The 113371-nt window shown below is 50.4% G+C and carries 108 protein-coding genes, 3 tRNA genes, 20 pseudogenes and 1 other annotated feature (1 of these 132 only partly in view); of the genes and pseudogenes, 39 read left to right on the top strand and 92 right to left on the bottom strand.

Annotation, left to right across the window (positions count from 1 at the left end; genetic code table 11):
- Positions 1-281: 281 nt before the first annotated feature.
- The 4 genes from KWG61_RS08875 to KWG61_RS08860 all read left to right on the top strand — a co-directional run bounded on the left by KWG61_RS08875 (position 282) and on the right by KWG61_RS08860 (position 2065).
- The gene (locus tag KWG61_RS08875; RefSeq protein WP_242743492.1) at positions 282-566 is read left to right on the top strand and encodes a hypothetical protein; all 285 of its coding nucleotides are present in this window, start codon (positions 282-284) and stop codon (positions 564-566) included.
- A 58-nt stretch (positions 567-624) separates the two neighbouring features.
- Positions 625-1089: a shikimate kinase gene (locus KWG61_RS08870; protein WP_242743491.1), complete on the top strand. Its 465-nt coding sequence runs from the start codon at positions 625-627 to the stop codon at positions 1087-1089.
- A gap of 108 nt (positions 1090-1197) precedes the next feature.
- Entirely contained in the window at positions 1198-1506 is a 309-nt protein-coding gene (locus KWG61_RS08865) for a hypothetical protein (protein ID WP_242743490.1), read from the top strand.
- A gap of 46 nt (positions 1507-1552) precedes the next feature.
- On the top strand, positions 1553-2065 hold the full coding sequence (locus KWG61_RS08860; RefSeq protein ID WP_242743489.1) for a hypothetical protein: 513 nt from the start codon (positions 1553-1555) through the stop codon (positions 2063-2065).
- Positions 2066-2204: 139 nt separating this feature from the next.
- Here the strand turns inward: KWG61_RS08860 and KWG61_RS17375 are convergent, their stop codons facing one another.
- The 3 genes and pseudogenes from KWG61_RS17375 to tyrS all read right to left on the bottom strand — a co-directional run bounded on the left by KWG61_RS17375 (position 2205) and on the right by tyrS (position 5028).
- Positions 2205-2537: a hypothetical protein gene (locus tag KWG61_RS17375; RefSeq protein ID WP_367614357.1), complete on the bottom strand. Its 333-nt coding sequence runs from the start codon at positions 2535-2537 to the stop codon at positions 2205-2207.
- Entirely contained in the window at positions 2447-3181 is a 735-nt protein-coding gene (locus KWG61_RS08855; RefSeq protein ID WP_242743488.1) for a hypothetical protein, read from the bottom strand. The genes KWG61_RS17375 and KWG61_RS08855 overlap by 91 nt, the downstream gene beginning before the upstream one ends.
- Before the next feature lie 595 nt (positions 3182-3776).
- Positions 3777-5028: pseudogene (tyrS, locus tag KWG61_RS08845) on the bottom strand (tyrosine--tRNA ligase).
- 41 nt (positions 5029-5069) lie between these two features.
- Positions 5070-5260: a binding site (T-box leader), on the bottom strand.
- Positions 5261-5801: 541 nt separating this feature from the next.
- On the opposite strand from tyrS, the gene KWG61_RS08840 reads away from it, so the two are divergent.
- On the top strand, positions 5802-11141 hold the full coding sequence (locus KWG61_RS08840) for a discoidin domain-containing protein (protein ID WP_230267934.1): 5340 nt from the start codon (positions 5802-5804) through the stop codon (positions 11139-11141).
- Positions 11142-11601: 460 nt separating this feature from the next.
- Here the strand turns inward: KWG61_RS08840 and leuS are convergent.
- Positions 11602-13999 (bottom strand): annotated as a pseudogene (leuS, locus tag KWG61_RS08835) (leucine--tRNA ligase).
- Between the two features lie 769 nt (positions 14000-14768).
- Here leuS and KWG61_RS17370 point away from each other — a divergent pair.
- From KWG61_RS17370 to KWG61_RS08800, 9 genes and pseudogenes are all read left to right on the top strand, one after another.
- A complete protein-coding gene (locus KWG61_RS17370) occupies positions 14769-15134 on the top strand; it encodes a hypothetical protein (protein WP_367614171.1) in 366 nt (121 codons plus the stop codon).
- A pseudogene (locus tag KWG61_RS08830) lies at positions 15080-16038 on the top strand (MFS transporter). The gene KWG61_RS17370 and the pseudogene KWG61_RS08830 overlap by 55 nt, the downstream one beginning before the upstream one ends.
- A 799-nt stretch (positions 16039-16837) precedes the next feature.
- The gene (locus KWG61_RS08825) at positions 16838-17530 is read left to right on the top strand and encodes an SNF2-related protein (protein WP_367614170.1); all 693 of its coding nucleotides are present in this window, start codon (positions 16838-16840) and stop codon (positions 17528-17530) included.
- A 64-nt stretch (positions 17531-17594) separates the two neighbouring features.
- Positions 17595-18230 (top strand): DEAD/DEAH box helicase, encoded by a 636-nt coding sequence (locus KWG61_RS08820; protein ID WP_242743485.1) that lies wholly within the window; start codon positions 17595-17597, stop codon positions 18228-18230.
- Between the two features lie 114 nt (positions 18231-18344).
- Positions 18345-19031, top strand: coding sequence for an SWIM zinc finger family protein (locus tag KWG61_RS08815; RefSeq protein WP_242743484.1), 687 nt, complete (start codon positions 18345-18347; stop codon positions 19029-19031).
- 315 nt (positions 19032-19346) lie between these two features.
- Complete coding sequence (locus KWG61_RS16245; protein WP_256460656.1) at positions 19347-20126, top strand: serine dehydratase beta chain; 780 nt, start codon at positions 19347-19349, stop codon at positions 20124-20126.
- A gap of 2 nt (positions 20127-20128) precedes the next feature.
- Complete coding sequence (locus KWG61_RS16240) at positions 20129-20584, top strand: L-serine ammonia-lyase, iron-sulfur-dependent, subunit beta (RefSeq protein ID WP_256460655.1); 456 nt, start codon at positions 20129-20131, stop codon at positions 20582-20584.
- Positions 20585-20865: 281 nt separating this feature from the next.
- On the top strand, positions 20866-21042 hold the full coding sequence (locus tag KWG61_RS08805) for a hypothetical protein (protein WP_242743483.1): 177 nt from the start codon (positions 20866-20868) through the stop codon (positions 21040-21042).
- A gap of 11 nt (positions 21043-21053) precedes the next feature.
- Positions 21054-21431: a hypothetical protein gene (locus KWG61_RS08800; protein WP_242743482.1), complete on the top strand. Its 378-nt coding sequence runs from the start codon at positions 21054-21056 to the stop codon at positions 21429-21431.
- An 86-nt stretch (positions 21432-21517) separates the two neighbouring features.
- On the opposite strand, the gene KWG61_RS16235 is transcribed toward KWG61_RS08800, so the two are convergent.
- The 6 genes from KWG61_RS16235 to KWG61_RS08775 all read right to left on the bottom strand — a co-directional run bounded on the left by KWG61_RS16235 (position 21518) and on the right by KWG61_RS08775 (position 25860).
- Positions 21518-22039, bottom strand: a complete 522-nt coding sequence (locus KWG61_RS16235; RefSeq protein WP_256460855.1) for a transposase — start codon at positions 22037-22039, stop codon at positions 21518-21520.
- Positions 21943-22875: a transposase gene (locus KWG61_RS16230; protein WP_242743932.1), complete on the bottom strand. Its 933-nt coding sequence runs from the start codon at positions 22873-22875 to the stop codon at positions 21943-21945. Before KWG61_RS16230 ends, KWG61_RS16235 begins: the two co-directional genes overlap by 97 nt.
- A gap of 38 nt (positions 22876-22913) precedes the next feature.
- Positions 22914-23357: a hypothetical protein gene (locus KWG61_RS08790; RefSeq protein ID WP_242743428.1), complete on the bottom strand. Its 444-nt coding sequence runs from the start codon at positions 23355-23357 to the stop codon at positions 22914-22916.
- A gap of 92 nt (positions 23358-23449) precedes the next feature.
- On the bottom strand, positions 23450-23836 hold the full coding sequence (gene tnpB / locus KWG61_RS08785) for an IS66 family insertion sequence element accessory protein TnpB (protein WP_230268547.1): 387 nt from the start codon (positions 23834-23836) through the stop codon (positions 23450-23452).
- Positions 23837-24065: 229 nt separating this feature from the next.
- Positions 24066-24557 carry a YbjN domain-containing protein gene (locus tag KWG61_RS08780; RefSeq protein ID WP_230267927.1) on the bottom strand — a complete coding sequence of 164 codons (492 nt, stop codon included), beginning with the start codon at positions 24555-24557 and terminating at the stop codon, positions 24066-24068.
- A gap of 436 nt (positions 24558-24993) precedes the next feature.
- On the bottom strand, positions 24994-25860 hold the full coding sequence (locus tag KWG61_RS08775; RefSeq protein WP_230267926.1) for a 3-hydroxyacyl-CoA dehydrogenase NAD-binding domain-containing protein: 867 nt from the start codon (positions 25858-25860) through the stop codon (positions 24994-24996).
- 241 nt (positions 25861-26101) lie between these two features.
- On the opposite strand from KWG61_RS08775, the pseudogene comGC reads away from it, so the two are divergent.
- The 7 genes and pseudogenes from comGC to KWG61_RS08745 all read left to right on the top strand — a co-directional run.
- Positions 26102-26389, top strand: a pseudogene (gene comGC / locus KWG61_RS08770) (competence type IV pilus major pilin ComGC); the annotation flags it as partial.
- Between the two features lie 247 nt (positions 26390-26636).
- Entirely contained in the window at positions 26637-26891 is a 255-nt protein-coding gene (locus tag KWG61_RS08765; protein ID WP_242743480.1) for a hypothetical protein, read from the top strand.
- 418 nt (positions 26892-27309) lie between these two features.
- Entirely contained in the window at positions 27310-27435 is a 126-nt protein-coding gene (locus tag KWG61_RS16225; RefSeq protein WP_255658287.1) for a hypothetical protein, read from the top strand.
- A gap of 162 nt (positions 27436-27597) precedes the next feature.
- Positions 27598-27927, top strand: coding sequence for a hypothetical protein (locus KWG61_RS08760; protein ID WP_242743479.1), 330 nt, complete (start codon positions 27598-27600; stop codon positions 27925-27927).
- Between the two features lie 154 nt (positions 27928-28081).
- Complete coding sequence (locus KWG61_RS08755; RefSeq protein ID WP_230267923.1) at positions 28082-28390, top strand: hypothetical protein; 309 nt, start codon at positions 28082-28084, stop codon at positions 28388-28390.
- Between the two features lie 104 nt (positions 28391-28494).
- Positions 28495-28644, top strand: coding sequence for a hypothetical protein (locus tag KWG61_RS08750; RefSeq protein ID WP_242743478.1), 150 nt, complete (start codon positions 28495-28497; stop codon positions 28642-28644).
- Positions 28623-29084, top strand: coding sequence for a PolC-type DNA polymerase III (locus tag KWG61_RS08745; RefSeq protein ID WP_367614356.1), 462 nt, complete (start codon positions 28623-28625; stop codon positions 29082-29084). Before KWG61_RS08750 ends, KWG61_RS08745 begins: the two co-directional genes overlap by 22 nt.
- 132 nt (positions 29085-29216) lie before the next feature.
- Here the strand turns inward: KWG61_RS08745 and KWG61_RS08740 are convergent, their stop codons facing one another.
- Positions 29217-29768 carry a DJ-1/PfpI family protein gene (locus KWG61_RS08740; protein WP_230267921.1) on the bottom strand — a complete coding sequence of 184 codons (552 nt, stop codon included), beginning with the start codon at positions 29766-29768 and terminating at the stop codon, positions 29217-29219.
- 528 nt (positions 29769-30296) lie between these two features.
- Between KWG61_RS08740 and KWG61_RS08735 the strand changes: the two genes are divergently transcribed.
- The 4 genes and pseudogenes from KWG61_RS08735 (at position 30297) to KWG61_RS08720 (ending at position 33898) form a co-directional block, all read left to right on the top strand.
- Entirely contained in the window at positions 30297-30893 is a 597-nt protein-coding gene (locus tag KWG61_RS08735) for a cation:proton antiporter (RefSeq protein ID WP_242743477.1), read from the top strand.
- Positions 30894-30900: 7 nt separating this feature from the next.
- The gene (locus KWG61_RS08730; protein ID WP_242743476.1) at positions 30901-31551 is read left to right on the top strand and encodes a hypothetical protein; all 651 of its coding nucleotides are present in this window, start codon (positions 30901-30903) and stop codon (positions 31549-31551) included.
- 405 nt (positions 31552-31956) lie between these two features.
- Positions 31957-32906: pseudogene (locus KWG61_RS08725) on the top strand (NAD(P)-dependent oxidoreductase).
- Positions 32907-32977: 71 nt separating this feature from the next.
- Positions 32978-33898 (top strand): DMT family transporter, encoded by a 921-nt coding sequence (locus KWG61_RS08720; RefSeq protein WP_230267918.1) that lies wholly within the window; start codon positions 32978-32980, stop codon positions 33896-33898.
- A gap of 91 nt (positions 33899-33989) precedes the next feature.
- On the opposite strand, the gene KWG61_RS08715 is transcribed toward KWG61_RS08720, so the two are convergent.
- Positions 33990-34634, bottom strand: coding sequence for a YoaK family protein (locus tag KWG61_RS08715; protein WP_230267917.1), 645 nt, complete (start codon positions 34632-34634; stop codon positions 33990-33992).
- 397 nt (positions 34635-35031) lie between these two features.
- Here KWG61_RS08715 and KWG61_RS08710 point away from each other — a divergent pair.
- Positions 35032-35981, top strand: a pseudogene (locus KWG61_RS08710) (ATPase, T2SS/T4P/T4SS family).
- A gap of 371 nt (positions 35982-36352) precedes the next feature.
- Positions 36353-36904 (top strand): hypothetical protein, encoded by a 552-nt coding sequence (locus KWG61_RS08705; protein WP_242743474.1) that lies wholly within the window; start codon positions 36353-36355, stop codon positions 36902-36904.
- Between the two features lie 183 nt (positions 36905-37087).
- Here the strand turns inward: KWG61_RS08705 and KWG61_RS08700 are convergent, their stop codons facing one another.
- The 5 genes and pseudogenes from KWG61_RS08700 to KWG61_RS08685 all read right to left on the bottom strand — a co-directional run bounded on the left by KWG61_RS08700 (position 37088) and on the right by KWG61_RS08685 (position 41602).
- On the bottom strand, positions 37088-37696 hold the full coding sequence (locus KWG61_RS08700; protein WP_242743473.1) for an MBL fold metallo-hydrolase: 609 nt from the start codon (positions 37694-37696) through the stop codon (positions 37088-37090).
- 177 nt (positions 37697-37873) lie between these two features.
- A pseudogene (rpmG, locus tag KWG61_RS08695) lies at positions 37874-38017 on the bottom strand (50S ribosomal protein L33); the annotation flags it as partial.
- Between the two features lie 151 nt (positions 38018-38168).
- Positions 38169-38564, bottom strand: a complete 396-nt coding sequence (locus KWG61_RS16220; RefSeq protein WP_256460654.1) for a penicillin-binding transpeptidase domain-containing protein — start codon at positions 38562-38564, stop codon at positions 38169-38171.
- A gap of 53 nt (positions 38565-38617) precedes the next feature.
- On the bottom strand, positions 38618-40303 hold the full coding sequence (locus KWG61_RS08690) for a penicillin-binding transpeptidase domain-containing protein (protein ID WP_256460653.1): 1686 nt from the start codon (positions 40301-40303) through the stop codon (positions 38618-38620).
- A gap of 405 nt (positions 40304-40708) precedes the next feature.
- The gene (locus KWG61_RS08685; protein WP_230267911.1) at positions 40709-41602 is read right to left on the bottom strand and encodes a YitT family protein; all 894 of its coding nucleotides are present in this window, start codon (positions 41600-41602) and stop codon (positions 40709-40711) included.
- A 70-nt stretch (positions 41603-41672) separates the two neighbouring features.
- On the opposite strand from KWG61_RS08685, the gene KWG61_RS08680 reads away from it, so the two are divergent.
- The 3 genes from KWG61_RS08680 to KWG61_RS08670 all read left to right on the top strand — a co-directional run bounded on the left by KWG61_RS08680 (position 41673) and on the right by KWG61_RS08670 (position 42159).
- Positions 41673-41930 (top strand): hypothetical protein, encoded by a 258-nt coding sequence (locus KWG61_RS08680; RefSeq protein WP_242743472.1) that lies wholly within the window; start codon positions 41673-41675, stop codon positions 41928-41930.
- A 56-nt stretch (positions 41931-41986) separates the two neighbouring features.
- Positions 41987-42061: transfer RNA gene (locus KWG61_RS08675), tRNA-Cys, on the top strand.
- Positions 42062-42073: 12 nt separating this feature from the next.
- Positions 42074-42159: transfer RNA gene (locus KWG61_RS08670), tRNA-Leu, on the top strand.
- A 288-nt stretch (positions 42160-42447) separates the two neighbouring features.
- On the opposite strand, the gene KWG61_RS08665 is transcribed toward KWG61_RS08670, so the two are convergent.
- From KWG61_RS08665 to KWG61_RS08430, 49 genes and pseudogenes are all read right to left on the bottom strand, one after another.
- Positions 42448-43359 (bottom strand): N-acetylmuramoyl-L-alanine amidase, encoded by a 912-nt coding sequence (locus KWG61_RS08665; RefSeq protein ID WP_230267910.1) that lies wholly within the window; start codon positions 43357-43359, stop codon positions 42448-42450.
- A 62-nt stretch (positions 43360-43421) separates the two neighbouring features.
- Positions 43422-43676, bottom strand: a complete 255-nt coding sequence (locus tag KWG61_RS08660; protein WP_230267909.1) for a hemolysin XhlA family protein — start codon at positions 43674-43676, stop codon at positions 43422-43424.
- The gene (locus KWG61_RS08655) at positions 43676-43885 is read right to left on the bottom strand and encodes a holin (RefSeq protein ID WP_230267908.1); all 210 of its coding nucleotides are present in this window, start codon (positions 43883-43885) and stop codon (positions 43676-43678) included. The genes KWG61_RS08660 and KWG61_RS08655 overlap by 1 nt, the downstream gene beginning before the upstream one ends.
- 21 nt (positions 43886-43906) lie before the next feature.
- Complete coding sequence (locus tag KWG61_RS08650; RefSeq protein ID WP_230267907.1) at positions 43907-44875, bottom strand: hypothetical protein; 969 nt, start codon at positions 44873-44875, stop codon at positions 43907-43909.
- Between the two features lie 105 nt (positions 44876-44980).
- A complete protein-coding gene (locus KWG61_RS08645; protein WP_242743471.1) occupies positions 44981-46195 on the bottom strand; it encodes a collagen-like protein in 1215 nt (404 codons plus the stop codon).
- Positions 46196-46614: 419 nt separating this feature from the next.
- Complete coding sequence (locus KWG61_RS08640) at positions 46615-47331, bottom strand: hypothetical protein (RefSeq protein WP_242743470.1); 717 nt, start codon at positions 47329-47331, stop codon at positions 46615-46617.
- On the bottom strand, positions 47331-48833 hold the full coding sequence (locus KWG61_RS08635; protein WP_242743469.1) for a distal tail protein Dit: 1503 nt from the start codon (positions 48831-48833) through the stop codon (positions 47331-47333). Before KWG61_RS08635 ends, KWG61_RS08640 begins: the two co-directional genes overlap by 1 nt.
- A gap of 48 nt (positions 48834-48881) precedes the next feature.
- Entirely contained in the window at positions 48882-52574 is a 3693-nt protein-coding gene (locus KWG61_RS08630) for a phage tail tape measure protein (protein ID WP_242743468.1), read from the bottom strand.
- Between the two features lie 53 nt (positions 52575-52627).
- The gene (locus KWG61_RS08625) at positions 52628-53086 is read right to left on the bottom strand and encodes a hypothetical protein (RefSeq protein WP_242743467.1); all 459 of its coding nucleotides are present in this window, start codon (positions 53084-53086) and stop codon (positions 52628-52630) included.
- Positions 53035-53487: a hypothetical protein gene (locus KWG61_RS08620; protein WP_242743466.1), complete on the bottom strand. Its 453-nt coding sequence runs from the start codon at positions 53485-53487 to the stop codon at positions 53035-53037. Before KWG61_RS08620 ends, KWG61_RS08625 begins: the two co-directional genes overlap by 52 nt.
- Entirely contained in the window at positions 53477-53797 is a 321-nt protein-coding gene (locus tag KWG61_RS08615) for a tail assembly chaperone (RefSeq protein WP_242743465.1), read from the bottom strand. Before KWG61_RS08615 ends, KWG61_RS08620 begins: the two co-directional genes overlap by 11 nt.
- An 89-nt stretch (positions 53798-53886) precedes the next feature.
- Complete coding sequence (locus KWG61_RS08610; RefSeq protein WP_242743464.1) at positions 53887-54345, bottom strand: phage major tail protein, TP901-1 family; 459 nt, start codon at positions 54343-54345, stop codon at positions 53887-53889.
- Between the two features lies 1 nt (position 54346).
- Positions 54347-54745, bottom strand: a complete 399-nt coding sequence (locus KWG61_RS08605; protein ID WP_230268538.1) for a hypothetical protein — start codon at positions 54743-54745, stop codon at positions 54347-54349.
- Between the two features lie 7 nt (positions 54746-54752).
- On the bottom strand, positions 54753-55109 hold the full coding sequence (locus KWG61_RS08600; protein ID WP_242743463.1) for an HK97-gp10 family putative phage morphogenesis protein: 357 nt from the start codon (positions 55107-55109) through the stop codon (positions 54753-54755).
- On the bottom strand, positions 55106-55723 hold the full coding sequence (locus tag KWG61_RS08595; protein WP_242743462.1) for a phage head-tail connector protein: 618 nt from the start codon (positions 55721-55723) through the stop codon (positions 55106-55108). The genes KWG61_RS08600 and KWG61_RS08595 overlap by 4 nt, the downstream gene beginning before the upstream one ends.
- Before the next feature lie 14 nt (positions 55724-55737).
- Complete coding sequence (locus tag KWG61_RS08590) at positions 55738-56691, bottom strand: hypothetical protein (RefSeq protein WP_230268527.1); 954 nt, start codon at positions 56689-56691, stop codon at positions 55738-55740.
- Positions 56692-56699: 8 nt separating this feature from the next.
- A complete protein-coding gene (locus KWG61_RS08585) occupies positions 56700-57272 on the bottom strand; it encodes a DUF4355 domain-containing protein (protein ID WP_230268371.1) in 573 nt (190 codons plus the stop codon).
- 167 nt (positions 57273-57439) lie between these two features.
- Entirely contained in the window at positions 57440-57661 is a 222-nt protein-coding gene (locus KWG61_RS08580; protein ID WP_242743461.1) for a ribosomal-processing cysteine protease Prp, read from the bottom strand.
- A complete protein-coding gene (locus KWG61_RS08575) occupies positions 57658-57822 on the bottom strand; it encodes a hypothetical protein (RefSeq protein WP_230268369.1) in 165 nt (54 codons plus the stop codon). Before KWG61_RS08575 ends, KWG61_RS08580 begins: the two co-directional genes overlap by 4 nt.
- Positions 57823-58137: 315 nt before the next feature.
- Positions 58138-58305 (bottom strand): hypothetical protein, encoded by a 168-nt coding sequence (locus KWG61_RS08570; RefSeq protein WP_230268367.1) that lies wholly within the window; start codon positions 58303-58305, stop codon positions 58138-58140.
- Between the two features lie 44 nt (positions 58306-58349).
- Complete coding sequence (locus tag KWG61_RS08565; RefSeq protein ID WP_242743460.1) at positions 58350-58688, bottom strand: YjcQ family protein; 339 nt, start codon at positions 58686-58688, stop codon at positions 58350-58352.
- Positions 58689-58890: 202 nt separating this feature from the next.
- Positions 58891-59730: pseudogene (locus KWG61_RS08560) on the bottom strand (minor capsid protein); the annotation flags it as partial.
- 73 nt (positions 59731-59803) lie between these two features.
- Positions 59804-60415 (bottom strand): hypothetical protein, encoded by a 612-nt coding sequence (locus tag KWG61_RS08555; RefSeq protein WP_242743458.1) that lies wholly within the window; start codon positions 60413-60415, stop codon positions 59804-59806.
- Positions 60402-61240 (bottom strand): annotated as a pseudogene (locus KWG61_RS08550) (phage portal protein). The gene KWG61_RS08555 and the pseudogene KWG61_RS08550 overlap by 14 nt, the downstream one beginning before the upstream one ends.
- The gene (locus KWG61_RS16215; RefSeq protein ID WP_256460652.1) at positions 61234-61788 is read right to left on the bottom strand and encodes a phage portal protein; all 555 of its coding nucleotides are present in this window, start codon (positions 61786-61788) and stop codon (positions 61234-61236) included. The pseudogene KWG61_RS08550 and the gene KWG61_RS16215 overlap by 7 nt, the downstream one beginning before the upstream one ends.
- Entirely contained in the window at positions 61789-62226 is a 438-nt protein-coding gene (locus KWG61_RS08545) for a terminase large subunit (RefSeq protein WP_242743457.1), read from the bottom strand.
- Positions 62223-63038, bottom strand: coding sequence for a PBSX family phage terminase large subunit (locus KWG61_RS08540; RefSeq protein ID WP_242743456.1), 816 nt, complete (start codon positions 63036-63038; stop codon positions 62223-62225). The genes KWG61_RS08545 and KWG61_RS08540 overlap by 4 nt, the downstream gene beginning before the upstream one ends.
- The gene (locus KWG61_RS08535) at positions 63028-63447 is read right to left on the bottom strand and encodes a terminase small subunit (RefSeq protein WP_230268362.1); all 420 of its coding nucleotides are present in this window, start codon (positions 63445-63447) and stop codon (positions 63028-63030) included. Before KWG61_RS08535 ends, KWG61_RS08540 begins: the two co-directional genes overlap by 11 nt.
- A gap of 198 nt (positions 63448-63645) precedes the next feature.
- Positions 63646-63733 (bottom strand) — tRNA-Ser (locus KWG61_RS08530).
- Positions 63734-63811: 78 nt separating this feature from the next.
- The gene (locus tag KWG61_RS08525) at positions 63812-64195 is read right to left on the bottom strand and encodes a hypothetical protein (RefSeq protein ID WP_230268361.1); all 384 of its coding nucleotides are present in this window, start codon (positions 64193-64195) and stop codon (positions 63812-63814) included.
- A gap of 94 nt (positions 64196-64289) precedes the next feature.
- Positions 64290-64427, bottom strand: coding sequence for a hypothetical protein (locus tag KWG61_RS08520; RefSeq protein WP_242743455.1), 138 nt, complete (start codon positions 64425-64427; stop codon positions 64290-64292).
- A 40-nt stretch (positions 64428-64467) separates the two neighbouring features.
- Positions 64468-64728: a hypothetical protein gene (locus tag KWG61_RS08515; RefSeq protein ID WP_242743454.1), complete on the bottom strand. Its 261-nt coding sequence runs from the start codon at positions 64726-64728 to the stop codon at positions 64468-64470.
- A gap of 10 nt (positions 64729-64738) precedes the next feature.
- A complete protein-coding gene (locus tag KWG61_RS08510) occupies positions 64739-65248 on the bottom strand; it encodes a helicase-related protein (protein WP_367614355.1) in 510 nt (169 codons plus the stop codon).
- Positions 65248-66084, bottom strand: a complete 837-nt coding sequence (locus KWG61_RS08505) for an SNF2-related protein (RefSeq protein WP_367614169.1) — start codon at positions 66082-66084, stop codon at positions 65248-65250. Before KWG61_RS08505 ends, KWG61_RS08510 begins: the two co-directional genes overlap by 1 nt.
- On the bottom strand, positions 66081-66407 hold the full coding sequence (locus KWG61_RS08500; RefSeq protein WP_230268357.1) for a VRR-NUC domain-containing protein: 327 nt from the start codon (positions 66405-66407) through the stop codon (positions 66081-66083). The genes KWG61_RS08505 and KWG61_RS08500 overlap by 4 nt, the downstream gene beginning before the upstream one ends.
- A gap of 324 nt (positions 66408-66731) precedes the next feature.
- Positions 66732-67654 (bottom strand): annotated as a pseudogene (locus KWG61_RS08495) (virulence-associated E family protein).
- A gap of 881 nt (positions 67655-68535) precedes the next feature.
- Complete coding sequence (locus tag KWG61_RS08490) at positions 68536-69327, bottom strand: transposase (RefSeq protein ID WP_242743451.1); 792 nt, start codon at positions 69325-69327, stop codon at positions 68536-68538.
- The gene (locus tag KWG61_RS08485; protein WP_242743450.1) at positions 69324-69767 is read right to left on the bottom strand and encodes a hypothetical protein; all 444 of its coding nucleotides are present in this window, start codon (positions 69765-69767) and stop codon (positions 69324-69326) included. The genes KWG61_RS08490 and KWG61_RS08485 overlap by 4 nt, the downstream gene beginning before the upstream one ends.
- A gap of 144 nt (positions 69768-69911) precedes the next feature.
- Positions 69912-70541, bottom strand: a complete 630-nt coding sequence (locus KWG61_RS08480; protein WP_242743449.1) for a hypothetical protein — start codon at positions 70539-70541, stop codon at positions 69912-69914.
- 260 nt (positions 70542-70801) lie between these two features.
- On the bottom strand, positions 70802-71767 hold the full coding sequence (locus tag KWG61_RS08475) for a DNA polymerase (RefSeq protein WP_242743448.1): 966 nt from the start codon (positions 71765-71767) through the stop codon (positions 70802-70804).
- A complete protein-coding gene (locus KWG61_RS08470) occupies positions 71692-72711 on the bottom strand; it encodes a hypothetical protein (protein WP_242743447.1) in 1020 nt (339 codons plus the stop codon). The genes KWG61_RS08475 and KWG61_RS08470 overlap by 76 nt, the downstream gene beginning before the upstream one ends.
- An 8-nt stretch (positions 72712-72719) precedes the next feature.
- Positions 72720-73279 (bottom strand): annotated as a pseudogene (locus KWG61_RS08465) (DUF2815 family protein).
- A pseudogene (locus KWG61_RS08460) lies at positions 73272-74407 on the bottom strand (DUF2800 domain-containing protein). Before KWG61_RS08460 ends, KWG61_RS08465 begins: the two co-directional pseudogenes overlap by 8 nt.
- A gap of 430 nt (positions 74408-74837) precedes the next feature.
- The gene (locus KWG61_RS08455; RefSeq protein ID WP_230268073.1) at positions 74838-75128 is read right to left on the bottom strand and encodes a hypothetical protein; all 291 of its coding nucleotides are present in this window, start codon (positions 75126-75128) and stop codon (positions 74838-74840) included.
- The gene (locus KWG61_RS08450; RefSeq protein ID WP_242743445.1) at positions 75121-75363 is read right to left on the bottom strand and encodes a hypothetical protein; all 243 of its coding nucleotides are present in this window, start codon (positions 75361-75363) and stop codon (positions 75121-75123) included. Before KWG61_RS08450 ends, KWG61_RS08455 begins: the two co-directional genes overlap by 8 nt.
- The gene (locus KWG61_RS08445; protein WP_230268071.1) at positions 75363-75740 is read right to left on the bottom strand and encodes a hypothetical protein; all 378 of its coding nucleotides are present in this window, start codon (positions 75738-75740) and stop codon (positions 75363-75365) included. Before KWG61_RS08445 ends, KWG61_RS08450 begins: the two co-directional genes overlap by 1 nt.
- A 428-nt stretch (positions 75741-76168) precedes the next feature.
- Entirely contained in the window at positions 76169-76387 is a 219-nt protein-coding gene (locus KWG61_RS08440; RefSeq protein WP_230268070.1) for a hypothetical protein, read from the bottom strand.
- Positions 76371-76661 (bottom strand): phage antirepressor KilAC domain-containing protein, encoded by a 291-nt coding sequence (locus tag KWG61_RS08435; RefSeq protein ID WP_230268069.1) that lies wholly within the window; start codon positions 76659-76661, stop codon positions 76371-76373. Before KWG61_RS08435 ends, KWG61_RS08440 begins: the two co-directional genes overlap by 17 nt.
- Positions 76662-76709: 48 nt before the next feature.
- The gene (locus KWG61_RS08430) at positions 76710-76952 is read right to left on the bottom strand and encodes a hypothetical protein (RefSeq protein WP_242743444.1); all 243 of its coding nucleotides are present in this window, start codon (positions 76950-76952) and stop codon (positions 76710-76712) included.
- A gap of 135 nt (positions 76953-77087) precedes the next feature.
- On the opposite strand from KWG61_RS08430, the gene KWG61_RS08425 reads away from it, so the two are divergent.
- Positions 77088-77264 carry a helix-turn-helix transcriptional regulator gene (locus KWG61_RS08425; protein ID WP_242743443.1) on the top strand — a complete coding sequence of 59 codons (177 nt, stop codon included), beginning with the start codon at positions 77088-77090 and terminating at the stop codon, positions 77262-77264.
- Between the two features lie 138 nt (positions 77265-77402).
- On the opposite strand, the gene KWG61_RS08420 is transcribed toward KWG61_RS08425, so the two are convergent.
- Positions 77403-77597 (bottom strand): hypothetical protein, encoded by a 195-nt coding sequence (locus tag KWG61_RS08420; protein WP_242743442.1) that lies wholly within the window; start codon positions 77595-77597, stop codon positions 77403-77405.
- 122 nt (positions 77598-77719) lie between these two features.
- Between KWG61_RS08420 and KWG61_RS08415 the strand changes: the two genes are divergently transcribed.
- Positions 77720-79738, top strand: coding sequence for a recombinase family protein (locus KWG61_RS08415; protein ID WP_367614168.1), 2019 nt, complete (start codon positions 77720-77722; stop codon positions 79736-79738).
- Positions 79739-79743: 5 nt separating this feature from the next.
- On the opposite strand, the gene KWG61_RS08410 is transcribed toward KWG61_RS08415, so the two are convergent.
- From KWG61_RS08410 to KWG61_RS08370, 10 genes and pseudogenes are all read right to left on the bottom strand, one after another.
- Positions 79744-80007, bottom strand: a complete 264-nt coding sequence (locus KWG61_RS08410; RefSeq protein WP_242743440.1) for a hypothetical protein — start codon at positions 80005-80007, stop codon at positions 79744-79746.
- Between the two features lie 2 nt (positions 80008-80009).
- On the bottom strand, positions 80010-80516 hold the full coding sequence (locus KWG61_RS08405; protein WP_242743439.1) for a hypothetical protein: 507 nt from the start codon (positions 80514-80516) through the stop codon (positions 80010-80012).
- A 207-nt stretch (positions 80517-80723) separates the two neighbouring features.
- Positions 80724-81194 carry a hypothetical protein gene (locus KWG61_RS08400; protein ID WP_242743438.1) on the bottom strand — a complete coding sequence of 157 codons (471 nt, stop codon included), beginning with the start codon at positions 81192-81194 and terminating at the stop codon, positions 80724-80726.
- A gap of 23 nt (positions 81195-81217) precedes the next feature.
- Positions 81218-81568: pseudogene (locus tag KWG61_RS17365) on the bottom strand (MBOAT family O-acyltransferase); the annotation flags it as partial.
- Positions 81569-81628: 60 nt separating this feature from the next.
- Positions 81629-81910 (bottom strand): hypothetical protein, encoded by a 282-nt coding sequence (locus tag KWG61_RS08395; RefSeq protein WP_242743437.1) that lies wholly within the window; start codon positions 81908-81910, stop codon positions 81629-81631.
- Positions 81911-82484: 574 nt separating this feature from the next.
- Positions 82485-82949, bottom strand: a complete 465-nt coding sequence (locus tag KWG61_RS08390) for a hypothetical protein (protein WP_242743436.1) — start codon at positions 82947-82949, stop codon at positions 82485-82487.
- A 217-nt stretch (positions 82950-83166) separates the two neighbouring features.
- Entirely contained in the window at positions 83167-84459 is a 1293-nt protein-coding gene (locus KWG61_RS08385; protein ID WP_256460854.1) for an MATE family efflux transporter, read from the bottom strand.
- 850 nt (positions 84460-85309) lie between these two features.
- Positions 85310-85759, bottom strand: a complete 450-nt coding sequence (locus tag KWG61_RS08380; RefSeq protein WP_242743435.1) for a hypothetical protein — start codon at positions 85757-85759, stop codon at positions 85310-85312.
- Positions 85760-85829: 70 nt separating this feature from the next.
- Positions 85830-86458, bottom strand: a pseudogene (locus tag KWG61_RS08375) (Bax inhibitor-1/YccA family protein).
- A 558-nt stretch (positions 86459-87016) separates the two neighbouring features.
- Positions 87017-88435: a hypothetical protein gene (locus KWG61_RS08370; protein WP_242743434.1), complete on the bottom strand. Its 1419-nt coding sequence runs from the start codon at positions 88433-88435 to the stop codon at positions 87017-87019.
- A gap of 30 nt (positions 88436-88465) precedes the next feature.
- Between KWG61_RS08370 and KWG61_RS08365 the strand changes: the two genes are divergently transcribed.
- The 6 genes from KWG61_RS08365 to KWG61_RS08340 all read left to right on the top strand — a co-directional run bounded on the left by KWG61_RS08365 (position 88466) and on the right by KWG61_RS08340 (position 93662).
- Entirely contained in the window at positions 88466-88615 is a 150-nt protein-coding gene (locus KWG61_RS08365; RefSeq protein ID WP_242743433.1) for a hypothetical protein, read from the top strand.
- A gap of 1083 nt (positions 88616-89698) precedes the next feature.
- Complete coding sequence (locus tag KWG61_RS08360; protein WP_230268057.1) at positions 89699-89923, top strand: hypothetical protein; 225 nt, start codon at positions 89699-89701, stop codon at positions 89921-89923.
- A 479-nt stretch (positions 89924-90402) separates the two neighbouring features.
- Positions 90403-91236 (top strand): hypothetical protein, encoded by an 834-nt coding sequence (locus KWG61_RS08355; protein ID WP_242743432.1) that lies wholly within the window; start codon positions 90403-90405, stop codon positions 91234-91236.
- A 46-nt stretch (positions 91237-91282) separates the two neighbouring features.
- Positions 91283-91450, top strand: a complete 168-nt coding sequence (locus KWG61_RS08350) for a hypothetical protein (RefSeq protein ID WP_242743431.1) — start codon at positions 91283-91285, stop codon at positions 91448-91450.
- Positions 91450-92328 carry a DUF885 family protein gene (locus KWG61_RS08345; protein ID WP_242743430.1) on the top strand — a complete coding sequence of 293 codons (879 nt, stop codon included), beginning with the start codon at positions 91450-91452 and terminating at the stop codon, positions 92326-92328. Before KWG61_RS08350 ends, KWG61_RS08345 begins: the two co-directional genes overlap by 1 nt.
- A gap of 329 nt (positions 92329-92657) precedes the next feature.
- On the top strand, positions 92658-93662 hold the full coding sequence (locus KWG61_RS08340; RefSeq protein ID WP_242743429.1) for a heavy-metal-associated domain-containing protein: 1005 nt from the start codon (positions 92658-92660) through the stop codon (positions 93660-93662).
- Positions 93663-93707: 45 nt separating this feature from the next.
- On the opposite strand, the pseudogene KWG61_RS08335 reads toward KWG61_RS08340, so the two are convergent.
- The 7 genes and pseudogenes from KWG61_RS08335 to KWG61_RS08305 form a co-directional block, all read right to left on the bottom strand.
- Positions 93708-94843 (bottom strand): annotated as a pseudogene (locus KWG61_RS08335) (transposase).
- 260 nt (positions 94844-95103) lie between these two features.
- Complete coding sequence (locus KWG61_RS08330) at positions 95104-95547, bottom strand: hypothetical protein (protein ID WP_242743428.1); 444 nt, start codon at positions 95545-95547, stop codon at positions 95104-95106.
- Positions 95548-95639: 92 nt separating this feature from the next.
- Positions 95640-96026, bottom strand: coding sequence for an IS66 family insertion sequence element accessory protein TnpB (tnpB, locus tag KWG61_RS08325; protein WP_230268547.1), 387 nt, complete (start codon positions 96024-96026; stop codon positions 95640-95642).
- A gap of 93 nt (positions 96027-96119) precedes the next feature.
- Positions 96120-97813: pseudogene (locus KWG61_RS08320) on the bottom strand (proline--tRNA ligase).
- Positions 97814-98076: 263 nt separating this feature from the next.
- Positions 98077-98355, bottom strand: a complete 279-nt coding sequence (locus KWG61_RS08315; protein ID WP_242743427.1) for a U32 family peptidase C-terminal domain-containing protein — start codon at positions 98353-98355, stop codon at positions 98077-98079.
- Entirely contained in the window at positions 98352-99353 is a 1002-nt protein-coding gene (locus KWG61_RS08310; protein WP_242743426.1) for a peptidase U32 family protein, read from the bottom strand. Before KWG61_RS08310 ends, KWG61_RS08315 begins: the two co-directional genes overlap by 4 nt.
- Entirely contained in the window at positions 99340-100230 is an 891-nt protein-coding gene (locus KWG61_RS08305; protein WP_230266860.1) for a U32 family peptidase, read from the bottom strand. The genes KWG61_RS08310 and KWG61_RS08305 overlap by 14 nt, the downstream gene beginning before the upstream one ends.
- Before the next feature lie 289 nt (positions 100231-100519).
- On the opposite strand from KWG61_RS08305, the pseudogene KWG61_RS08300 reads away from it, so the two are divergent.
- Positions 100520-101598 (top strand): annotated as a pseudogene (locus tag KWG61_RS08300) (aldose epimerase family protein).
- Between the two features lie 48 nt (positions 101599-101646).
- On the opposite strand, the gene KWG61_RS08295 reads toward KWG61_RS08300, so the two are convergent.
- The 8 genes and pseudogenes from KWG61_RS08295 to nifJ all read right to left on the bottom strand — a co-directional run.
- The gene (locus KWG61_RS08295; protein WP_242743425.1) at positions 101647-102033 is read right to left on the bottom strand and encodes a hypothetical protein; all 387 of its coding nucleotides are present in this window, start codon (positions 102031-102033) and stop codon (positions 101647-101649) included.
- A 74-nt stretch (positions 102034-102107) separates the two neighbouring features.
- Positions 102108-104753 (bottom strand): glycoside hydrolase family 2 TIM barrel-domain containing protein, encoded by a 2646-nt coding sequence (locus KWG61_RS08290; protein ID WP_242743424.1) that lies wholly within the window; start codon positions 104751-104753, stop codon positions 102108-102110.
- A 109-nt stretch (positions 104754-104862) separates the two neighbouring features.
- Positions 104863-105000: pseudogene (locus KWG61_RS17360) on the bottom strand (hypothetical protein); the annotation flags it as partial.
- Between the two features lie 804 nt (positions 105001-105804).
- Positions 105805-106530: a discoidin domain-containing protein gene (locus KWG61_RS08280; protein ID WP_242743422.1), complete on the bottom strand. Its 726-nt coding sequence runs from the start codon at positions 106528-106530 to the stop codon at positions 105805-105807.
- Positions 106531-106553: 23 nt separating this feature from the next.
- Positions 106554-110066: a discoidin domain-containing protein gene (locus tag KWG61_RS08275; protein ID WP_242743421.1), complete on the bottom strand. Its 3513-nt coding sequence runs from the start codon at positions 110064-110066 to the stop codon at positions 106554-106556.
- A gap of 50 nt (positions 110067-110116) precedes the next feature.
- Positions 110117-111631, bottom strand: a pseudogene (locus KWG61_RS17355) (TIM-barrel domain-containing protein); the annotation flags it as partial.
- A 449-nt stretch (positions 111632-112080) separates the two neighbouring features.
- On the bottom strand, positions 112081-112686 hold the full coding sequence (traF, locus tag KWG61_RS08270; protein WP_230266856.1) for a conjugal transfer protein TraF: 606 nt from the start codon (positions 112684-112686) through the stop codon (positions 112081-112083).
- 199 nt (positions 112687-112885) lie between these two features.
- Positions 112886-113371 (bottom strand): annotated as a pseudogene (gene nifJ, locus KWG61_RS08265) (pyruvate:ferredoxin (flavodoxin) oxidoreductase); it runs 3012 nt beyond the window's last position.

Here is a 113371-nt window from a genome sequence, read left to right as displayed (position 1 = left end):
CTGCGGGCATTTTTCCATTCCTGACTTTTCAAAGACGTCCTGCTGGTCGTGGAGCTGCGTGTGTATTCGCCTCTCCAGTCCGAGAGATACCTTTCGATGGATCAAAATACAATGGAATTGGATTTGGAATGCGTCATTATGAAAACCTGCAAGTTTCTATAAAACTATTTGAAACCTATTGTAAGAAAGGCGGAGTCCTTTACAAGCTTTTAACCGCTTGCCTATACTGATTGGGATCTGGGTTTCGGCATTACGAAATCCCTGAGAAAAGGAAATTTCAAATGGATAAACTCGAAAAGCTTCGCAATGACCTTGATCTTTGCGATGAAATTCTGATCAATACGCTTCGCATGCGTTCGCAGATGATTCAGGAGTTCATCTCCTGCAAACAGGAACTTGGAATTGCGGCCGTTCAGTCGGAAGAGGAAGAACGCAAAAGCGCAATTTCAATAAGAAACTTGCTGACTACGAATACCGGGATGCCATTATGGGCGTTTACGATTCGATTCTTTATTACTCCAAGCGAATTCAGTCGCACGAACTGTTCGGCTTCAACATTTTCCTGATCGGCTTCATGGGCGTGGGAAAAGTACAGTCGCCAAAGCCCTCAAGCAGGTTTTCGCGATGGATGTCATCGAAATGGACCAGATTATCGCCGAACAGAACGGCATGTCCATTTCCGAAATCTTCGATTTGCGCGGGGAACAGTATTTCCGCGACGAAGAAACGAATCTGCTCAAATCGTGCCGCGGCAAGCATGATCAGATCATTTCCTGCGGCGGCGGTGTCGCTATGCGTCAGGTCAATGTCGATGAAATGCGCAAATCCGGAAAAATCGTTCTGCTGACCGCCGATCCGGCGACTATTCTCGACCGTGTCCAGGACAGCCACGATCGCCCGCTTCTCGAAAACAACAAAACGGTCGAACACATCACGGATCTGATGGAAAAACGCAATCCCGCCTATATGGCAGCGGCGGATATTATCGTCAATACCGACGGAAAAGACGTCTATCGCATTTGCGAGGAAATTATTTCCAAAGTCAAAGCCTGCAAGGATGCCGAATCGGCCGGGCAGGCTCAGGAATAGCCCTGTTTTAAAGAGTCCCGTTTTAAAAAGATAAGCATCCTCTCTCTTACTCTGAGAAAGAAACGGCTGTTCCTTCTGCTTACAAATCTTTCGAAAGGATGAATCAGTATGACTCAATCGATTACCGGACATACCGGTCTGCTCTGCCTTCTGGGTTCACCGGTCGCTCACTCCATTTCCCCTGCCATGCATAACGAAGCATGCGACGCGCTTGGTCTCGACTATGCCTACCTTGCCTTTGATGTGCCTGAAGTAGACATGCCGAAAGCCGTAGAAGCGCTGAAGCTGTTTAAAGCAAGAGGCTGGAACATCACCATGCCGGGCAAAAACATCATGTGCACGCTGGCGGATAATCTCTCCCCGCTTCGGAAATTACCGGCGCCTGCAATACCATCGTCAACGAAGACGGTGTTCTGACCGCCTATACGACCGACGGTATCGGCTTTATGAAAGCCGTGGAAGAATGCGGCGTAAATATTATCGGAAAAACATGACCCTGCTCGGTGCCGGCGGCGCGGCCACGGCCATTCTGGTTCAGGCTGCCCTGGATGGCGTCAAGGAAATCGACGTTTTCAACATTCGCGACGATTTCTTCGGCCGCCTTGAAGAAATTGCCGAAAAGCTGAATGAGCGCACGAACTGCACGGTTCGCGTCCACGATTATTCCGATCCGGAAGTCCTTCGCAAAGCCATCGCGAACAGCGCCATTCTCGTCAACGGCACATCAGTAGGCATGGCTCCGAATACAGATCGTTCGATCATTCAGGATACTTCCCTGTTCCGTCCGGATCTTTTCGTATTTGATGTCATTTACAATCCGAAAGAAACAAAACTGCTCAAAGACGCAAAAGCCGCTGGATGCAAGACGTCCAACGGCATGTACATGCTTCTGTATCAGGGCGCTGCTTCCTTCAAGCTCTGGACTGGTCACGATATGCCGGTCGATTTGATCAAGGAAAAATATTTCAGCGCCTAGCCAGTCTGCAATAAAATCGAAACGCCTTAGCTGTCGGTCAGAAACCTTTAGCTAAGGCGTTATTTAATTGTGACGGCCTGAAGACAGGCTGATATCCATTTTGGACGTCCGCTCCGGGCAGACTGCCTGAAAAGAAGTTTTAACTGCTGTGCTTTTTCTTTGCGTTCAGCTGCTCCACCAGCGCATCCGCTTTTTCCACATTAGAACGAATGGCGTCGCAGCAGGCCAGAAATTCCGTTTTCTCTTCATCGTTTAAGGGCAGAACGATGACTTTTTCAATGCCGTGCCGGCCGATGACCGCCGGTACGCCCGCATACAGATCGTACTGACCGTATTCCCCGCTCAGCGGTGCGGAAACCGGAAGAATCAGATGCTCGTCCCTCAGTACCGCTTCAGCCAGTCGAGCAGCAGTTGCGGCAATGCCGTATTCGGTGCACTGCTTGCCCGCAAACGTGACCCAGCCGCCTTTAATGGCTTCCTGTTCGAGTTCTTTCCAGTCCAGGTCCTGGCAAGCAACGAAGCCGCTTTTAACGGGGCTCCCTGGAAGGAAAGGACGGACTTTGGAGCAAACTGACGGTTGCCGTGCTCGCCAAGCATCATTGCGGTAATAGAATGGCGGGCCAGTCCTGTCTTTTTGGAAATGGCGCCGACCAGACGCGAAGTATCCAGTGCGGTTCCGGTTCCAAATATATGACCATACGGCAGACCGCATCCTTTGGCCAGTGCGCGCGTCACGACATCGCACGGATTGGAAATATTGATGATGACGCCTTTGAATCCGCTTTTGGCGATTTTAGGCGCAAAGGAATGTACAGCACGAATTGTAAAATCCAGTTCGCTGGACCGCTCTTCGTTTCCGCGAAGCAGTTCAATGTCTCCTGCAGCGTTAATGAGTACATCGCAGTCTTTCAGATCCGCGAAATCGCCTGGATGTACGTTGACGCTCCAGGACGTGTACAGCAGAGCGTCATTCAGATCCTGTGCTTCGCTGATGATTTTCTGCGGACGCGTATCGATAAGAATGAGCTCATCGACAATGCCTTCCATGCACAGAGCGCTGGCGACGTGGGCTCCAACGTGTCCAACACCAAGAATGGCTGCTTTTCTATGTTTCATGTCTATATCTCCTGATGTCAGAATTCGATTGTTCTGACAGACCATTTTCCTTTGTCACCCGCATATCTTTCTTACCTGTCTGACGGAAAGAGAAAAAGTGTGACCGGATTCAAATCCTGCAACAGGAGATTCAGAATATCCACGAAGATGACCGAAAGAATTTTCGCGAATCGTTTTGGGCGTTTTTCACACCGTTTTTGGAAAAGGACGTCTGTCTTCGAGAGCCCTGAATAAACAGAACAGGAGTGGAATCCCGTGACGCATTACACTCCTCTGAAATCAAAAACGAACGTAACGCCCTAGACATTTCTTTCCGAAACGATCTGACAAATAAAGATCGATACTCATAAATATCTACAAATATATGGAAAGGCAAATATTTGGAATGCCGCTTCCTGCGCTGGGTGCAGATGCTTTCCAGAATGAATTGCGCTGACGCTCCGTTTTTGATAAGCCTGCTTTTGTTCAGTCTGTCCATTTCGATTTCTTCGCAGAAAAACGAAAAAGGATTTTCAAAGTGCTGGCCACTCGAAAATCCTTTCTGGTTTTTCTAATGAATTGAATCTGCCCTTTAAGGGCTGTCAGAAGCTCGGACTTATTCCGCCGCTTCGGTCAGTTCAATCGCGTAGTTTTTCTTTTTACCGCGCTTGATCAGAACCACATTATCGACGTAGGTGCTGTTCAGATCGATCGGCATGTTCGGGTCGTTGACTTTCTGTCCGTTTACCGAAACCGCGTTGCCCTTGATGAATTCGCGGGCTTCGCGCTTGGAAGAAGCAGCTTTTGCGGCAATCAGAACGTCTTCGAGCTTGCCTGCAGCTGCCGGTGTTTTCTCCATGGTGTTTACGAGTTCTCGCCGCTGTGCTTCGGTCAGTTCTTCAAGCGATCCGCCAAAGAGCGCATTTGTGATTTTCAGAGCGCCTTCGAGTGCTTCTTCCCCGTGAAGGTCGCGAACGACTTCTTCCGCCAGCTTTTTCTGGCTGCACGGCGGCCAGGATTTTCTTCCACTTCTTTTTCCAGAGCCATGATCTCTTCCACGCTCAGGAACGTCAGTTTCTTGAGGTATTCGATCACCTTGGCATCTTCCGTGTTCAGCAGAAACTGGTACAGCTGGTACGGGCTGGTTTTGTCCGCGTCGAGCCATACGGTTCCCGTTTCGCTCTTGCCGAATTTTGTACCGTCCGCTTTGGTAATCAGCGGCATGGTCAGACCGAAGACTTTGGTGTCGGATCCTTTTTCTTGCGGATCAGTTCCAGACCGGAAGTGATGTTTCCCCACTGATCCTGTCCGCCGATCTGCAGACGGCAGTTGTATTCTTCAAACAGATGCAGGAAGTCGAGCGACTGCAGGATCATGTAGGAAAATTCCGTGTAGGAAATACCGGTATCCAGACGCTTCTTTACCGTTTCCTTATTGATCATGTAGTTGACGTTGAAGTGTTTTCCGTAGTCGCGCAGGAAGTCGATGATCGAAAGATCCTTGGTCCAGTCGAGGTTGTTGACCATCGGAAAGCCCCATAATCTGGAAATCTGGGCGTGTAGCGCGTGGAAGTTGTGATCGAGAACTTCCGGTGTCAGCATGCTTCTTTCGCCGGTTGCTTTCGGGTCGCCGATAAAGCCGGTCGCACCGCCGACGAGCATGATCGGATGATGTCCGTGCTGTTCGAGACGTTTGGCCATCAACAGCGAACTGTAATGGCCGATGTGCAGGGAATCCGCCGTTGGGTCGGTTCCAATATAGAAGGTCAGCTCGTCGTTGTTGATTTCCTCTTCCAGATCGGGAGAAGTGACATCGTTCACCAGGCCGCGCCATTTGAGCTCATCAAAAATTTCATATCCATCCTCCATAATTCAAGTATCAAAACAAACCGAAAATAAAAACGCGCACTGTCAAGGACGACAATGCGCGGTACCACCTTAATTCATCAAACTTCTATTTGATGCACTCGCCTTTAACGCAGGTTCACGGCCATAAAGGCAGCTCCAAGGTGTATTCCACAGACGTCTTTACTGTCTCGCACCCAACGACAGCTCTCTTGGAAATCCGGCTCTGTGTACTCTTTCTTATCTCAGCTTTTCGAATGTTTGTTTTGTTTCGACATTGTAACACGACTTTTTTAAATTTCTACAGCCAAAGGTGTATCTCGCCAAATTGCGAAGCTTTTAAAGACGAAAGGCTTCGCCTTTTTGCTTTCCAGCCGGCAAAACCGGATCGCTTTGTCGAACATTGCGCCCGGATTAGAAAATTTTACCTGGCGTTTTTCTTAGTGTACCGCCGCAGAAAAGGACTTCAGAAGCACTGGGCTCTGCGAAAGGCAGGTCGGACACGTCCAGGGAAGGGGCTGGATTTTCCTGTATTTTTCACTTGCGTTTTAACCTTCTTTGCAGGTGCTGCTTTTTTGTGGTTTCGTTGAAAATTACTCAATTTGACATATCCAGAAAAACGGCGGATTTGCAAAAAGCACTTTATGTTTTTGACTAATAATGCGGCATAACTTAACATTTTAGTGAATGAATTCGCTTTCAGAACGGAAAATCGGGCATTCCCTTTGCGGGGTGGATTCAGGAAACAAAATGTTTCATTCTTCACTATGTACAAGATGAAATAGAAAGGAATAAGCATGAATTCAAAACACAGAAAGCTGCTGGGAAGCCTTCTTTCTCTGACGCTTGGGGCGAGCTCATTAGGATCTTCCACAGTTGTTCTGGCCAATGAATCCGATGGTACGGATTTTGATGCGATGATCTCAGACAACCAGCTGAGTATCGGTAACAACAAGATTTCCCGTACGTTCTCGGTTACAGACGGCAAAGTGGCCACGACGGGCGTCGTGAACCATAAAATTGATCGCACGCTGACTCCAGGGGCTGGATCGGAGGACTTTGTCATTTCCGCACAGACGTATGGGGATACGGCTCAGGAAGACATTATCGCCAATCCTCAGAAGCTCGATGTTGAAAACGCTACTGCAATGGACCGTACTGGCTGGACAGCATCCCTGACCAATACTTCCGGCGGCGGATTTACTTCTTCAGACGCCGGTAAGCTGATTGACGGCAACCTCAGTACGAATCCGGATGACTACAACAATGCCAGCAATCCCTGGGATGCGGTAATCGATATGAAAGAAGCCAAAACGGTTTCTGCCTTCTCGGTTGACAAGCGTCCAGGGTTCCAAGAAGAGGCGTATGGCCTAAACGGTTCGATGGGCAAATTCGAACTGTACAAAAGCGATGACGGAGAGAACTGGACAAAATTTGATGAAGGCGAATTTACAGCAGATGATTATAATCTGCACAAAGTCGACAGCCTCTTTAACGTTGGCGATCGCGTAGCCTTCAACTTTACCGCACCGCAGACAGCGCGCTATTTCAAGGTTCGCCAGGTTTCCACCGTATGGAATTCCGACAAGCAGGAATTTACAACTTCCGAAATTAATTTCTTCGAAAACAAAATTCCGCAGAAAGTAACCGTTCCGACACAGGCTCTCGATCGCACGGATTGGACCGGTTCGATCACACCGAAAAATAACGGAGCCTTTACTGATGCCTCCTTTAAGTCGATCATCGATGGCGATCTCTCAACCTATCCGGATGAAGGCGGTCCTGGTCAGGGAAATCACAATGGATTCCCGATTAATGTAGACCTCAATCTTGGATCTGAACAGACCGTCAAATCCTTCTCTCTTGATAAGCGTCCCGGTGCAGGCAATGCCGTAGACGGCAAAAACGGTACCGTCGGCGCATTCGAAGTCTTCACAAGTGAAGACGGTACGAACTGGGTATCCGCAGGCAAAGGTGCCTTCACCGAAGCTGCGTATAACCTCCATCAGGTTGACAGCCTGTATAACGTCGGCGACCGCGTTTACTGCAACCTTAATACTGCTGTAACCACCCAGCATATCCGTCTGCAGTTTACCGGCATGGCTATGGGTACTGCCGAAGAATTTGCGATGGCCGAAGTCAATCTGTACTCCGACGCCTATCAGGGTCCGGAATACCGCAGCCTGGATGAGCAGGCGATCGGCAAGGAAGGAACGATCAAAACCAGCGATCTTACGTTCGAAAAAGCTGAAAAAGCAGATACCGAAAACGGCGTCAAGCTGACGATCAGCTATGAGCCGTACGACTTTGGCGGAACGACGTTCGATATCGATGAAATCTATGTCGCCGAAGACGGCAAGGATTACATGCGTTCCTTCCTGGAAATCAAATCCAGCAAGGATACCGCGGTCGTTAGCTATATCGATCAGGATGCATTTGTGATTCCGGATGACGATGCCGATACGATCTGGACCCATCCGACGAATGCCGGCGGCTTTGGCTACGGCGGTCTGGATGCGCACGATTCCATGCTCGGTCAGCCGATTTATGTAGACGGCCTGTTTATGGGAAGCGAATTCCCGGTAGCCGAAACGGAATACAGACCTTCGGATAAAACCACGCAGGTTCGCTACTACTCCGGCAAGTCCTTCTCCAAAATGAAGGAAGACAATATGCTGACGACGGATGACAAGTTTGTCTCCTGGCAGAACGTCATCGGTGCAGCCCGCGGAACGACAGTCAATGAAGTGAAGACCGACTTCTTCAACTACATTGAAGACATCGCAACGCCGACCGTATTCCGCAAGCAGTACAACTCCTGGTACGACAACATGAAAAACATCACCGATGCAAGTATTGAAAAATCCTTCGTTGGTATGGAAGACGGACTTTCCCGCAACGGCGTTGAACCGCTCGATGCATACGTTGTCGATGACGGCTGGAACTCCTATGCGTATAACGAAACCCAGTTCAACTCCGAATACGGAAACAACCTAAACCGTACCGGATTCTGGGAAATCAACGACAAGTTCCCGAACGATTTCTATACGTCTACTTCTCTGGCCAACAAGCTCCAGTCCACATTCGGTATCTGGATCGGCCCGCGCGGCGGGTATGGATCAGAAGGCAACATTGCTCACATTATTGAAGAAGCCGGCACCGGCTACTCCAAAGGCGATATCTGTATCGCTTCCCACAAGTATGTCGACAACTTTGAACGTCTCGCTAAAATGTGGCAGAAAGACTATGGCGTTGAATACTGGAAGTGGGACGGTTTTGCGACCGGTCACTGCACAAACGCAGCACATGACCACATGGTCGGCGGACCGAACAACATGTACTACACATCCGATCTCTGGGAACACTGGACGGATCTGTTTGAAAATGTACGTGCCTTCAATGCTTCGCAGGGCAGACCGCTCTTCATCAACGCGACCTGCTTTGTCGAGCTGTCCCCATGGATGCTGCAGTGGGTCAATACCGTATGGCTGCAGAACTCCGATGACACCAATGACGTAGCTGGTACAGCTGCTCGCCATATCCGCAAGATTTACTACCGAGACAACGTGTACTATAACCTTGCCAACAAGTTCCAGGTTCAGTTCCCGCAGAACCACTTCTACAACCACGAACCGATTTACGGCGTTTCCGACAACCACGGCCAGGTCAACAACCAGGGTAAAGGTTCGAATGCGACCGATGCGGACTTCCGCCAGTACATGTTTGCCAACGCCATGCGCGGTACTCTGTTCTGGGAACTTTACTATTCTCCATCGATCGTGAATGAAGAAAAATACGAAATTACCATGGACGTCCTGGACTGGATGGAAACCAATCAGGATGTTCTGAAAACTTCCCGTCTGCATGGCGGCGTTCCGGGCAATGCTCAGGTTTACGGGTATTCCGCATGGAAAGGTCAGGAAGGCATCGTTTCTGTTGTCAACCCGACTTCTTCCGAACAGACGTATACACTCAAACTGGATGCACAGGCCGGCGTGGATGCCTCTGTGAAAAACCTTTCCTACATCAGCGTTCGTCCGTTCGTTTCCGGCACGAGCACGGAAACGTACAGCTACGGCGATTCCATCACCGTAACCGTTCCGGCAAACGAAATGGTGATTTACCACTTCGGTGCCAAAGCTCCATCTGCTCCAAAAGCGGTATCCGCAAAGAATACCGACAACAACACGCTCGCTGTGAAATTTGATCAGCGCGTTACCCCTGTATCCGTCAAAGTCGACGGCAAGGAAATTACTGACTTCAAACTCCATGACGACTACCGCACTGTATCGATCCCCTTCTCCATCGGCAGCCTTACGAACCCTGAGGTGGAAATCACCGAAAAAGATGCTTCCGGTGTGGAAAGAACGATCAAACTCAACGTTCCTGTATACCGCAACGGTCTGATTCTCGATACGACAAACAAGGGCGTTCTTCCCGAATCCCTGAGCAAGTCCTACGATGCAGACCTGGATACCTACTTCACGCAGCCGACTTCCAAAGTTTCCCTCAGCGATTCCAATACGCTGTCCGGAACGCAGGATTTCTCGATCGTTATGGATCTCAATACGACCGCGATGTCCAAAGCGCTGTTTAACTCCGGCAGCGACGTAGCCCTTTCCATTGATGAAAACGGCTATCTGAACTTCAAAGTCGGAAGCCATACCCTCAGTTCGCTGGATCAGCGTACCTACGTCGATTCCAAAGACACCGGCAAATTCGGTACCGATGAATACGTAGAACACGAAACGCATACGGTAGACGAAGGCAAAATCAACGATGGAAAGAACCATCGCATCACCGCTTCCAAAACCGCGAACGGCATGCTGAAGATTTACATCGACGGCACGCTGTACGCTTCCCTTTACGACAAGGCTCTCATCGGTCTTTCGCTCACTGGCGGAGACTACACGATGGCCGATGCCGGCTTCAGCGGCAAGATCGGCAACATCCGCATTTCCAACGCTGCCAAACCGCTTTCTGAAATCGAAGACGAAGCACCGGCCGATCCGGAAGAACTGTCCTCGCAGGTTTACAGCCGTAATGGCTGGAGTGCTTCCGCCTGCTCTGAAGCTTCCGGAACATCGAACGGCGACAGCGGCGCGATGGCTGCCATCAACGACAATCCTAACGATCGCTGGCACACAAACTACAGCGGCAGCGACAAGTGCACGGATGATAATCCGCACTGGATCAAAGTTGATTTTGGAAAGACACTGTCTGTAAACAAGATCGATTACAAGGGCCGCGGCAACGTCAACGGTTCGATCAAGGACTATAAGCTGGAACTGCTCGACGCCAATGGCGCTGTTGTCAAGACAATCAACGGAACCTTCACTTCCACAACCGATCTGCAGAAAGTCGATGTAACTGATGACGAAGGCAATCCGGTTTCCATCAACGGATTCAAGCTCACCTGTCTCTCCACCATCAACGACCGCGATTTTGCAGCAGCCGAAGAACTGTATGCAGAAGGTCCAAATGACATTCTGACCGGCGATGCTCTCACAGCTGCAAAGGCAGCTCTGAACTCCATCAAAGATCTGGATGTTACAAACATGACAATCGATACGGCGGAAGCCTATCAGAAGGTAATGGACAAGGTGAACGCCACCGAATCCATTCGCGCGCAGGCATGGGACGCTCTGAAAGCAGAAGCTCTCGAAGCTGCAAATAACCTCGTAGATGCCACCGCAGTTATCAACGCACTCAATACGACCAAAACCACGTATGAAGGCGAACAGAAAGGCTCCGATGAAGCCTGGGCAGCCTTCCGTGCTGCTTACGTCGATGCACAGGCTGCACGCATGAGCGGTGAAGATGCAACGGCAGTGGCCAATGCTGCTGAGGCTCTTCTCGATGCCTATGCTGCACTCGAAGAAGTCGAACCGATTGAATACAACTACGACCTCCTTCGTGAAGCAATCCGCCATGCCGAGACCGTTAACACAGGCCTTGCTTCCTACAAGGATGGCAATGCTAAGACAGACTTTGGAACAAAACTCACTGCCGCCAAAGCTCTGCTCGATAAGGCTGAAAGTCAGGCTCAGATCGATCAGACTGCCCGCGATCTGGCCAAGGCTGACCTGGCTATGCGACTGAAACCCGAAGCCGGCAAGCTTTCCAGCCTGAAATAAGTTTTATTTAAGCCCAAATCATATTGCCCAGCCTTTCGGTTATCCGACAGGCGAAAAAGTTTTACAGTTTCCTTTCAAGCAAAACGAAGGGGACGGATCTTCACGATCCGTCCCCTTTTCCGTTCTGTTATTTTGAAATTTGAGAAGTTTTTGATCCAGGTTTAAAAAGCGCCGGATGACATGCTGTACTCGGCTCTCGCTTTGCGAGCCTGCAGAATTTCGGCGTGAACACCTTCGAAAGCGGGTTTACAGAGCCCTATTCTCCGCAGCAATTAGAACCATTCTTTCAGGATCGGCCGTCTGTCGGATCGTTCTGCGAGCCGTTCTCCACCTTGTTTCGATACCTGAATTTTCTGTTGGGGAGCTGAAGCTTTTCCTTTCGGTAAAAAGAGCACGGATGTTCTGTACCATGCTCTTGTAATGGGATTTGAAATCTGAATGGTACTCGTTCTCACCGCTCTTACTTTGCGACTACGATGTTAACCACTTTGCCTTTGACCACAATGATCTTCTTGATTTCGTGGCCTTCGGTAAATTTGATGACAGACGGCTGTTCGAGCGCTTTTTCCTTGAGGGCTTCTTCGTTGCTGCCGGCCGGCATTTCGAATTTGCCGCGGACTTTGCCGTTGACCTGAACGATGACGGTTACGACATCTTCCACAAGCTTGGATTCGTCCCAGGTCGGCCAGGGTTCGTAGGCGATGGACTCATTGCTTCCGGTCAGCGTGTGCCAGAGCTCTTCGCCCAGATGCGGTGCGAACGTTGAAATCATCTTCACAAAGCCTAACGCGTACGGGCGGTAAATCTTCTTGTTCTTGTACGCTTCGTTGATGAAGATCATCATCTGCGAAATGGCGGTGTTGAAGTTAAGGGTATCGATATCCTTGGAAACTTTCTTCACCGTCTGGTTATAGACTTTGTCGAGGTTTCCATCGTTTTCATCGGTAATTTCCAGAGCTTCGGTGAAAGCGCGGTTAACGCGTTCGAGCCACTTGCGGGTACCGTCCAGACCCGTCGTCGACCAGGGCAGACCCGCTTCGAGCGGTCCCATGAACATTTCGTAAACGCGCAGTGCATCAGCACCATGGCTGGCGACGATTTCATCCGGGTTTACGACGTTGCCGCGGGATTTCGACATCTTTTCGCCGTTGCTTCCCAGAATCATGCCCTGATGGAACAGTTTCTGGAACGGTTCCTTTGTCGGGACTACGCCCAGATCGTAGAGCACTTTGTGCCAGAAACGTGCATAGAGCAGATGCAGAACCGCATGTTCCGCACCGCCGACGTACAGATCAACCGGGAGCCAGTGCTCAAGCAGTTTCGGGTCGGCAATCGCCTTGTCGTTATGCGGATCGATGTAGCGCATGTAGTACCAGCAGGAGCCGGCCCACTGCGGCATCGTATTCGTTTCGCGTGTTCCCTTTACGCCGTCAATTTCCACATTGAGCCAGTCGGTGCAGTTGGCCAGCGGCGATTCACCGTTATCCGCCGGCTGGAAATTGTCCGTTGCCGGGAGTTCGAGCGGGAGTTCTTCCACATCAATGGTGCGTTCGGTGCCGTCTTCCATATGAACGATTGGAATCGGCTCGCCCCAGTAGCGCTGTCTCGAAAAGAGCCAGTCACGCAGTTTGTACGTTGTCTTGGCATTTCCTGCGTGATGGGCTTCCAGCCACTCGATCATCTTGCCGATGGCTTCCTTCTTGCCTAAGCCATTAAGCCATTCGGAATTGATATGCATCCCGTCTTCCGTCCAGGCTTCTTTTTCAATGTCGCCGCCTTCGATGACCGGAATAATGGGCAGACCGAATTTTTGGCGAATTCATAGTCGCGGGTGTCATGAGCCGGTACGGCCATAATGGCGCCGGTTCCATAGGAAGCGAGTACATAGTCGGAAATCCAGATTGGTACTTTCTTTCCATTGACCGGGTTGATCGCATAGGCGCCGGTGAAGACGCCGGTTTTATCTTTGTTCAAATCCGTTCTCTGCAGATCGGATTTGGTAGCGCATTCCTTTTATAGGCTTCCACCGCTTCTTTCTGTTCCGGCGTAGTGATTTCGTCAACGAAAGGATGTTCCGGAGCCATTACACAGTAGGTTGCGCCAAAGAGGGTATCGCAGCGCGTCGTGAATACGGTGAACTGCTTGTCGTGGCCGTCAATATCGAAAATGACATTGGCACCCGCAGACTTACCGATCCAGTTTTTCTGCATTTCTTTTGTGGAGGATGGCCAGTCTACGAGATCGAGATCTTCCAGCAGGCGGTCTGCGTATTCGGTAATACGCAGTACCCACTGACGCATCGGTTTGCGGATAACCGGGTAGCCGCCGCGTTCGCTCTTGCCGTCGATAACTTCTTCGTTTGCCAGGACGCATTTGAGTTCTGGGCACCAGTTAACGGGAATCTCATCGATGTAAGCCAGACCTTTTTCATAGAGCTTGGTAAATATCCACTGGGTCCACTTGTAGTACTCCGGATCGCTGGTCGCAATTTCGCGGTCCCAGTCGTAGGAGAAGCCGAGAGACTGAATCTGATCGCGGAAATGATCAATATTCTGCTTTGTGAATTCCGAAGGGTGATGGCCGGTCTGAATGGCGTACTGCTCAGCTGGCAGACCAAAGGAGTCAAAGCCCATCGGATGGAGAACGTTATAACCTTCCATGCGTTTTTTGCGGGCGATGATATCCGTGGCAGTATAGCCTTCCGGGTGTCCGACATGGAGTCCGTTTCCAGATGGATACGGGAACATGTCGAGTACATAGTATTTTGGTTTGGAGAAATCGGACGTATCGGTTTTGAACGTTTTATGATCCGCCCAGTACTTCTGCCACTTTTTCTCAATGGACTGATGATCGTACATACTGATTTCCTTTCCTTTCTTTTCGATCGAAACGGCGCCTTTAGACGGTTCCAATCGGCTGGGTCTTTTCCATGTGCAGAGAAACTGCAGGACGCGTGTACAGCGAGTCAATACCCTTGCGGCAGGTGCCTTCGGAAAAAGTCCTTCCGTAAAGAAAACGCCCTTACCTAAACTGTAAGGACGTAAACTACGCGGTACCACCTTGCTTCACAGATCGTCTGTTGATTGAATTCCCATTTAAAGAAAAGGAATAAAGATCTGTGCACTTAATGCCCATATAGCAGGTCTGCATTACGCAATCCAGACGAGTTCGAAAGAAGAAACTGCCGGGCTTTCACCAACCGCCGGCTCTCTGCGAGCTTTCTTTATTTTCTACTGCTTCTGAATTATGGCGTTAGTGGTAATTTATCAAAGACTTTGCGAGCTCGTCAACTCCCCTCTCTTCGACCGAAAAGAGAAAGCCGGATTTGTACCTTACAAAGTCGGGTTTCTCAGTTGTCCACACAGCAGCTGGCTGGACGGATGGGCAGAGAATTCCAGTTTTTCTGCCCCCTGTTTTTCCCAGTTCTGACAGCCTGGTTTGCAGCTTCGATCCGTTTCTAGCTAATCGGCGCTGCGTGCGTATCTGCTTTCATTTTCATGAACTACATCCAGCAAAAATCGAACTGTACAAAAATCCAATTTGTTTACAATGTCAACAATATCCTATAGGAAAAGCTAATACTGTGATTTTTCGGCGAGAATGCTAAACTGTGCCTGAGGAATGAATATGAAAAATAAATTGTCAACTCTGGAGCTCAAATGGATTATGTACGATGTAGGAAACTCCGCGTTTATCCTGCTTGCAACGTCCATTATGCCCATCTACTTTAATCACCTGGCTACACAGGCCGGTCTTTCGGAAACGGAATATCTCTCCTGGTGGTCCTACGCGGCAAGTATCGCCACAATCTGTGTGGCCATTGCCGGCCCCTTAATGGGAACGCTCGCCGACTTTGACGGAAACAAGAAAAAATCTTCCTGGGCAATGCCCTGGCCGGCGCATTGCTGCTGTTCTGTTTCTGGATTCCCAGTCACTGGATGGCGTTTCTCGCTTTGTTTATCTTCTGCAAGATTCTCTACAGCATTTCGTTAGTCATCTACGATTCCATGCTCGTCGATGTCTGCCCGGAAGACAAAATGGATATGGTCTCCTCAAAAGGCTATGCCTGGGGCTATATCGGCAGCTGCATTCCTTTCATCGTTTCTTTAGGCCTGATGCTCGGCTACGAAAATCTGGGCATGGGCTTTCAGACCGCAATTCTTCTGGTATTTTTACTGAACGCCGTGTGGTGGGCGCTGTTTACTCTGCCGCTGGCCTTCAGCTATAAGCAGAAACATTTCGTACCCCGTAAAGGGCATGCGGCACGTCAGACGTTTGGACGACTCTGGAAAGTCCTTAAGGAAATCGGCCATAACCGCAAAGTTCTCCTGTTCATGGCGGCATTCTTCTTTATATCGACGGCGTCTATACCATCATCGAGATGGCGACCGCCTATGGAACCTCACTTGGACTCGATCAGACGGGTCTGCTTCTGGCCCTGCTTCTGACACAGGTCATCGCTTTTCCAGCTGCCATTCTCTTTGGCTATCTGGCCAAAAGCTACTCCGCGGGCGAGCTGATCAAAGTTGGCATCTTCGCCTACTTCTGCATTTCAATCTTTGCCCTGTTCATGTATTCCATCTGGCAGTTCTGGATTCTCGCCGCCGCCGTCGGCGTATTCCAGGGCGGGATTCAGGCACTCAGCCGTTCGTACTTTGCGCGGATCATTCCGAAAAACCAGACCGGTGAATACTTTGGTCTGTACGACATTGCCGGCAAAGGCGCGAGCTTTTTAGGAACGCTCGTTGTCGGGCTGATTTCCCAGCTGACCGGTCAGCAGAACATTGCGGTCGGCACGCTCGCCTTCCTGTTTCTGATCGGCTACCTGATCTTCGCCAGGGCCAACACCCTTCCTGATCCCGTCTATGATGAAAACGGAGCACACACTTCAAACTGATTTTTAAACATTCACTTACGCTGTTTCTGACTGAATAAAGTCTGAAACTGCGATTTTTTTGCATATTGGCCTACGAACCCGCTCTTTCGTTTTCCCGATGTCACTCTTTTTCCGGCCTATCTATTTTTCTACAGACAGCGTTACCGCAGACTTGCCACGATAAATCCATGTTCGCAGAGAGCGTGTTTGTCGAACTCGGAATTTTTCTGCTGCTGAATTGGCTAGAATATGGTTATACATGGGCTGTTCAGATGAACGGCTTTCTGTGTTTATGAAGCTGCGGATGAATTTGACTGTACAAAGAGAAAGAACAGGAGATAAAAAATGGAACTTGTTTATCAGATTACTCCCGACGGGTTTTCGCTGATTATTACCAATGCCCTTCGGTTTTCCGGATAAAACAATGATTTGAACCTAACCTGTCTCAGAAGTCGTACCTTCCTCACGGTGATATCACGGTGACGTTATCTTATTTGGATAAGTTTATCTTGTCTTTTGAAAAATTTGGCGCACTTAAAAGAGCTGCTGTTCAGTATCTCCAAAACAATCTTAGTTGTATAAGAAAATTATCCACATTAGTTGGTGCTGATTTGAGTCCGGTTTTCTTTGAGCATGCCGATCAAAATACCTGCCTTCTTTGACCTGCGATTTATGCTTCCAGATCTGCCTGAGCAGATATTCTTCATCCAGGAACTCGTAATTAAAGAACTTTCTAAGAAGCTCAAAGGCAAACTTCCGGTTGAGGACCGTTTTCCGTTTTGGCTGTTTCCTGGGAGCGGGTTGATGAATCTCGCAATAGGTGACGCCTGCGCTGCAGAGATTATACAAGGTCAGACGAGCCCAGATCTCCTGCTTAACCGCATCCATCTTTATGGGTCTTGGAAAAACCGTACAGACCCTGGCATGGCTGGAAAAAGAGCATCAGAAAGATCCGGAAAAGAAAGCGCTTCTGGTGGTACCGGCTTCGCTCATTGCTAACTGGCGAAAAGAAGCATCGCAGTTTACTCCCGATCTGAGCGTGGGAATTCTTCATGGCAAAAAAGCCGTAGATGCCTTTAAAACGTCTGACAAAGTGGATCTCCCGTTTCTGAATCTGACCACGTACGGCATAGTTTCTCGTCTGGACGCCTTAAAAGACATTCACTGGGATTTCTTAGTCCTCGATGAAGCGCAGGCAATCAAGAATCCCAAAACCAGACAGACATCTTCCGTCATAGGTCTGCAGGCCCATATGCGTCTGGCGATGACCGGTACGCCGATCGAAAACGATCTGATCAACCTCTGGTCGATCTTTGATTTCCTCAATCGAGGCGTCCTGGGAACACAGAAAGAGTTTGCGAACTTTATTCAACAGGGGCAGGCATCCGAGTCGGACTATCTTGGAAAGCTGCAGAAAACCATTTCTCCCTTTTGCTGCGCCGGCTCAAAAGCGATAAGCGCATCATCAGCGATCTGCCCGATAAAATCGAACAGAACGATTACATTGAGCTAAGCGAGTCTCAGATCGTTCTTTACAAAAGATCGTCTCGGAGCTGGCTGAAAAACAGGCACAGTCTATGAACGGCGAAATCGACAGCCATGCCAGCATTGAGCACAAGGGACTTGTCCTTTCTACCCTGAGCAAGCTGAAGCAGGTATGCAATCACCCGGATCAGTATCTCGGAGATACGGCGTATGTGCCCTCTGAATCGGGCAAATTCAAAATGCTCGCGGAGCTCTGTGAACCAATTGCCCAGAATCATGAATCCGTTCTTATCTTTACACAGTACCGGGAAATGACCGAGCATCTGGCCAAATTTCTGGAAACGATCTTCGGAGCGAAAGGATTTATCATTCATGGGCAGACTCCAATCAAGAAAAGGCAGAAGATTGTGGATGCGTTTAACCGGCAGGAAACGTATATTCCATTTGTCGTACTGTCTTTAAAGGCTGCCGGTACCGGTCTGAATCTGACGAAGGCCAGCCATGTCATTCACTTTGACCGCTCGTGGAACCCGGCTGTAGAAAACCAGGCGACAGACCGCGCCTATCGAATTGGCCAGAAGAAAAATGTCATCGTTCATAAATTTGTCTGCTCCAATACGATTGAAGAAAAGATCCATGAGATGATCGAATCGAAGCAGAAACTCCCGATGATGCAGTCGGTACGTCTGCAGAAAGCTGGCTGGCCACGCTTTCCGATGAAGATCTGATCGAGGCCATGAGGATACGCTTATGAGTTACTGGGGATACAGCAGTTACGTTTCCGTCGACGAACAGATGAGGATGGCGGAAGCCTACATTCAAAAAGCTAGAAAAAGGGAACCTTGATCGATCCGGTCATCGCAGACGATTCCAGAAGAAAAATCTGCTCCACCTGGTGGGGCGATGCCTGGTGCCGCAATCTCGAACGCTATTCGGTTTTTTCCAACCGCCTGCCAAGAGGAAGACGGTATGTGAAAAACGGCTTCGTTCTGGACCTTCAGATTCAAAAGGGTGTGATCGAAGGGCTTGTACAGGGCACCACCCGCAAACCGTATAATGTCGTTGTACGCATTGATCCGTTGCATCCCAATGTGGCAGCCAGAATCCAGGAGCGCTGTGAATTTGGAATTTCTTCACTGGACGCGCTGGTCAACGGCCAGTTCCCAAAAGACCTGCAGGATCTGTTCGCGTCCAAAGAAGGCCTGTTTCCGGGTCCGCACGAAATTCATTTTGACTGCTCATGCCCGGACGGCGCTTCCATGTGCAAGCATGTGGCGGCCGTAATGTATGGAACCGCTCTGCGCCTGGAAGAAAGGCCTCTGCTGCTGTTTGAACTGCGCGGCATCGATCCGCAGTCTCTCGTGGAAAAGGCGATCGAAAACCGGCTGGAACAGATGCTGAAAATGCAGATCGTCCCTCATCGCGAATTCTTACGGAGAATGTCGGAGACCTGTTTGGAATTTAAACCAAACTATTCCAATGTGCCAGAGGACTCAAACCGCTCATTTTTGAAATTTCATCCCGCCTGAAAGCCTTTTAGCGAGGCTCTCTTTTCATTTTTCCGGCGTTCTGACAAAACAGATCCACTTCCTCTGTACAGAAGAAGCCAGAATGATCTGTCCTTAAGAATATTCGGCCGATTCGCCTGCTTTCCCATCCCGAAAAATTCTTTTCCTGCAGGCTTCAATCTGTCGGGGAGACAGGAACATCGTTTCGATTCTGTTCTCCGATTCTGTACAATAGAGACGCAGACTTACTTCTTAAAGTATCCGGACAGATTTATAACTGGAACGGACTTACGATAGGAATGAATTATTTTTTTGCTCTGAAAGAGAGGCTTTACCATGCAAACCATCTGTGAACTGTTTAAGATCGGCCCCGGCCCTTCCAGCTCGCACACCTTCGGTCCAATGCGGGCCGCCAGGGACATTCTTGAATCCGCACCCGATGCCGCCGCTTTTGACATCACCCTTTACGGTTCTCTTGCCCTGACAGGAAAAGGGCACCTGACGGATGCAATTTTAAAAAGACGCTCCGCGGAAAAAAATCGATATTCACTTCGACATCAAGACCCCGCAGGCTCACCCCAATACCATGGTCATCAAGGCAATCCGTCCGGACGGATCCACTCTGGAAAAACGTACGTCTCCATTGGCGGCGGCAAGCTGATGATTGACGGCAAGCAGCCGGAAAGCGCGAAGGATATTTACCCCCATACCACGCTCGATGACATTCAGCACTACTGCAAGAAGAAATACATGCGTCTCGATGAATACGTGACCGAAGTGGAAGGCAAGGACATCGATGCCTACATGCAGAAAATTTACAAGGCGATGATCAAATCCGTAAAGGAAGGTCTGTCCAAAACCGGTACCCTTCCCGGCAAGCTTCATCTCGACCGCGTTGCCTACGCCCTGTACGAATCCGCGAAAACGTGCGACACTGAAGCCGACCGCGATGCGCTTCTTATACAGAGCTACGCGTATGCGGCAGCCGAGCAGAACGCGTCGGGCGGAACCGTCGTTACCGCTCCCACTATGGGATCGGCCGGCGTCCTTCCTGCCCTGGTCTATCACTATTCCATCGATCTGGGCATGCCGAAAAATCCATTCTCAACGGTTTGAAAGTGGCTGCGCTGATCGGAAACCTCATTCAGGAAAACGCTACGATTTCCGGAGCGAAAGCCGGCTGTCAGGCTGAAGTCGGTGCCGCCTGTGCCATGGGCGCTGCGTTTGTCGCTTCCCTGTTCCGCTTGAGCAATGAACAGATCGAATCCGCCGCAGAAATGGGACTGGAACACCATCTGGGTCTGACCTGCGACCCGGTTATGGGCTACGTCATGATCCCCTGCATTGAGCGAAACGCTGTCGCGTCCACACGCGCCGTCGATGCGGCTCGACTCGCCAAGTATCTGCGCAACGTGAAGAAAAACCGTGTTTCCTTTGACATGGTCGTTAAAACGATGAACCTGACCGGCAAAAAGCTGCCGATGGAACTGAAGGAAACGTCTCTGGATGGTCTGGCCGTTGTCGTCATGGAAAACGCAAAAGATCAGGCCAAGGACAAAACAGCGGCCCAGTAATTTATTACCGCATTCCCCGGTTTTCAGAACAAGACGAGGAGGAATCGGCCGATGAGTCACGATACGCTTTCTCAAAACCCATCCGAAGGATTGACCAGGTCGGGGGCTCCTGCTGTTCGCTTCTATACTGCGAGCCTGGATTCCCGAACTCTCACGCTGGCTGTTCACGGCAAGCGGCCGCTGCCGCTTCTCATTCTGAACAGCGAGCAGCAGACGGAAAGCTTTATGAAGCCTTCTTTAAGGCCTGTCATCGAAAAGGGGCCAAAGCGTTCAACCTGCTGGTGATTTCCGGATTTGACTGGAACGCCGATCTTTCTCCATGGTTTGAACGCATTACGCTTCATGGAACCGATTCTGTTTTCAACGGGCGTGCAGAAGACTATCTGAACTGGATTGAAAGCCGCGTTCTTCTCTGGTCCAAATCGATTTTGACGTATGAAATCCCTGGACTGGGCTGATCGGCTATTCCATGGCCGGTCTGTTCGCTCTGTATGGAGCTCTCTCCAGTTCGTGTTTTGACTGTACAGCCAGCGTATCCGGTTCTCTCTGGTATCCCGAACTGACAGAATGGATCCAGAATCAGGAGATTCCCTCGTCCTTAGAGGCGCTGTACTTTTCTATTGGGACAAAAGAATCCAGAACTTCCGATCCGTATTTGAAGACAACGGAGTCGATCACCCGCGATTTGTCCAAATACTTTTCACAGGCTGGTCTGAACTGTGCGTTCGAAGAAAATCCAGGCAATCACTTTTACCAGCCCGACGAGCGGCTAGCCAAATCCATCGCGTGGCTGACGCACGCGATGGATTCCGTCGTTAAGAATTCCAAAGAAACATCAAAAGCGTAAGTGTCAAACAATCGACGGGTATACGCGAGACTGAATATTAGATACGCTAAACGGGATCCCTTTCGAGATCCCGCTTGGCGTATTTTTTATTCTTCATCGTTTTCTTCATACTTCGGATCCGGTCCACGGTATCCAATTCGAAGATATTCAGGTAAATCCTTTGAATACGGCAGAAGTGACTTCAATACATCTACCGCGATTTCATCGTCTTTGAACCATTTGAGTTCATCCAGAACGTACTCCATGTAGCGCTCTGGATTTAAGTCGTTCATTTCAGCCGATCGAAACAAAGTCATAAACGCTGCGACGACTTCCGCACCTTTGATACTCTTCGTAGTCTGGAAGTTTTTGCGATTGATCACGAATGGCTTTACGGCTCTTTCTGCCACATTATTGTCGATCGGATAATCACCGTCTTCCAGGTACCTTCCCAACGAGTTCGCTCGATCCATGAAGTACTTGGCTGCTCTGTAGGCGGTGCTTCTTTCCTCGAATCCACTCTGAATCTCCATCATGACTCTTGTGAGTCTTTCAAAGCAGGGCTTTGAAAGTTCCTGCCGAACTTCGGTTCTCGCCTCGTGCGAGTAAGAAGCAACGTGGGATTCGATGTGGTAGAGCTTCCCGAACAGAGACAGGGCTGTGAGCAGAATCTGGAGACCCGGACTTGGTTCGGGCTCTCTGTTTCGTCCAGCTGGGCTGCCGCTTCTGCGGCCTCTTCGTCGTTCTCCAGTGTGGTCTTTTCCCACTTCAGGACGTCTGCCTGATACTGCGCGAAGTCTGACCGGACTTTGATGGCTTCGAAGATCTTTCTTCTCGCATGGGCCATACAGTTGAGCTTTCTGCAGGGGCCATAGTAGTTGGCATATGCATAAAGCCCGTCTGTCATAAGGGCATGACGAAAAGAACCGCCAAGGAGGGCGATTACGAACTCCTGTTTCTTGTAAGGGAAAAACTTATAGACAGCCATCTGGTTCTCTTCATAGATTCCGCTGACGGCGACAACCATAGAAGACTGTTTTCGATCTTTAACCTCCGTGCACTTTAAAACCGTCTCATCCATATGGACGACGTTACAGTTTGGGAGATCCTCAATCATTTGTTTTACGAGGGGCTTCAGATAAAGATCGTAAGTTTTTTCCAGGATGTTGCCCATGGTCTGACGGCTGATCGGCAGTCCCGTGAGACTCAGGTGCTTTTCCTGACGATAGGCCGGGGTTCCCATTACGAACTTATCGTAGGCAATTCCCGCGACCATAGAGGAAGTTGCGACACTCTTGTCGATCAGTGCAGGCTCGTCAGGTTCGGCGGTGCGGATGATGGCTTTCCCGTTTTCATCCGTACACTTGTTTGGGCACGCGACTGTCTCACGCAGCACTTCTTCCAGCCTATAGCGAGCGGGAATCCGATGAATCCTATAGTGACGTTTCATTCCAACAGTTTTCATCTCACAGCCGCAAACTGGGCAAATGCGCTTTTCCCCTTCTACACTGAAGGTAGTGGTTTCTTTGACCGCTTCCTGCTTTCTGCACTTGGTGGAAGGTTTTTCTTGCTTCCTTCAACAGAACTGAGCTTTAAATCTTCAGCTTCTTTACGATAGCGGTCTCCCTCTTCCTGATATTTCGCAGCCCGGTTAAAACAAACATCGGCTTTCAGATCAAGCTGAGCCAGCTGTTTATTCAGAATATTGATATCTGGGCCGCCGTCCTCGTTTTCAGAGTAATCCAGTTTCAAGGGAACCATCTTTTCCGTAGAAGGACCAAAGCGGCCGCTTTTCACGGCTTTATTGATTTCTTTAGCGAAATAGAGATCCAGGTACATATCCTCAATAAATTTGTCTTTCTCTTCTTCCGTCATGGTGCTGATCTGATGATGAAGATCTTCGAGGAGCTCGTTGCGGATTGTCTGGTAAGGGTTCGGCACATTCATGTATTAATTTTAACATATTTAGAGCGATAGATAAAGTAAATGGGATGATTTATCTTGATATTCCTTCAAGAAAATCATCCTTTTAAATTGGTTTAAACATACTTATAAGTTCGTGGCAGAAATGCCGGCTGGGGAACAATCGACAGACCGGAAAGCAGAGAAGCCAGCTGCGAACAGTCAATTCGCATGAAGTCGGACTGGTCAGTGCTGACAGGCCACTGAAGGGAAGATCTGGAGAGTCGCTTATAAACAAGCCAGAATCCATTTCCGTCACGAAGGATACCTTTGATCTTGTTCTTCTGTCGATTAACGAAGAGAAAGAGGGATCCATCCAGCGGATCCAGAGCGAGAGGTCCTTGAACCAGGGAGACGTAACCGTCAATTCCTTTGCGAAGGTCAGCAGGCATCTGAGCCAGATAGATGTTTTTAACTTTGGAGAAATCGATACCGAGATCGATTGCAGGGATGATTGATTCCATGAAAAAGCCTCCTTGAATAAAGGAATTATCCCAAGGAGGCGGTCGAGAAAATACCCGTCTTTTATTTGACGCTTACCAAAAAGCCAGGTCTGACTTCTGCAGATGAATGACTGGAAAATATAGGCTGAACCAAACGAAAACCGCTTCCGTCACGACTTGAACGAAAGCGGTTTTCTTCGTTTATTGAGGATATTGAATGGCCGAGGCAAAGGCTCCGGTTCGACTGGGTTTAGCGTCTTGGCTGTTCGCAGCGGGCTATGGCATCCTGTGCACTCAGGCCGCCAAAGAGAATGGAAAGAATTCCGTCTCCGTAGCGTTCAAACATGGCCGCCGGATAGAAGATGGATTCCTTAATCGCTTCGACGGAGGGAAGGCTGTCTTTGGCATAACAATACGTTTTGTAGCGGATTTCGCCGTCATGGAAGTCCATTTCAAAGTTTCCGGCGCGCAGACCGTAATTGGCGCGATGAAGGAATTCGCTGACTTCTCGAACCGTTGTCTCATCGTCCATATCGGCTCCAAGCGGACACAGAGCGTATACGTTGAAGCTTTCTGTGTCGATGTCGAGGTAATACTTGATGTGCTTGATTTTGGAACTGAGGCTGAGACTGAAACGAATCAGTCCAAGTTCTTCATCAAAGTCGTAATTCCACTCATCGTCATCGAGATAGCGCAGTACCGTCTGAGCAATCTCACGGGAATAGGGCTGGTTTGTTGCCATAAACTGGGTTCCTTTCTTTCTGAAACCGCCGTTTCGCCCAGACTTTCCTTCTTCGAGGGCGTCCGACTCCGTCTAAAGCGAATGAAAAAGATGGCGTGAAACAGCCGGTTTCTGTTCTGGGTTCATGAATAGTCAAATTATACAATCCTCTTTCTTTGCGACCTCCAATTTTTGACAGTGCGCCAATAAGCACAAACAGAACCGGTATTTTGTCCGAATTGCATGCCTTTGTCATGCTTTATGAAGAATAGGCCGAAAAACAAATGGTACGTGTTCGTTCAAATTTTTCGAATTTCTGTGCTGTATTACTTTGAAGAGCATGACATCCGATCATGAAAAATCCCCTGTATTCATCCGATTGGCATGGGAACAGGGGCTGTTTTAATTCTTAATTTCAGGATCCATTCTACTCAGGTCGATCGTTTATATTTCTCGATCAGCTGTAAAATCTTTCCTTCTTCGCGATCCGCTCTTTCAGCATCTGCGCGATGTCCTTGTAATGGAACGGCGCAATTTCGTCCGGAATGTTCACAAACTGACTGGTGATCAGAAGCGCGGTTTCCAGACCGATCGCATCGAGCATGCGGAACGGACCAATGGCAGCACCGGTGCCTTTTGCCCAGGCTTTATCAATGTCTTCGGGACTGCCCGTTTTCGTCACGTATAAATCCATGGCAGACATCAGGAAAGGTACGAGCATGCTGTTGAGAAGGTAGCCGTTTTTCTCTTTCATGACGGCTACCGGATCCATGCCGATTTCTCTGGCAAATTCCATTACCTTTGCGAAGGCTTCCGGATTTGTTCCGGGATGAACCATGACTTCGGCCAGGTTGTTGATCCAGATATGGTTGGCAAAATGCAGGGACAGGAAGTTTTGCGGATACGGTACGTCGTCTGCGAACATCGAGGGCAGCAGCGTACTCGAATTGGTCACGACGATCATCTTTTCCGTAATGTATGGAGAAGCCTTTTCAAAGAAATCCTTTTTCACGCCAGCATCTTCCGAAATGGCTTCAATCAGCAGATCGGCATCCGACAGCGCTTTTTCAAGATCGAGCTCGATTCGAATCGAAGCGACGGCTTTCTCGACATCTTCGGCTGTTACGCCGACCAGTCCCGGGGCCGGGATCCCCTTCTGGAGCGTACCGAGATACTGCTCTTTGTAATACTGAATACGCGGCTGAGTACGCGTAATGCTGGATTCAGAACGCAGCCAGATGGTTACGTCCTTTCCTTTCACGGCAGACTGCAGGGCGATTTGCACACCTAGAACACCGCCGCCGGCAACAGTAACGTGTTTCATTGCATAATCACTCTCCTTTTATTCACAGCTTATCAGATTTCGTCAAACCGACATAGTCAGCTGATTCGAACTGCACAGTGCACTTTGCGGCTTCTCCGCCTCTTTCTTTTTCCCGGCGATCTTCTGCATTTTCAAAAACCTCCAGCCATTTCGGACGGCCGGTTCAAAACAAATATCGATTGCACAAAATCCATCCGTATAAACAGACAGGAGGTAAAAACATGAACTCAGGCAACAAAAGAATGCATTTTCGCTTATCGAATGTATGGTTTCTCTTTTGCTCATAGCAATCACTTTATGGATCACGATTCCGAATTTCCAGGGCAAGGAGAAAATCATCCGCGCCAAAGGCTGCGAAGCGCTCATCGAAGTCGTCAATTCTCAGATTATGCTTTATGAAATCGATGAAGATCGTACTCCGACTTCCGTACAGGAACTCATTTCCAAAGGCTATCTCAAAGACGGGCAGGCAAAATGTCCGGACGGAAAAAGCGTGGTGATCGTCAATGGGCAGGCCGCCAGCCGGTAGGATTGAATTTCTGAGGATGGACAGGCGCAGTTTCCGTTTCAAAAGCCTAACACACATTCTGACCAGCCGCAGAGACTGTCAAACAAAGTGTCGAAAGACAGCTTTCAGGAACCCCAGGGGACGAAACGCCTTTTCTCTGAGCGAAACCCTGTTTGTACTGCTGCTCATAGGCCTGTCTGTATCTGTCTTTTCGCTGACCCCTCGTGCGGACAGTTCGGGCCTTTCGAGTCGAATTCTTCTGGAAAAAGTGAATCAGGAGCAGTATCTGGCCTTCTCATTGCGCCAGCCGCGTGCGGTGGACATTCAAAAGGATCGAATGCTTAGCGGGCAGGAATCGTTTGATTTTCCTAAGGGGCTTGCCTGTACGCCTATGAAGCTTTCCTGGAACGAAACAGGTTCGATTTCCAAAGGCGGAACATTGCGGTGTACGGCTGGAACAAGTTCATTTCGCATCGTATTTCAGCTGGGAAGCGGACGCGCACGGATCGAAAGCGGGCCATAAACCGCGTTCGTATGAATAACATTCAGATCCTGCAGCCCATTGGACGATCCGAAAGACAGACTTCACGTTTGTCTTTCCCTTTGCCTGGAAAACAAATACAGTAGGAAAAAGACGCTCTGGCGATCATTCTTTAAAGACCGACAGGAGCGTCTGGATACCGAATCGATTGAGGAGGCGAGCCAGTTTTTCAGAATTCTCGAGTGGATCCGAAGTTTTGGATTGGATCCAGCCGGGAACAAGGTATCCCTGGCCATTGACCATGACCGATCTTTTTCTTCCCTTAAAAGAAGGTTCTCCTTGTTCAGCTAGCCCATTCCCTGTCCAGATTTCCCCGTTCACCGGTCTTTCTTTTCGAAAAGCGTACAGGTCAGACATACGCACCCATAAAGGCCGAAAAAGGCAAAACGGATTTCTTCTGATGGAAGCGCTTCTGGCGCTGCTCATTCTTTCGCTGTCCGTTTTTCTGCTCAGTACGAGTATTCAGGCGTATATACACGCTCTGTCCAAGGGCGTTTCTGAATCTCTGGAAAGTACATCCTCATGAAAAGACGGGATTGGGGCTATCGAGAACAAAAAGGGTGCTTTTGGAAAGGCCTTTGCCTGCTTTCGTGAAGAAACGGTTCGAACGAATGGCGTCTTCGTCTTCTTCAAAGCACAGAAAAACGCGTTTACACTGAGCGAAGCCCTTTTAGCCTTTCTGGTCGGTATGATCTGTGTTTCCCTGCTTTCAGTACAGACGCGTGTTCTTTCTTCAAGTCTGCGCATCCGTGACGATTCTCAGGAACAGTTTGCGATTCTTCAGCTTCGCGAGCTCTGTTCTTTATCCTGGAAGGCGAGCGTATCGAATGGACAGCTGCATCTTCAATGGGCCGACAAAGCCGAAACGGTTGCTCTGGATCAGAGACGTCTCGTCAAAAAGCCGGGCTATGAAATCTTCATGGAAAATATCGATTCGGCGGTATTCACAGAACATCAGGGAAAAATTGAACTCGAGGTGATGTATGAAAACCATAAGAAGACCTGGCAGATTCAGTAAGTCCTCCCATTTTCGTCTGCGAAAACCCTCACACCATTTTCCGGGCGGGCAGAAGCGCTTCTTTGCAAATCCGTCTTTATTTCGTACCGTCGAGTTCAAAAAGAAAAATGGATTTGCGCTGGAACCTGCCCTCGTTCTCTTCAGTCTGGTCTTAATGGTTTCTGTATGGGTTTGTGCTTCGCTGCAGGCGCGCAGCGCTCTGCTTGCGGCATCCGGACGATCGGACATCGATCTGGCAATTGTCGAGCGTGCAAAACAGTTTGCGGGAGAATGCGCCTGGTCCAGACGATGCCAGACGGCTGCTCCGCAAAAGATATTTCACGAGACAATCCAGGCGCATGACGTTCTGTTCAAAGATGAATCCTCAAGAATTCTGGCGCAGTATACGGATCATGGCCATAAGTATAAAATCGAGCTTTATTACGATGAGACCGGTATTATAAAAGCCGAGTACAGTCACTGAAATTCAAAGCGTCCTCTGGCAATAAACATAGCTGCCAAAAGCGAGCGAATCGATGAGACTGGTCATACCTAAAGCAAAATGAACGGATCAGGAGGTCGTTTACTATGGATTTACAGGGATTTGGAGCTACGAAAGAATATGTGCGGCTGACAAACCGCCATTTTGAACAGGTTCATCGGTTTTATATTGCGCTGGATCTGGAAACGACCGGTCTTTCCCCGATTCCGATCGGATCGTCGAAATCGGTGCAGTAGCTTTTCGAAATGGGCAGCCGGCGGAACGCTTCAATACCTTCGTAAATCCAGGCAGACCGATTCCAATCGGCGCGTCGATGGTCAATCACATTACCGATGACATGGTCGCGGATGCGCCGGATGAAAGAGAAGCTCTGCTTGAACTCTTCGCGTTTCTGAATCGCTTTTCCGGTTACGATCTTCTGTTTGTCGGACACAATGCGGCGTTTGACTTTTCGTTTTTATGCGCCGCCTGCAATCGACAGGGCTTTTCGGTAAACTTCCGCTATCTCGATACGCTGCGCATTGCCCGCAGTACTCTTCGCACCGTGCCTAACTACAAGCAGGATACGCTTGCCACTCATTATGGACTCATCAATCCGATGGCCCACCGCGCGGAATCGGATGCGCTGACCTGCGGTCGAATTCTTCTCGCGCTGCTGGCGGAAATTGAATCCTGATCAAGCCGGCAAAGCCGATCCAATTCTTTATTTTGAGACAATAAAAGCCATGGCTTTCCAGATCATTACAATTCTGGAATGCCATGGCTTCTGTTTTACTTCCCCTGCTCAGGGAAGCTCCTGGAAATGATCTTAGAGCGTGTAGGCAACAGCCTTTTTCAGTTCTTCGGCTTTGTGCTTGTCGGTCAGTTTTTCAATCAGCGCAAACGCGAATTCAAAAGCGCCGCCTACTGAAATGCCGGAAACGATATTTCCGTCCACGACCGCATGCTTCTTTTCAAACGTACCGCCAAAAGAGTCTTCATTCATCGAAGGTACACAGACGTACTTTTTGTTTTTGTATACGCCAAGTTCTCCCGCAAGGGCGCTGCCGGCACAGATTGCGCCGAGTACCTTTTGCGGATTCATCGCAAAGGCGCGAATTTCGTCTTCAATGAGCGGAATATTCTTGAATACCGCATACGCGTCTCCGCCGGGGACGATCAGCGCATCGGTCGTTTCAAAATCATAGCCGCGCAGTTCCGTCGGCGTTTCAATGATCAGGCCGTTATTGCCTCTGGCCAGTTTCTTATTTTCAACGTTTACAAGAACCGTAACGATTCCGGCTCTCTTGAGGAGGTCAAAGGGAACGAGTGCCTCAATTTCTTCAAACCCGTCCGCAATCAGGATCGCTGCTTTTTTCAATGTTTATCACCTCGCTTCCAGTTTAAGAAGGCAAAAATCGAGCGAAAAGCCAGATGCCTGAAGGTTTTCTTTTGTGGGATGAATCCATACTGCGGTTCTTGTCTTATTGCTTTTGAGCAGTCTCAAGCCCGGTACAGGCTGGCAGATTTCGCATCCTTTACAAGATTGTAAACTAGCAGAACCGGAGCGATTTTTGATCGACGACGCATTCCGAATTTAAGGTTTTATAAAGTCAGCTTCATCAACTTTTCGAATTGAAGCCGTTGATTCACTTTGGGAATGGTTTTCTGTACTTTTTAAACGATATTCTGTGTTTCCTCCCCATTTTGTTCAGATTTCCTTAAATAATTCACTAAATTTCACATTTTTGATTGACGGGTATACATTAAGGAAAGGTTCAGCGTACTCGCCGGCTCTTGCGTTTTCCATACTACCCCGCTTTTCTTCCGCTTCTGGGGCATGCAAAACCATCCGACTTTCAGATAAATCGCTCATGAATCTTCTATTGAATCAGAAAGGATGAACTGCATGAATTATGCATTAAGTGTTGGAACTGCACTGCTGGCTGGTCTTCTGCTGACCCGGCTGGGAAACAAGTTCCGTCTGCCGGATGTCACATCCTATTTAATCGCCGGACTCCTTCTTGGACCCTGCTGCATCGGTCTTCTTAAAATTCCTGGCCTTGGCTTTCATACGTTCCAGGATGTAGAAGTCCTTCAGCCGTTTAACAATGTGGCGCTTGGCTTTATCGCTTTCGCGATCGGAAGCGAATTTCGTTTAAGCGAACTGAAACAGACTGGAAAACAGGCGCTGACGATCGGTATTCTCGAAGGTATCATCACCACGATTGTCGTCGACTGCGTTCTGTTCGTTGCACACCTGATCGTTCCAGATATTCTGACGCTCGCGGACGTTCTCATTCTCGGCGCAATTGCTGCGGCCACCGCTCCGGCGGCAACGCTGATGGTTGTCCGTCAGTACAAAGCCAAAGGCGACGTCACTTCGACCCTGCTTCCTGTCGTTGCGCTGGATGACGCCGTCGGCCTGATCCTGTTTGCGATTTCCTATGGCGTAGCCATGCATCTTGATTCCCTGACGGTGCGAACATGGTTTCCCTTTTGTTGAACCGCTGATGGAAATCTTCTTCTCGCTGGGCATCGGTGCCCTGCTTGGCTGGATCCTGACACATGTCGCCCGTATTTTCCATTCGAATCGTAACCGCAATACGCTGATTGTCAGCTTCGTCATTCTGGGCGTAACCATTTCAACCGCCCAGATTCACATCGGACCGATGAATTTTGGTCTTTCTTCCCTGCTCGTCAACATGATGCTCGGTACCATCTTCTGCAACTGCTGCCGCAAGTCCGAAGATCTGATGAGCCGTGCCGATCGCTGGTCGGCTCCGCTGATCACCCTCTTCTTCGTATTAAGCGGCGCGGAACTGAACCTGTTCGCCTTTGGCAACATCCTCGTTCTCGCTGTTGGTCTGACGTACATTCTCTCGCGCTGCCTCGGTAAATACCTGGGCGGAAGTCTCTCGGCCGTCATTGCCGGTTCGCCGAAAACCGTACGCAAATGGCTCGGTATTACCCTCTTCCCGCAGGCTGGTGTCGCTCTGGGCATGGCCGCTACGGTCGGCGCCCGCATGGGTGAAAACGGCATGATGATCCGCAACGTTGTTCTCTTCGGCGTTCTGGTTTATGAGCTGATCGGACCGTCTCTGACCAAGTTTACGCTGACCAAAGCCGGAGAAATCAAACCGAAAAACCTCGCCGACGAATAGTCAGAAAGCAACAAGTTTCATTTTTCGCAAAACGGATTTTCCCTTTTGCCTTACAGCTGGATTTCGCAGGAAATCCGGCTTTTCTTCTATCTGAACAGCCGGATTTGACCGATTTATATCCTTTGGTGCTTTTCTGGAGATGGCAGAATCGCTGCGCCGAGATATTTCTCGGATCTCCCTGATTCGTGTATGGCGAAAACACTCTGGATTTTGTTTCAGGCAAAAGTTCCATACGATTCCGCCTGTCCTTTTGGCTCCGGAGGGATCGCCATTGCGCGCTGCAGACAGAACGATTAAAACTAAAAGGACAGCCCGACATGCGGCTGCTGGAAGACCGATTCTTTCTCTCACCGCGTTCGGACCGTCTCGTCTGCGGGAGAGGAAGCGTCTGGAAAGGATGTTTTTATGAATATTGTTCTTCTTGAATCCCTCGGCATTCCCCAGGGCCTGCTGGATTCGTATCGATCCCAAATTGAAGCCGCCGGACATCGCTTTACTGTTTACGAACGGACATCCGATGTCGATACCCTCAAAGAGGAAGTCCGGGATGCGGACGTGCTGATTCTGGCGAATATGCCGCTTCCGGATTCTGTTCTTGATCAGGCAGATCATCTTCGCTATATCGATGTCGCCTTTACCGGCGTCGATCACATTCCCGTAAAGGAAGCCCTGCACCGCAGCATTGCGATTTCCAACGCGTCGGGCTATGCCACGGAATCGGTTGCGGAACTGGCGATTGCAATGATGATTTTACTTGCACGAAAAGTGCCAGCGCTTCAGCAGGCCTGCCGGGAAGGCAAGGCCAAAGGCCGTCTGGAAGGCTGGACGCTTCAGAATCGGACCGTCGGTATTGCCGGCGCGGGAAAAATCGGTCTGCGTACGGCTCAGCTGGCTAAATCGATGGGCGCCCGCGTTCTGGCGTTCAATCGCTCGCAAGTTCATTGTGACTGGATCGATGAACAGGTGCCCCTGGACAAGCTGCTTCAGGAAAGCGATATTCTTTCCCTGCATCTGCCGCTGACCGATCAGACACGCGGTTTGATCGGTAAAAGGAGCTGGAGTGCATGAAGCCGGGAGCGATCGTCATCAACACGGCGCGCGGACCTATTCTCGATAACAATGCACTGGCTGCTCTTCTTGAAAACGGTCATCTTGCGGGAGCAGGTACTGACGTCTTTGATCAGGAGCCGCCTCTGCCCCTCGATCTGCCGTTTTTAAAAGCGCCCAATACGATTCTGACACCGCATATCGCCTACGATTCTGAACAGTCCATGAAAGAGCGGGCGGAAATTGTCTTTGACAACCTCTTTTCGTGGCTGAACGGAACGATTAAAAACGAAATCAAGGCCGGCTGAAGGCGGCAAAGTATCGAATCAATAAGAGTGAATAAAAAGAGTTAACCGAGTTTAAGAAAGGATCTGGAAGTATGCGTCAAACGGTAACCGAGAGCGACGAGATCGCCGCTCTATCGCCGTCCTCTTCCAGGAGGATGGCTTCTTCAAAAGGGGCAAAAGGCATTTTGTACATGGTCATTGCCTCAATTCTTTTTGCGACAGGCGGTCTCGTTCTGAAATGGACGAACTGGAATTCGCTGGCCATTAACGGCGTTCGCTCCTGCTTTGGGGCTGTCGTGATCGGTCTGTTCATGCTTATTACCCACCATCGCCTGCGCCTGAACAAATCGGTGTTTGCGGGGGCGGTGGCGTACATGTTCATGACAACGCTCTTTGTTCTTTCGAACAAAATGACGGCTGCGGGCAACGCGATTGTCCTGCAGTTTTCCTGCCCGATCTGGATCGTCCTGCTGAACCTTATCCTGTTTCATCGAAAGCCGGATCGAAGACAGATCATCGCCCTGACGCTCATTGTGATCGGCATTGTCTGCTTCTTCCTGGATTCGCTGCAGTCCGGCAGCTGGGCCGGCGATCTGATCGCGATCCTTTCCGGATTTTTCTACGCGATTCTGTTCATGCTGAACAGCTTTAAAAACGGCGATGCCCTCTCGTCCATTTTCCTTGGCCAGATCGGTACCGTGATCTGCATGGCTCCGTTTGCTTACGGCTGTTCCATGACGCCTTCCAATCTGTTTGCGATTTTCTGGCTCGGTACTTTCCAGGTCGGCTTCGCCTATGTATTCTTCGCTTTAGGAACCGGCCTGATCAGCGCGCTCAACGCGTCTCTGGTCAACGCGATCGAACCGGTACTCAATCCGACGCTCGTTGCTCTGGCCGGCTACGAATCGCTCAGCGGCTTATCGCTTGCTGGCGCGGCCATCGTCATCTGCAGCGTCATCTGGAATTCTCTGCCCGCGTCCGCGCGCAGACACCTGCAGGCAAAAACGGCCTGAGCGTGACGTTATCCTTTCCAAACGATTTGGATCCAAATCAAAGGGTCTGTATTCGACAAAGGTCCCCTTTTCTCGAACACAGACCCTTATTTTATTTTTCCACGACATCCGGATGGACGCTCATCATGACCAGCGCACAAAGCAGAAGGGCGCAGGAAATCCAGATCGTCTTTAAGCCAAACTGCAGGCAGAACACTCTGCCCAGCCCGGCACCTAGAACGAACAGACCGATAATGAGGAAATAACTGAAGGCTTTTTCAAACAGGCCTGAATTGTTACTGTGAATGGCGCTGATCAGAGAATCCGTACCGCCGCGCAAATTGCCGATACACATGGTTGAAGCGAAGGGAATGCCATGAAACTTGCGAAACGTCTGCACCTGCATGGCGCAGGAAAAGGAAACGAGCGCGTTGGCCAGCGAATCGGCTTCAATAAACGGTACGCCCAGAAGCAGGACGATCATAAGTACAGTAATCATCTGCCGCCAGTGAAAGCGGGCGTGCAAAAAGTGCAGATGAATCAGCTGCGCCGCTGCGATTCCTCCGCAAAAGGCCAGAACGGGAAACAGATATTTTAAAAACGCCATCCAGTCCCCTTCAAACAGCCGCGCGCTCATCAGGACCAGATTTCCCGTCATCGCGTTGGCGAAAACTTTTCCGCGCTCAAAATACGTATACGCATCCTGCAGTCCTCCGGAAAGCGTTAAAAATGCCACTGTCCAAAGGGATTCCGACATCTGTTTCTGTGATGTTTTCAGTTTCAATTTGTTCGCCTCGTCTTTACCCATTCCTGCCCGCACAAAGCCAATACGATGTTTGCGGGCGATTTTGCCTGAAAAACGAATCGATCCGTTTATTCGCTTCGATTTGTTTTCTTTTTCCCTGTAACTATAAAAGGCTTCAAAAGACAAACCCTATTGAGATACCTGTCCTTATCCGAAGACAGCGTTTTCAGCAATGCAATGCGATACCGGACTCTCCCGTTTTCGGTGATCTTTTTCTATCTGCGTCTTCTGAAGACTCTGCTTTTTGACGGCTTTGGATCTTCTTCGAGGTCGAATCCGACGGAAAAAGTCGACTTTCCATTTTCATCGTCTGTCTCGTTTTTCGTATGAACAGACAGGAGGTGAGACCATGCGCGATCTTTGCCGGCTGCTGCTGTCTCTGGCGATGGAACGGGAAATCACCGACATTCATTTAGAGCGCAAAGGAAAAGGACTTCACCTCTTCTTTCGAACGGACAAAGGGCTTGAAGAACTGGATCAGGACATTTTCCCGCCGGAGTTTCTGGAGTATCTGAAGTTCCTTTCCGGCATGGATCTTTGCCAGCCCAATGAACCGCAGTCCGGCGAATTTACGATGACGGTTTACGGAAAGAAAGCGCAATGCCGCTTTTCTCTGCTTCACGCTCAGGATACGCAAACCGGGGTAATCCGTCTTCTCCATTCGGCCAGACACTTTGCGCTTGAAGATCTCAGCTCCTGCAAGGAAGCAGCAAAACGTCTTGAGCGCTTTACGCAGACCGATCGGGGTCTGATCATTTCCTGCGGTCCTACCGGATCGGGAAAATCGACGACCATTCACGCGCTGCTCCACCGCATTCTCGAAAAGCGGCCGCTGAAAATCGTGACGATGGAAGATCCGATCGAAATTCAGGAGCCGGACATGCTGCAGATTCAGATCAATCCAGGCCGAGGCGTTACGTACCAGCGCACCCTCGAAGAACTGCTCCGCCAAAATCTGGATGTTCTTTTCATCGGCGAATGCCGTTCGGAAATCGCTGCGAAAATGACCGTTCGCGCTTCCTCACCGGCCATGTCGTCTATACGACTCTGCACTGCGGCAGCGGCCTGGAATGCCTTTTGCGCCTGCTCGATCTCGGTGCAGACGAGCAGGATCTGCGCAGTGTACTGAAAGGAATTTTTGTCTGCCGCCTTTTACGAAACGGCGATCAGAAGGAGTGTGTTTATGAAATCTGGAATGAGGAAGACGTCCATCGCCTCTTCGAAGAAAAAGAAAACGCCCGTCCGGGACTTTCTTTTGAAGCCTGTCTTCGCCCCGAAGGGGATGCCGGTTCTGGATGAAAAGGAAATGGATCTGTTTTGCCTGCTGCTCAAAAGCGGGCTGACGTTTCCCGATGCCCTGTCTCTTTCGTTTCAATCCCATGCAGAAATTGAAAAACGGCTTGAACAGGGTATTCCGTTTTCGCAGATCGTCCGTTCACAAAAAGAGCGGAACATGAAGCAGCTTGGTGTTCTGATGGAAATCTTCGATCTTTCCCTGGCGCTCGAATTTCACGAACAGCTGCGCAAAGCGCGAAAAACGCTGCATGGAACGCTCCTGAAAAAAGCGGCTACCCACTCTTTCTCATGGCGTTTGCGAGCGGTCTGGTCTGTTTTTTGCCAACAGCATTCTTCCCTCCCTGCTTGGCGAAGGCGGGTCCTCTTCCCTTTCCTTGCTGAATCTGCTGAAGCTGATTTCCCTGCTGTTCTGGATCGCCGTTTTCATCGGTGTCGTTGCCGTCGGCTGGATGATCACGTTTCCGCAGGCGGCTTCCCGGATTTCGCCGCTTCTGTTTTCCATTCCCCTTTTAAAGACGTTTTCGTCCATGGAATGCGCCGTCGTCTTTGAATGCGTCCAGAAAGCATCCTTGTCCACAAGGCAGGCCAGCCGTCTAATTCAGGAATCGGGCTGTTTTCCTTTCGCGCAGATTTTATGGCAAAGCTGGATTCGAGAGATTGAAGCGGGAAAAAGTCTGGAAGCGTGCATACGCAGGGAAAGACGGCTGGAAGATCGGTTTATCCGCTTTTTTGAAATTGGTCTGGAAACAAGCCGTATGGAAGAGATGATGCAGGCGTATCAGCAGGGTCGTCTGCTGCTTTTTGAAAAGCAGCTCAGTCAGTTCAGCCGTTATCTTCTCTATGCGGCCTATGGCTTTGTCGGGATTCTGGCAATCAGCGTCTATCAGATCATGCTGGAGCCGTTAAGCATGCTGGAAGGGATATAGATCCGTTACAGGAAGATATTCGGGTCTTCCATACATAGATGCACCCTGTATGAAGCAGACTGCGCATGACTGGATCGCTTTGAACAAATCCTAAGGCAAAAGCGAACGCCAAGCCGGAATCAAACGCAAAAGAAAAAGTCCGCAGAGCAGGCTCTTCAAAATCAAATCAGATCAGGTTGTACATCAGATACGGGTTATGCGTTTTTCCTGTTCGAGCGTGGTCGATGGACCATGACCCGGATAGACGACATAATCCTTTTTCAGCGATTTGAGAAAGTTCAGCGAATCGCGCATCTGGCTGACGGATCCGCCGGGCAGATCGGTACGGCCGATGGAGCCTTCAAACAGGACATCGCCGGTAAACAGGTTATCTCCGATTTCGAGAATCGTACTGCCGATCGAATGACCTGGCGCATAATACGCCGAAACGCCGAAGGTACCGATCAGATTCTGACCTTCTTTGTAGGCAACCGGTTTCGCCTGAAGCGTCAGATGCGGAATGCCGACAAACGAAGCGGAAGCATTCTTTTCCGGCTGGGACAGAAAGTCGAGTTCGGCCGGATTGACGTACACATCGACGTTGAACTCTTCAAGCAGCGTATCGATCGCGCCGATATGATCAAAATGAGCATGTGTCAGACAGATGGCATCCACTTTCACATTCAGCGCGCGAACCATCATGGCGATTTCGCGGCCTTCATCACCCGGATCGATGATCAAAGCGTGTCCATGATCGGAAACAATATAGCAGTTGGCCTGTACGGGACCAACGGGTTTGCAGATTACTTCCATAACTGTACCTCCCTGGAATTTTTCCTTCTTCATCATATGCTTTTTCACCTGCAAAGCTTAAACGGATGCCGCAAAAGCGAAAAAACGGCTACAAAAAGGATGCCGCTTGGGCATCCGTCTGTGCAATGGACACGGCGCGGGAAAAGGATTCCCGGATGAAGATCCAGTGCGATTACTTCTTTCTTTGTGCTCAGTCATTTTGTTGCATTTCGGGCAGTATTTCTTGATGGTCATACGTTCCGGATGCTTTTTCTTGTTACGGGTACCGATGTAGTTTTCATCGCCGCAAACCGCGCACTTGAAAGTGATACGATCTCTCACGCTGTTTCCTCCTTACATTCCTGCCGATTATAGCACAGAAAATTGAGACGAACAATAATTCCTGAAACAGCCCCCATGGGCGCGCCAGAGCGGCAATCCCATCGGGGCTGTCAGTTGATTCAAATTAATTTATTGGGTTTGCTGAACCCGTCTACTGCGCCGCCGAATCGCCGCTCTGTACGCGGTTTTCCGGATACAGGTTGAAGTATTCCTGCAGGACCGGACCTACGACGTTATTGGCGCAGATGTTGGCTGAAAGCGACTGGCTGTTGATCGAAGACGTCGGTGCCGAGCACGCAAAGGCGACGCTCGGTTTTTCCACAGGTCCATAACCGACCAGGTTGGCCGTGGTCCATTCGCCGACTTCGGCTGTTCCTGTTTTCGCCGCCATGTTCTCATCAAGATTTTTAAGCGGCTTGAAGCAGTTCTCATCCGCGACGCAGGCCTGGAAGCCTTCCTGAACGCGCTTGAGATGGCTGGCGTTCTTTTCGTCGAGTTCGTTTTTCAGAACGACTTCGTTCAGATCGAAAATTTCGTCGCCGCCCACTTCCTTGGAGTACTGGTAAAAGCGCGGCTGGAACAGTTTGCCGTCTGCGGCGATTACCCCGCATACTGCATCAGCTGCAGAGGAGTATACGTATCGAGCTGACCGATCGCGTAGTTGATGACCATGTTGGGTGTATTGTTTCCCGCTGCGAAGACGGTCACTTCATTGGGAACATCGAGACCGGTCATATTGCCCAGTCCAAACTGCGAATAGTAATTGCGCATCTTGTTGAGCGTTCCAGGAACATCGACGATATTGAGGGCTTCGCCCGGTACATAGTTATACCCGCCAAGACGCATCGCGATCTGGAACATGTAAACGTTGGACGAAACCGAAAGCGCCTGCACATCGTTTACCGGACCGTGTTCGGTGTAGGAGCCGAAATTCTGTCCGCCGATGTTCATGACTTCATCGACAATGACTTCGCCTTCCTGCACAACGCCTTCGGACTGTCCCATGTACACCGTAGCGCCTTTTACGCAGCTGCCCGGGTTGATCAGCTGGGTATAGTTGCCGGACGCGTAATAGGAAAGCTGCCGGGTTTCCGGATCCATCTGATAGCCGGAAAGGGCCAGCACATCCCCGGTCTGTGGGTTTTCCATGCACATGAACAGCGTGTAGAAGTTTTCACGGTTTTTCGTTCCGCCGTACGCCTGCAAAACGGATTTCAACGTTTCATCGAGCTTGAGCTGCAAGTCGATATCTACAGACAGATAAAGATCATGCCCCTTCTTTGCCGGCTGGAGAATCTGCTTATGCGCAAGACCGTTGGAGTCGTAGGTGATTTTGGCGATTTCATCGGTACCGCTGAGCAGATCGTTGTACTGCAGTTCCAGACCGGATTTGCCGACCTGGGCATTGTACTGATAGCCCTTAGCCAGATATTCGTCCGCCAGCGAGTCTGGAAGACCTTCGGTGGACGTCGATACGGATCCGAGAACATCACTGAGCGATTCGCCGTACGGATATTCGCGTTTCCAGCCGCCAAAGTCGATGTCAAAGCCGGGAAACTCGCTTTTGTGTTCAACGAGATAGGCGCATTCTTCATCGTCCGCGTCTTCGGCAATGACTGCCGACTGACCGGTCGACGAACTCTGGGCCATACGGTTATAAATGGCTGCGGCCTTCAGAGCACGCGCGTCAGCCTGATCGATGGTTTCCTGCGTCATGGCACCTAACTGAATCTGCCGAAGCTGACTGGATGTCATTTCTCCCGCATCGTACGTTGCTCTCTGTTCTTCATTGAGCAGATCAAGACCGTCGTAATGCGGATCTTCGGGATCGAGGAGCGTTGTGTACTGCAGGTACGCGTCCTTGATTTCCGCATTGGTGAAGTCGTCCATCTCAATATGGAACACTTCGCCCATACGGTCGGCGTAAATCATCATATCGGTATACGTAGCGTTCTGCGGTGTCGTATAGACGATATTTTTACAGGCAACCGTTTTGGCGAGCACACGTCCTTTGGCATCGTAAATCTGACCGCGCGGTGCGGAACTGTACTGTTTAATGGACGTATAGTCATCCTGCTTTTCGAGATAGGAATTGTGATGAATCGCCTGGATATCCACCAGACGCACAAACAGACTCAAAAACAGAGCCACAATGACGATGGATAAAACCAGAATTCGATTGGAGACCAGTCGGCTGATCCGGCTGCTTTTTCTTTGGATTTTGAGCTTCTGCGTTTTCTCATTTTTCCTCCTTTCCAGTGGGTGCGAACCAAAGGCAATCGGCATGGAATGCCGGCTTTTCAATTCACTTGGATTTATCGGACAGGATCCTCAATCCGGATCCTTTTTCGCTTATATATTTCTTATTTTATTTTTCGCTTATTCGAAAACTTTGCGTCGTCCATGTTCCAGTCTGAACATTTGGATTTTTACTTTACTCCGTTCTTCTTAAACGGGAATAAAAAGCCGTCTGCATAAACTGGAGCGGGTTTCGCGCTTCTCATTATAGCAGAATCGATTTGTGAAATATACGTATTATTTAACTATTTGCGCTTATCGGTTCGCGCCGAATACCCACAAATTTAAAGCATTTTTGCACCAGCGAAAAGCCAGAGAAAAAGAGGGAAACCGGACGTCTTCGGTCTTCCTCTTTCGTGTGCATTAAAAGAACAAGGGAAATAAAACAGGGTTCTATTCGATTGGCTTCTGGTAGAAGCTGCCGTAAAACGATACGGTTCGATAGACGTTGATCAGACAGTGCGGATCCGCCTTGATCAGTGCACGGGTCAGCTCCGGCAGTTCAAAAGAAGAAACAACGGATTCACAGATGTAGTACGTTTCACCTTTGTACGCGCCCTTGCATTCGATGATGGACATACCGTGACGAACTGTTTCCATAAACGCGTCGACAACCGGTTTTGGGTCCTTGCACGTAATCTGCAGGGTCATGCGCTGATAGCGTTTGTACATCTTGTTGATGACGGTCGTGGACAAAAACTGGAAGATGATGGAATACGCGCAGTAAATCCAGCCAAAGGAGAAACCGTAGGCGATATACATCGCGACGTTGAAATAGAACACGATGTTAAAGATCGAACGGTGAATCTTGTTGGATACGTACTGGGCGATAAAGTCGGTACCGCCGGTCGAGCCGCCGGAACTTAACGCCAGAGAAATCGAGAAGCCCCAGAGAATGCCGCCAAACAGCAGGTTCATCATGATGTCGTAAAATAACGGTTCAAAGCTGAAAATTTCCAGGAACATGGAAACCAGAACAAACTGAATGGCCGAAAGGAGAACAAAGCGCTTGGAAATGGCGCGCACGCAAAACGCGGCGACTGGAACGTTCAGGAGGATAATGAGTAAAGAGACCGGCAGATTCATCCCGCCAAGCGAGGCGACACGGCTGATAAACAGCGCAATACCGGTAAAGCCGCCGGAAATCAGGTTGCAGGGATCCATGAAAACCTGCACGACATACGTCTGCAGCAGCGCAGAGAGAATGATTTTGATCAGGGAAAACAGAAAGCTCAGCGTTCGGTTGCGGCCAAGATTCTGTTCAAATTCTTCGATCAGATGATACATGTCAGCCTCCTTGATATTGATTTGAAACCACTGCCGCCAGATTTTGAAGCTCTGGTGCAGACCGGGCTTCATGCATTATAAGACAAAGTTTTCTTTTGGAACAATCGAAGCGAAAAGAGCTTCCTCTTGCCAAGAATTCCAGCAAATCCGCAAAAAACAAATCCAGAAAGAATCCCCTGCTCACTTTCGTCCTTCTGAAATTTCCAGGTCAAAAAACACGCGGGGAAAAGATCACGATTTTGGGGGATTACTAGTAATTGGAAACGAGGCAATTTCCGGCGTTTTGCTTCTTCATGCTAAGAAATCAGGAATTCAGATTTACGGTTGACCCTCGGAAAGATCTTTGATAATATGAACGAGCGTTAACAAATGGTTCACACAAATGGTTCCGTAGCCAAGTGGCTAAGGCAACAGACTGCAACTCTGTGATCGTCGGTTCAACTCCGACCGGAACCTCCATTTTTATTGCACGGGATCGTGGCGGAACCGGTAGACGCAACGGACTTAAAATCCGTCGAGCTTTGCTCGTGAGGGTTCAAGTCCCTCCGTTCCCACCATTTGATACAAAAGCTGAACACGGATACCTTTGTTGTAGAAGTTTCAAGCTTAGTTTTAATTCACACATTCGCCTTTAAGCGAAACTAAAAACGCCCTCAGCTCGAAAGCTGAGGGTTTTATTTTGTCGAGTCACTCGATGAACTGTTTCGCATTTTGTCGAGCCCTGTCGACACTGTCGACAAGCTACATCGACACTGTCGACACACATAAAAGGCCCCAATCTGGGACCTTTTACACGTGCAAGTCCCGTAGGATTCCTTGCCGTTCTTAGTGAAGTCAGTATAGCACTAATACTTGATTTCCTGCCCTTCGCAGTACCATCCGGCCTTCGTGGCGGCATCGTGTTCCTTCAGGCTAGCCGTTAGTAAGTGCTCACCGCTATGCGGGTTATACATGCGATAGATCGGCCGGGATCCGCCAGAAATAAAGGCAGTGCCTTCGTCCTTCCAGCCCAGATCTACCAGGCGGTTCTTCTCTTTCTGATCAGCAGTGAACAGGTGCTTTCCGCCTGCATAGAGGCGGTAAACCGGTTCACCTTCAGCCGGGGCTACCCAGCCAATGCCCTCGTACTTCCAGCCCAGATCTGCAAGAGCCTGAGCCTCTTTGTGCGATTGCGTATAGAGATGATCTGCTCCTGAATACAGGCGGTATACGGATCCAGCCGCCGCTTCCGGAACCTTGACCGGCTCTTTCTTTGACGCTGGTGCTTCCGTCTTCATGAACTGATTGACCTTCTCAAGGAACGTACTCCAGGAGTAGGGGCGCCCGGATCTGAGCAGTCTGGGGCAGTCTTTGGCCATCCATTGCGCATGTTGGAACACGCTATGCTGCGCGGATCCGCCAATCTTCTTGAGCAGGTACGCGGTCAGCTCGGCCGCTCTGTCATGAGCTTTCTTGATGTCGCCGCACTCACAAATTTCAATGGCAATCGTCTTCCGGTTGCCTGCGCCCAATGCGCCATCGCCGGCGTGCCACGCGTTTTCAGTGATCGGAAGCAGCTGAAAGCAGTTGATATCATCAATCACAAAGTGGTAACTGGTGGTCGAGTTGAAACCGCCGTTTTGTGTCATGTACAGCATGTGATTTTTGGCCGATGCGCTGGATCCTGTATTGTGGATCGTTACTCCCGTGGCGTCCATAGGATAGGCCGGCCTTGCCGGAGTGCCGGCCGGGATGTAGGATTTTGTAATTTCTACCATTTCATTTCCTCCATATAAAAGCGGAGCAAATTGCATAATCTGCAAATTACTCCGCCATGCTTTTATCCTGCTGTTTTCTCCAGATCGTCGATCCGGTGATTGGCCACTCTGATTTTTTCTGCCGTCACCCGCTGATCTTCCTCAAGGTGATAGACCCTCTCGATCAGCTGATTGTGTCTATCTTGCTTCTTCTCCAGTACGTCCAGGCGGTATTTCATCAGAGCCGACGTTTTACTGTTCGCAATCAGATTCACAACGATCGAAGCAATGGCCGGGATGCTGGCGGCAATAATCGCCGATGTGATCACTGGATCCATCACTGAGCCACCTCATCCTTGACTTCAGGAAGGCCGGCAATGGACGTCAGAACAGAGCAAATCCCGGCCATGATTGTGATGGACAACAGATTGAGCCAGTCAACTTCCAGAACGCCGAACATACCTGATCCAAGTACGGCGAGCGCTGATTGCGCCATTGTCTTCACCGCACGAATACCTGCGGCTTTGAACCAAAGTGTATTTTTCATTTCTGTTTCCTCTCTTTCTGTCTATCTGCGCATTGCGCACTTGGTGGCAATACGTTCTGGCATAGGGCCGACCTCAACACTGTCGACGTATCCGTCATTGCTTCCGAATGTGTAGATAGAAAGCACCCCCGACTGAAGCGGATCGATAATCGGCGAATCTCCCTGACCGAAAAGAATCTGCACATCACCCGTTTTCGTATCTTTCACGACAAAGAAAGCCGCGTATTTCATGCCGGATTTGGAGCTGATATTTTGGGTAGTCATAATCTGTCCACCGCCACCTCGGAACGTAACCGGCACATCAGCTTCATACTCCGCGGTGATGGCAAAGCGGTACTCCGAATATCCGCCGTATAACGTGCCTGTGCTAGCGCCATACATATTTGCTATGTCGAAATGGTTAAATCCAATCGCCTCATTTTTGACATATTTGCTCGCCGCTTCTTCTTTCGCCAGATATGTATCTGCCGCATCCGTTTTGGCTAGATATGTATTGGCCGCATCTGCTCCGGATAAGTAATCCGCCGCTTCCAGCTGGCTTACCTTCGCGCTGAGCTGATTCAGCAAATCGTACTTTGGGTCTGTCTCCTCGATCGTGTCCGGCTCGAAGAAGTCGCCGATCTGGACTGTCATGGGCGAAAGGTGCCAGTGTTTGGAGTCGCCACCGGATCCGCAAAGCTGGATCTGGCAATCACCTGGCGCAACCGCAAGACTCGCCGGAATGGTAAAGACGATTTCCAGCTTGCCGTCCTCGTCTTTCACGCTATCTGGCAGAACCGATCCACGCTGAAGGTTGACGTTTTCATATTGCATTTCCCACGTGATGGAGTTAAGGCTGATCCCCTTTGGAAGCTCGTCCACGTCTTTCTCGAGCAGGAAGCGAATGGTTCTTGTTGCGCTGTCGCCTGCTACGCCGATGACAGGCTTTTTATCTGAGCTGTCTGCGCTAACAACTTGTTTCGATTTAAAATCAGCTTGTAAAATTGTCATTTCATTCTCCTTTCATCAGAAAACCCGCCGGTGGAGGCGGGTTTTTTGTTTAATCTGGATAAGTATCTACCAATACAGGCAATGCCCAATAGAGTGTTGAATCACCTATAGTCCCCCTGTTGCTGTTGATGTTGCAACAATTCTTACAGTGATTGTCCCGTCAAATTGAATCTTGACATGTGCCATTCCACTGCCGTCTCTTCCAAATGGAACATTTGCTGCTACAGTTGCGCTTTGAAATTTAAATCCGGTGTTATATGTGTAAGTTGTTCCCGGCGTATTTGGTTTAGAGCTTCCAAATGATATATCGCCGGTCACAACGGCGTTAGGGCCTTTACCCCAGCTCCGTATATAGACGCACGTTAAGTTGTTCGTATCATATAGAATCTTTTGATACCACCCTGTTTGAGGAGTGCGTAAGCGTTCACTTAAGATTCTTCCCTGGTTTGCAGACAACGCGCTTGTAGTGCTCGTGCTGGTCAAGTTGTTTACCACTGTCGGACTTGTTCCGTTCGATCCGTTCCGGTTCTTCAGGTAAAAGTAAGTTGTCGTTCCATCTGTTTTCGCGATAGCCACTTGAGTATGCAGGTAGTACCCGGCGGTAGGTGTAGGTAACGTCGTACTCCAGCTAGAAGAGCTTTGAGACGGCGTGGATGAGCTTGAGGATTGGTAGTACTTGACGGTTACAGAACTAATCCCGGTCCCGCTGGTCCCGGCGTCTCCCTTGAGACCTCGCGGGCCTCGCGGTCCCTGTACTCCATCTTTTCCGTCTTTCCCATCAGCACCATCCGCTCCATCTTGGATCAGTGTCGTATGATCACCGTTTTTATCTGTGATTTTCAGTGTCGATGTCTTACCCGACTTGCTAAGGCTAACAGTTGGTGAGATGCCGTCTTTTCCATTGCTCACATGGGCGGCGGACTCGTTCATGATGATCTTCACGCCGTCGCCGGTTGGCAGTTCTTCAACAGCTACTTTTGAGCGGGTAAGCGTGACCTCAGCCGTTCCTCTAAGGATGCTGCCCTGCAAAGCACTGAAGCTCAGAACATGCGATCCGATCGTCATAGCGACCGGATCCAGCTGGATCTGGTACGCAGAATCCCCTTTTGGGACTTCATTTCCGTCCAGATACCAGGTGATTTCCATGTCACTGGTTACGTCTATCGAATTTTTGCGAACGACTGCATTGAAAGTATGCGGCGTTCCGTCATCGTCCATGGCCGTTCCGTCGGCGGATGAAATGCGGCAGTCATAGATGGCGGCCTTCTCCATGGCTTCTTCTATCTGCGAAAGGATGGACTGAGAAAGTTTTGAACTCATTTCGGTGAAGTTGTCGAGCTTGACTCCTGTTACTTCTCCTGTTGAAACACAGACTTCTTTTTCTACAATGCGGCACTGGTAGTACTCGATCGGGGAGTAGCCAGCGTCCTCAACGGTGAGCCAGTCGCCAATGGATCCAGGGACGGTTCCTCGAACCTCATAGGAAACTTTTGGCCGGCACAGCTTGCGCAGCTGAGCAAGCGTTGACTGATACAGCTTTTCCTGCGTGTCTGCGTTTGAGTCTTCAAAGAAGCGGACGACGTATCCGTCGATGTACCCGCCCTCTGGATTCTTTGTAAGACTTGAAGGATAGCGGTCGCGAGCCTGCGGGCAGCACAGATCTGTACTGTTCAGAACATAGGTGTACCCGTCTGGATCTGTCGCGGAAGAGCCAGGAGTATATCCAGCCAGCGTGATCGTTACATCCTGATCCCCTTCCCGGGATGACTTGCCTCTTGCCCGAAGACGGGAGCAGAACTCTGTGAGATCCGTTGTCTTTCGAATAGATTCCGGACCGCTCCCCAGCGGATGATCTGGTCTGTCAGATCCGTTCCGACGCCCTTTCTGTCGCCGGCTACGCATAAGGACATCTGAATTTCTTTCAGCCCACCGTACAGGGTAAGCAATGGGGAAAGACGGACCTCAATTCCGAAGCTGCTGGCGAGGCTGGCCATGCGCTTTAAAATGCTTTCCCGTGCATCAAATTTGAGCTTCTTTTTCACGGTTGGAATATCATTTCTGACCGTTTTTAATATGTCACGCTCAAATCCCCATGCGTCCAGGTATTCCAGAAAAGTCATGTCCGTTGATGCGTCGAACTGGTCGACCTCTTCATTCAGGAACTCGAAGCTAAGTCCCTCGGATGTAATGACCGTTTCCGTTTCGTCCCGATCCACGCTGGTAATCGTGAAATACCAGTCCGTGTCCTCGAATCGAAAGCCGATTTTCATGCCCGCTTCGATCAGATGCGCCTCTTCATGCGTGCTGTCAACACTGAAGGTGAACGTTGATGCCCCGCCGATTGTCAGATAGCTGTGAAGGCTGTCGCTGTAGTAATGCAGTGCTTTAGGCGCATTGTTGTCCATGACCAGAACCGGCGATTCCTCTGCGGACAGAATATGAATTCTGGTGCTCATTACAACCACCTTTCCTGTACATAAATGGTGCCGCTCAGCATGCCCTCAAACCAGGAAGAGGGCACGATGCGGATCTCACTGTCTCCGGGCGGAATCCTGAAGTACTGTGAGCCGATCACTTCCAGATCCGGGCGGTACTGATCGTCCAGATAGATCTTTCCGGCTTTGCCGTCGATGGTGATTCTCGACTGCAGCGGAAAAGCGACGGGGCGCGCAGAGGAGCCGGAGATGTGATCCTTGCGGAAGCGGAAGCGGCCGAGATAGTTACGGGTGACCGCGTCTCTGCCCGGGAAGTGGGAAAACGTGATCCGGATCCGGTTGCAGACCGTGTCTCTGAGCGCCGGCTCAGTGTGTCCGTAATACTTTCCATTGAAGTAATAACGGAACCGTTCGCCGTCTTTATGGAAGTCATTGTTGCCGTAAAACCCCTGCGCAAACGGGTTGCGGCTGTCGCATACGAAAGGAAAGGAGCGAATCAAGTTTCCATTGATCCATACCAGGTATTCCGCCTGATTCGACACGCTGTTTTTGTGAATGGTAAGACAGGCGATTTCTTTTTCTGTCGTCCCGTTCACGTTCATGAACATGATCTTCTGTTCACCGCACTGGGCGGCGTGAGCCGTTTCAAACCAGTGGAAAAGCGAAACGTAAAAACTGGATGCACCGCCTGCCGACGCGTCCAGATCCTGCTGGGTAGAGTCGCGTGGCACCGGGATTTCTATAGTTCGGCTGCACCAGGCTGCGGAAGCGTGAAAGTCTGCCGGGCCGAGTGTCAGCCAGTCCTGCATTCTGCGTTCTCCTGTGGTTGGGGCCTGCCGGAGCTTTTTCAGTGAATGCTGCGTGGATCCGGCCGTGGAAGGCCAGTCCTTAATGATGTCAGTGCTTTCCAGCAGCCATTCCTGGGCGTCGCTGACGGCCACGCTGTCCGCTGCTTCGATGTTTCCAAACTCCATGGCGCCCTGTGCGCAGCTGATACCCAGATACCCGTTTTTGGATCCGGACAGTTCAAAGCGCAGAAGCGCATCCGCATTGCCGTTGTTTCGGATCGTGACCGGGCTCTTTCTAGAGCTGCTGACACTCACGCTGACCGGCTTTTCCATCACGGCGTATTTATATGGATCACTGCAGCGGATCCGGATCTCACCGGTGCAGGAAAGCCTGCCGGGCTCCAGATCCGTGGCGTTGTACGCAGTGCCCACGAAGTACTTGTCCGGCTCATCCGCAAAAATGATTTTGGCCTGGTCTTTGGTAAGCAGTCCGTTGAGCTGGTTTATCCGGGCCATCAGCTCTTTTGCATCTGGAGCAGACAGAGAGTACTGAACGGTAATGTCTCTGGCAGGGATAACCCGCCTGACAAAATCGGACCCATCAAATCCGTTGCGGGTCCGTTCTGTGATTTCTTTGGTTAAAATGCCCCGGCCGGACACCGTCAGGATCCGAAAGCCGGGGACTTCTTTCCAGGTACTTTCCATCATAGGAAAGAGATTCGGCGGAAAGTGCATGGTCTTCACTCTCCGCCGCTTGAATGGTTGAAAACTCATAAAGCATGGTTAAACACCTCCCGCAAGTCTGAGCTTCAGGCGGTCCTGCCTGTCGAGCTCATCCCGCGTAAACCGGGCTGTCGCTTTTGCGAACTGGCGGCCGTCAATGATCTGGTTCATCTCAATTACTACATCTCCAAACCGTCTGTCTGCCGAAAGATCCGGCGTACTGCCAATTCCTTCCATACCGTTTGACAGTACGTTCTGCGCTGCCATGGAGCTCATCACATCCGCTGCGGATGCGATCCGACCAAATCTGGATTCCATTCCCTGTGCCAGGCCTTCACCAATGCAGGCACCGATCCGCTTGAATACTCGGGAAGGTGAGCGCACCTCTGTGGCTTTTCTTGTCGCTTCCGCCGCAGTGTTGCCAAGCTCGGCTGCAATTTTTGCGACTCTGGCCAGCTGAGACTGCATTCCGTCCGCAAGTCCTTTACCGATGTTGACGCCAACCTGGTACATTCCATATACGGCTGCCGATGCGGCGGAAGGAATCGCTGCGGCCATAGAAGCTGCAATACCGACGGCTCGGCTCATTCCACTTTGGATTGCGGCGCAGAAGGAGTTCATGACTTCGGCAGCTGCGCGCACCAGCCGATTCAGCGACTGAGTCGCTGAAGCAACCATCGTATTCATTCCCTGAACCATGACCGAATTCACGCGGCTCATTCCCGCGCTGACCGCCTGCGCAACCGACGACATAGCCGATCGGAACGCAGAAGACAGGCGTCTTGAAGACGAAGCTACGGCTCCGGCAGACTGTCCAAAGGAAATGAGCGCGGCTGAAGCGCTCAAAAGCGACTGGCCAAACCGTTCGGCGGATGATCCAGCCGATCCAATCGCCCCAAACAGGGTTTGAACGCCTGAGCTTGCCTGATCGATCACTGCCGCAAGAATCGTAACGGACTGGGTGATTGTGCCCAGGGCTATGCCAGCGGCAAGCAGGCCGGTACCGGCCTCAATGCTTGCCTGACCCAGCATCATCATGGCAAGTGAAATTTGCTCCAGTTCACCCGCATGACTGATAAGGCTGGATGTATTCTCAGCAAAGCTTTGAATCGCCGCCCCGGCACTGTCCAGGCTTCCTGCCGTTTCACACATGGCTTTCAGTGCCAGAGAAAGCGTCATCAGCTGAGAGCCGCTTTCCCCGATTCCGGCTGTCGATGCCACGATCGCGCCAATGGGTACAGCAATTGCCGCCAGCGTTCCTGCCAGATCCCAGCCGTTCAGATCGGCGATGATCTGAAGACCTTCAGCCAGTCGTTTGAAGCCGGTTCCCGCATTGAGGCACGCATTGCCAATGGAATCGATAATTCCGGACACACCGTCCAGCACGTTGCGGACAGCGTCTCCGAATGCGGTGATGATATCCGCCACACCGTCAAAGGCGGTCCGGATCGCGTCTCCGCACTTGGTAAACGTGTCGCCCAGAGAGTCCAGAATTCCGGAAACGGAATCTCCGACAGCACGGATAATGTCTTCAATTCCATGGAACACGGTGCCCACAATGTCCCGGATCGAGTTCAGGATAGGCGGGATATTTACGATCAGCGTATTAAACGAGTCGCAGATTGCCAGGATGCATTCGCCGATGGTTGCAACCATTCCCTGAATGTTCGGAATGAATGGAGCGACTGCTTCCACAATGGCCACAACAGCACCAGACACCGTCTCTACAACGCCGTTAATCAGACCGCTGAGCGTATCAATGATTGGGCTCAGTGCGGTCAGAACGGTCGCAAACGCCGTTCCAAACGCTTCAACCAGCGGTGAGAGTGTAACGAGCGATTCCGCCAGAATCGGGAAGACGTCCGCCAGGTCCAGGATGAATCCCGCAAAGGCGTCCAGCACTCCGTCGACAAGTCTTGAGATAACGTCAGCCAGCCCGTCAAGGAACGGAAGGACGGTGTCGCTTACAAGCTGACAGGGCAAGAAGAGCGACTGTAATCGTTCCGATGACCACGGCAAGACCTGCGGCTCCGGTAAGAGAGATCGACCCGATTCCCTGCCCGATGCCTTTGAAAGCGGCCCCGATTCCTTCTCCGGCCTTTTGATCACATCGCCAATGGAAGAGAAGATCTGAGCGACTTTGCTTTTGGTCGCCGTCATGGATCCGCCAGCCTGATCCGGCAGTTTGGCAAACGGATTTTTGATTTTGAGACCGCCGATCAGGCTGCCGACCTTGCTGAAGGCTCCGCCAAACAGCTTTACGCTGCCAATGCCGAGCATCAGTTTTGAGATAAGTCCGCCGGTCTTCGCTTCGAATCTGGCAAATGACTCTACCGCTTTTGCAATCCATTTCACCACATCGCCGACGGCTTCGCCAAAAGATTTCATCCCCGATCCGTCCCCCATCTGAGATGTAAGCAGGAAGAAAGCGCCGCGCAGCGTATCCAGGGCGGATTTTACCGCATCCAGAGCGCCCGACTCTTCCAGGCCTTTCTTGAATGCCTCCCACGCGGCTTTCAGGTTATCGACCGCCTGATAGACGGCCTTCATCGTACCGGACAGCCCCTGCAGCTGATTCTCCTGCTCTTTAGTTGCCGTTCCATCCAGATGGGCCTGCCATGACTGCCAGCCGCTGATCAGATCATTGACGATCTGGCAAACCTTTGTCGCCGCCTGCGTTACGGCCCTGAGTGCCGGGGCAACGGCCTGAAACAGAGTGACCTGCACGGCCTCCCAGGCAGAGTTGAGCGATTTCAGGTCGCCTTCCAAGTTATCGTTCATGGTTGCTGCTATATCGGACGCTGCGCCATTGCAGCTGCGCAGGGCATCTTCATAGCCCGCAATTTTGCCCATGCCTTCATTGAGCAGAAGGTTAATGCCCTTTTGCGAATCTGCGGTAAACGTGGAAGCCAATGCCGCAGCCTTCTGGGCATCGCCCATGCCCTGCGTCGCTTTCTCAACGTCGGTCATGATAGCGGTCAGATCCTTGAAGTTTCCCTTCTCATCCTGTACCGCTACAGATACGTCACCAATTTTAATCGCGCCGTTTTCCATGCTGGCGGTCACATCGCGCATGATTGCCGCCATGGCTGTGCCGGCTTCAGAACCTTTCAGGCCCTGATTGGCCATCGCTTCCAGAAAGGATGTTGTCGTCTGAACATCCTGTCCGGCAGCATTCAGGTTGGCTGCACAGTTCTTCCATGCTTCACCGAGCTGAGCGGCGCTCGTATTTGAGTTGGCCTGTGCATATGCCATGATATCGACCATTTCCGAGGCGGTTAAAGCCGACCGGCCGGCGCCGTCAAGTGAGTTGGAAAATGCGGATAAGTAATCTGTCACTGTATCCGACGCTTCAGCCAGACCCATGCCGGAACTGGCAGCCAGATCCAGAATAGCCGGCAAAGCGTTGGCTGACTTTTGAGCATCCCAGCCCGCCAGCGCCATGTATCCGAGCGCGTCTGCTGCTTCCGAGGCGGAAAACTGCGTGGTGGCTCCTGCTTCCTGAGCTGCCCTGCTCAATACTTCCAGTCCTTCGGCAGGGCTTTCGAAAACGGATTTAAGCTTATCCTCCCCCATAAGCGCTTCCACATTCGACATGGAATGTTCAAAGGATTTTCCGACATCGGCCACCCCTGCAGAGATGCTTTTCAGACCGGAAGCAGCGGCATTGAATGCGCTCTGCCCAAGGCCCTGTGCAAATCCGCTTTTAAGCGCTCCGCCAGTCTTCTCCGCCTGGTCTTCCACTTCACGCATCGCATCAATGGCGTCTTTGCAGGCAGGCGTGATGTTGTCGGACGCTTCGAGTGCTACATGAATATCCGGGGAATGGAGTCCATAGAATCCACTGCCTGATTGGCTGCCGGCGTTACGTGGTTGGCGGCTTCCAGAGCACTCATGCTTTCTTCCGGGATTGAGTCTATTGAGTCTTCTGCCTGGTTAGCTGCCGGCGTCACATGATTGTCCGCTTCCAGCGCGCTCATACTTTCTTCCGGAATGGACTCAATCGAATCACGTGCCTGGTTGGCCGCCGGTGTAACGTGATTGGCGGCTTCCAGCGCGGTGTCGCTTTCTTCTGGAAGGGACTCAAGCGCATCTGCCGCCTTCTTGATTTGCGGCGTAGCTTTGTCCTGCGCCTTGATCATGATGTTTCCGATGGCTTTCACTGTTCCATTCAGTGATTCCAGCGTTTCCACAATCGTTTCGAGGGCCTTGCTCAGACCGTCATCTTTAGCGGAAAGTCTGGCTTCAACTGTCGATTGTGACATGGTCTTCCTCCCTCTTCTCTAAGTAGGCTTTCATACGCTGCGCCTGCGGGCTCAGCGTACTTTTTCGCAGAACGGACCGCCCCGGCTTCCTTCTGCGCTTTCTCATAGTCGAAAAGTTTCTTCACATTTGGATAGACAAGATGCCCATTCTTTTTGCGCAGTGTCGCCCGGTTGGCATCAAAGGCGTTCTGGGCACTCCAGTAATACTGGTCGGCGAGCTTCAGTCGATGCGCTTGACATAAAAGACGGTACTCCCGCAGATCAAGCGAGAGTACCTGGTCAAGCGACTGAAAACCAAAGTAACGGAAGCAGTCTATCGCAATGGAATCTACCAGATCCTTCAGGCTTTTTCGGGATCGGCTTTGGCTGTCTCCAGAATGCCCAGCTTCTTCAGCTTCCATCTGCAGACATTCGCTTTCGATAAAAATCGATCACTTCCGATCCGAGTTTCTCCAGATCGACTTCGCCTTCTTCGAACCATTCCGTCAGTTCGTCCTTGTTCAGACGCGGGGTCTGCCTGATGTTCAGTGCCATGATTGTGTCGATCAGCACGCGCACATCGACCATGTCGCGGATGGAAATGACCGCATTGGCCAGACCAATTTCAATCTTTTCGCCGTCAATCGTGCGAACTTTGGTCTTCTCGATTTCGTTAAGAAAAGCGATAGACGCCTTAAGCGGGTAAAGCGTTCCATTTACATTGATTTCCATTTTTCTTCTCCTGCTTTGCTGCTATTCCGCTGCCTGAGTCGTATCGGCGAACAGATACTGTACAAGATCTTTCTGTTCCTGGGTCAGAGTCACCCATCCGGATACGCCCATGCCGTTGATCGAGTAGGTCTGAGAGAGTTCAGCGAAGTCTTCTGCTCCGGCAGACAGCTCCAGACTCGTAATGTATCCCTGATGGTAGCGGGCCTTGTACTTCTCTGCATTGGTGTCGACGCCTTTTTGGACGTGTCGACTTCCCAGATCTCCATGAGATCGTTTTTCTCCATCGCTTCGGTAAGATCATCCGCAATGCCGTCATCATTCGTTACCAGAGAGGTAACCGAAATCTCGCATTCACCCGCTCCTGGTACACGGATCGTTCCGTCCTTTGTTGCAACGGAATCGGCGTCTTTGGAAAGGCTGCGGCTGCCTTCTGTCTGAAGCGCAATTACGGCTGCGCCCTCTTCTGTGCGTTTGGAATAACGACGCACCAGGTAGATGATTTTGTCGCCCTTAACGGGATCGGCAAAACGCTGAAGATTGAAATTCATTTCATTTCCTCCTGTAGTGTTTGTAGGTGAGGGTGAGAATCCCTCTGTAAAGCGGCTGGCTGGTTGTCGTATCCGGAAGATATTCCAGAGTGCAGGACGACAGGCACCAGCTGTACGTTTTTGTCTGGTCGATGCGTCGGCAGATCTGCCGGACAGCAAAAAGCAGGGAATCCACTGTCCCCCGCTGTGTTGGATCGTTATGCCATACATCAATCGAAATGGATGTCTGACCAAAATAGGCCCCCTTCATCCGAAAATCTTCAATTTCATACCCGTCATTGAGAAAGATGAAAGGATACGGCGTGCTCTCAGGCGGCAGGAATGTATCGAAAACAATATCCGGATACGTCTTGCGCAGCAGCACAAGCAAAGCCCCGAACAGCTCCATTGCCGGGTTCATTTGGCAATCACCTTTTCAGGTCCCGCAGAAACTTCGGCTTCTGCTCTTCAAATGCCGGTTTCATGTACGGCTGCGCAGCCATGAAGCGGGTTCCTTTTTCCACATATTCGGCGTAGTCCACTTCGGCACGGACTACACCGGCCATGCCGTCCTGCTCCATGGATGGGGTGATGCTTTCCCGCAGCTGTCCATGATGGCCGCCGGGGTTGGTCTCTTCGGTCGAAACCGGGGCTTTTCTTTGAGCGCCTGCGGTCAGCTCTGCCGTATTGAGCCGGACCACCTTCTGAATGGCGCTGCGATTTGCCTTGGCCAGCAGCTTTTTCTGAAACGGCTTGAGGCCGCTGATCGTTGCATTCAATCTCATGTCTGCACCTCCGATACGATAAACGACTCCTTGGTTCTGAGCCTGCGCCGAAAATCTACTGTGTACCGGCGCCCTCTAACATCGATCTGATCGAACACAATGTCTGTGTGGTTCTGGATATGGATCGTCAGGCTCCCCTGCCTCAGGCACCCATAGACCAGCTGAACCATTTCCGCCCTGGTATCCATCACGGATGCGTAGAGCGGCGTTTTTGTCTCTGTCCGGCCCTCGTAATTGCCGGTATCCGGATTGAAATGGCCCGGATCTGAGCGGACCAGCTCGATTTTCGTGTCGTATCTCATAAAAACGAAGCCTCCGCACTGGAGTCTCGTGAGCTGTTTTCCATGCCTGAATGTCGTCCATGAAGTCCGCAAAGTCGTTGTCCCTGTAGGACACGCTCTCCCCTCAACGTTGTGGCTGCTCATGCCTTCGGATCCGATCCGGTTAAAGCGGCGGATTGACGCTTCAATGGCGATGTATTGCATCTCTTCCGGTACGTCTTTGACACCAAGCAAAGAGGCCAGACGGGCTGAAGTCAGCGTAATGACGGACTTCAGCTTTTCGTCCTGGCTTTCATCACTCAGTCCCAGGAGCGTTTTTACCTGGTCAAGCATAGACACTGCCCCGCCTATGCCGTTTTCATCTTGATTTTGACAACGGCTTTCTTGTTGTCGGCCGGGATGTACTCGCCTGCCTTGCCTGCACCCTGCAGGGCTACGCCGTCAAAGTCTTCCGACTCGATGGTCCGCGCGGTGTTGATGCCGGTGAAGGCCTTGGCAATTCCGCCGACGTAGGCATAGCAGATCTCGCCGGTCTGGAACATGGAGTCCGGCACTTCCTCGATCAGGAAGCCTTTGAACTTCACGATGCCGTTTTCATCGATGTTCACGCTGCTGTTTTTGCTTGTCGTGGCCAGAGCGCTGTCCACGATCAGGTTGTACAGATCGCTGGTGACTTTGGCATAGCGCGTGCCGACTGCCTCGATGTTGGTGAAGTATTTCGAGAGCTCGTTGAACAGTGCTTTCGGATCCGAATCAGACAGAGTTGTTGCCGATGTGGTAATCGTCTTGCCGGCAGACTGGGAAATGAACTTGCCGTGAGCTTTGTTGAACATTTCCGTTTTGGCCAGAGCCTGAAGCTCAAGACGGTCGGCAATGGCCTGTTCCAGGCTGTTGTTGACGGTGTGTCGGTCGATTCCCTCATGAAAGTTCCATCCCCATGTGTATTCGACATCCTCGTCTTCATACGTAATTTCCGTACGGTTTCCAAAGCGGTTCGAGTTTCCTGTGCCAGTCTTGAATGCTTTGGTATCCGTCTTGTCGTAGCCGGTACCAATCGCCACCGGAATATCACAGGTCTTTACGCTGAATGCTTTCTTGTTGAAAGCGACGCCATCAAGCGCCTCCAGGCCGCCGACAAAGAAGTCATTGAAGTATGACTTTTTGGCAAAGACTGCGGGCAGCAGCTCTTTAAACTGCATGCCGTAAGTGCGAACGCCTTTTTCATTGTTTGCGCCTGTCGGTGTGGTTGTCGTACTAGTTCCATCACCTTCCGCAAAGCGCTGAAGTTTAAATTCGTTCATGGTTCCTCCTATTTCCATTTGTCCAGTTTCTTCTGGAACGGACTGGCGGGCTCGTGATTGATGGATGTTCCAAAAGGCGTAGATCCAGTCGCTCTTGCCTTTTCGCCTGCCTGTCTTTCTGCCTGGAGCAGTGCCGCCATCTTCTGAATATTCGCATTGGTTTCTTCGGCATCTTTACCGACAACGAAATCCAGAACATCGTTTGTGACGGTCAGCTTGTAGTTCTGGGAAAAGATCTCTGCAGCGCTCTTTCTCAGCTCTGCCTGCTTCTGTGCCTGCTCCAGTTTGGCCACCTGTTCTTTGAGGCTCTGGGCCTCTTTTTGAGCCTGTTCCAGCTCATACGCTTTCTTCTGGTCGGCATTCATCTTGGCCAGCTTTTCGCCTTCCTTGCGGGCGTCCTCTACGGCTTTATCCCGATCGGCTGCCCACTTGGCGAACTTGGCGCTGATGATCTTGTCCAGATCTGCGTCTGAGTATTTTGCGGCAGAAGGATCTTTAGTCTCTTCCGCCGGTTTGCCCTGGTCTGGCGCCTGGGCGTTTTCTGCTTCATCAGCGAAACGCTGAAGATTCAGTTTTTCCATTTCCTTTATTCCCCCGGTTTAACGTCATGTCGGACGATCCTTCCAGAGCTTTTAATGCCGTCCCTGCCTGGGCATAGAAAAAGCGAGCTTAATTCGCTCGCCCAATCTTCAGTTGAACATGTTTGGGGTACTCCTCTCCAGCATCTGAATCCCGGTAATGAAGTAATTCAGGAAACTCTTCCCCAGGTGCCCAGATCCGGATTGATTTCAATTCTGATCCCGTTTTCGTCTTCTATTACGGTTCCATCCAGTCCCGGTCGAAGCATTCTTTTCAGCGTCTCATATAAAATCGAGACAGCCGCACAGACGATATCGGATCCGGCCGGTGCATAGCCTGCATGGCCTTTAATCTGAATGTCTGTCTTCAGATCTGTGTCGATCATGATCATTCGTTAAGATCCTCCCAGAGCATTTTGAAAAACTTCCACAGCACTTTCAGTCCAATGCAGATGAAGCCGACCAGCAGAAACACTGTGAATGTGAGCATAATCCCGGTCAGAATATTACCGAAAATCTTATCCGCATCGGTCAGCACGATTACGTCAGTCATTTCATTCCTCCAAACAAAAAACGCCTCGATTGAGACGGGTATACAATTCTCTTATGGCTAGAAAGGAGAAGTGTGTGAAAAATGTGTACGCATGCTTATTAGGACATTGGGTTAATTTATCTGCAGATAAAGAATGTCTTATGGGCGAATACCGGCAAAGCCCTTATATCTGGTTGGAAGAAGGCGCTGAGATATGGACAAAAAGGACTCCTCTAAAAATGATACCTTTACCGAGCTTGATTATATCTGGATTCATTACCAGGGAAGTCCTATAGAATCAATCCTATTTTTATCCAAATCGTAGAAGAGTAGTTTCTACATCTCACTCTTTGCCGCATCAAAGCTATCGAGTGTCACGGTCTTCGTGACACTTTTTATTTTCATTTGAAAGGCTATATCAATAATCCGTTTAACCTTTTCCCAATCGAGATAAGAGATGCCTTTCAGTTCATTGAAAATTTGTTCTTCTTTTTCTTTCGTCATTTCATTCCTCCAAACAAAAAAGAGCCTGTTAGCGGCTCTTTTCACTATTCGCTAAAAATTGGAAGCCAATCTCTCGTTTCTTTCAGGACTTCATACACTTTTTTCATTTTCGAATTCTCTGTGAGAAAGGTCACACCATCGCGGGTGATGGTCATCTCTTCAAGATCTTTGGGTACTCGACCGAATTTGGTAGTCTTGAAAGTTGGCCCTTTAACGAACCCGTCATTGACTGCATCTTCAATCACAGACAGCCAATACGATTCGCTGATTCCTAAAGCAGATGGCGAAATTTCATCTAGCTGAGTCCGTTTGCCTTTTCTCAGGTCATCATACAAACCGTACAGGATCAAGAATAAAATTCTGTTGTAATCATCTTTTGGCATGTTAAGTTCCCTTTCTGGAAAAACAAAGAGCCTGTTATGGCATCTCAGTTCATATTCCTCTCACGCTTCCATGAATGCAGCCTTCTGTTTCACAGCGAGCTTCAGAGCTTTTGCCGATCCGTTTATACGTCAACAGTTTTCCACATCTTGGGCAAACAACTTTTTCCTCCGGGTGATCAAGTTTATAAGTCAATGCTTTTTCTCATCCAAAGAGAATTCGCTTTGCTTCTTCGCTGTAGCCATTAAACTCACCTGCTTCTTTCTGCCTTTCATATGCATCTATTATAAGTCTAGATCGGTCTTCATCGGATAAATTCGGAGCATTTAATGCCGCTTCATAACTAGCTCTGAACTCATCCCTCCAATCTCCAATCGGATATTCAGAGGGGATGTGTTTAAAATGGCCATAATATTCGTGAGCAAGTACAGCCCGCACAGATAACAAATCCCTATTGTTATTTGAACTTTTGTCCGGTAAAACGTCTCCTCTAATTCTGATCAATCCCATAACCTCATTTACACCGGTTACGTTTCCCTCATTAAAGCTCAATATATCAAGTGGAATGCCAATGTTTTCGGCCTCTCCTTTAATAAACTCAATTTCCTTTTCAGAGAGAATATAAGTATTACTTCGTCTCGCTCCGTTAGCCATAGGACGCTCTTGTTCAATACCACGGTTTCTGCTCTTCCACTCTTCCCATGTCATCGCATTCGGGTCATCCTCATGCTTCTCCATGTAGTCGCACCATTCATCGAACGCAGCCTCATCAAAGTCCTTATCGCCGTCTTCGTCTCTGGCTTCATACGGGGCAATGGAGCAGCGGCAGTTTGGATGCATCGGCGGGGCGTTCTCGCCTGATGCCAGTTTTGGCAGCGGGAAGTGCTCCCCGTTGATTGCCTGGCATTCTTTGCAGCAGTCTGGATTGGCAATGATTTGGAACTCATCGAATCCACAGGCCTTAAAAGAATCCAGGGATGCCTGAACTCTTACCCGGCTCAGCTCCGTCGAAATGAGCCTCTGGCACTCTCGGGTTGTTTTCCCCGTTGCCTTTTTAGCTCTCTAGTGAACGGTGCCGCACCCTTTCCCAGAATCAAACAGTCCTGAAGCGCTTTGTTCAGGACTTTTTTAGTTTCGCCTGCTGGGTGCCCCAGATCCGATCGGAGAAGGTCGCTCCATGGAAGGACGCGTGAGCGATGGTGCTTACGTGCTTCAGGTTGGTAAGTACCGTATCGCCCAGAATGCCGGCCTGTCTTGTGTAGGTCTGCAGGATGCGGTCATTGAGAGCGTCCTCAACGACGCTGCAGGCTTTGCGCTGGGCGTTGGCAATCCGCAGGCTGATCTGGCGCTTGAGCATATCCAGACGGGCAATCTTCATGGCGGTGTTGTAGCGCTTCATTTCTTGATTGGCCTGCTGCGTGAAGTAGCTTTTCGCTGCGTCATGCGCCCACGTTCCCGCTGCCATGTCTTTGGCTGCATCTTCACAGTAGCGTTTGGCCAGACGGGAATAGTAGCTGATATCGGTCCGATCCAGATACTGTTTCGCCTGGGCATAGGTCAGGCCGTTTTCATCCGCGTACTTCTGAAAGAACACCGCAATCTGTTCACTGATTTCATCGCTCATCGTCTGATAGATGTCCTGCAGCTCCTGATCCCACTGCACATTGTTTGCCTGGCACTCCTTCGTCCAGTCCGCCTCACGCTCCGACCAGTACTTACTGGAGGCCATAGCCGCCCTCCGGCTCTTCCAGGCTGCCTTCCTCTTTCGAGGTTACAGACGGGTGAGAATCGAAGTCCATGAGCGGCTGAGGCTCCTGTTCCTGTTCGATTTTCTCAAGCTCTGCCTTCGGATCCGACACGATCGAGAGTAATGAGAGCTGTGTTTCATGGGAGACGATGCCGGACAGCTGTGCGGCTGTCTGTGCCTCTTCCAGGCGATTCTTGGGAAGGTTGCGGCTTGTTGTTACCTGCAGTTCCTTCCATGCGTTCTCATCGCTCACGTTCGTTTTAAGCGTTGACCAGATCTTGTAGCGCTTGCGCAGGCTTTTTCGATCTTGCGGTCAAAACCGCTGGCCAGATTGCTCATGGCTTGAAGCTTGTAAGCCAGGGCGGTTCCGCTGGTTGCGTTGCCAAACGATTCATCGCTGATGTTGGCCACCATCGAGATCTGGTAGATCTGCCGATCCAGACGGTCCAGCAGGTTTTCCTGCGTGGAGTCAGCTGTCGGCTTGGCCATGAAATCAACCTGCGTGCCCGTCGTATCGCCATATACTGGCAGATTGATGATCCGGTTTTCACGGATTCGCTTCACTTCCTCATCGTCGATGTCCACGCCGATCAGCTTCATATAGGCTTCTGCAAAAGCGTCAACGTCGTTGGCTTTTTCACCGATTGCCCGGTTATAGGCTTCGATCAGGCCGGTGACGTTCTCATACAGACCAAGGCGCTGACGGTTCATCAGATACTCGACAACCGGAATCAGTCCGTATGGATTGTCGAGCGTCTCAGTAAAGTTCCCTTTGTCGAAGCGGATGATCTGGTCTCTGGTCAGCACTTCGCCAAAAGCTCGCCCTGGCTGCCTTCAATCTCATGAACGGCATAGCGAACCGCAAACAAGGCTCTGTTTCGGACTGTATCGTCGTAAACGATAAAAAGCTCCTTCGGCGTGCAGACTGTCATTCTGGTCTTTGCTTCCTCGTCCTGGTAGAGGTACTCGAAAGCATGGCCATAAATGCAGACATCCTGAAAGAGCTCGTATTCATGATCAGACAGTTCATTTTCGTTCTGAAATTCGCGCATGGCTTCGGCTACCGTATCATCTGGATGGCTTTCCTTGATTGGAATGCCGTAGGCGTATCCCAGAAACGTTTCTGTGATGTAGCGCGGGTAATTGATCGCCAGCCGGTTATCGGGCTTCCAGTCCGGCTTATCTGGCTGCTGATAGATGCTGTGGAAACCTTTGTACATTTCTTCAAGATACTTGTAACGCTGCATTCGGCTGGCGTGCTTGTCGATAAACCGCTTGACCAATGCATAGTCAAGGTTCACATCCGTCTCGCAAATCAGAGGTTCCGGAAGCTGGTATGGTCGTTTGGTACTCATTTAGAATCCTCCTTTGATCGAGCGAACCTTCACAGATCCGCGCTGTATGGGCTCCATGGCATAGCGCATGGCGTCCATCAAATGGTTAAAATCATCGATCGGCTTGTTGATCGAGCTGCCGAATTTGTCCTTGGCCCACTGGTAGTTCTGAATCTCCGTGATGAAGTTCACACAGCGCGGCTTGATGATGATCTCGTAGTCCTGGATAAACTGAACGCCGGCTCGTATGGAGTCGGCGCCTTTTCTTGATCCATTGATTTTCAGGCCCATTCTGGCCAGTTCATAGATTGACTTCGCATCTGCGCAGTCGGCAATGATCCTGTTCTTGCGATACCCCAGAGCCTCGATCCGCTCATAGATCCGGCTGTTGGTCATGCCCTTTTCGTAGATCTCATCCCACACCCAGAGTTTTCGATTTGCCTTGTCAGCGAAGCTCACGAAAAAGCGGTTGGATCGTTGGTAAAACCAAAGTCCAGACCGCTTACGGTGACTGCGTCTCCAATGTCGGTAATCTCGAATTCCCGAATGTGGAAGTTCTCATAAACAAGACCATCCACGATTCCCCAGTTGCCAAGGCCAGCAACTTCATAGCGCCTCGGGTTGCGCTTTTTCATGTCCTCAAAGAGCTCCAAATCGCTCTGATCCAGCCATTCGTTGCAGAGGTAGTTTGTGGTAAGGGCAAGGATGTTTTCGCTCTCAGGCGCGTCAAAGAAGCGCTTTTTAAGCCAATGGTGTTCGTTCCACGGGTTGAATGTTATCGTCCATTGCTTCCAGAGTCCGTCAGGCAGTTCGCCTCGGATCGACTCATCCAGCGTGCTGAAATCTTCTTCGCTGGTCAGCTCATACGCTTCCTCGATCCATCCCCAGCAAAGAGATCCGACAGGCACTGTGATCGACGTAACCTTCAGCGGATCGTCCAGGCCACGGAAAAGAATCTTCTGCCCGGTAGGCTTGTATGTGGCCTCCAGAGGCGACAGCTTGAATTCCCAGAAGCGGGAGCACTTCAGACGCTGACAGGCCCACTGCAGATCCGTAAAACAGCTGTCTTTGAGCGTTCTGTACGTCTTGCGGACAACCAGCAGGTTGGATCCGGGATACTTCATCAGGTTGTAGATGAACCAGAGCGCCGTCGTCTTGGACTTCTTGGACGCTCGGCTGCCTTTGACAACCCGGTAGCGACCTTTGAAATTCCAGAACGTCTTATAGCCTTTTCCGACAATGTCCGGCAGGTAGATCTTCTCAGTCTTCAAGATCGCTTTCTCCTGCAAAGACAGGCGTAGCGACTTCCATTTCGACTTTGTCCTTGAACATGCCGTAGGCTTTGCCGATCAGTTCAAGCGCCCGGATCCGATCCTGCGTTTTGGATTTGACCTCTTTAACATCGCCATCCATCGTCAGCAGCTGATCCGTTGTTTCTTCGCGCCCGATCGCCGTCAGACGCTCCATGACCTCCTTGGCATCCATCGTTTTCTCGTCATGGATCTTTGCCAGGGCGACGTCGATGTATTCACGGACGTTAGCATTTGTTAGCAGTCTCGACGCGTTTGTTCTAGCCGCATCTTCGCTCTTCACGTTCTTATAAACAGCCAGGTAGGCCTGAGTGGCGTTCAGACCGTTGGCTAAGTATTCATCGCAGAACTGTTTCTGTTTTTCAGTCATCTCTCAGACCTCCTTTCTTCTCAAAACGTACCCGATCCCGTCACTGCATGAAAAAATTGTTCACAGCCGCTTCGGGCCTGCGGTATCAGAGAAAGAAATCGGACGGTTCGGATACGCATTTCAGAAGACGGCGGCAAGCCAGGACTTGAACCCGGATCTCCCTCAGAGGGCTCTACGCTTGAGCTACTAGCCGCCATATGGCGCCGGATGGAAGATTCGAACTCCCGGACCCTTACGGATCCTCTGTTTTCAAGACAGCTGCTTTAATCCACTCAGCCAATCCGGCAAAAGAAAAGCCGCCCATTTCTGGACGACTTTCGACACTATCATTTTAGCATGTAAAACCGTGCCCCCTGCGTGCAAGTCAGATCAAACCGCTTGCTTCTGCCAGAGAGGACGGAACTCGCGAAAGACAGCGGTCGATTTTGCTTCGGATGCCGTCTTTCGAGTAGTTCAGGCTCTCTCCGATCTTCCAGTACCGTTCGCCGTTGATGTATGCACGGATCATGATCTCTTTTGCTTCATCCTCGATCTGATCAATGAACTTCTTGATCTGCTCAGCCTCAAAGCGATACTGCGCCGCTTTGCGCTCTGCCTCAAGCTGGTCACTGAAGATCTCAAGATAGACAGACTCCTTTGCCTTTCCGGATCCGCTTGGCTCGTGACTGTAACTGATTGCTCCAGGAGTGGCCATGCTTTCGTATTTCTCCTGAAGCATCAGCGCTTCCCTGTCTTTTTCGTTAGCCATGATCAGGAGATCTCGATAGGACTCCAGCCTTCGCTTAACCTCTCGCACTTCACATGCCCTCATCTTTCTGCCCCTTTCTCTACTCGAATTCCTGTCAGGCTTTCGAGTTTTTAATGCTCTCTCGATAGCCGTGGCCGCCGTCCTGCCAGTCGTTGAGTGTGTCCAGCATCTCATCCGCAAAAGCAGGAAGCCGCTTCTTGCTTCCCCAGCCGGATCTATGCAGCAGGATCACGGCATGAGCCATAGCAAGAAGGTAGCCCTATGAGAACTCTTCAGATCTTCGCCTGCGCCTGCGCCTTGACACGTTCTCTCAGCTCCTTATCCCATCGTCGGACTAGCGTCCTCGCCTGAATGCCGAGTGCCGCCGCCATTTCACTGACATCATCTTTTGCGGAATCGAAAAGGTACAGACAGCAGTTCGCTTTCTTCTTAAATCGTTTCAGTTCGTGGCCCGCGCATGAAGCCACCCAGCAGTTGTCTTTGAATGACATCTCCAGTCGGGGTTCGGTATTAAAACTTCGTTGAGTCGCCATGTTTTTCCTCTCATATTCTCAGCGCATCCAGAAGATCCCTCTGCGTTATCTCTTTCGATTTCAAAGCCTTCAGCATGTCCTGATCGATTGTCCCCTTTGCCATCAGGTGATAGATCAGGACCTTTTCTTTCTGTCCCTGCCTGTAGATCCTGGCATTAGCCTGCTGATACAGCTCAAGATTCCAGTTTGGAAGGCTGTACCAGATGGCGATATGTCCGCCTTTCTGAAGGTTCAGTCCGTGGCCGGCTGATGACGGCTGAAGCAGAAGATAACCAAGATCACCACGATTCCATTTCTGGATGGCCCCCTTGTCTTTGACATCCATGCCTTTGTAGCCCTTCAGCGCTTCCGCTATTCTGGCTTTCTCATGCTGGTACCAGTAAAAGATCATCACAGGCTGGCCGTTGGCTGACTCCATCAGCTCCAAGAGGGATTCAAGCTTGTGCTTGTGGAGGACGTGGACATTGTGGTCCTCGTCGTAGATCGCTCCCGATGTGTATTGAAGCAGCTTGCCGCACATCACCCCGGCGCTGTCCGCCGCAATGGTTTCGCTTCCGACATCCAGCACCAGCTCTTTCTTGAAAGCCTGATATTTTTCAGATCGGATCCGAGATCTACAGGGATATCAATCATCTGGCAGTCTGGCAGGGTCGCATACTCGGCCTGATCGATCGACATACAGATATCGGAAATCCGTTTCTGGATAACCTCGGAGGCTCCAGGCTGGACAGACCAGTTATAGACAACGTGTCCGCTGGTCATCCCCGGTTTGAGGTAAGCCGTTCGGAAGGCGCCAAGCGTCCGGCCAAGCCGTTCGCCCCTGTCCATCAGGTATATCTGACTCCACAGGTCGGGGATGCCTTTGGGTGATGGCGTGCCGGTCAGGCCGATCAGTCTGGAGATCATCGGCAGCATCTTCCGCAAGGCCCGAAAACGCTTGGACTTGGGATTTTTAAATGTCGATAATTCGTCGATGACAACCGTGTCCCACGGCCAGTCTTTGCCGATCAGATCCACCAGCCAGACAACGTTCTCCTTGCTGATCAGGTAGATATCCGCTTCGGCATGGACGGCCGCTTCTCGTTTCTTTGGAGTTCCTGCGATGACGGAAATCCTCAGGCCGGCGAGGTTGTCCCACTTCTGGATTTCGCCGGGCCACGTCGTTTCAATGACCCGCTTCGGTCCGATCACCAGAACTTTCCATGACTCAAAGCTTGTGCGAAGCAGATACTCAACCGCTGTCAGGGTTGTGGCGGTCTTGCCGGCTCCCATCGGCAGAAAAAGCCCACAGCTTGGATGGTCAAGAATCCACCGGACACCCCGCTGTTGGTAGGGATGGGGCTTAAAGGCCGTCATAGCACTTCAATTCGCTCGGGCTTTGGCAGATGTCCTGCGATGATCCACTTAAGCAGCAGATCTACAGCCGGTTTGGATGCGATTCGGTAGACCTTAAGCCCTTGCTCTTTGATCTGCTCGGCTCTGTGCGCCTGAAGCTTCTCGTCTGATCTGCGTCGGGCGTTTGGCTTCTTGAGCTCTACGAAGAACTGCTTTCCGGCCAGAACACACCAGCGATCCGGCACGCCTCGAGTGCCTGGACTTACGAATTTCCAGCAAAGCCCTCCGGCGTCCTTGATTTTTCGAACCAGATACTGCTCAACATCTCTTTCAAGTTCGTTCATTTCTCTTTTCTCCTGTAAGCCGGGACAACCTGTCCCATCTCCTTGTCCCGGGCAAAGCCCTTTACATATCGTCGTTTTAGGTGCTTTGGGACAACTGGGACAGTGGGACAAGTTTTTTCCTATACGGCTATGCGCTATTTTCAAAAAACGTCTCAGCTCCTATATCAGGGCCTGTATATTTTCTATAGCTGTCTGAATAAAGTTTTAGTCTGTTTCCTTGTCCCACTTGTCCCATAGACTGTGAATAGACTGTAGATAAAGGAAAAATTAAGCGGGACAAAGCTGGGACAAAGCCGGGACAAAGCCGGGACAAGACTGGAGGGGTCACACTTGATCGTTTGGTTGCCGCCAGAAATACCGCTGGCGCCCATACAGCGCATCCTGCCGCGACCTCTCGCCGCGTTTCCATCCGGCCTTTGCGATCGTCGTCCCTATGCGAATCTGTTCCGCTCGGTTGAAATCCTCTTTGCGACGACCCAGGCAGACTACCCATACTTCTGTTCCGCAGACGAATCCTCGTTCTTCTGTATCGTTGGTGTCGTTGTTGAGATACCAGTCCCGACGATGGCTCTCGTCCATCCCGTAGTAGCCCTTTGGGATTTTTCGCTCCAGAAAGTCCGTGATCAGACCTTCTTCTTCTGATACGAAGGTGTGCGCCTCCTGGGCTTCCTTGGCCATCTGTTCGAGATCCTCGGAAAGGTGCAGATTCTCGCCTTTTTCCCAGCAGGATTTTGCTTCGGCCCATATCTGGTCCACCTCTTCTTTTTTCAGTTCATACGGGCTGTGCTTGCGTTTTTCAGGGTGGCAGTCCACCGGCCAGAAGCGTCTGTTTCCGGTCTGGTCTTTCAGGTGGATTCCCTCGTTAGTCGATCCCCACAGGACGAACTGTCGCAAAAAGGTCTGCGGGTTTCTGGCGTAGGCCATTCGGACGGTATCCTGCGTGGCGGAGATAGCCGCCTTCAGGTCCGCTTCATCGGCTTTTTGGCTGCGGCCATTTCGCCGATCTCGCAGAGCCATTTGCCCTGTGTGCTCTCGACAAGCTTCTTGCGATCGAACTGGATACTGTCGGTGAAGTACTCCGGCTTTGTGGCCAGCCGTTCGATTAGCTGGCTCTTGCCGATGCCCTGGTCTCCAACCAGATCCAGCACGTAGTCATACTTGATGCCCGGCTGATAAATGCGGGCGACCGCCGCTACAAGGTGTTTCCGTGTGATGGCTCGGACGTAGGCGTTGTCGTCTGCGCCCATGTAGTCCACAAGCAGGGTTTCAATCCTGGTCTCCCCATCCCACTCAAGCGAATCGAGATAGTCACGGATTGGATGGAATCGCCTGCGCTGAGTAACTACGCTGAGGGCGTCCTCAAGTTTTGCCCGATGCCATATTCCGTAGCTGTTTTCTATGAAGCTTCGCAGTCCAGCGTCGTCGGCATCTGTCCATCCCGGATTTCTAGGGTCAAACTTTTTCCACGGCAGCGATCCGAACTTTTCGTGCCTGCATGAAAACTCGTTATATCCGCCGATGCCGTCTTTGATTCGGGTGTCGTTGGCCAAAATCATTTCGAGATTGCGGACGGTAGGCAGAATGGCCTGCGTCTTCGCATCCCTTTCCAGATTGGCCGACCACCTAAGATTGGCCTGAACGATGTCTTCTTCCGTCATGGTTTCGGACTCGTCCGATTCGTCATCGCTCGGGTCGATATCCCCAAAGTCCTCGAAAAGGCTTTTATCCATCTCTCTGCGGACCCTCGGATCGTTGGACGCCAGTTCGTTCATTTTTTGATGGACTCTTTGTCATCGCCGAACTTGTGCAGCCTTACAAGGTCGTATGCGTTCTGGAGATGCCCGTTTCCTGCTGGATCCGTTGCGTGATGGCTGAAAGCCTGCTTATTGTCGTAGACCACCCAATGTCATTAAGTTAAGGAGGGATAAAAATCGTATACCCTGTTCATGAGCGTTGTCATTTCTTATATTTTGCGTCTCAGGCATGACGAAAAGGATGATTTTCTACCTGTTGAAAAAATCATCCTGATGACTTTTCGGTTTTCAAATCTGTCACTTCTTCTTTCTGGTATCAGCTCTTCCTTCTCTGATCGGAGATATCCTGGCCAGAAGAAGATCTTCCAGTGTACTCAAGCTGATTCTGGCTTTTTGAACAGCCACTGTTGAATCGTTTTGATGATGAATCCGAAATCTGCCTTCTGCTTGTGCTTTTTGGCCTGAGCGATGCGCTTCTGGTGCTGACGAGATCTTTCTACCTTGTTGCGCAAACGGGAACAAAGATTGTAGAGAGTCATTTTGGCATAGATCTCTGCCTGGACCAGATCAAGCTTCCTTGAATGAGTCCATTCAAGATCGGTGTTTCGTTTCAGTCCCCTGAAGCCGACTTCAACCTGCCAGCGCAGACGGTAGATCTGCTTGATGTCCTCGGTCCCAAACTCAGCTTCCGACAGATTGGTGCAGACGGTAATGAATGATTCATTCCCTTCGCAGGCAGCTTTGAACCTCACAACCCTGATATTTAAAGGGAGTTCAGTCGTTTGACCGTCAAATTCAGGCTGCTTCCTGTACGAAGAGATGTACTTATAGACATCCCAATGGTCTTTGACATGCCTGTTGTTTTTACTGGTCAGAATCACATTGAAAGGAATGTCATACTCTTCTGACTCGGGAGTCTTATAGTACTTGAGAATGCTTGTAGATGATGTCTCGTCTTTGATACGTATGACAAAAGGGACATGTTCCTTCTGCAGGCGATAGAAAGACATAAGAGCTTCGTATCCCCGATCAGCGATGAAGATGGCTTTCTGAAATGAAGAACGCTGAGCGAGTTCAAGAAGAGCTGAATCTTCATTCTTCTCAGAGCCGGGTTGAAGCAGCGCGTCAGTAAAGACGGAGTTGAGGGCGTCGAATTCGGCATTCAAATGAACAAAGTGCCTCTTCTTGCCTTTTTAGAAGCGCCATAGGTGATGTCATTGTCCTGTTCAGGAAGAACTTGAATCTCGCTTCCATCTACAGCGAGGAGGCGATAACCCTTGAAGGTTTTAACATCAGAGCTGGAAGTTGCCTTGTTAAACCGATTGAAGACGTTTTTATAAAGTGAAGAGTTGATTTTGGAACGGGCCTGAGACACAGCAGAGGCTGAAACAGATGATCCGCCCTTAAACAGGATCCAGGGAAAGGAAGCAGCGAGGGATTCCTCTGTCAGCTGAAACGGAAGAAGGACAAGCTCATGCAGGTCAATCTGCCGCTTACGGGTGAAGGCGGACTGAGAAGTAAAATTGGCAGGGTTCGCCGTTTCTGAGCTGATGATATTGAGGAAGGTGTTTCTGAAGAAAGAACATTCTTTGGCGATAGCAGTCATAGGGAAAACTCCTTTAAGTTCTCCCCATCGGCTGCGAAGCAGCCGCGCGGCGGCAGAAATTTGTCAATAGATTTTTAGAAAAAGTGAAAAAACTCGAATCATTCGAGATTTGACTTGAAGAGTAGAAAAAGACCACATCACTGCTTAACGCTGATGTGGTCTGAGAAATCTTAACTTAATGACATTGTAGACCACCAGACCGCCAAAGGCGGAGCCCTCGGCGTAGGTGTAGCGGTTTGCGCTATCCGTAGGTACATAGACATCGGGCAGAAACTCGTCGATGGCTTCCTGAACCGTGTAAGCCCGGCAGAACGTTCCAATCAGGCCGGACTTCGAGAGAGGATCCTTAGCCTTGCCACTTGTCGTGCTGTGCGCTCTTTCCTCTCTCGAGCTGGTCGGCCATGCAATTGCGTCATGCCAGTCCGTTTCGTACAGCTCCAGCACATCGTCCGCGCTGATAAACGGAGCGTCGCTTCTGCCCTCGAGCAGCCGGTATTCGCCATCCTTCGGGCACGACGGGTAGTACATCATGCGGGCCGGCTGGTAGGTCGTGTCATCGAACCATTCGATGTCAAACCAGTAGTCAGCGATTTTTCGAGCTGCCGCCGTGTAGGCGTCCGGATCAGTGACCGGAGCATCCAGCGGGATCATCAGACGCCACCTTGGTTCCTCCGGCGTATGGCTGTGCGTGGTGTACGCACAGTATTGATAGGGAAAGTCCTTGAGCCGCTCTTCAAATCCGCTGGGCCCGTTATCCAGATCCAGGCAGATCATGGTGCGATCTTTGACGTGGCCATTCTTTCGAATCCGGTCACTCAGCGTTCCTGCGAGAAATCCGGGCCCGTCTTTAGCTGCAAACCTGTCCTTTTACTCATCCGCCTGTATTCCTTGACGGTCTCCCGTGATCGGTAAGGCTGCCGCAGACTGTCAACAAATTCCGGCCATGCGCAGGTCTGCTCCCGATATCTTTTCTGAGAAGCCCGCGAGCAGACCGATATTGTGAAATTTTCCATTTCTTCTCCCCCTTGTTGCTTTCAGTCTTTTCGGTAGTAACTGCCGGAGAAGCCCTCGGCCCTCAGCTCAAGGCCGGGCGCCCATGGAAGGCTTTTTCCCATCAGCCGCTCTACGTCTTCCAGCTGTTCCGGTCGGTCGCACTCAACGATGACCTCGTCATGAATGTGCCCGACAACAGGCAGGCCGGCTTCTTCAAGCCGGAGCAAGGCGGCGGCCAGACAATCACGGGCCACGGCCTGCGTGACGTTCTCGACGAGGGTGCCGCCCCACGTCTCTATTGGCTGCCACTGCTTCGACTTTCCGAGGCCATCAAAGACGATCTTTCCTTTATCCAGTCGCGCGCTCTGGTAGATCAGCGACCGGCCAGACGGCAGACCGACATAAAGACAGGAGCCGTGTCTTGTAAAACTGACGCCGTGAGGGAGACTCACAGTGCCGGGCTTCTGGATGGCGGAGCGGGCGGCGTTTTCATAGCGGGCCCATAAGCCTTTGATTCGCGGGTTCGCTTCTCTCCATCGGTCGACCGCCTCCTGCATTTCTTCCTTAGTCAGGCCCATGCGGGCGCCGCCTATCTTGAGCATCGCCCTAACGCCTCCGCCGTATCCGCAGGCGAGGGTTGCGACCTTTCCTTTACTGCGAAGATGGCCGTTTTCGCCATGCTTGACGACGGGAACGCCGAACATCTTGGATGCAGTTTCGCAGTAGATATCTTTGCGATCGGCGAAAGCCTGGAGAACCCAGTCCTGATCTGCCAGCCATGCGACAACACGGCACTCGATCGCCGAGTAGTCAGCCACGCAGAAGCATTTGCCTTTTGCAGGCACCAGCGCAGTACGCAGCACTGAGGAAAAAGCCTCCATGCTGTCATCAAATCCCGCCGCCTTTACGGATTCCAGATCTCCGGCTTTGACTAAAGGCCGGAGATTTTCATGATCCTCATAAGTCGGGCGGGGATGTTCTGCGGCTGGAACATCCTTCCCGACCATCGGCCCGTCCGGCCCGCTCCGTTAAACTGAAACAATCCGCGGATCCGGCCATCCACCTGCGCTTCCTGTAGTACGTCGTATTTTTTAAGACTAGTTTTAGCCGCTCCGGCTCGGACGATGAGCAGTTGCTTCGCCTCGCAGTCTGGCGCGCTGTTGATCCAGTCGCCGACAACGTCTTTTGCCAGACTGTCCATCTCGACACCCTTGCCGGCAAGCCATTCGCGCATCTGCGGGTTCGACTTGATGTTTAGGCCTGGTGCGATCTTTTCAGCATCAGCAAGCAGACGTTCAGTTTCTTCGGCTCTCATGCGCTGCACCGCTTCAACCAGCTCCATATCTACGCCAATTCCCCGGTCGTTGATGTGCTGGTCAAGCCAGTAAAGCTGCCATTCCCTCGGCGGAGGGGTTGCGATCTTTTTCAGCCGGCTATGTATTTCCATCTCGGCTTCCACGTCGCGTACGTTGTACCTCTTAAACTCGGCCCATCTTTCGGGGTCTTCGTTCGGGTATTTTCGCTTTCCCCTGTAAGGCTTGCAGAAATGCTGGATGCCCTGCGTGCCGGTTTCGAACTTCTGTTTTTCAATCCCTAGCGCCTTTCCAACCATTTTCAAAGTGGCGGGCAGTCCGCAGGACAGCGCCCAAACCATCGTGCACTTCCACTGTTCGGGCGGTAAGAAGCCATCAACGCCAAGCCATCGAGAGAGACAGACCCTTTCGAAAGCCGCGTTGTGGGCAATCTTCGTTACTGCCGGATCGGCCAGTGCCTCGACGATTTCGTCGGGCACTGCCTCACCGGATGACAGATCGACGACCCTCACCGGATCGCCATCTGTCGAGTAAGCGAAAAGCAGGATTTCGAAATCCTCGCTTTTCGAATATCGGTAGACACCCAGCTTGATGTCTACCGATGAATACGTTTCAAGATCGATATGCAGTTCCTGCATATCGGCACCTAGAAGCCAAGGTCGTCTTCGTCGTCGTCTTCCAGATCTGCGAAATCAGTCGTCGCCGTGGACGAGCCGTCCAGTCTTTCGCCGTCGGCCCATTTCAGAAGGTTCCCAAGGCCAGCGGCGATGCCTTTGTTTCCGCTCGTGTTGAAGGCGTAGAAATTCACGGTCACCGGTCCGTAGCAGCCGGAATAGGCTTCATCCGGATCTGCGATTGGCTCAAGGTTGCGGTCAACGACCTGCGGTCTTCTTGCCGAGTTCGCGTTGATGAAGTAGCTGTTTGCGTATGCCTCATCGCCCGGCCGTTCGAGGTCTCCGTCCCTGAGCGGTTTTTTCAGTGTTTCAAACGCCGGAGCCGACTTGCCGTTTCCCTTCAGCTTGGACAGTCCTTCGTCATAGGCCGCCCTGATGGCTTTCTGAATCGCATCGACTGTTTTGGTGTCGGCCTTCGGGATGATCAGGCTGACCGAGTATTTCGGTTCCGAGCCGTTGATGCTCTTGGGCTCGAGGATGTTGGCATAGCTCCAACGTGTTTTTTGCCTGTGCGGACTTTTGTGTTACTCATCTTCGTTCACTCCTTTGAAGTCGTCTTCTACGGACGACAGCTCTTTTCTTTTGTCTGATGCGGGTACCAGCGTCGGCTTTCCGGCTGGTTTGTGGATCAGACCTTTGGCCAGCTCTCCAAAGGTCTTTTGCCGACCATCTTTTCAAGGTCGGTCAGCGGCTTCATTTGTACCGGCTTCCAGATGTCCGTATAGCCTCCGCTTTCCAGAACGGCGGCAAGCTTTTTAGGGTCGGTGATGGTCCTTCTTGCGGTTCCGGCCACCAGCTTCCATCCAGGTACCACCGCTCCGTGCAGCGCTTCATCAAGCGCGTACTTCTTGACATCCTCAATCCATGAAGCCCATGCGTCGGCCTTGCCGAGGATCTCGGCCAGTGTTTTCGGATCGAGGCTTTCCGGCTGGCACTGCTCATATCCCGCAAGCTCTTTGGCTGCAATCTCGGCTCTTGCCTTGCAGGCGCCTTTCGCGTTGCAGAAGCGGCACCACTCGCCCGCCTTGAAATTGCCCTGTCCGGTTGATGCCAGATTGGCGATCGGGCGGACTTCGTTTTCCGCCCATGCCTCCAGATCGGCACGGCTCATGCGAGCCGTTGCAATGTGATCAAGCCTCGGCTGAATGATGTGCATCTCGATGGATTCAAATCCTTTGAGCCAGTAATATCTCTGTATCAAACCGAGACCGTACAAGCGGAGCTGGCTGTTGCCTTCGGCTTCGACCTTCACGCCCTTGCCGTATTTGAGGTCCAGGACGTGGGCAACGTCGCCGGATGTGATGACACAGTCGCCGGAGCCAAAGCCGCCCGAAACATAGTCCGAGTAGGACAACATGACTTCGATCTCCATTTCAGCGTCGGGGGCTTTGGCCTTGGTACTGTTAAAAACCTCGATGCAGTAGTCGGCGTAGGCCGACGTGTACTCATCCATCGCCTTGTCGCCCTCGTCCATGTCTGGACGCTTTCCCGTCGCCAGCCAGGTGCGGAGTTTCTTCTCAGCCATGGCATGGGCTTTTGTTCCCTCGCCGGCGTATGGACTCGGTTTTTCCTTAAACTCCGCGGCAAGCAGAGCCGATGGCGGACAGTGCAGCCACCGGCTGGAGCCTGACGCAGAAAGCAGGGCGTGCTTATCAGGCATGTAAGCAGTCCTCGAGTGCCTTTTAAGCAGCTCCCGCTTTTCGACCGGGACGCCTTTCTCGTTCTTGAGGTTGGCCACTCCGACACTCTGGAAGCAGGTGCGGACCGGCGTGCTGGATCCGGCCCGATCACTGACCTTTCTGGCCAGGTCGCGAAGCTCATCCAGTGTAATCGCTGTCGCCTGTTCTGTTGCGGCGGCCTTGATTTCCTGTTCATGCTTCTCGATCGCCGCTTTGGCGACGGCTTCACCAGCCGCCTGAGCCTGATCCGCGTACTGCAGGCCCTTTTCAACTTTGTCTTCCCACGGCATCGTGCCCGGCTCGATCGTTGCCGTGATTACCTTCCCGGCGAGGCCGGCTTCAATATCAGCCTGGCTAATATACTGGCCGATGAGCTTTCCAAGATTTCTGGAGAACTCAAGTGCGCTGTCATCAGCGCTGATCACAATTTTCAGGTCCATGTGCCTTCTCCTCTTCTTTCTTCATCTGATCGGCGACAAGATTCGCCAGAACAGCCAAACTCAGCAGGTCGTTTGCCAGATTTTTCAGATCTTCCGTGTCACAGGAGATGAACTTTACCAGCTCTGGCGGTTCATAAAAATCAGGGCTATCCAGGTTCTTCAGCTGGCTTTGTGCCACATCCAGCAGATGGGAAATCTCTTCTTTGTTTTCACGCATCTGCCCAATCAGAAAGCACAAGGCTTCATGCAGTTCGTTATTCATCGCTCTTCTCCTTTCTTTCGTAAATTCCTTTGAGGGCTTCATAGAGGTCTTCGGCTTCCCTGTCCGTCAGTCGGATTCCTTTAAGCGGTCGGTTCTGGTCATCCCAGGTGCGCAGATCAAGCTGGGTCGACTCGTAATCTCTCACGGTCGTCCAGTTAAGCTGCTTGGTATAGCCGCGTCTGGTAGGTATCCCCAGTGTGGCGACGTGTTCAACGATTCCAATGAACTCCGCCATCATTCAAGTCCTTTCACGCCGAGTTCCCAGCGGCACTGGTTAATCTTTTCCTTCACCCAGCACAGAGGGTCCAGAATAAGCTCCTCAATGTTTTCGTCATCAATCAGGGTATCCGTGCCTTCCAGTTCACTGCAAAGCCGATCAACAGACTCCGCAATATGCCCGAGACGGGCGGTCATTTTCTGGATACGCTCCGCGACTTCTCTCGCGAAATCCTGATTCGTGGCGACATGATCGAGGATAACCGACAGCTGACATCCGGCTTCTTCGACGCTGAGATCGCCGCGATCCGTTTCTTTGATCAGATCCTCGATTCGGTCCTGAGCGTAGTCCAGACCTGAGACAGCGCATTCGGCTGTCCTGAGAATTGTTCTCATTGCTATTCCTCCTGTTATAATTGGATTGATTTTTATATGTAAGCCGCTTTGCCGAGCGGCATTGGTCCTTCTGATTGCCGTCAGAAGGGCTTTTTGATGCGTATCTCCACCACTGTCCGCGGTATCTGCGCTGTTCCTTCAGTGCGTAGAAAAGCCCGGAGGTACTTCCACCACAGGCTTTAGCGGCGGCTCTACGTGACGGGAAAGTTTCTCCTGTCGTCAAATTTTTGACTGGTCGAAAGTTGCCCCGCACATCTTGGATAACCTCGAAGGCAACTCTCAGCCCGCATGCTTCGCTCTTACCGCCGCGATAGGCTCTATTCAGCGATGCGCTGCTCACCGGCATATGCCTTGCGGCCTTCGCGATGGACGGAAAGCATTCTCCAGTGTCCAGCCACGTGACCTGGATTCGATATGTAGACATCGACTCATCCCCTTTCCACCATGTCGCTGAGCGCCATGGATCCGAGGTAGCTTGCGGATCCGATCGCGAATACCGCCATGAAAAGCCAGATGCTGCATGGTTCGCCGTTGATTCTTTCGCCGTCGATCAGGCCGGCCATGGCCAGCGCTGACAGGGCGAAAACCACGCCGAGGAAGTGGGCGGCTCTGGTCAGTGCTTTTGTTCTGTCAGTTCTGCGTCGCATGAGTGTCTCCTACAAGTCGGTTAATGAAGTACTGCTGGCCCTTGCCAGTGACCTTCGTTGTCTTGTTGATGCTGACGTGTCCGTCGTTGTGATGGATTGCGGTTTCTTTGATTTCGAAGAGACCAGCTTCCTCGACTGTCTGTCCGTAGATTCCGTTACATGGATCTCCATCCCGGTCTCTCGACCAGAGGACCCATGGATCAGGAGCAGCTGGATTGTGCGCGAGGATGTGATCTTTGCTGGTCCAGATCCAGCGGTAGCCGTTTGTTGTCATTTGCTTTCTCCTTTCTCAGCATCTCTCTTTGCTTTCCAAGCCTCGAATTCAGCCTGGTTCTTCGGATCTTCGTAGAACTTCTTGATTTCCGGAAGAATGTTCTTTGCGAAGAGCTCTAGTGCTGTCATTTCTCTTCTCCTTTTTTGTGTCAGGACTTCTTACTGTCTGGGCCAGCTTCATTCCGGTGATTACACCATCAAGAGTGGTTTTTAGATCAGCCGGAAGTGTCTCGATTTTCTTAGCCATCTCAACAGCATCGGTCATCGCCGCTTTTACTTCTTTAGCTGTCATCTGTTTCCTCCTATGTATGTTGCTATTACATATTAACCATAATTTTTCTTACATGCAAGAACGTAATGCATGTAGATGTAAGATTTTTTACATTCAAAATCAGAGAGCGTATAATATATGCGAAAGGAGGGAATAATGAACGAACGCATTAAAGCTCTTAGAAAAGAGCTAGGGTTAACACAAGATCAGCTTGCTGATGAACTTGCAATCACTCGCCAGACGCTCTATACATGGGAAAGCGGATTAAGAACTCCACCGAAAAAATGCTTTCTGCCATATGCCAGCGATTCGGTGTTTCTCTTAGCTGGCTAGAGACAGGTGAAGGTGAAATGTTCACAACCCTACCCGAACACATGCTTGAGAACTTAGCTGCGACATACCATCTTGATCAAATGGACATGAAAATCATCAGAGACTTCATGGAACTGCCAGCTGAGGAAAGACAAGTGATCAAAAGTTTTTACAAGGCCTTGTAAAGAAAAGAGGAAGCCTAAGCTTCCTCCTTTTCTTTGCGTAGTTTTGAACTCGAAACCAATCAATATATTCAATAACCTTTTTCAGCTGCTCAACTGATAAATCTTTTAAACACATTATTACTTTGATGACTAATTTCTCGCGCAATTTTTGAGCATCATTATCTTTCATATGCGTATTGTAACACTTAGCGCATAGAATCAAACAGTAGAATGTAACAAAAATTTACATATAATATAGAGTGTAGAAAAAGCTCACCAGCGCTATTGCACGTGACGACGGTGAGCTACCTAATGAAAGGCGTGATTATTATATCAACCAAAATGAACGCAGTCCTGTATCTTCGATATTCATCGAACAACCAGACTGAGCAAAGCATCGAGGGACAGAGAACTGTCTGTCAGGCTTTTGCAGAGCGGAACGGCATTCTCATTGTAGATGAGTATGTAGATCGAGCCGCCAGCGCCAGTCATGACACCCAGAAGCGGAAGAACTTTCTGCAGATGGTTGCTGACGCTGATCGGGAATCTTTTCAGGCGGTTATCGTCTACAAGCTGGATCGGTTCGCCCGTGATCGATACGATTTTGCAAACTACAAAGCCAAGCTGAAAAAGCACGGTATCAGGGTACTGTCTGCCACTGAAGCTATTTCAGATAACCCTGAATCCATCATCATGGAATCTCTGCTCGAAGGAATGGCCGAGTATTACAGCCGCGAGCTGTCTCAGAAAGTACAGCGCGGCATGGATGAATCAGCCCGTAAACGACAGTGTCTAGGCGGTGCGGTTCCTCTGGGGATTAAGATTGAAAACAAGAAATACGTTCCCGATCCAGACACGCGTCACATCATCGAGGAGATGTATTCCGATTATCTGAGAGGAATGACTTTACGGGAAATCGCCACTAAGCTCAATAATCGCGGAATTCGCAACATCGGCGGTAAGCCGTTCAGGGCCGGATCCGTAAGCCGGATCCTGAAAAACAAGAAGTACTGCGGTATCTATGAACACAAAGAGATCTTCGATCCGGATGCGATTGAACCGATCGTTGATATGGAGACATGGCAGGCAGTACAGGAGAAACTGAAGATGAATCAATCCACTATGAGAAAACGTCCAAAGAAAGATGCACCTGAGTTTTTACTGAAAGGAAAAGTGTTCTGCGGTCATTGCGGCTATGCAATGACTCCAGACAGCGGAACAAGCCGCAGAGGTAAGGTCTACCGCTACTATTCATGCAATGGTAAGAAACAGCTTCATAACTGCGATAAGAAAAACGAGAGAAAAGAGCTGCTGGAAGAACTGGTTATCAACGATGCAGTCAGCATGCTGACTGATGAGTACATTGATAAAATTGCTCGATTCGTGGTCAGTGAATACGAAAAGTCAGATATTCATGCGGCAACTGAGCACGCTAAAAAGCAGATTCAGGAGTCTGACAGAAAGATTAACAATCTGGTCGATGCAATCGCGAATGGGTTAATGTCTGATGCGATTGTCTCCAGGCTGAAAGAAGCAGAAGAGGAAAAAGCAAATCTTCAAAACTATCTGTCTCAGATCGAGGCGAGCAGCTACGCTATTTCTTACGAAAAAGTTGTCTACTATCTTGAGAAAATGCGCGGTGCTCTTGAACCAGTCGACTTCCAGAAAGTTCTTCTCGATGCGTTTGTTGAACGGGTTGAAGTGTTCGACGATGAAAATGATGGAAATGGCGGCTATATCCGAATTTCATACAGACTCTCCGACGAGCCAGCCAGAACGGTTCAGTTTATGTCGCAGTGCCCCCACCATTTCATATACAACAAATCGGCCTTCCTGAATCAGGAAGGTCTTTTGTATTCTTGCCTCTTTACGGATCGCTTTACAGTCAGCCTCCAGCAGCGATCCGTTTTCTTTTGTCTGAGGCAAAGTCAGTGTTCGAACCTTTCAGAATCGGATCGGTCCTTATTTCAGATTGTAGGAAGCGTTCAGAACGGACGTGGAATACAGAAACAGCACATCCTGTCTGGAAAAATCGATCATAGACTTCAGACGGAACGAGGGCAGGTTGCGCAAATCGATAATTGTCGTCCGACTGTAGCCGGTAGCCAGCAGCGGTGCCATGGAGCTGCCGTACGAATCCGCAAACAGAACCAGCTGCCGATCCTTCGGGCCATCCGGATTTTCAATCTCGATCATTCCCGCCGATCCGGAAAGAAATACGGAATACGGATCTTCGCCTTCTGCTTTTGTCCGATCGTACAAAGTCCCCTGCCGCTTTCCTTTTTCACCATAGCGCCAGATTGTCCAGCCGCTCATCGAAGGCGACTTTAAAACCTTCAGCGTATCCCCTTGTGCGGCCATACACTCTGGAGGCCCTGCTGCGCGGTGAAATTTTCACGAATGGTCTCTTCTGTAAAATCCTCCGCCAGTTTTACGCCCATAGCCGTAGCGATCGTTCTGGCCTGTTCCAGAATGGCTTCCTGTCTCCAGTGCGGGTCGGTGGCGTAGTAATCGTCCAGAGAAAGCGTTGAAGCGATCGGGATCTCGCTGGCGAAAGAGAACACGGACTGTGCCTGGGCCAGGTACGCTTCGTAGTCCATATTCAGATACTCCCTGTTTTCAAAAAGTATGACTTGTCCGGAACGATCGAATCGTACAGAGCGCACTGAGTATCTTTCAGATCGGTTTCGTAAATCGAAGAGAAAACATCTCTGGCATGATCCAGCGATTTTTTATCGATTTTTCGCTGAACGGAAAGAATCTTTCCCTCTTTGGCAATCAGGCCGTTCTGCTCTTTCGATCCGTAAAGACCGCTGGCCATCCAAGCGTTCACTCGCAGCAGTTCTTCCCGTCCAAACACGTGATCGGTTGTATAACGTTCGAGCGCATTGCCCCCGCTGCCATCCAGAACGTTCTCAACATCCATTTTTGGCAAGGAAGCAAGTTTTCGCCGTTCCGTCGGCGAGTACGTCTGCGCAAAGCCAGTATCACCGATCAGTGAAGCGATACAGAAAAAGGAAAGAATGCCAAGCACAATCGGCATGCCGGGATGAACCGACCGTTTCCGATTTTTCTCTGGATTCGATTTTTCATTTCTCGAAAACTTCATAGACAGCTCTCCTTTCCCGGACTAATTACAGCCCTATAAAAACACAATATGAAACAAACCGTCCGCCAGAACCGTTTTGCGGACGACAATCCATCTCCATCCTGTTTTTCAGTGAGCAGCTGGCGCACCCTTCTCATAACCCAGATCCAGATGGAATGTCGCATGCCATCTTCCCTTTCCCAACAGAAAATTCTGAAATGGAAAATTCTAGAACTGAAAATACAGGAACGGATTCCATGTGCCGGCAGAAAGCGAAGCCAGACAGAAGATCAGTCCGAAAGCGACCGCACACCAGCAGAGAATCTGCACGATACGGTACGGCTGGTACTTTACAAAAAGCCGATGCGGCAAAGACGTGGCACCGATCAGCGCCGCCGCCATCAGTAAACACGCGTTTTGAAAAACATAGCCGGTCTGCGCGGTCCATACTGGAAGGCCGCCAGCGCCAAACATCGCCTGGATCTGCGAAGCAAAATCAAAAAGCGTCGGCGCATAAAAGAGCAAAAACGAAATCAGAATTCCCAAGCGGCAAAGCAGCCCGTAAGACCAGGTGTGCAATACGGATTCGGGCAGCAGGAACTTTTCCAGACTGATCCACACCCAGAAAAACAGTCCCCACAAAATGAAGTTCCAGGCCGCTCCGTGCCAGAGACCGGTAAACATCCAGACGACAAACAAATTGAAAAACTGTCTGCCCTTCCCTTTCGGATTCCGCCCAGCGGAATGTACACATAATCGCGAAACCAGGCCGTCAGAGACATATGCCAGCGGCGCCAGAATTCAGAAATGGTACCGGCCTGAAACGGATAGCGAAAGTTTTCAGGCAGATGAAACCCCATCATGGCCCCCAGACCGATCGCCATGTCGCTGTAGCCGGAAAAATCGTAATAAATCAGCAGCGAGACAGCGAACGCGTTCAGCCAGAACAAGGCGATGGCTGGTTCGGCCTGTGTGACAATAAACTGATTGAGTGCTGAGAGCGGATTGGCGATCAGCACTTTTTCGAAAGGCCGCAGACAAAGCGCCGGGCCCCATCCGACTGTTTTTTGCATCTATTCTTCGAGTTTCCAGCTCGCCTTCGATCTGGCTGTAGCGAACGATCGGACCGGCAATCAGCTGAAAGAACATGCAGACGTATAATGCAAAGCGCAAAAGGAATGCTGGGCGGGGGCTTTATGGGTGTAGACATCCGCCAGATAGGAAATCACCTGGAAGGTATAAAAACTGATTCCAGCCGGCAGCGCGATTCCCTTTAAGACCAGATCCAGACCAGTCAGCGCGGAAAGCTGCCGGGAAAAGAACATCGCGTACTTAAACCAGAACAGAAGCGCTCCGGAAAGAACAATTCCGACAATCAAAGCCGCCCGGCGAACGGATGGAGACCCGTTTTCCATAAACCGGCCGCACGCATAGCCGATCAGACAGTCCGCTCCAATTAAAAGCAGCCACCAGGGAGAAGACCAGCCGTAAAAATAAGGCTTGCCGCAAGCAGAACAAAATTGCGGAAAGCCTTAGGCACGCAAAAATAGACCAGAAAGGTCAGCGGCAAAAACCAGACAAGAAACAAAATTGAACTGAACAGCATGCCGCTCTCCTTTCCTGACGGACGAATTGGATCCTGCAAACTCTGCTGCAGAAATCCAGTCCATGCGATCTGTTAGTGAGGGGATCCGAATCGAAGCCTTCAGCTCGATCCTTTGATCCGCCCGCAAGGTTTGTATACGAAAGCCGGCCGTTCAAGCCAGGGCCCAGACGGTCGGTACATCTCTTTCCTTTTCAGCAAGTGCAGGCTTTCTATTCCTGTTCTGGAATCGTTACGCTTCTTTCGAAAATTGCACTGCAAAAATCCGGATTACTCAAAATTGGCTTTGGTGATCATCGCATCCGGCAAAACGGAGCGAAGCGCCTGAACAAACGGATCGACCTGATCGGTGTAGCCGTAGACGACCACAAGGAACTGTCCCTTCGTCACAATCGCGTATTCTTCCGGGAACGTACACATCCACTGCGTATCGAGCAACGTGGTCTGCACCTGATCACGCAGCTCTTCCATGGAAGCTTCTTTTTCAGCTGCCAGCAGGATGCAGTGAAGGCGTTGGCCATCATGGAATTCATCATCGCCGAAGCGTCTTGCGACTGTTCAACCAAAGTGGCCGGAACGTTGAAGGCGACTGCCAGACTGTCCGGTTCATCCAGAGAAATGGCCATCGGCATGCCTTCCGTTACCTCTTCGCCATAGCCGCCAAAGACGGACGGCTTGGTTTCTTCTTCCTGCGCATTCCACGCAGCTTCCATTACTTCCTGCGCATCCGCATAGGAAACGCTCTGCGAATCCGAAGCGCTGCCGCTGTTATTCGAGGACGTGCAGCCCGCAAAGCCAAGGCCCATGCACAGGCATGCAAAACTTAAAACAAATGATTTGAGTATTTTCATAATAGCTCCTTTTAAAAAGTCCTTTTCTAATTTCTTTTTATTGAACCTGTTCCATCATACAGGACACTCTGCCTGATCGCTTTCGTTCCGTTTTGTCTCGAATTGTTTTTGAAAGCGAAAGAAAAGCTGATCGGTCAGAGATCAGCTTTATTATACCGGGGTCAAAAGCCCCTCCGGTTTGGTCTGACCGGCTGAACGCGCCGGACAGATTTTGGATTTATCGATAAATATGAGCCGTAATGCCATGCGATTTGAACAGTCTGTTTCGTAAATAGAAATAGCTCAGAAACAAAGCCATGACCGTCCAGACAAACGGTTCCACCGCGCAGATTCCGTAGTAGCCCGTAAACGGAACGACCAGGAAGGTGAAGAGCATTTTCCCCGCCAGTTCGATGACCGAAGAAAGAATCGGAATCAGCGTCATGGACATGCTTTGAAGCGAAGTGCGCAAATTGAGCAGGATCGCAAGAATGAAGAAAAACGGAATATTGGTATTGAGATACAGGCTGCCAATATCGAGAACGGCCGGATCCGTACTGCCGCTGATCGCCTGAACCAGGGTTCTGGAGCTCAGAAAGATCAGAACGGTAAGCGTAATTCCGTAGTACAGACCGAGTCGATTGGAAAACGCGATTCCCTGTTCCGCCCGTTCGTACTCGCCGGCACCGACATTTTGCGCGGCAAACGAGGACAGAGCCATCATGAGAGAGGAAACCGGCAGGTTCAGAATCGAAATCAGCTTTCGGGCGGCCGTATGACCGGCAATGATCTGCGTACCCATCGGGTTGATTCCCGTCTGCAAAATGAGCGTACCGCAGGAGACAATCGAAGACATGAGCGCCATGGAAAAGCCCATTTTCAGCAGATTGGAAAGCATGGACGAGCGGAAGCGGAAATCCGAAAAATGCACAGACAGATCCGGCTTTTTCCAGATCACCCAGATCACGCAGAGAATGAGCGAAATCAGCTGGGCGCAAAGCGTAGCCCAGGCTGTACCGGCGACACCCATATGAAACTGGACGATAAACTGGAAATCGAGCGCGATATTGATGACCGAGGAAATCAGCAAAATGACTAACGGTGTTTTCGAATCCCCTGCCGCCCGCCAAAAGGCAGCCGCCAGGTTGTAAAGCATCGTGATGATCAGTCCCAAAGTGATTACCGAAATGTACTTTCTGGCCTGATCAAACAGTTCAGGCGGCGTCTGTAAAAGACGAAGGACAGACTCCATCCCAAACAGAAAGAGGATCGAAATCGTCATGGAAACCAGGATCGAGAGCACAATCGACAGAGCGAGAGCTCGACGAAATCCCTTCAGATCGCCGGCTCCGAATTTCTGTGCCCCAATAATGGCAAGGCCCTGACTGAATCCGGTACAGAACCCGACAATCAATTCAAACAGCGCAGCAACCGAACCGACCGCGGCCAGCGATGTACTGCCCAGCGTATAGCCGATAATGACCGTATCGGCCGTGTTATACAGCGTCTGAAACAGCTGCGAAAGAAACAGCGGAAGCGCGAAAAAATCAGGGCTTTTTCAGCGGCCCGCACGTAAGTTCACCATTCATGAAAACCTCCAAACCAGACAGCCGGATTGAACGGCTGCTTCCAGATCCGGTGAGCCATTTATTTTCCTTCGGCGTTTTCCCTCGGGAAAAACGTGTAACCAGGAAAAGGCTCTTCAAGAATCTGCGACTTTTAAAGTTAGCGCGATTCGAATCCTTATTCTATGGATATTTTCATGGATTTCATTGCGTAGATTGCGAACATGTACCTTTAGCGAAACCTTTTTCAATGGGAGCGCTTTTCTTTTCAACAGCCTGAAAGGTACCGGAAGAATGAGCCAGCCGTTTTGGCCTTTGGACTGTTCCGAGCCACAGGCTTTCTTTCAGCGCCGTTAAAGTCGAAAGAATCTCATATTGTATATACTTGTATATACTTTTTAGACATCCAATTGTTCATTTCAATATTCAGCGTTCGATGTTTCAGATGTGCAAATACAATAGACTTAACCGTTCCCTTAGAGCTCCGGTGCAAGAAGATACAGGAACAGCAGATGCAGTACCTGTACTGAATTTCGTGTTATCCCTGTCCGCTGCTGACATGCAGGGAATGAAGCGTTTTTCCGCATCAAAGACACGGTCCGGATCGATAACTGGAAAATCGGACAGTTTCGATATTTTCCACAGAAAAAGCGAGGGCAATCGGTATGTTTATGAGGAAAAATGCGAGAGAATTCAATCCCCTTGAGTTCATACTTCTTATCGTTGTCTGGTTCGTACTTGCTTTATCCTATGCAGTCTGGAAGAACTATATGATGGCTGTATCCATTTTTTCTTCATCGCAACATTCGCAATTCGTCAGCTCTCTCCTGTAATACGCAGGCGTGCTGATAGCCTTAGGAAATGGATCCGCGTTTTTAAATGGCTGCATTTTCTTACCGGAATCGGGCTTCTGCTCTTACAAGCCACAGTGAAATCCATTTCTCCCTGTTCACAGGCTGCCTGTATTCTCATTCTTTTACTCGGCATCTGGAATCTGGTCTCTCCGAACAAAAGCCAGCCAGAACAATGATCTTCTCCACTTTCCAGACCAGCAGCGCCGCATTCGGATGCGGGTCCAATTTCCTGGCAATGCAATTCGATTTGCGCACTTCTGGATCCGTTCAAATAACGAAAAATACCCCATGCCTTGCTGGACATGGGGATCAGACGCCAGAATGCCGGCGTCTTTTTCATTTGGAAATCTGGATCGTGAGTACAGGCGAATGGCTGTTTTGTTAAAATCATCCGCCAAAAGTAAAAGCGCATGGCTTAAGGACGACAGGAATCGGAAAACCTGCCTGTCACAAAAGATTTCTCTGGAAAGGATGGCCTGCCGCTATTTGCGTGAAGACGAAGAACCGTTGCAGATCAGCGCCAGAACGCGCAGGAAAATGTTGATGAAATCCAGATAGAGTTCGAGCGCAAAGGAAATGCCAAGCCGGTCGAGCCATTCCTGCGATGCACAGACCGCCTGCATCGTTTTGTTCATACGATAAACATCCCAGGCGGTAATTCCGGTAAACAGAATCAGACCGATCGCGGAAAAGAGCTGCGTGGCTGCTGAAAAGCGGAAAATCAACATAATGACTTCACAGATGATCAGAGCCACCAGACCGACCAGACAGATCGGACCGATCTTATCAAGACGAATTTTGGAAAAGAAGCCCATCAGGCTCAGACAGCCAAAATAAATGGCACTGACCAGAAAAGCCGCAAAATTGTCGATCCATTCCATACCGTGGCGAGTGTAGCCAGGGTTGCTCCGGTTAAAACGGAATACAGCAGAAACATGCCGCGCAAAGTTCCAATCGTGGCCGTATTCAGCTTTCGCGTAAAGAGGACTACGACAACGAGCTCGGCCAGAAACAGGGCCAGAAGAACAAAGGGATTATCGACGATCGGGTAAAGTTCAGGCTGAGCGAAAATAAAGGCTACAGCCGCACTGACGAGCAGTCCGAGAATCATCCATACATACGTCGTCGCAAACGCTTTTCGTACAGCGGCCTGATCGGGCTGAATGATGTGCTGATGAATCGTATGTTCACGCTCCGGATCCGGTACGGCCGGCATTGGGTATTCTTTCACTTTTCATTTCTCCACTTTCTGGATGGATCAAAAATCCATCCCTTTCTTTTGGTTTGATTTTCGGCTTGCCCGGAACCGTGCTGTTCATGCGGAACGGATCCGAAGACAAATCGGGCTGGATAACAATCCTGCGTGCTCGTCCTTTCAGAATAACCAGAAAAACCGTTCTTTAAAGACTTCTTTTTCAATTGGATGCGATTTGAATGCTTTTATGGGGCGTTCAACCGGATCCATCCAGACCGTTCTGCGAAAAAGGCTGGAAATACATGGCTTCCTTGGGTATGTACGGAAAATAATCCTTACCCTCTTCCCTGTCAAGAAGCATCAGTTTTCCCTGCAGACATCAAAAAGACAGCCGAAGCTGTCTTTTCGAATGCCTCAATGCTTAAAACGAAGTCAGTCTGAGGATTCAGGAATCCAGTTCAGACCGATCGGGATTTATTCGGCGTCTTCAGCCGCTGCAGCCTCCTGCACATCGACATCTTCAGCTGCTTCTGTTTCAGCAGCCTGATCGAGGATGAAGTCGAGCAGTTCCTTGGCTGCATCTTCGATGCCGGCACGGTTGGTCTTGTCAAAGCCCAGGTGGGTGTAAACCTGACCGAGGAATACGCCGTTGCCTTCGAGCGCCTTAACGGTATCGTCGATCAGCGGATCGCAGACTTCCTGACGCTGCATTGGACCAAACGGGTTGGCGAAGTACGTTTTGGACAGACCCTTTTCCTGGGTTGTGCCCAGAGCCATACGGGTTCCGGCTTTGCAGGTGGCCTTGAACTCGTCTGCAGGGAGTTCATCCATACCGCACTTGTCGGTGTAGTTGTTGGCATAGCAGTACAGGTCGATCGGATGGTTTTTCGTAATGAAAGAATAGGAGCTTGCCGGTACGACCATGCGGGCGTTCGGGTTTTCCGGAGCAAAGAAGATGGAGCGGTCCATATCTTTATACGGCGTACCTGGATCGAGGTCGTCCAGACGAATGAAGGCACCGGTTTCTGTACCCTGACCGTATGGAACGCCGTCTTCCATATGAATAGTTCCCATATCATCGAAGACAACCTGAACGTCCTTGATCAGATCGCGTCCGACGCTCTTGAGGGCTTCAATGGATTCGGACTTGCCTGCACCGGAGTCGCCCATCAGGATGATGCCTTTGGAACGGCCGTCCTTGAGAACAACGTTGACCATGGCACCGTGAATTGGCAGCCAGCCGCGTTCCATCATAGCGAGGTTGTGCAGCGTCAGTGCCATTTTCTTGAGGTAGCCGAAGTATTCCATACGCGGATGGTCGGAAATACGGCCGATCCAGATATCGTTGTCGGTATCGTGGTAGTACTTGGTCTCGTTCAGTCCGTCTTCGTTTCCGTAAATCATGATCAGATCCGGTTTGGTTTCGGACTCTTCCACAGTAGCCAGCTCAAACAGGTTGACCATGGAAAGGGCGAGCGCGATGTATTTGCAGTTGAAGTAAACAAAGCAGAGCAGTTTTCCGACTTTGATCGGGAGGCAGAACCATTCTTCCGTATTGATATACAGCATATCGAGCGGGTTGACATCGGTTTCTGTGAACATGCCAGTACGCTTGGAACTCGTTGGATGAAGAATCATCGGAGTACGGAGCATTACGGTATCGATCATCGGGATCTTATGCAGCGGGAGATAGTCTTCGGAGAAGGAATTGCGTACTTCATGAATGGAGAAGCAGGCATTGGTACCGGCCTGAACCTGGCGATATACCAGATTTGGACGTCCGGCGATCTTTTCCTGATACAGACGGTACGTACGCAGAATCAGGTCATTCAGGTTGGAGTCGCGGCGAACGAGCGTGTTGATTCCGAAGTCCGGCATATTGTTGGAGTTCATGAATCCAAAACGCTGCAGGGAACGCCAGCTGTGGTAAATCTCTTCGATAACATCCAGCAGCTGATGACGGTCTCTTTCGAGAGGATTATCGGAAAGTTCTTCGTAATCGAAAACAACGAGCAGACGGAAGAACTCAATCAGCTCCTGGGCCGCTTTTTAGGAGTAAGCGTACCATCCTGAGTCAGATAGAGGTAAACCGCCGGGTTCGTTTCTTCTGTGATGCGAACAAAATAAGTGATGAACTTTTCAAAAGTACGGCTTTTCAGAAGAGTCGCACGATCTTTCGGGTAGGCACGGTCGTAATTCAGAATCACCTGGCCGTTATAGATGCTGATTTTTTAAGCATTTCGTTCCTTTCTGGACCGCTGCTCTCAAACTGTCGAAATCCTCTGTGCAAAAATGCAGATCGGAATCCGTTTGAGTTAGCGCGTCAAAACAATATCCAAATAATATCCTAATTCATTGTTTCTGTAAAACGGATCATGTATGGATCATGGACAAGCGTTTACATATGGTAGGCAAAAACAGTACGGGCTAAACAAAAACAAAACATTAATAACTGAATTACAGCTTTGCGCCTGCACACCAGACTGGATTTGCACAAAATTGAAGCCGGATTTGTCCAGGCGTCCTGTTCCTTTTCCTTCTCTTTCGATCCTTTACGGAGAATAAAGCATACGGCATCCGCTTCAGCACCGTATTACGAGCGGTTTCAGCGGTCTTTATGGCTGAAAAGAGCGTTCCGCCAAAAATGCGTAAAATGTGCAGGTGTCCTTTCAATGCGAGTACGAACTTGTGTTTCTTTCATGCACCATTCGTGCATGCGCGATCTGCTTCATCGAAAGGAAAGCCTTTTCAAAGACTGCCCTATAGAAAACCACAGGGATCAGCAAATTGTACAGGGATATGCTTTTTCATTTATTTTCCATGCGAATACGATAGGGATGAACAAATTATTTACGTATGTCAAGAGTTATTGTTCCACTTTTTTAGAATAATCCATGCATTTTTGCTTTTTAATTAAGTCCGCTTCCCTCTTTGATCGTATAGCCTATGACAGAACAAAGGCATTAAGACTGACTCGTCATTCCCGCCTAATCCCTGCGCATGCACCTTCTATTCACATTCTGAGTAGGCGAATGTGCACGAGATGCGTTTTTCTTATTTTTGGTGCGTCCATGTTGCACACATGAATTATATCTGTTATCATATCCTTGTCAAAATCATTCGCGATGATTCTTATTCAATCAAAGGAGAATAGTTATGAATCATTTCAATTCAACATCTGCCGCTTCCACACCCGTTACCAACACGGATTCCTATACACGCACTTTCTTTGCCCGACTGAAAGATCGCTTTTTCCTCTTCTGTGAAGATCTTTGCGAAAAAGTCGAAAACGATACGCTGACCGTCAAAGAAGCTGGACGCCTGGCTCTGATCATCGCGGTTGCAGCCGAAGGCATCATCCTGCTCACCCGTCTGTTCTAATCGTCATCGTAAAATGAAAGACGCCCGGTTACGAAAGCTTCTCTTTGGGCAAGCCCTTTCTTCCCGGCTCAGCAATACATACCATTGCCTGTCGCTCTCACTCGGCGGCGGCTGCCTTTCGAGATGACTGCGTTTCCTTATATTCATACAAATATATTCATACAAATCTATATCCATACAAATCCGGCTTTCCTGAAAAATTTTCTCTTCTCGATTGCATTCCACTGTCCATACCAGAACCCCTTTCTCTGGTCTTTCAAAATCTCTTACGAAAACCTGTCTGTCTTCAAACAGCGAAGCAGACAGGTTTTTGCATGCTTCCCGGATTCGAATCCAGATTTTTACCGTATGTAGAAAAGAAGCGCATTTTGACACAGCGAATTCCGAATTTTTCCCTTATCCAAGCCGTCTGAGTTTGGAAAAACTTAACCGCCCCCGTTCTCAATTCTTTGAACGGATACGCTATCATAGGAATACTGATGGGAATTGCGACCGGACTGGGCGTGTTCCCGTTTGAGGAGATTTATATGAAAAAATGGATACAAGTTTTCTTAATTTCGTTTCTCGCCCTTTCGCTGGCCGCCTGCTCCTGCGGGCCTTCCACGAATGGACCGACTCCGGGTCAGAATACGGAAGCCGTACCGGACGCGGAATTTACACAGTTTCTCGACGACTATCTGGTCGATTACTGTGAATTAAGCTATCTGAGCGTGCATCAGTATTTCCTTCATCCGGAAAACTATGGAATCGATCTTTCCAAATGCCCGATCACGCTGGGTTCTCCATTTCCGGAGTCCAAACGGATCGAGCTGAACGATAAGACATACGATCAGCTCAAGAAGTGGAATACATCTGCGCTTTCCAAAAGAACCGCTGGATGTACGAACAGCTTCTTTGGGAATGCGAACGGTTCGAAAAGACTTCCGATGAGAAATTCGATTATATTGGAACGCCCTGGTCCATGGTCAACGGAATGCCTTCGAGCATGGTCACGCTTTTTCCGAATACTCCTCTACACAAAGGACGATCTGGAACCGCTGGAAAAACTGATCAATGATATGCCGCGCTATGTCGAGGAAAATCTCGAATATACGCGCAAGCAGGCCGAGCAGGATCTGTTTTCGATCTCATACGACAGCACGATGAAGACGATTGACGACGTTCTGAAAACCAAAGACGATTCTCCAGTTACAGAATCGCTTGAAGAAGAAATTGACGGACTGACCGATCTGAACGACGCCGAGAAGAAAGAGTGGAAAACCCGGATTAAAAAGCGCTGGACACGTCTTTCTTCCCGTCGTACGAAACCATGAAAAAGGCCTGGAAGAACTCAAGGACAAGAATAAGCCGCTTTCTGGCATGGCTTCCCTTCCAAACGGCAAGGAAGCCTACGAAGAGATTCTGAAAATGTACACGGGCATGGATATGTCGCCCGTCGAAATCAACAAGCAGGTTACGGAAGCCGTGCAGAACTGTCTGACGGAATACTCGCGCATTATTAATGAAAAGGAAGATGCAGCTTCCTGATGAGCGAGCCGGAAACAACGTTCAGTTCCATTTCGGAAATTATTCCGTTCTTAAACGAACGCTATCCGGCTGTCTTCCCTCTCGTGGATGAAATGGACTATGAGATAAAACCGCTGGCGCCCGAACAGTCGCAGGACAGCGTTCTCGCCTATTTCCTTGTCCCTCCAATCGACAGCACCGACACGTACGAAATCCGCTACAACGAGCGCGATTACGGCTCAAATCCGCAAAGCCTTTCTCTGTATGACACCTTTGCTCATGAGGGCATCCCGGGTCACATGTACCAGACGCAGTATTTAAAGGAACATGCCGCACACCCGCTCGAGTACATTCTCGGCACGCTGGGTACGCAGGAAGGCTACGCCACGTATGCGGCGCTCCAGACGCTGCCCTGGACGGGTATTGATGAAGATAAGCTGGAAGTGTGGGAGCTGTCCGAGCTTTTCTCCAACTACACCGTTCTGCTCATGGACTATCAGGTCAATTACGAAAACATCTCCCGTAAGGAGTTCGCGAAAAACTGGGGCGAAGGCACCGACAGCATTTACGATCGTCTCTGCCTCGATCCAGGCGTCTTCTACGCCTACTACTTTGACTGCATGAAACTGCTGGAACTCAACGACATCGCCAAAGAATCTCTTGGCGAAGACTACGATCCGGTGGAATTCCATACGGCTCTTCTCAATGCAGGCAACATGAACTTCAGCATTATTGAAGAAAGCGTACAGGACTATATTGACAGCGTACGCATGGGCACGTCCGATTCCGAGCTGCCTTCTACCGTTGTCAACGATCCGAATGCGAAGTCTTCGACATCCAGAAAGCCGAAGGATGACAACAAGGCTTCCGGATCCATGCAGATGAAGCCGGCAGACTGATCGAACTATCCCTTACGGTATTTCAATTTTCTGGTGCATTGCGCACACAAAAATCTAGATATGATATTCGAACGCTCCGCTCATCCAAAGGCCGGAGCGTTTTTCTGTACTTCATTTTTCTGGTTTTGGAACCGTTTCAGAGGCCGAAATCTCTTTGAAATCGCCTCAGTCTTCTTATCAAAGCTTCTTTGATTTGTAAGAAATCCATGGGCAATGCTACACTTTTTCGCTGTCTTAACGCATGCTTTTCCAGTCCATTCCGCTCTGCAGAAAAACTCAATTCTGCACAGCGTCTCAAAAAACGAAAAAACAGAAAGGAAGTCCTGTCCATGTCCGATCAAACAAATCCTGTCCATCCATCCAGTCGTATCGTACGAAATACAACACTGGACGATCTGGAAGCACTCCAGGCCATTTACGCCCATGCGCGCGCCTATATGAAAGCCAATGGCAATCCAAACCAGTGGAAAGACAATCGGCCTTCAGAGTCTTCCATCGTTTCCGATATTGAACATCACAACGCCTATGTCCTTGTAGAAGACGGCGAAATCATCGGCGCCTTTTCCATGATTCCCGGACCAGATCCCACGTATGCGGTGATCGAAAACGGAAGCTGGCTGAGCGATCTTCCCTACAGTGCCATTCATAAAATTGCTTCGTCCGGAACCCGTCCAGGCGTTTTTAAAACGCTGATCGAATTTTGCGAAAGCCGCAATCCGTCTTTACGTATCGATACCCATGCGGACAATCTCACCATGCAGCACCTGATTCAAAAAACGGCTTTACAAAATGCGGAATCATTTATACCGATGACGGTACGCCCCGCATTGCCTACCAGAAAGATCTCATCTGAAAAAGGAGGCCCCAATATGATTCAGACCGTTCTCAAAGTAGATGGAATGATGTGCGGCATGTGTGAAAGCCATCTCGCTGACACCGTTCGCAAAAACTTTACGGTTAAGAAAGTAACCGCGTCCCGTCGTAAAGGCACCATTGAAATTCTTTCCGAAAAGCCTCTTGATGAGGATCAGATCAAGTCCGTAATCGGCCAGGCAGGCTACGATCTGCGCGGCATTCAAAGCCATGAAGTAAAGTTCAGACGCGGATTTTTGGCTTTCGAAAATAGGATCCGTTCTCTTTCTTCGATTTTTCTTTTCATCCATCGACATTCCATGAAAAAGCGGTTTTCGCAAGAACACCGGCCAGATCCAATACTCTGGCTTGTGCCTTCAGCGAAAACCGCTTTTGGTTTACTGTTTTTTCAAAATGGCCGATTTGGCCAGATGAGCGTAAGTGTCAAACAATCGACGGGTATACGCGAGACTGAATATTAGATACGCTAAACGGGATCCCTTTCGAGATCCCGCTTGGCGTATTTTTTATTCTTCATCGTTTTCTTCATACTTCGGATCCGGTCCACGGTATCCAATTCGAAGATATTCAGGTAAATCCTTTGAATACGGCAGAAGTGACTTCAATACATCTACCGCGATTTCATCGTCTTTGAACCATTTGAGTTCATCCAGAACGTACTCCATGTAGCGCTCTGGATTTAAGTCGTTCATTTCAGCCGATCGAAACAAAGTCATAAACGCTGCGACGACTTCCGCACCTTTGATACTCTTCGTAGTCTGGAAGTTTTTGCGATTGATCACGAATGGCTTTACGGCTCTTTCTGCCACATTATTGTCGATCGGATAATCACCGTCTTCCAGGTACCTTCCCAACGAGTTCGCTCGATCCATGAAGTACTTGGCTGCTCTGTAGGCGGTGCTTCTTTCCTCGAATCCACTCTGAATCTCCATCATGACTCTTGTGAGTCTTTCAAAGCAGGGCTTTGAAAGTTCCTGCCGAACTTCGGTTCTCGCCTCGTGCGAGTAAGAAGCAACGTGGGATTCGATGTGGTAGAGCTTCCCGAACAGAGACAGGGCTGTGAGCAGAATCTGGAGACCCGGACTTGGTTCGGGTCTCTCTGTTTCGTCCAGCTGGGCTGCCGCTTCTGCGGCCTCTTCGTCGTTCTCCAGTGTGGTCTTTTCCCACTTCAGGACGTCTGCCTGATACTGCGCGAAGTCTGACCGGACTTTGATGGCTTCGAAGATCTTTCTTCTCGCATGGGCCATACAGTTGAGCTTTCTGCAGGGGCCATAGTAGTTGGCATATGCATAAAGCCCGTCTGTCATAAGGGCATGACGAAAAGAACCGCCAAGGAGGGCGATTACGAACTCCTGTTTCTTGTAAGGGAAAAACTTATAGACAGCCATCTGGTTCTCTTCATAGATTCCGCTGACGGCGACAACCATAGAAGACTGTTTTCGATCTTTAACCTCCGTGCACTTTAAAACCGTCTCATCCATATGGACGACGTTACAGTTTGGGAGATCCTCAATCATTTGTTTTACGAGGGCTTCAGATAAAGATCGTAAGTTTTTTCCAGGATGTTGCCCATGGTCTGACGGCTGATCGGCAGTCCCGTGAGACTCAGGTGCTTTTCCTGACGATAGGCCGGGGTTCCCATTACGAACTTATCGTAGGCAATTCCCGCGACCATAGAGGAAGTTGCGACACTCTTGTCGATCAGTGCAGGCTCGTCAGGTTCGGCGGTGCGGATGATGGCTTTCCCGTTTTCATCCGTACACTTGTTTGGGCACGCGACTGTCTCACGCAGCACTTCTTCCAGCCTATAGCGAGCGGGAATCCGATGAATCCTATAGTGACGTTTCATTCCAACAGTTTTCATCTCACAGCCGCAAACTGGGCAAATGCGCTTTTCCCCTTCTACACTGAAGGTAGTGGTTTCTTTGACCGCTTCCTGCTTTCTGCACTTGGTGGAAGGTTTTTCTTGCTTCCTTCAACAGAACTGAGCTTTAAATCTTCAGCTTCTTTACGATAGCGGTCTCCCTCTTCCTGATATTTCGCAGCCCGGTTAAAACAAACATCGGCTTTCAGATCAAGCTGAGCCAGCTGTTTATTCAGAATATTGATATCTGGGCCGCCGTCCTCGTTTTCAGAGTAATCCAGTTTCAAGGGAACCATCTTTTCCGTAGAAGGACCAAAGCGGCCGCTTTTCACGGCTTTATTGATTTCTTTAGCGAAATAGAGATCCAGGTACATATCCTCAATAAATTTGTCTTTCTCTTCTTCCGTCATGGTGCTGATCTGATGATGAAGATCTTCGAGGAGCTCGTTGCGGATTGTCTGGTAAGGGTTCGGCACATTCATGTATTAATTTTAACATATTTAGAGCGATAGATAAAGTAAATGGGATGATTTATCTTGATATTCCTTCAAGAAAATCATCCTTTTAAATTGGTTTAAACATACTTATAAGTTCGTGGCAGAAATGCCGGCTGGGGAACAATCGACAGACCGGAAAGCAGAGAAGCCAGCTGCGAACAGTCAATTCGCATGAAGTCGGACTGGTCAGTGCTGACAGGCCACTGAAGGGAAGATCTGGAGAGTCGCTTATAAACAAGCCAGAATCCATTTCCGTCACGAAGGATACCTTTGATCTTGTTCTTCTGTCGATTAACGAAGAGAAAGAGGGATCCATCCAGCGGATCCAGAGCGAGAGGTCCTTGAACCAGGGAGACGTAACCGTCAATTCCTTTGCGAAGGTCAGCAGGCATCTGAGCCAGATAGATGTTTTTAACTTTGGAGAAATCGATACCGAGATCGATTGCAGGGATGATTGATTCCATGAAAAAGCCTCCTTGAATAAAGGAATTATCCCAAGGAGGCGGTCGAGAAAATACCCGTCTTTTATTTGACGCTTACAGATGAGCGAATTTGAATTATGCACCGTAAATCGAATCGAGCAGCGCTTCGAGCTGATCGAGTTCCACTTCGGATTTTTCTCCGGTTTTGCGGATGACGTATTCGGCTTTGCCGTCCTTAACGCCTTTACCGAACGTGATACGGTGCGGAATGCCGATCAGTTCCATATCCTTGAACTTAACGCCGGCACGCTCACTGCGGTCATCGAGGAGAACATCGTAGCCTTTGGAACGAGCATAGTCGTAGAGCTTGAGCGCCTGCGCTTTCTGTTCTTCGTCTTTCATGGAAACGATAACGAGCGCTACCCGGAACGGAGCAAGTTCATCCGGCCAGATCAGGCCGTATTCGTCATTGTGCTGATCCGCAACCGCTGCCATGCAGCGTTCCAGACCGATACCGTACGATCCCATCCATACTGGTCTGAGCTGGTTGTTCTGGTCGGAATAGTACAGATCCATCGCCTTGGAATACTTCTCACCCAGTTTGAACAGGTTGCCGACTTCGATACCGTGCTCAAATGTCAGTTTATGACCGCATTTCGGGCAGAGGTCGCCTTCACGAACCTGTGTCAGATCCGCTACCGCCGTCGGTGTGAACTGGGAAAGGTTGACGTTTTTGAAGTGGTAGTCGTCTTCGTTGGCGCCGACGATGAAGTTTTTGTAATGGGCAACCTGACGATCCATGTAAATCGGCAGGTTCAGGCCGACAGGACCTGCAAAGCCGATGCGTGCCCCGGTAGCTGCCTTAACTTCTTCCGGAGTAGCCAGATTCAGTTCGATCGCGCCAAGAAGCTTGCCGGCTTTGGTCTCATTCAGTTCGCGGTCGCCCGGGAGAACGAAAGCAACCAGATTGCCGTCTGCGTTGTAAATGAGCGTTTTAATGAAGTCTTCCGGTCTCTTGCCCAGGAATGTGCTGACTTCTTCGATCGTACCCGCATTCGGGGTATAGATCTTTTCCATTTCGAGCTCTTCAGCCGGATCGTCTTCCATCGTATCGATGACTTCGGTAATTTCTTCGTTGCTGGAGAAATCGCAGCTTTCGCATCCGACAACAATATCTTCGCCGATGCTGGAAATCGCCTGATATTCTTCCGAAAGCAGACCGCCCATCAGACCGGTATCGGCCTTAACGATTTTGTAGTTCAGATCCAGACGGTCGAAAATTTTGCAGTAGGCGTCGTACATATTGGCATAAGAAACGTCCAGACCTTCGAGATCCTTATCGAACGAATAGGCGTCCTTCATGATAAACTCACGCACACGGATCAGACCGTAGCGCGGTCTGGTTTCATCGCGGTATTTGGTCTGGATCTGGTACAGGTTGTACGGGAAATCTTTCCAGGACTTGCCGTCCATCGCTGCGCACATCGCAAACAGTTCTTCATGCGTAGGACCAAGCACGTATTTTTGTCATAACGGTCTTTCAGGGCAAACATGTTCGCGCCAAATGCCTCGCGGCGTCCGCTGGAAACATAAACGTCCTCCGGGATCAGCGCCGGCATGAGCAGTTCCTGCGCGCCATGGCTGTCCATCTCTTCACGGACTACATTTTCAATTTTGGCAAGAACGCGTTTTCCCATCGGCAGAATAATATAGATACCATTGGAAAGTTTCTTGATCATCCCTGCGCGGGCGAGAAGATTGGACGATACGGAATCTTCATCTTTCACGTTTTCACGCAGAGTAAAGAAATAGCTGTTGGATAATTTCATATTTGTTCAGGATCTTTTCAGGCAGACTTTCCTTTCTTCTAATGCGATCCTGAAATCGTCTGCCTGTTCAGTCTATCGAAATTTGCTCGTCCTGTGCGGGTGCGGGCTGCATTTTTCATAAACCGGTTTAAAATCGAATCTTTCTTAGCCTCTGACTCTTCAAAAAGAAAAGAGAAAGAGCCAAAAACCGAAAGCGGCCTGATCTTTTCCTTTATGAAAAGACGAACAAAGGATTTATCAAATTATAAAAAGAATCGAGCACATTACCCCCGCAGGGGATTTGGCTTGGCGCAGCTGCCGTCTTTGGCTTCCGTTTCCGGTTTGTCCGGCATCGATAAGCGCTGCTTGCGAATCATGCTTCCCGGTCTGGCGGGCTGATTCCAGCGAATTCGTACGATTTCCATCGGGTGGGAACATACGGACTTGGGCAGACCGTCGAGCGTCTGGATTTCGTCAATCGTCTGCGGATACGGAGCGATTCCCGGTCCAAACAGTTCGACCGGCGTTCCGGCTTCGAAATGGTTTTTGACCTGAATTTTCATCCAGCCATCTCTTGGCTCTTCCAGAACGTAGCCAATGTATTCCTGGGTGACCGATTCATCGTGTCTTCGATACAGCTGTACGTTCTGATCGGGCAGTCCATTATAAAGCCTGGACCCGCCGGACGATTTTCCGCCCGGGCCAGTTCCGCGGAAATCTCGGCTAAAAATTCCTGCGTAATCGTCTGTCCGCTTTCGATGGCATCGATCAGGCGGCGATACGCCCCGACCACCACGGCTAGGTAGTAATCCGACTTCATGCGTCCTTCGATTTTGAGCGAAGCGACGCCCGCATGAATCAGGCGTTCAATATATTTTGCTGCCTGCAAATCCCGGCTCGACATCGAATACGGGGTTTCGTCGCGGCTGATTTTTTCATTCTGTTCGTCAAAGAGTTCGTATTTCCACCGACAGCTCTGCGCGCAGCCGCCGCGGTTGGCATCGCGGTCCGTCATATGATTGGATAGCACGCAGCGCCCGGAATAGGAAATGCACATGCCGCCGTGAATGAAAACTTCAATCGGCATAATGTCCTGCGCACAAATCGCCTCGATACTGTCCAGATTCGTTTCGCGTCCTAAGACAACACGTTCAACGCCCTGTCTTTTCCAGAAGCGAACGGCAGCCGAATTGAGAATGGAGCGCTGCGTGGAAATGTGCACTTCAAACTGGCGGCCGTCCATGTGGAGCGCGTGCGTAATGATCGTAGGCGAAGCGCTGATGATCGCGTCAATTCCCGCGTCGTTTAACGCACGCAAATAGTCGTCCAGTCCCTGCAGATCGTCCGGATGCGGAATGATATTGACCGTGACATGCACTTTCGAATGGTGATCGTGGGCAAACGTACAGAGCTCGGCGATCTGGTCCAGAGAAAAGTTCGAAGCCCTGGAGCGCAGAGAAAACGACTGGCCGCCGATATAGACCGCGTTGGCTCCATAAAGGATTGCGGTTTTTGCTTTCGAAAGATTGCCGGCCGGAGCAAGCAGTTCAACGTGTTCCATGGCTTTTCTCCTTTCGAATTAATGACGAGCTTTTCCAAATCGTACTGGAAATCGCCTCTTTCTGCTTGGGACTCAGAGCATCCGTTCCTTCAGTCAGCAGCGTTCGATACGCCTTAAGCATGTCGAGTCCCCAGGTGTTGCCCATGAGCAGACAGTCAATGCGATAGCGCTGCAGTCCGGCTTCCCGCAAAGGAAGCAGATATTCGCCCGCCTGGAACACTTCATCGGAAAGAACATGAGTTCCCAGATGATCCTGCCAAACCGGCATGCGTCCGTGACGGTTCATTTCCCGAAGGGTATACAGACGGCCCTCCTGAAAGTCTTCAGGCTTTTCGATCTGATGGAGATAATTGGAGAGCAGTCCTCTTCGGCTTTCCATCCAGGAATAATGGCCGGCACAAAGCAGTTCGCAGCTTGGACACGTTTTTACGCAGGCAATCAGTTCCGCTTCACTTAGTTCATGCGAAAGCGACTGCGCTTGTGTTCCCTGTCTGGCAAAGAAACTGGCGTCTTCCCCGCTGCAAAGCAGCGTTTCCGGCTGAACAATCAGAAGAGAAAGCGTTTCTGGATTGTACGCGTACGCAATTTCCAGCCAGCCGTCATCCGCGACATACAGGCCGTCGACACCCATCTTCGCCAGCTGTCCAAACGCCTCTGTGCAGGCTTGCAGTCTGGGCTGCTCGATCATGGCTAAGAGGTTGATATACACCTGAATTCCCGCTTCATGCATGCGCCTGACCAGCGCGGGGAGCTGATTCCAATCCGTTACGGCTCGCGTACGGGCGCAAAAGGGTTCTATGCCAAGAACGATCGCATCGGGTCTGGCTTCGATTATGGTCTCCAGATCTTCCAGACTGTCCAGAGCAAGAATGAACATACGGACTCCTCCATTTCCTTTCCATTATAATTACTGACTTCAGCCTGTCCAATTTCACAGACCGGCCGCTTTTCCATCCCTGTACCCCGACCCGTCCGAGTCTGGTCGTACTGGCACATTCCAATATTTATTCATCTGGGATTGTCTTGTCTTTGCCTCAGTCGCCTGACGGATCGGGCAGCGACAGTCTGACTGCGAACCCGTTTTTCGAAAGCCTTTTCAACCTTTTGTACTTTTCCTGAACAGATCTGGCTACAATGATAGACGGATAGAAAAAGGAAGGAGCTGCATGCTCATGATTAAACTGCTTGAAAAACGTCCGGACGGAATCTGTCTGTACGAAATGGAAAACGATCAGCTGCGCGTTCTCGTTACCAGCTATGGCGTAACGCTGATTGAGATCGACATGAAAGACGAAAACCAGAAGAAGACGAATGTCATTCTGGGTTACGAAACGATCGATGACTATATGGCAAAATCCGGCACCTATTTTGGTGCGCTGGTCGGCCGTGTCTGCAATCGTCTGGCCAACGGCGAATACACGCTCAACGGCAAGCACTACCATGCTGCCGTTAATAACGGTCCCAACTCCTGCATGGCGGTCTGGAAGGATTTTCCTACAAAAACTTCGATTCAAAAATCGAAGGCGACAAGCTGATCTTCACCTACGTTTCCAAAGACGGCGAAGAAGGCTATCCCGGAACGCTCACGCTCCACTGCACGCTCGAACTTGTCGACAATACTCTGCGTATTTCCTACGATGCCAAGTCCGATGCCGATACGCTGCTCAACCTCACCCAGCACACCTACTTCAACCTCAACGGCATGGAGGAAGATGCGGGCGATCATTTGATGAAAATTTCGGCCATTCGTCATGGTCTCGTCGATCCGGATGGCCTTTGCATGGGCAAGTTCCGGGAAGTGGAAGGCACACCGCTCGATTTCCGCGACTTTGCACCCGTGAAACAGGGCTTTGATCAGAGCGACTGGAACGTGAAAAACGCCAACGGCATCGACCACCATTTTGTTCTCGAAACCGGATCCCCGGCTCTGATCCTCACCGATCCGAAATCCGGACGAACCGTAGAAGTCGAAACGACTCTGCCGGGCGTTCAGGTCTACTCCGCCAACTACGTGGAAAATCACCCGGGCCGCGACGGCAAAACTTATAACCAGCACTGGGGCGTAGCGGTCGAACCGCAGATGCTCCCCGACTCCATTCACAATCAGGAACATCCCGATGTCATCCTCAAAAGGATGAACCGTTCCACGAAGAAATTTTGTATCGTTTCTATACGAAATAATGATTTCCTGCCAAAGACAGCCGGCTTCCCGCAAGGGAAACCGGCTGTCTTCATTTGGGGCTGAATCGTCGCTTAATTCTTGTTTCTAAGCAGGATTTTAATCGGCTCCGGCTTACTTTTTCTTTCGGCGGGCCTTGAACAGACGACGGCGCTTTGCCTTCTCCTTGGCAATCGAAGGCTCATGTTTCACCGGTCCTTCTTCTGCTTTTGTTTCCGGCTGGGAAGGCTCTTTCACCGAATCGACATCTTTTGCGGAATCGGCTTTCTCATCTGCTGCGGCAGGAACCGCATCTTCTTCGGACTCGACTTTACCAGAAGTCTCATCTGCTGAAGCTTCGTCGGACTTCTCTTCTTTCGCATCCATTTTCTCTGTCGATTGAGCGGACGTGTCTTCGTCCGTTTTCGATTCGTTCGGATTGGATGCAGGCGTTGCTGCCGTCTCTTCAGCATTCTGTTCCTCGCTGGGTTCTTCGAGGATTTTCTGGGCGATCTGCAGCACGTCAAACGTCAGTTCCTCTTGCGGATCGGCTTCGAGCGGGGAGGGCTGATCTTCATCATTCGTCTTTTCCAGAGTCAGATCGACCAGAACGGATTCGGTTTCCGTCTTTTGGAACTGCTTGTATCCATCTCAGCCGTTTCGACCTTTGTCTCATCGGTTTCTTTCACTTCTTCTTTGCTCAAGATCTGCGTACTGATCTGCTCTTCAGGCGTCGTCGTATCGTCCAGTGTTCCTTCTTCTTCGATTTCAGACGAATCCGAAGACGCACTCGGTGTTTCTTCTTCGATTTTCTGAAGATCGCTTTGACGATCCGGGAGGTCGCCAAACGTAATCATGAAGTTGACCATACGATACTTCGAGGCGCTCAGGCGATCGCGCGGATCGGTCGGCGTCATCCAGGAATCGATGCCGCCCACGCCCATATGTTCGGAAGCAATCCGGACATACGTACCGGTGGAGAATCCAAGTTCTTCCTGGTGATCGGCTTCTTCGAGCTGTTCAAACGAATACGGCAATACCGAAACTTCCAGCGGCTGTGCGATCCGGCTGAAGCGGATCTTTTCGTCGTGGTCGAACAGAGTCAGATCCCGCACGCCGGTACGGTTTCCAGTTTCCTGCGGACGAAGATAGGGCTGTACGTTGTTGGACGCCGTATCTTCAAAAACATCCAGACGGGCACCGACCGAACGGTCACAGTAGTTTTCCATCGACCCGTAGCCGTAATACTGGAAATGATCCGCAGCTTTCGGCAGTTTGAATTCCATGCCAAAGACCGGCAGATCCGGCAAATAGCGGCTTGGCGACATTTCCAGTTTCACGCCAAGAATGCCTGGCGCGCTGACCAGATACGTCAGGGTGCACTTGTTATTGTTGAGCGGATACGGCAGGCCGATTTCATACGTGATCTGCGCATAGCCCAGTTCTTCGTCAATCTGGATTTCCCGGCTGATGGCTCTCGAAAAGAGCGATGCACTGTACCAGATCGCCGATCCCTGATCGAAGTCGCTGCCGCGGTCATTATCGGTCCAGGCGTGAGCGAATACGGGTCGAGGCATGGCCTGCAGCCATTCCTGATCGCCGCTTTTCATGGATACAAGTCCCTTCTGGCTGAACAGGAAGCGGACGTTTTCGAATTCCGCACCGAAGTATTCTTTGCCCTGCACAAACTTCATGCCTTTGCCAAGCAGCGTGGAATGGCGGAGTCCAGACAGAACGTGCTGTCCAAACGAGACTTCATGACCGGCTTTGGCCCAGGGCTGATCGTTCTTCAAAATGGCGGAAACGGTCAGTACGCTTTCTCCCTGATACTGTTCCCAGTTCAGCGGGATATGGCGATGTCGGCCCGGTTCGATCCGGACTTCAAATTCGGTCTGTCCGACAATCTGATCGCGGACTTTCTGGGTCGCGATAAAGCGGTAGCCGTTTGTGTTTTCAAAGAGATTGTTATTGAGAATATCGACGCCGGTTTCGTTAGGAACAATGCGAATCGGGGCGTACAGCGCTTTGACTTCCTGCATTTTGGCAGAAGGGGTATGGTCCGCAAACAAAATGCCGTTGCCGCTGAAGCTGCCGTTGTTGGGAAAATCGCCAAAGTCGCCGCCATACCCAATCATCGAAACCCCGTTCTTTTCGGTCGGCATAGCCTGATCGGCAAAGTCCCAGATAAAACCGCCCTGATACTGGCGGTACGTCTCGAGCTGGGCATAGCGGAACATGCCGCCCAGAGAGTTGCCCATCGCGTGCACGTATTCGCAAAGAATGACCGGTTTCTCCGGCTTGGAAAGCAGGATCGATTCAATTTCTGCCGGTGACGCGTACATGCGGCTGATGATATCGGTGCAACCGCTGTAATCCTCATTGCGGAAGCAGCTCTCATAATGAACCGGACGATCCGGATCGGCCAGACGCAGCCAGGCGGCTTCTTCAAGCAGATTGTCGCCGTACCAGCTTTCGTTGCCTAAAGACCAGATCAGGATGGACGGATGGTTTTTGTCCCGCTCGTACATCGCCTGCGCGCGTTCGAGAACCGGCTTGCGCCATTCGGGCGAATCGCCGGGCAGCGGATTGGTCGGCTCTTCCGTAAAGCCAGCCTGCCACGTCCCGTGCGTTTCCAGATTGGCTTCATCCATCACGTACAGACCGTACTGATCCGCCAGATCGTACAGAGCGTCCTGATTCGGATAGTGCGAAGTCCGGATGGCATTGATGTTGTTCTGCTTCATCAAAATCAGATCCGCTTCGATTTCTTCGGGAGTCTGAACGCGGCCTTTGCCATAGGAAAACTCATGCCGGTTTACGCCATGAAGCATCAGACGCTTTCCGTTTAAAAGCATGATGCCGTCCTTAATTTCGATGGAGCGGATGCCGACGTTCTGATGAATCGTTTCGGCGATCTGACCATCGGCATCGAGTACATCGATTTCAAGGGTATACAGATCCGGCCGTTCTGCGGACCAGGGATGGAAATCATCGAGCGTCAGCTTAATGGAACGCGATTCAACGGTCTGCGAAAACATGAGCGATCCAGCGGGATCGAAAAGACGCAGAGCGAAGCTTTGCGCGTCGTGATCCGCAATCTGTACAAGAATGGAGGCCGTGCTGTCGGTATCGGAAATGCGGGTGCGTACGGAAAGATCTTCCACATACGCCGACCCATGTCCCTGAAGTTCTACATTGCGGAAAATGCCTCCAAAGCGGAAAAGTCCTGATCTTCCAGCCACGATCCGCTCGAAAACTGGAAGACGAGAACCGCCAGACGGTTCCCCTTCTCTTTAAAAGCGAGGTAACGTCAAAAGCGGACGGTGTAAACGAATCCGTCGAATAGCCGACAAATTCCCCGTTCAGCCACACGTAAAAGGCGCTTTCCACGCCATGAAAAACGAGATCCACCTGCTCTCTGGCCAGCGTTTCATCCAGATCAAAGTCCAGAACATAGCGCATGTGCGGATTGCGGGACCAGACTTTTCCATACGGTACCTCTTCCTGTCCATCCCATGGGTAGGCAGTATTGGTGTACTGATTTTTCCATAGCCCTGCGTCTGAAAATGGGCCGGCACGAGGACATCGTCAAAATCCGAAACATCCGTCGAATTCAAAACGAAACTTTCCGAAAGCGTGGGCGAAACATCCTGTTCTTCACTGTAGGCGCCTTTCCAGACACCGTTTAAAGACTGAATGGCCGTATGTTCAGGAATGGAACGCTTGAGCGAAGCGTGCGGCGGTTTTCGGTTGACCTGGGTCACATTTGGGGTTTCCAGCCATTTTATGGAAACGTTCATAACTAAGCTTTTCTCCTTATCCAAAGCGGCTCTGCCCTTGCATTGTGCATCGGAAGACGAAGTATTTCATAAATCCGGAACGATAATGAATTCAAGGAATCCTTTTAAGTCCAGTCTTTCCGCATAAAACCGATCCAGACAGAGCAGTTTATATCACATGTAAGCTTCGGGCATCGTTCGACCGTTCTGATTTTTCTCGTTGGGTCCGTTCGAAACGATCGTAAGAACTCCAAGAACAGAAGCAGCTGTCAGGCTGATCGCGATTTGCACAAAGCTTTCATGATTTTTGCCTGTGTATGTTTATTTTATTACATACAGAGACAATGTCGATGTCCAGCCCTGTGGGGCAGCCGGCTTTTCCCGTTTCCCTGATTCCGGATGTACGGTCTTTGTCGTTCCATTCAAAAAAGCGGCAGTCCCGTCTGGGGCTGCCGCCATTTATAAAGCCTGAATTGGATTTTCGAAGCGCTTCGATGAAATCCGGTTAGTTCAGTTAGGCAAGTTTTTCTGCACTTGGTTTGATGCGGGCATTGAGCAGAGCCTGGTTGAGCTTGAGAGCAATGCTGTTGACTACAGCCTGGCTTCTCGGGCTTTCAATCATTTCTTCGGCCTCGGCAATGGCATCCTCCAGTGCAGTCCATGCTGCGTTCTGGACGTAATCTTCGGCATTGAGAGCCTTAGCGGTATCGACAGCCAGTTTCAGCTGTGTGGTATCCACATCGTCCGCCTTGAAGGCTTCTGCTGCATAGAAGTTGATTTCTGCCATGGATGCATAGGAATCGAGCTGGTCACCGCCGGACTTGAGGACTTTCACTTCAACATAGCGTGCATTTATGCTCGAGAAGGTCATTGTCTTCCATCCGCGGTCGGTCAGCTGTTTTGCACCGTGTTCAAATGTCCAGGTACCGACCGAAGTCAGGTTGTCTTTGTCATTTCCAGCAAGGAGTTCCACTTCGAACATGTCGCCGTTGTAGCGTCCTACGCGCGGCAGGAACGATACGTCCGTCAGATCATAGGACTTGCCCAGATCGTAGAGTACGTACTGCGGCATGCCGCTTGCGGTCGACCAGTTGGAATGCCAGTAGGTCGACTCATCCTTATCGAGGGAAGCGTCGAATGTACCTAAGCCGTCACCTTCCATTTCATCGTTGCACTGGGAAGAACCGCTGTCTACGACTACGCCTTCATCGCCGGTGTAGTTGATCAGATGGGACTTCATCGGTGCACGATACTGCAGAGAACTCAGAACGTTAAGCAGTTCAACGGTCGCATAGTCGACTGTATCCTGCGAATTGGAAGCGAGAGCGTCTTTTGCTTTTTAATAGCCGCTTCCAGATCCGGTTTGGAAGAATCCAGAACGATGCCGTCTGCCAGTGTCTTTTCGGCACGGGCGATGGCTGCGTTCAGCTCAGTAAGATCAATGAAGTTTCCAACTTCTACTTCGTACGACGCTGTCTTAGCTGGGTCGGTTGCGGAAGCCACAGTAATGGTCGCTTTACCCGCTTTCTTACCGATAACATACCAGGTAACGTCGCCGCCATCCTGTACGCAGTCAACTGCAGCTACATCTTCGTCAGAAGAGGAAACGGTGAATACGCCGGAAGCCTGCGACGGAGTAACCGTTGCGTTCACTTCACTGATGGAACCGAGGTTCAGCTGTTTTTTGTTCGTGGAATCGGCTGTAATCGATTCAACCGCGATTGCACCCGGCTGGGTGATGTAGAACTCGCAGAGCGTAAGGGTTCCGTTGGTCGGATCCGCATCACTCGCCGTTGCACTGCCGCTTTCTTCAACGGTGAAATCGATGTTTGTAACGTTTACGTTTTTCTTAGCATCCGGGATAGTGAAGGTGTATTCCGTCGATGGCTGATCGTAATTGCCGCCGGAATAGGTTTCCTTCGATCCGTCCGCAAAGGTGATTTTTGCACTGACTTTACGTACTTTACCATTTGAGGTAAGCGCGCCAGCCGTCACGCGGAAGCTCTTGAGCGGAGCCGGTTCTTTTAAGCCCATATGGATGGTCACTGGAACTTTATGGGTATTTACATCCCATGCAGATCCATCCGTTTTCCATGTGAACTCAAAGTCGCGGCCGTCCGAGCCGTTAAAGAGTCCGTCGAAGTTTTCCTGCTGGATAAGAGTCTGTACGTTTGTACCGTCATCCGTTGGCAGGGCTTCGTTGGTGATCGTCATGTTCAGATCCGAACGTGCGAGCACTTTATCCTGCGGAGCAGGAACGGAATCTGGATCAAATCCATGCTCGTAGGTGCGATCGATGCAGGAACCGGTCGGGCCGATCACCATTGTGTTCTGCGCCAGGTTGATATCCGCACTGGTGCCGGCTTTCTTCGCCTTCAGCTGGAAGGCAGCCACTACACGGGTACCGGAATAGAGGGCTTTATCTCCTCGGTTAGCGAAGGCCACGTTGACTGTACCGTGCTTGTCAGTATACGTTCTTACACGGCTGAGGTCTTCCATATCGCCAAGGAACGGTGAACCGGTTACACCGGATGTTCCGCCTGGAACGAGGGCTTCAAACGTGTCCGTGCTGTAATTGAAGAGAGCACCCAGAGCATTGGCATTCTGGATATTGTTGCCGTAAAGCGAAACGGTAACGATATCTCCTGCATTGAAGGTCGTCTTGTCGGCCATGAAGAACAGGTTGCCGGACGGTTCGCCTGCCTTGGTCGTTCCGCCATCGAGTGCCTTCATGGTGAAAGAGTAATCGTATACGTCGTAAATGTTGTTGTTGTTCAGGTCCGCATGATGCGCTGCGATCTGACTGTCGAATGTCGAAGTGTCTGGTTCGGATTTCTGGAGACCCAGATAGTTCTTCATGTTCGAGTAGTCTGCATCGCTGACTTCTGCACGCTGCAGGTTGCTTCCTAATGCCCAGCCGTTGGTTCCGTCTTTCTTATTGATGCGGATTTCGCTGGCAGAGAAGAAATTGCCTACCGAAGCTCTTGGAATCAGACGGACATAACGTGCTGCGGAATTGCTGGCCGTTTTCAGGTCAACAACTTTTGTCTCGGCACTGCGTTCCCAGTTCTGGCGCTCCAGATCGGTCCAGTGTACGCCATCCAGAGAGAGGGCGATATCCATGGACGTTACGGTACCGTTGCCGCGGTCGTCACGCGGATAGTATTCGATCGAATCGAGATCATAGATCAGACCAAGATCTACGGTCATGCTTTCGCCGATGGCTTTTCCGCCGGAGTGGAAGCCGCCGTCGCCGGACTGATAAATGTGGTCAAAGGCAAGTTCTGGATCGTGGTTGCCGTAAATATCGCCAGTCCAGGTAATGCTTTCTGGTGTCGGGGTATTTCTCCACGGGTCATCCAGAGTAGAAACGGTGAGTTCACTGGACCAGTTGGAATAGCCGTCTGCCGTTCTGGTTCTGGCCTTGAACGTAAACGCGGTATTGAATGGCTGATCGCTGAGTTTCAGTTTTGGTTTTTCTGTGTGGTAGATCTGGCTGCCGACCATTACGTCATAACCAGTTGCGCCGTCTACTGCCGGCCAGGAAAGTTCGATCGAAGAAGAAGTAATTTTATCTTCTGCCGGAGCACTCAGAACTGGAGCCGGGATCGACTCAACGAGAACATCCTTGCCGGATGCCTGCGTATTTTCGAAACCGTTGATGGTTGCGGTCTGCGCGTTTTTGTTTACATCCGTTTTCGCAAACTTCACGTAAACTTTCGGTGCATTGATGATATGCATATTCGCAAAGTCTTCATCACCAGCGTATTTGTTCATTTCTGGCTCTGCATCGTAGAACCAGCCGGATTCGTTTTCGCCAAGCTTTTCAAACGCATCAAGCGAAGCGACTTCATTTCCTGCCGCACCGTTGATCTGAACGGATGTCGGCTTCTTGGATACGTTCACAACAAACTTGGTCTGGCGGTTGGAATCGTAGCCTTCGTATGTACCCTTGCTGGCTTCAGCGGTTAATACTGCCTTATCGCCGTTTACAGCGGAAGTAAAGTGCGTTTCGACATGATCGCCGTAGTTGATGGAGTTGATCGTGCCGTAGTCATCATCTTCTGTAATGGTCGAGTTGGCGGTCATGCCGTCATCTTCGTACAAGGTGTAGTCTGTTGTTCCCTGCGGATAGAATTCAACAATACGTTTTGTCTTGTCGAGACCATCCGGGTTGTCTTCGGAAATGGCTACCGGGTTGTTGTTTTCTTCGTACATTGGAATAATGCTTCCGCCGCGAACGAAGAGCGGGAGTTTCCAGAGCGGTGCGTCAAAGTTGGAAATGATCTGGCCGCCTTTGTACTGTTCGCCGGTGAAGTAGTCGATCCAGGTATCGTTTTCGTCGCCTGGCAGGAAGATGTCGTTACGAACGTCATTTCCGGTTTCTTCATCCATCTCGGTATCCTGATAAACTGGAGCAACGAGGAACGCGTCGCCAAACAGATACTGATACTGTGTTGCTTTGGAAGCGGCATAGTCGGAATCATCCGCGAGCATCATGGCACGGATCATTGGCAGACCCTGGTCATTGTTGCCGGTGCCGTCCTTGCCAAATTCAATGTTGGCAGCCGAAGCGGCAGATGTATAAATGTATGGCATCAGCTGAGCTTTCAGCTTGAGGTACATTCTGGAGATGCCGGTATACGGATCGCCATGGGTGTATGGAGATTTAACATAGGAGCCCCAGCCGTCCATGTCCAGCATAGTCGTGGTGAACGTCTTCCACTGGTAGTCACGAGTAGCGATAATTGGTGCACCGCCGAAAATACCGTCCATATCGGATCCAATGTTCGGGTTTCCGGAGAGGACTGACCAATATATGTCGGAATGTGGAAACGGATGTATTCCCAGTTTCCGCCGTACTGGTCGCCGGTCCAGATTGCACCGTAACGCTGTGTTCCGGCCCAGCCGTCTAGGGTAACAATGTTTGGACGAGTGGAAACGTCGCCCGTTACGATATCGTAAGCGGTTTTGATGCCGTTCAGACCGAAGGTATAGCCCGAACCTACCCAGGCTACGTCGGTTTTAAGCGTAGTAATACCGCCTGTGTTTACCTCGCCCCTGAAGTCACGAACGAGCTGCTGTTTTTCGGAAGCGATTGGAGACAGGTTGGACTGTGTCCAGAGACCGGTCGATACGCCATGTGCATTGGCATATTCGGTGAAATCGTGCAGGTTCTGCAGGTTGGCATCCAGAGAAGCCTGTCGTTCGGCTTCTGTTCCGCCTGACTGATCGTAACCATTCTGGCCATAGCCGCATCCATAACCATCGTTTGGCAGGAACCAGCCAAATGGCATATCGTTAGCTTGATAACGGTCGATAACCGCACGAGCTGAATACTCACGCGGCGCATCCGCTGCTTTGAATTTGTCTGCATTGACGGTCGGTTTTACGCCGTTCAGAGATTCCGCATGAGTTCCTTCTGGCAAAATGTATCCGGATGCCATACCGTTTTCATAAAGCGTAGTTCCCGCAGAAGTTGAAGGTTCGCTGCCTTTGATTGTCCATCCTTTACTGCCGGTTGTATCCCAGGAGTCACGGTTGTAACAGTTCAGATGGCCCAGATAGAACGCATATTCTGGAAGCAGAACCGGATTGCCGGTAACTTTGAAGTAATCCTGCAGCAGGTCTTTGGACACCTGTGCCTTTTCATCGGCGCCAGATACGAAATAGTAGGCGTCGAATTCCCGCTCTTCATGCTGAGCGGAAACGGTGCCGTCGGTAGTTTTACCAAAATCATACGTACCTGGTTTGAAGGTGTTGCGCAGCACACCGTAACCGTTTGTGGACCAGTAGAACGGGTTTGGCGAAGCGACGCCCCCATCGGTCCAGTTGTTCGTATTGGAAATGGAGATCGATTCGCCGGTATGAACGAAACGTCCGTTCTGGGTACCGCCGCCATAGAAATCTTCGCCTTCATTGGAGACGAGTTTCTGCGCGGTTCCGCTTGGCGAAAGGATAAGCGGTTCCTTTTCCTGCATAACCGTCTTATCGCCGGATTTGACGGTCATTTTGCCGTCGGTTTTTGAAAATTCAATTTTCGTAGTGCCGCAGGAAATGGTGAATTTAGCATCATCTTCTGCAATCGAAGCGGCTGGATGCGTATACGTACCCGATTCATCCGGCTGTGCCTGGATTTTGGCAGTGCCGCTATCCGTTGCATACTTCGAGAACTGCTTGGTTGGGTCGATGTTGTAACGGAAGATGCTTTCTTCGAGAAATGTAATCCGCCCTTGATTGCCATCCGCGAAGGTAACGTTAATCACGTTGTCTTTCGAACCCTTTTCAACTTTGGAAATTGCGTTGGAATTCACTTCTTCAGCCTGAATCGTCACCGGCATAGCGGTAACAACCGTTCCTAAAGAAGTCGCAGCAGAAAGTGCAGCCAGCGCAAATCTTTTATGGAATTTCACAGAATCCTTCCTTTCTTAGGTTTGTTTTCCGTCATAATTTGCCCGAATCCGGAAAACTGAAAGCGGTCTGAGACCTACGACTATTTTAAACAATAGTTAAAACGGAAAAAGCGCTTTCACAAAAAGTGTAAAATGTATTGAATCGGTAAGGATTTTTATTAATTTTTACAAATAGTGCAAATGTTCGTGTCTATTTATCCTGCACATACGTTCAGCGACTGGTATACAAATTCATCTTTTACAGTCTTTTCCATTTTTTATCACGCGTATGCAGTTTTATTTCACAGTTTTTCAAAATTGCACTGGACTTGTCGCTGTCGATTTTGATTAGAACGGCTTACCAGTTCCCGCCTTCTTGCGCTCAAATAAAAGAACGGCTAGTTCAGCCGTTCCAGATCGTATTTTTCTACAAACTGTCTGAGTCCGTCGAGAGAATAATTATCTGCGGTATGGTCGAGAAGATTGACCTTATCCTGAGACTCAATGTAATAGAGCGCAGGTGTTCGACCGACGCCGGCGGTCAGATACTCGAGCATCGTTTCCCGATCTTCCGGAATGTACATTTCTTCTGCCTGGGTCAGAGATACTTCATAAACCGTCAGCGGGTGGTCTTTCAGAAATTCATTGAGGACGGTATCGAACTCGGCACAGTACGAACAGTCGTCCTTGACATAGAGCAGAACAAACTGCTCATCCTTATTTTTCTTTGTCAGAGCCTGATCGAGTGTAAGGCGAACCCGTTTGCCGGTCTTCCCTTTCTCTGTACCCGAATCCTCGCTCGAGCCCAATTTTGGAGTTTGGGTCTGTGCGCTGGAGACACTGCTCGAAGAACTGGCCGTGTTCGTACTGGACGATGCATTCGAACAGCCGCTCATAAGAATGAGCGCACCGCACAGACACAGCGAAAGTGCCCTCAGCCGCTGTGTCGACGATGTTCTGTATTTCTTTTTATCTCGTTTTAAAACGTCTCTGTTTCGTTTCATATCTCAGATTCCTCTTTGTATCGGATATGGATTTCAAATCTATCCGCATACGGAATTTATACCACAGACTTACACATCAGCCTACCCGCTTTTCCGATCCGCGAATGGACTGATTTTTCAGAAAACGACAAAAGGACCGTTTCTTACGAAAAGAATCGGTCCAGTTGTTTATTCAGTAGGATTCAGCGAAACGTTCGACTTAGAGTCCTTCTTTTTCGATGGCTTTCAGACGATCTCTGCGACGTTTTGCATCAGCAGCAGCTTTTGCGAACATTGCATCGGATTCTTCTTTGCCTTTCAGTTTAGCCAGCTGTGCATAGCGAGCTTCCTTGAGCATGAAGGCTTCCATCTTGGAGTAGTCAGGTTCTTTCTTGGAGTCAATTGTGAGCGGGTGTTCCTTGTTTTCCGGGTTGTAACGGTACAGGTCAACATATCCGCATTCAACAGCTTCTCTCTGAACCTGCTGATGGTTGCCGAGGCCGCCCTTGATACCGTGCTCAGCGCAAGGTGCGTAAGCGATGATCAGGGATGGTCCATCGTAAGCTTCAGCTTCCTGGAAGGCTTTCAGAGTCTGGTTCTTGTCAGCACCCATGCAGACGGAAGCAACATATACGTGTCCGTAAGTCATGGCAATCTGGCCAAGGTCTTTCTTCGCAGTGGTCTTACCGCCAGCAGCGAATTTAGC

The organism is Allobaculum sp. Allo2 (assembly GCF_022701175.1).
Lineage (GTDB): Bacteria > Bacillota_I > Bacilli_A > Erysipelotrichales > Erysipelotrichaceae > Allobaculum > Allobaculum fili.
This window is presented reverse-complemented; position numbering and strand designations above follow the sequence as displayed.

What these genes read in the sequence shown, in the direction of transcription:
- KWG61_RS08720 (WP_230267918.1), top strand. Translation starts at nt 32,978, where the DNA reads ATGCGTCAAACGGTAACCGAGAGCGACGAGATCGCCGCTCTATCGCCG.
- KWG61_RS08410 (WP_242743440.1), bottom strand. Translation starts at nt 80,007, where the DNA reads ATGGACTACGAAGCGTACCTGGCCCAGGCACAGTCCGTGTTCTCTTTC.
- KWG61_RS08700 (WP_242743473.1), bottom strand. Translation starts at nt 37,696, where the DNA reads ATGGAAGTAATCTGCAAACCCGTTGGTCCCGTACAGGCCAACTGCTAT.
- KWG61_RS08595 (WP_242743462.1), bottom strand. Translation starts at nt 55,723, where the DNA reads ATGCTTGACCAGGTAAAAACGCTCCTGGGACTGAGTGATGAAAGCCAG.
- KWG61_RS08500 (WP_230268357.1), bottom strand. Translation starts at nt 66,407, where the DNA reads ATGAACGAACTTGAAAGAGATGTTGAGCAGTATCTGGTTCGAAAAATC.
- KWG61_RS08645 (WP_242743471.1), bottom strand. Translation starts at nt 46,195, where the DNA reads ATGAGTTCAAAACTTTCTCAGTCCATCCTTTCGCAGATAGAAGAAGCC.
- tnpB (WP_230268547.1), bottom strand. Translation starts at nt 96,026, where the DNA reads ATGGAATCAATCATCCCTGCAATCGATCTCGGTATCGATTTCTCCAAA.
- KWG61_RS16215 (WP_256460652.1), bottom strand. Translation starts at nt 61,788, where the DNA reads ATGAGTACCAAACGACCATACCAGCTTCCGGAACCTCTGATTTGCGAG.
- KWG61_RS08870 (WP_242743491.1), top strand. Translation starts at nt 625, where the DNA reads ATGGATGTCATCGAAATGGACCAGATTATCGCCGAACAGAACGGCATG.
- KWG61_RS16230 (WP_242743932.1), bottom strand. Translation starts at nt 22,875, where the DNA reads ATGAAAACTGTTGGAATGAAACGTCACTATAGGATTCATCGGATTCCC.
- KWG61_RS08620 (WP_242743466.1), bottom strand. Translation starts at nt 53,487, where the DNA reads ATGGAAGCTGAAGAAGCTGGGCATTCTGGAGACAGCCAAAGCCGATCC.
- KWG61_RS08570 (WP_230268367.1), bottom strand. Translation starts at nt 58,305, where the DNA reads ATGACGAAAGAAAAAGAAGAACAAATTTTCAATGAACTGAAAGGCATC.
- KWG61_RS17370 (WP_367614171.1), top strand. Translation starts at nt 14,769, where the DNA reads ATGAAAAATAAATTGTCAACTCTGGAGCTCAAATGGATTATGTACGAT.
- KWG61_RS08780 (WP_230267927.1), bottom strand. Translation starts at nt 24,557, where the DNA reads ATGGCAACAAACCAGCCCTATTCCCGTGAGATTGCTCAGACGGTACTG.
- KWG61_RS08280 (WP_242743422.1), bottom strand. Translation starts at nt 106,530, where the DNA reads ATGAAGTCCCATCTGATCAACTACACCGGCGATGAAGGCGTAGTCGTA.
- KWG61_RS16245 (WP_256460656.1), top strand. Translation starts at nt 19,347, where the DNA reads ATGCAAACCATCTGTGAACTGTTTAAGATCGGCCCCGGCCCTTCCAGC.
- KWG61_RS08730 (WP_242743476.1), top strand. Translation starts at nt 30,901, where the DNA reads ATGGAAATCTTCTTCTCGCTGGGCATCGGTGCCCTGCTTGGCTGGATC.
- KWG61_RS08635 (WP_242743469.1), bottom strand. Translation starts at nt 48,833, where the DNA reads ATGCACTTTCCGCCGAATCTCTTTCCTATGATGGAAAGTACCTGGAAA.
- KWG61_RS08640 (WP_242743470.1), bottom strand. Translation starts at nt 47,331, where the DNA reads ATGAGCACCAGAATTCATATTCTGTCCGCAGAGGAATCGCCGGTTCTG.
- KWG61_RS08535 (WP_230268362.1), bottom strand. Translation starts at nt 63,447, where the DNA reads ATGACTGAAAAACAGAAACAGTTCTGCGATGAATACTTAGCCAACGGT.
- KWG61_RS08305 (WP_230266860.1), bottom strand. Translation starts at nt 100,230, where the DNA reads ATGTTCATTCTTGCTCTGGACAGTCTGGAAGATCTGGAGACCATAATC.
- KWG61_RS08610 (WP_242743464.1), bottom strand. Translation starts at nt 54,345, where the DNA reads ATGAATTTCAATCTTCAGCGTTTTGCCGATCCCGTTAAGGGCGACAAA.
- KWG61_RS08510 (WP_367614355.1), bottom strand. Translation starts at nt 65,248, where the DNA reads ATGTGCGGCAAGCTGCTTCAATACACATCGGGAGCGATCTACGACGAG.
- KWG61_RS08425 (WP_242743443.1), top strand. Translation starts at nt 77,088, where the DNA reads ATGAACGAACGCATTAAAGCTCTTAGAAAAGAGCTAGGGTTAACACAA.
- KWG61_RS08820 (WP_242743485.1), top strand. Translation starts at nt 17,595, where the DNA reads ATGAACGGCGAAATCGACAGCCATGCCAGCATTGAGCACAAGGGACTT.
- KWG61_RS08590 (WP_230268527.1), bottom strand. Translation starts at nt 56,691, where the DNA reads ATGAACGAATTTAAACTTCAGCGCTTTGCGGAAGGTGATGGAACTAGT.
- KWG61_RS08370 (WP_242743434.1), bottom strand. Translation starts at nt 88,435, where the DNA reads ATGAACTCCAACAATATGCCGGACTTCGGAATCAACACGCTCGTTCGC.
- KWG61_RS08340 (WP_242743429.1), top strand. Translation starts at nt 92,658, where the DNA reads ATGTCCGATCAAACAAATCCTGTCCATCCATCCAGTCGTATCGTACGA.
- KWG61_RS08355 (WP_242743432.1), top strand. Translation starts at nt 90,403, where the DNA reads ATGGGAATTGCGACCGGACTGGGCGTGTTCCCGTTTGAGGAGATTTAT.
- KWG61_RS08405 (WP_242743439.1), bottom strand. Translation starts at nt 80,516, where the DNA reads ATGAAGTTTTCGAGAAATGAAAAATCGAATCCAGAGAAAAATCGGAAA.
- KWG61_RS08860 (WP_242743489.1), top strand. Translation starts at nt 1,553, where the DNA reads ATGCGGCGTAAATATTATCGGAAAAACATGACCCTGCTCGGTGCCGGC.
- KWG61_RS08525 (WP_230268361.1), bottom strand. Translation starts at nt 64,195, where the DNA reads ATGGCTAACGAAAAAGACAGGGAAGCGCTGATGCTTCAGGAGAAATAC.
- KWG61_RS08480 (WP_242743449.1), bottom strand. Translation starts at nt 70,541, where the DNA reads ATGATCTGCCTGGATCTGGATAACGGGCCCAGCGGATTTGAAGAGCGG.
- KWG61_RS08315 (WP_242743427.1), bottom strand. Translation starts at nt 98,355, where the DNA reads ATGAAAATTCAGGTCAAAAACCATTTCGAAGCCGGAACGCCGGTCGAA.
- KWG61_RS08585 (WP_230268371.1), bottom strand. Translation starts at nt 57,272, where the DNA reads ATGGAAAAACTGAATCTTCAGCGTTTCGCTGATGAAGCAGAAAACGCC.
- KWG61_RS08330 (WP_242743428.1), bottom strand. Translation starts at nt 95,547, where the DNA reads ATGAATGTGCCGAACCCTTACCAGACAATCCGCAACGAGCTCCTCGAA.
- KWG61_RS08415 (WP_367614168.1), top strand. Translation starts at nt 77,720, where the DNA reads ATGAAAGGCGTGATTATTATATCAACCAAAATGAACGCAGTCCTGTAT.
- KWG61_RS08865 (WP_242743490.1), top strand. Translation starts at nt 1,198, where the DNA reads ATGACTCAATCGATTACCGGACATACCGGTCTGCTCTGCCTTCTGGGT.
- KWG61_RS08600 (WP_242743463.1), bottom strand. Translation starts at nt 55,109, where the DNA reads ATGAGATTGAATGCAACGATCAGCGGCCTCAAGCCGTTTCAGAAAAAG.
- KWG61_RS08515 (WP_242743454.1), bottom strand. Translation starts at nt 64,728, where the DNA reads ATGGCGACTCAACGAAGTTTTAATACCGAACCCCGACTGGAGATGTCA.
- KWG61_RS08630 (WP_242743468.1), bottom strand. Translation starts at nt 52,574, where the DNA reads ATGCGTGAAGTGGAAGACCAGGCGGAGAAGACTGGCGGAGCGCTTAAA.
- KWG61_RS08665 (WP_230267910.1), bottom strand. Translation starts at nt 43,359, where the DNA reads ATGGTAGAAATTACAAAATCCTACATCCCGGCCGGCACTCCGGCAAGG.
- KWG61_RS08345 (WP_242743430.1), top strand. Translation starts at nt 91,450, where the DNA reads ATGAGCGAGCCGGAAACAACGTTCAGTTCCATTTCGGAAATTATTCCG.
- KWG61_RS08800 (WP_242743482.1), top strand. Translation starts at nt 21,054, where the DNA reads ATGGCCGGTCTGTTCGCTCTGTATGGAGCTCTCTCCAGTTCGTGTTTT.
- KWG61_RS08475 (WP_242743448.1), bottom strand. Translation starts at nt 71,767, where the DNA reads ATGGTCGGGAAGGATGTTCCAGCCGCAGAACATCCCCGCCCGACTTAT.
- traF (WP_230266856.1), bottom strand. Translation starts at nt 112,686, where the DNA reads ATGAAACGAAACAGAGACGTTTTAAAACGAGATAAAAAGAAATACAGA.
- KWG61_RS08380 (WP_242743435.1), bottom strand. Translation starts at nt 85,759, where the DNA reads ATGCGCTTTTACTTTTGGCGGATGATTTTAACAAAACAGCCATTCGCC.
- KWG61_RS08660 (WP_230267909.1), bottom strand. Translation starts at nt 43,676, where the DNA reads ATGGATCCAGTGATCACATCGGCGATTATTGCCGCCAGCATCCCGGCC.
- KWG61_RS08755 (WP_230267923.1), top strand. Translation starts at nt 28,082, where the DNA reads ATGGTTTCTGTATGGGTTTGTGCTTCGCTGCAGGCGCGCAGCGCTCTG.
- KWG61_RS08615 (WP_242743465.1), bottom strand. Translation starts at nt 53,797, where the DNA reads ATGGAAATCAATGTAAATGGAACGCTTTACCCGCTTAAGGCGTCTATC.
- KWG61_RS08420 (WP_242743442.1), bottom strand. Translation starts at nt 77,597, where the DNA reads ATGAAAGATAATGATGCTCAAAAATTGCGCGAGAAATTAGTCATCAAA.
- KWG61_RS08680 (WP_242743472.1), top strand. Translation starts at nt 41,673, where the DNA reads ATGCATTATAAGACAAAGTTTTCTTTTGGAACAATCGAAGCGAAAAGA.
- KWG61_RS08655 (WP_230267908.1), bottom strand. Translation starts at nt 43,885, where the DNA reads ATGAAAAATACACTTTGGTTCAAAGCCGCAGGTATTCGTGCGGTGAAG.
- KWG61_RS08390 (WP_242743436.1), bottom strand. Translation starts at nt 82,949, where the DNA reads ATGAAAATACTCAAATCATTTGTTTTAAGTTTTGCATGCCTGTGCATG.
- KWG61_RS08275 (WP_242743421.1), bottom strand. Translation starts at nt 110,066, where the DNA reads ATGGACGGTATTTTCGGCGGTGCACCAATTATCGCTACTCGTGACTAC.
- KWG61_RS08575 (WP_230268369.1), bottom strand. Translation starts at nt 57,822, where the DNA reads ATGACTGACGTAATCGTGCTGACCGATGCGGATAAGATTTTCGGTAAT.
- KWG61_RS08650 (WP_230267907.1), bottom strand. Translation starts at nt 44,875, where the DNA reads ATGACAATTTTACAAGCTGATTTTAAATCGAAACAAGTTGTTAGCGCA.
- KWG61_RS08840 (WP_230267934.1), top strand. Translation starts at nt 5,802, where the DNA reads ATGAATTCAAAACACAGAAAGCTGCTGGGAAGCCTTCTTTCTCTGACG.
- KWG61_RS08485 (WP_242743450.1), bottom strand. Translation starts at nt 69,767, where the DNA reads ATGACTGCTATCGCCAAAGAATGTTCTTTCTTCAGAAACACCTTCCTC.
- KWG61_RS08430 (WP_242743444.1), bottom strand. Translation starts at nt 76,952, where the DNA reads ATGACAGCTAAAGAAGTAAAAGCGGCGATGACCGATGCTGTTGAGATG.
- KWG61_RS08855 (WP_242743488.1), bottom strand. Translation starts at nt 3,181, where the DNA reads ATGAAACATAGAAAAGCAGCCATTCTTGGTGTTGGACACGTTGGAGCC.
- KWG61_RS08625 (WP_242743467.1), bottom strand. Translation starts at nt 53,086, where the DNA reads ATGTCACAATCGACAGTTGAAGCCAGACTTTCCGCTAAAGATGACGGT.
- KWG61_RS08445 (WP_230268071.1), bottom strand. Translation starts at nt 75,740, where the DNA reads ATGAGAACAATTCTCAGGACAGCCGAATGCGCTGTCTCAGGTCTGGAC.
- KWG61_RS08440 (WP_230268070.1), bottom strand. Translation starts at nt 76,387, where the DNA reads ATGCGACGCAGAACTGACAGAACAAAAGCACTGACCAGAGCCGCCCAC.
- KWG61_RS08605 (WP_230268538.1), bottom strand. Translation starts at nt 54,745, where the DNA reads ATGAACCCGGCAATGGAGCTGTTCGGGGCTTTGCTTGTGCTGCTGCGC.
- tnpB (WP_230268547.1), bottom strand. Translation starts at nt 23,836, where the DNA reads ATGGAATCAATCATCCCTGCAATCGATCTCGGTATCGATTTCTCCAAA.
- KWG61_RS08565 (WP_242743460.1), bottom strand. Translation starts at nt 58,688, where the DNA reads ATGCCAAAAGATGATTACAACAGAATTTTATTCTTGATCCTGTACGGT.
- KWG61_RS08775 (WP_230267926.1), bottom strand. Translation starts at nt 25,860, where the DNA reads ATGAAACACGTTACTGTTGCCGGCGGCGGTGTTCTAGGTGTGCAAATC.
- KWG61_RS16225 (WP_255658287.1), top strand. Translation starts at nt 27,310, where the DNA reads ATGGAAGCGCTTCTGGCGCTGCTCATTCTTTCGCTGTCCGTTTTTCTG.
- KWG61_RS08790 (WP_242743428.1), bottom strand. Translation starts at nt 23,357, where the DNA reads ATGAATGTGCCGAACCCTTACCAGACAATCCGCAACGAGCTCCTCGAA.
- KWG61_RS08505 (WP_367614169.1), bottom strand. Translation starts at nt 66,084, where the DNA reads ATGACGGCCTTTAAGCCCCATCCCTACCAACAGCGGGGTGTCCGGTGG.
- KWG61_RS08310 (WP_242743426.1), bottom strand. Translation starts at nt 99,353, where the DNA reads ATGGAACACGTTGAACTGCTTGCTCCGGCCGGCAATCTTTCGAAAGCA.
- KWG61_RS08455 (WP_230268073.1), bottom strand. Translation starts at nt 75,128, where the DNA reads ATGAATAACGAACTGCATGAAGCCTTGTGCTTTCTGATTGGGCAGATG.
- KWG61_RS08715 (WP_230267917.1), bottom strand. Translation starts at nt 34,634, where the DNA reads ATGTCGGAATCCCTTTGGACAGTGGCATTTTTAACGCTTTCCGGAGGA.
- KWG61_RS08685 (WP_230267911.1), bottom strand. Translation starts at nt 41,602, where the DNA reads ATGTATCATCTGATCGAAGAATTTGAACAGAATCTTGGCCGCAACCGA.
- KWG61_RS08875 (WP_242743492.1), top strand. Translation starts at nt 282, where the DNA reads ATGGATAAACTCGAAAAGCTTCGCAATGACCTTGATCTTTGCGATGAA.
- KWG61_RS08735 (WP_242743477.1), top strand. Translation starts at nt 30,297, where the DNA reads ATGAATTATGCATTAAGTGTTGGAACTGCACTGCTGGCTGGTCTTCTG.
- KWG61_RS08350 (WP_242743431.1), top strand. Translation starts at nt 91,283, where the DNA reads ATGGCTTCCCTTCCAAACGGCAAGGAAGCCTACGAAGAGATTCTGAAA.
- KWG61_RS08690 (WP_256460653.1), bottom strand. Translation starts at nt 40,303, where the DNA reads ATGCCGATTGCCTTTGGTTCGCACCCACTGGAAAGGAGGAAAAATGAG.
- KWG61_RS08395 (WP_242743437.1), bottom strand. Translation starts at nt 81,910, where the DNA reads ATGGAAAACGGGTCTCCATCCGTTCGCCGGGCGGCTTTGATTGTCGGA.
- KWG61_RS08750 (WP_242743478.1), top strand. Translation starts at nt 28,495, where the DNA reads ATGGATTTACAGGGATTTGGAGCTACGAAAGAATATGTGCGGCTGACA.
- KWG61_RS08555 (WP_242743458.1), bottom strand. Translation starts at nt 60,415, where the DNA reads ATGGCCTCCAGTAAGTACTGGTCGGAGCGTGAGGCGGACTGGACGAAG.
- KWG61_RS08470 (WP_242743447.1), bottom strand. Translation starts at nt 72,711, where the DNA reads ATGCAGGAACTGCATATCGATCTTGAAACGTATTCATCGGTAGACATC.
- KWG61_RS08435 (WP_230268069.1), bottom strand. Translation starts at nt 76,661, where the DNA reads ATGACAACAAACGGCTACCGCTGGATCTGGACCAGCAAAGATCACATC.
- KWG61_RS08580 (WP_242743461.1), bottom strand. Translation starts at nt 57,661, where the DNA reads ATGATCATGATCGACACAGATCTGAAGACAGACATTCAGATTAAAGGC.
- KWG61_RS08760 (WP_242743479.1), top strand. Translation starts at nt 27,598, where the DNA reads ATGATCTGTGTTTCCCTGCTTTCAGTACAGACGCGTGTTCTTTCTTCA.
- KWG61_RS08360 (WP_230268057.1), top strand. Translation starts at nt 89,699, where the DNA reads ATGAATCATTTCAATTCAACATCTGCCGCTTCCACACCCGTTACCAAC.
- KWG61_RS08450 (WP_242743445.1), bottom strand. Translation starts at nt 75,363, where the DNA reads ATGGCGGAGTTCATTGGAATCGTTGAACACGTCGCCACACTGGGGATA.